At 69.8% G+C, this 112,208-nt stretch carries 101 protein-coding genes, 2 tRNA genes and 6 pseudogenes (1 of these 109 only partly in view); 48 read left to right on the top strand and 61 right to left on the bottom strand.

The window, feature by feature from the left end; all coding sequences use genetic code 11:
* From ACWGDB_RS09725 to rsmI, 4 genes are all read right to left on the bottom strand, one after another.
* Window positions 1–9, bottom strand: the 5' end (the start) of a protein-coding gene (locus ACWGDB_RS09725; protein ID WP_453821937.1) for a ubiquitin-like domain-containing protein. It extends 1,398 nt beyond the left edge of the window; the window shows 9 of its 1,407 coding nt (coding positions 1–9); its start codon is at window positions 7–9; the stop codon falls past the left edge of the window.
* Between the two features lie 141 nt (window positions 10–150).
* Window positions 151–1,032, bottom strand: coding sequence for a TatD family hydrolase (locus tag ACWGDB_RS09720; protein WP_453821936.1), 882 nt, complete (start codon window positions 1,030–1,032; stop codon window positions 151–153).
* A 47-nt stretch (window positions 1,033–1,079) separates the two neighbouring features.
* The gene (locus ACWGDB_RS09715; RefSeq protein ID WP_453821935.1) at window positions 1,080–1,484 is read right to left on the bottom strand and encodes a hypothetical protein; all 405 of its coding nucleotides are present in this window, start codon (window positions 1,482–1,484) and stop codon (window positions 1,080–1,082) included.
* Window positions 1,485–1,675: 191 nt separating this feature from the next.
* Window positions 1,676–2,524: a 16S rRNA (cytidine(1402)-2'-O)-methyltransferase gene (gene rsmI, locus ACWGDB_RS09710; RefSeq protein WP_453821934.1), complete on the bottom strand. Its 849-nt coding sequence runs from the start codon at window positions 2,522–2,524 to the stop codon at window positions 1,676–1,678.
* Between the two features lie 62 nt (window positions 2,525–2,586).
* Between rsmI and ACWGDB_RS09705 the strand changes: the two genes are divergently transcribed.
* The 3 genes from ACWGDB_RS09705 (at window position 2,587) to ACWGDB_RS09695 (ending at window position 7,861) form a co-directional block, all read left to right on the top strand.
* The gene (locus ACWGDB_RS09705; RefSeq protein WP_453821933.1) at window positions 2,587–4,329 is read left to right on the top strand and encodes a dolichyl-phosphate-mannose--protein mannosyltransferase; all 1,743 of its coding nucleotides are present in this window, start codon (window positions 2,587–2,589) and stop codon (window positions 4,327–4,329) included.
* 111 nt (window positions 4,330–4,440) lie between these two features.
* A complete protein-coding gene (locus tag ACWGDB_RS09700; RefSeq protein ID WP_453821932.1) occupies window positions 4,441–6,081 on the top strand; it encodes a penicillin-binding transpeptidase domain-containing protein in 1,641 nt (546 codons plus the stop codon).
* A 106-nt stretch (window positions 6,082–6,187) separates the two neighbouring features.
* Window positions 6,188–7,861, top strand: coding sequence for a penicillin-binding transpeptidase domain-containing protein (locus tag ACWGDB_RS09695; protein ID WP_453821931.1), 1,674 nt, complete (start codon window positions 6,188–6,190; stop codon window positions 7,859–7,861).
* Window positions 7,862–7,868: 7 nt separating this feature from the next.
* Here the strand turns inward: ACWGDB_RS09695 and ACWGDB_RS09690 are convergent, their stop codons facing one another.
* Window positions 7,869–8,228, bottom strand: a complete 360-nt coding sequence (locus ACWGDB_RS09690) for an SsgA family sporulation/cell division regulator (protein WP_383606306.1) — start codon at window positions 8,226–8,228, stop codon at window positions 7,869–7,871.
* 166 nt (window positions 8,229–8,394) lie between these two features.
* On the opposite strand from ACWGDB_RS09690, the gene ACWGDB_RS09685 reads away from it, so the two are divergent.
* From ACWGDB_RS09685 to ACWGDB_RS09655, 7 genes are all read left to right on the top strand, one after another.
* Window positions 8,395–9,453, top strand: a complete 1,059-nt coding sequence (locus tag ACWGDB_RS09685) for an energy-coupling factor ABC transporter permease (RefSeq protein WP_453821930.1) — start codon at window positions 8,395–8,397, stop codon at window positions 9,451–9,453.
* Between the two features lie 2 nt (window positions 9,454–9,455).
* A complete protein-coding gene (gene cbiQ / locus ACWGDB_RS09680; RefSeq protein WP_453821929.1) occupies window positions 9,456–10,217 on the top strand; it encodes a cobalt ECF transporter T component CbiQ in 762 nt (253 codons plus the stop codon).
* Window positions 10,205–10,966, top strand: coding sequence for an energy-coupling factor ABC transporter ATP-binding protein (locus ACWGDB_RS09675; RefSeq protein WP_369271595.1), 762 nt, complete (start codon window positions 10,205–10,207; stop codon window positions 10,964–10,966). The genes cbiQ and ACWGDB_RS09675 overlap by 13 nt, the downstream gene beginning before the upstream one ends.
* The gene (locus ACWGDB_RS09670; RefSeq protein WP_453821928.1) at window positions 10,963–11,424 is read left to right on the top strand and encodes a MarR family winged helix-turn-helix transcriptional regulator; all 462 of its coding nucleotides are present in this window, start codon (window positions 10,963–10,965) and stop codon (window positions 11,422–11,424) included. The genes ACWGDB_RS09675 and ACWGDB_RS09670 overlap by 4 nt, the downstream gene beginning before the upstream one ends.
* A 122-nt stretch (window positions 11,425–11,546) precedes the next feature.
* Window positions 11,547–11,996, top strand: a complete 450-nt coding sequence (locus ACWGDB_RS09665) for an organic hydroperoxide resistance protein (protein WP_453821927.1) — start codon at window positions 11,547–11,549, stop codon at window positions 11,994–11,996.
* 66 nt (window positions 11,997–12,062) lie between these two features.
* Window positions 12,063–12,569 carry a YbaK/EbsC family protein gene (locus ACWGDB_RS09660; RefSeq protein ID WP_453821926.1) on the top strand — a complete coding sequence of 169 codons (507 nt, stop codon included), beginning with the start codon at window positions 12,063–12,065 and terminating at the stop codon, window positions 12,567–12,569.
* Entirely contained in the window at window positions 12,566–13,339 is a 774-nt protein-coding gene (locus tag ACWGDB_RS09655) for an EamA family transporter (protein ID WP_453821925.1), read from the top strand. The genes ACWGDB_RS09660 and ACWGDB_RS09655 overlap by 4 nt, the downstream gene beginning before the upstream one ends.
* Window positions 13,340–13,478: 139 nt before the next feature.
* Here the strand turns inward: ACWGDB_RS09655 and ACWGDB_RS09650 are convergent, their stop codons facing one another.
* The 3 genes from ACWGDB_RS09650 to ACWGDB_RS09640 all read right to left on the bottom strand — a co-directional run bounded on the left by ACWGDB_RS09650 (window position 13,479) and on the right by ACWGDB_RS09640 (window position 17,970).
* Window positions 13,479–16,574 (bottom strand): tetratricopeptide repeat protein, encoded by a 3,096-nt coding sequence (locus ACWGDB_RS09650; RefSeq protein WP_453821924.1) that lies wholly within the window; start codon window positions 16,572–16,574, stop codon window positions 13,479–13,481.
* A gap of 52 nt (window positions 16,575–16,626) precedes the next feature.
* On the bottom strand, window positions 16,627–16,944 hold the full coding sequence (locus ACWGDB_RS09645) for a trypco2 family protein (protein WP_453821923.1): 318 nt from the start codon (window positions 16,942–16,944) through the stop codon (window positions 16,627–16,629).
* A gap of 363 nt (window positions 16,945–17,307) precedes the next feature.
* Window positions 17,308–17,970 carry a hypothetical protein gene (locus ACWGDB_RS09640; protein ID WP_453821922.1) on the bottom strand — a complete coding sequence of 221 codons (663 nt, stop codon included), beginning with the start codon at window positions 17,968–17,970 and terminating at the stop codon, window positions 17,308–17,310.
* A gap of 151 nt (window positions 17,971–18,121) precedes the next feature.
* Between ACWGDB_RS09640 and ACWGDB_RS09635 the strand changes: the two are divergent.
* A pseudogene (locus ACWGDB_RS09635) lies at window positions 18,122–18,244 on the top strand (EamA family transporter); the annotation flags it as partial.
* Between the two features lie 45 nt (window positions 18,245–18,289).
* Here ACWGDB_RS09635 and ACWGDB_RS09630 read toward each other — a convergent pair.
* The 3 genes from ACWGDB_RS09630 to ACWGDB_RS09620 form a co-directional block, all read right to left on the bottom strand.
* Window positions 18,290–18,565: a hypothetical protein gene (locus ACWGDB_RS09630; protein WP_453821921.1), complete on the bottom strand. Its 276-nt coding sequence runs from the start codon at window positions 18,563–18,565 to the stop codon at window positions 18,290–18,292.
* Between the two features lie 86 nt (window positions 18,566–18,651).
* A complete protein-coding gene (locus ACWGDB_RS09625; protein WP_453821920.1) occupies window positions 18,652–19,416 on the bottom strand; it encodes a class I SAM-dependent methyltransferase in 765 nt (254 codons plus the stop codon).
* Window positions 19,417–19,435: 19 nt separating this feature from the next.
* The gene (locus ACWGDB_RS09620; protein ID WP_453821919.1) at window positions 19,436–20,947 is read right to left on the bottom strand and encodes a metallophosphoesterase; all 1,512 of its coding nucleotides are present in this window, start codon (window positions 20,945–20,947) and stop codon (window positions 19,436–19,438) included.
* A 296-nt stretch (window positions 20,948–21,243) separates the two neighbouring features.
* Here ACWGDB_RS09620 and ACWGDB_RS09615 point away from each other — a divergent pair, with 296 nt between their 5' ends.
* Entirely contained in the window at window positions 21,244–21,519 is a 276-nt protein-coding gene (locus ACWGDB_RS09615; protein ID WP_383606336.1) for a DUF1876 domain-containing protein, read from the top strand.
* Between the two features lie 44 nt (window positions 21,520–21,563).
* Here ACWGDB_RS09615 and ACWGDB_RS09610 read toward each other — a convergent pair whose 3' ends face one another.
* The 3 genes from ACWGDB_RS09610 to ACWGDB_RS09600 all read right to left on the bottom strand — a co-directional run bounded on the left by ACWGDB_RS09610 (window position 21,564) and on the right by ACWGDB_RS09600 (window position 25,928).
* The gene (locus ACWGDB_RS09610) at window positions 21,564–22,721 is read right to left on the bottom strand and encodes a serine hydrolase domain-containing protein (RefSeq protein ID WP_453821918.1); all 1,158 of its coding nucleotides are present in this window, start codon (window positions 22,719–22,721) and stop codon (window positions 21,564–21,566) included.
* Between the two features lie 255 nt (window positions 22,722–22,976).
* Complete coding sequence (locus tag ACWGDB_RS09605) at window positions 22,977–25,226, bottom strand: MMPL family transporter (RefSeq protein WP_453821917.1); 2,250 nt, start codon at window positions 25,224–25,226, stop codon at window positions 22,977–22,979.
* Between the two features lie 102 nt (window positions 25,227–25,328).
* Window positions 25,329–25,928, bottom strand: coding sequence for a TetR/AcrR family transcriptional regulator (locus tag ACWGDB_RS09600; protein ID WP_453821916.1), 600 nt, complete (start codon window positions 25,926–25,928; stop codon window positions 25,329–25,331).
* Between the two features lie 154 nt (window positions 25,929–26,082).
* On the opposite strand from ACWGDB_RS09600, the gene ACWGDB_RS09595 reads away from it, so the two are divergent.
* Window positions 26,083–29,316: a S41 family peptidase gene (locus tag ACWGDB_RS09595; RefSeq protein WP_453821915.1), complete on the top strand. Its 3,234-nt coding sequence runs from the start codon at window positions 26,083–26,085 to the stop codon at window positions 29,314–29,316.
* Between the two features lie 241 nt (window positions 29,317–29,557).
* Here ACWGDB_RS09595 and ACWGDB_RS09590 read toward each other — a convergent pair whose 3' ends face one another.
* From ACWGDB_RS09590 to ACWGDB_RS09575, 4 genes are all read right to left on the bottom strand, one after another.
* Window positions 29,558–29,770 (bottom strand): hypothetical protein, encoded by a 213-nt coding sequence (locus ACWGDB_RS09590; RefSeq protein WP_453821914.1) that lies wholly within the window; start codon window positions 29,768–29,770, stop codon window positions 29,558–29,560.
* An 88-nt stretch (window positions 29,771–29,858) separates the two neighbouring features.
* Window positions 29,859–30,743 carry an SDR family oxidoreductase gene (locus ACWGDB_RS09585; protein ID WP_453821913.1) on the bottom strand — a complete coding sequence of 295 codons (885 nt, stop codon included), beginning with the start codon at window positions 30,741–30,743 and terminating at the stop codon, window positions 29,859–29,861.
* The gene (locus ACWGDB_RS09580) at window positions 30,740–31,684 is read right to left on the bottom strand and encodes an alpha/beta fold hydrolase (RefSeq protein ID WP_453821912.1); all 945 of its coding nucleotides are present in this window, start codon (window positions 31,682–31,684) and stop codon (window positions 30,740–30,742) included. The genes ACWGDB_RS09585 and ACWGDB_RS09580 overlap by 4 nt, the downstream gene beginning before the upstream one ends.
* Entirely contained in the window at window positions 31,681–33,261 is a 1,581-nt protein-coding gene (locus ACWGDB_RS09575) for a flavin-containing monooxygenase (RefSeq protein ID WP_453821911.1), read from the bottom strand. Before ACWGDB_RS09575 ends, ACWGDB_RS09580 begins: the two co-directional genes overlap by 4 nt.
* Window positions 33,262–33,402: 141 nt before the next feature.
* Between ACWGDB_RS09575 and ACWGDB_RS09570 the strand changes: the two genes are divergently transcribed.
* Window positions 33,403–34,044: a MerR family transcriptional regulator gene (locus ACWGDB_RS09570; RefSeq protein WP_453821910.1), complete on the top strand. Its 642-nt coding sequence runs from the start codon at window positions 33,403–33,405 to the stop codon at window positions 34,042–34,044.
* A gap of 9 nt (window positions 34,045–34,053) precedes the next feature.
* Here the strand turns inward: ACWGDB_RS09570 and ACWGDB_RS09565 are convergent, their stop codons facing one another.
* Together ACWGDB_RS09565 and ACWGDB_RS09560 are read right to left on the bottom strand one after the other, a co-directional pair.
* Window positions 34,054–34,530 carry a hypothetical protein gene (locus tag ACWGDB_RS09565; RefSeq protein ID WP_453821909.1) on the bottom strand — a complete coding sequence of 159 codons (477 nt, stop codon included), beginning with the start codon at window positions 34,528–34,530 and terminating at the stop codon, window positions 34,054–34,056.
* A 45-nt stretch (window positions 34,531–34,575) separates the two neighbouring features.
* Window positions 34,576–35,379, bottom strand: coding sequence for an exodeoxyribonuclease III (locus tag ACWGDB_RS09560; protein ID WP_453821908.1), 804 nt, complete (start codon window positions 35,377–35,379; stop codon window positions 34,576–34,578).
* 77 nt (window positions 35,380–35,456) lie between these two features.
* Here ACWGDB_RS09560 and ACWGDB_RS09555 point away from each other — a divergent pair, with 77 nt between their 5' ends.
* Window positions 35,457–35,933 carry a GNAT family N-acetyltransferase gene (locus tag ACWGDB_RS09555; RefSeq protein WP_453821907.1) on the top strand — a complete coding sequence of 159 codons (477 nt, stop codon included), beginning with the start codon at window positions 35,457–35,459 and terminating at the stop codon, window positions 35,931–35,933.
* 4 nt (window positions 35,934–35,937) lie between these two features.
* Here the strand turns inward: ACWGDB_RS09555 and ACWGDB_RS09550 are convergent, their stop codons facing one another.
* From ACWGDB_RS09550 to galU, 8 genes are all read right to left on the bottom strand, one after another.
* Window positions 35,938–37,131, bottom strand: coding sequence for an MFS transporter (locus tag ACWGDB_RS09550; RefSeq protein WP_453821906.1), 1,194 nt, complete (start codon window positions 37,129–37,131; stop codon window positions 35,938–35,940).
* 142 nt (window positions 37,132–37,273) lie between these two features.
* Window positions 37,274–37,347, bottom strand: a tRNA-Ala gene (locus ACWGDB_RS09545).
* Window positions 37,348–37,419: 72 nt separating this feature from the next.
* Entirely contained in the window at window positions 37,420–38,697 is a 1,278-nt protein-coding gene (sepX, locus tag ACWGDB_RS09540) for a divisome protein SepX/GlpR (protein WP_453821905.1), read from the bottom strand.
* 171 nt (window positions 38,698–38,868) lie between these two features.
* Window positions 38,869–39,489 carry a GNAT family N-acetyltransferase gene (locus ACWGDB_RS09535; protein ID WP_453821904.1) on the bottom strand — a complete coding sequence of 207 codons (621 nt, stop codon included), beginning with the start codon at window positions 39,487–39,489 and terminating at the stop codon, window positions 38,869–38,871.
* Between the two features lie 59 nt (window positions 39,490–39,548).
* Window positions 39,549–40,085 (bottom strand): MogA/MoaB family molybdenum cofactor biosynthesis protein, encoded by a 537-nt coding sequence (locus ACWGDB_RS09530; RefSeq protein WP_453821903.1) that lies wholly within the window; start codon window positions 40,083–40,085, stop codon window positions 39,549–39,551.
* Window positions 40,082–40,609 (bottom strand): cyclic pyranopterin monophosphate synthase MoaC, encoded by a 528-nt coding sequence (gene moaC / locus ACWGDB_RS09525; protein WP_383606388.1) that lies wholly within the window; start codon window positions 40,607–40,609, stop codon window positions 40,082–40,084. Before moaC ends, ACWGDB_RS09530 begins: the two co-directional genes overlap by 4 nt.
* An 86-nt stretch (window positions 40,610–40,695) precedes the next feature.
* Complete coding sequence (glp, locus tag ACWGDB_RS09520; protein ID WP_453821902.1) at window positions 40,696–42,021, bottom strand: molybdotransferase-like divisome protein Glp; 1,326 nt, start codon at window positions 42,019–42,021, stop codon at window positions 40,696–40,698.
* Between the two features lie 4 nt (window positions 42,022–42,025).
* The gene (gene galU, locus ACWGDB_RS09515; RefSeq protein WP_453821901.1) at window positions 42,026–42,928 is read right to left on the bottom strand and encodes a UTP--glucose-1-phosphate uridylyltransferase GalU; all 903 of its coding nucleotides are present in this window, start codon (window positions 42,926–42,928) and stop codon (window positions 42,026–42,028) included.
* A gap of 61 nt (window positions 42,929–42,989) precedes the next feature.
* Here galU and ACWGDB_RS09510 point away from each other — a divergent pair, with 61 nt between their 5' ends.
* Entirely contained in the window at window positions 42,990–43,643 is a 654-nt protein-coding gene (locus tag ACWGDB_RS09510) for a 5-formyltetrahydrofolate cyclo-ligase (RefSeq protein ID WP_453821900.1), read from the top strand.
* An 88-nt stretch (window positions 43,644–43,731) separates the two neighbouring features.
* Here the strand turns inward: ACWGDB_RS09510 and ACWGDB_RS09505 are convergent, their stop codons facing one another.
* The gene (locus tag ACWGDB_RS09505; protein WP_453821899.1) at window positions 43,732–46,512 is read right to left on the bottom strand and encodes a penicillin acylase family protein; all 2,781 of its coding nucleotides are present in this window, start codon (window positions 46,510–46,512) and stop codon (window positions 43,732–43,734) included.
* Window positions 46,513–46,740: 228 nt separating this feature from the next.
* Here ACWGDB_RS09505 and ACWGDB_RS09500 point away from each other — a divergent pair, with 228 nt between their 5' ends.
* From ACWGDB_RS09500 to mscL, 6 genes are all read left to right on the top strand, one after another.
* Entirely contained in the window at window positions 46,741–48,267 is a 1,527-nt protein-coding gene (locus tag ACWGDB_RS09500) for a potassium/proton antiporter (protein WP_453821898.1), read from the top strand.
* A gap of 286 nt (window positions 48,268–48,553) precedes the next feature.
* Window positions 48,554–49,846 carry an MFS transporter gene (locus ACWGDB_RS09495; protein WP_453821897.1) on the top strand — a complete coding sequence of 431 codons (1,293 nt, stop codon included), beginning with the start codon at window positions 48,554–48,556 and terminating at the stop codon, window positions 49,844–49,846.
* Between the two features lie 67 nt (window positions 49,847–49,913).
* Window positions 49,914–50,237: an FmdB family zinc ribbon protein gene (locus tag ACWGDB_RS09490; protein ID WP_453821896.1), complete on the top strand. Its 324-nt coding sequence runs from the start codon at window positions 49,914–49,916 to the stop codon at window positions 50,235–50,237.
* A gap of 77 nt (window positions 50,238–50,314) precedes the next feature.
* Window positions 50,315–51,157: an S-methyl-5'-thioadenosine phosphorylase gene (locus ACWGDB_RS09485; protein ID WP_453821895.1), complete on the top strand. Its 843-nt coding sequence runs from the start codon at window positions 50,315–50,317 to the stop codon at window positions 51,155–51,157.
* A gap of 143 nt (window positions 51,158–51,300) precedes the next feature.
* Window positions 51,301–51,903 (top strand): hypothetical protein, encoded by a 603-nt coding sequence (locus tag ACWGDB_RS09480; protein WP_453821894.1) that lies wholly within the window; start codon window positions 51,301–51,303, stop codon window positions 51,901–51,903.
* 147 nt (window positions 51,904–52,050) lie between these two features.
* Window positions 52,051–52,509: a large conductance mechanosensitive channel protein MscL gene (mscL, locus tag ACWGDB_RS09475; protein ID WP_453821892.1), complete on the top strand. Its 459-nt coding sequence runs from the start codon at window positions 52,051–52,053 to the stop codon at window positions 52,507–52,509.
* A 4-nt stretch (window positions 52,510–52,513) separates the two neighbouring features.
* Here the strand turns inward: mscL and ACWGDB_RS09470 are convergent, their stop codons facing one another.
* Complete coding sequence (locus ACWGDB_RS09470; RefSeq protein ID WP_453821891.1) at window positions 52,514–52,699, bottom strand: hypothetical protein; 186 nt, start codon at window positions 52,697–52,699, stop codon at window positions 52,514–52,516.
* A 99-nt stretch (window positions 52,700–52,798) separates the two neighbouring features.
* Here ACWGDB_RS09470 and ACWGDB_RS09465 point away from each other — a divergent pair, with 99 nt between their 5' ends.
* From ACWGDB_RS09465 to ACWGDB_RS09450, 4 genes are all read left to right on the top strand, one after another.
* Complete coding sequence (locus tag ACWGDB_RS09465) at window positions 52,799–54,037, top strand: low temperature requirement protein A (protein WP_453821890.1); 1,239 nt, start codon at window positions 52,799–52,801, stop codon at window positions 54,035–54,037.
* A 92-nt stretch (window positions 54,038–54,129) separates the two neighbouring features.
* Window positions 54,130–55,158 (top strand): P1 family peptidase, encoded by a 1,029-nt coding sequence (locus ACWGDB_RS09460; protein WP_453821889.1) that lies wholly within the window; start codon window positions 54,130–54,132, stop codon window positions 55,156–55,158.
* Window positions 55,159–55,338: 180 nt separating this feature from the next.
* Entirely contained in the window at window positions 55,339–56,559 is a 1,221-nt protein-coding gene (locus tag ACWGDB_RS09455; RefSeq protein ID WP_453821888.1) for a L,D-transpeptidase, read from the top strand.
* A gap of 178 nt (window positions 56,560–56,737) precedes the next feature.
* Complete coding sequence (locus ACWGDB_RS09450; protein ID WP_453821887.1) at window positions 56,738–57,484, top strand: DUF6227 family protein; 747 nt, start codon at window positions 56,738–56,740, stop codon at window positions 57,482–57,484.
* 481 nt (window positions 57,485–57,965) lie between these two features.
* On the opposite strand, the gene ACWGDB_RS09445 is transcribed toward ACWGDB_RS09450, so the two are convergent.
* The 5 genes from ACWGDB_RS09445 to ACWGDB_RS09425 all read right to left on the bottom strand — a co-directional run bounded on the left by ACWGDB_RS09445 (window position 57,966) and on the right by ACWGDB_RS09425 (window position 64,114).
* Window positions 57,966–58,208, bottom strand: a complete 243-nt coding sequence (locus ACWGDB_RS09445) for a hypothetical protein (RefSeq protein ID WP_383626643.1) — start codon at window positions 58,206–58,208, stop codon at window positions 57,966–57,968.
* A gap of 120 nt (window positions 58,209–58,328) precedes the next feature.
* Window positions 58,329–60,443: a PTS fructose transporter subunit IIABC gene (locus ACWGDB_RS09440; RefSeq protein ID WP_453821886.1), complete on the bottom strand. Its 2,115-nt coding sequence runs from the start codon at window positions 60,441–60,443 to the stop codon at window positions 58,329–58,331.
* A gap of 250 nt (window positions 60,444–60,693) precedes the next feature.
* Window positions 60,694–61,641, bottom strand: a complete 948-nt coding sequence (pfkB, locus tag ACWGDB_RS09435) for a 1-phosphofructokinase (protein WP_453821885.1) — start codon at window positions 61,639–61,641, stop codon at window positions 60,694–60,696.
* Window positions 61,638–62,399: a DeoR/GlpR family DNA-binding transcription regulator gene (locus ACWGDB_RS09430; RefSeq protein ID WP_328427065.1), complete on the bottom strand. Its 762-nt coding sequence runs from the start codon at window positions 62,397–62,399 to the stop codon at window positions 61,638–61,640. Before ACWGDB_RS09430 ends, pfkB begins: the two co-directional genes overlap by 4 nt.
* Window positions 62,400–62,587: 188 nt before the next feature.
* Window positions 62,588–64,114, bottom strand: a complete 1,527-nt coding sequence (locus tag ACWGDB_RS09425; RefSeq protein ID WP_453821884.1) for an MFS transporter — start codon at window positions 64,112–64,114, stop codon at window positions 62,588–62,590.
* 62 nt (window positions 64,115–64,176) lie between these two features.
* Between ACWGDB_RS09425 and ACWGDB_RS09420 the strand changes: the two genes are divergently transcribed.
* Window positions 64,177–65,187 (top strand): helix-turn-helix transcriptional regulator, encoded by a 1,011-nt coding sequence (locus ACWGDB_RS09420; protein WP_453821883.1) that lies wholly within the window; start codon window positions 64,177–64,179, stop codon window positions 65,185–65,187.
* A gap of 58 nt (window positions 65,188–65,245) precedes the next feature.
* On the opposite strand, the gene ACWGDB_RS09415 is transcribed toward ACWGDB_RS09420, so the two are convergent.
* Together ACWGDB_RS09415 and ACWGDB_RS09410 are read right to left on the bottom strand one after the other, a co-directional pair.
* Window positions 65,246–65,863 (bottom strand): TetR/AcrR family transcriptional regulator, encoded by a 618-nt coding sequence (locus tag ACWGDB_RS09415; RefSeq protein WP_453821956.1) that lies wholly within the window; start codon window positions 65,861–65,863, stop codon window positions 65,246–65,248.
* A gap of 431 nt (window positions 65,864–66,294) precedes the next feature.
* On the bottom strand, window positions 66,295–67,293 hold the full coding sequence (locus ACWGDB_RS09410; RefSeq protein ID WP_453821882.1) for a sigma-70 family RNA polymerase sigma factor: 999 nt from the start codon (window positions 67,291–67,293) through the stop codon (window positions 66,295–66,297).
* Window positions 67,294–67,462: 169 nt separating this feature from the next.
* On the opposite strand from ACWGDB_RS09410, the gene ACWGDB_RS09405 reads away from it, so the two are divergent.
* The gene (locus tag ACWGDB_RS09405; protein WP_453821881.1) at window positions 67,463–67,993 is read left to right on the top strand and encodes an N-acetyltransferase family protein; all 531 of its coding nucleotides are present in this window, start codon (window positions 67,463–67,465) and stop codon (window positions 67,991–67,993) included.
* A 22-nt stretch (window positions 67,994–68,015) separates the two neighbouring features.
* On the opposite strand, the gene ACWGDB_RS09400 is transcribed toward ACWGDB_RS09405, so the two are convergent.
* A complete protein-coding gene (locus tag ACWGDB_RS09400) occupies window positions 68,016–68,804 on the bottom strand; it encodes a dioxygenase family protein (RefSeq protein ID WP_453821880.1) in 789 nt (262 codons plus the stop codon).
* Between the two features lie 119 nt (window positions 68,805–68,923).
* On the opposite strand from ACWGDB_RS09400, the gene ACWGDB_RS09395 reads away from it, so the two are divergent.
* Window positions 68,924–69,466, top strand: coding sequence for a MarR family winged helix-turn-helix transcriptional regulator (locus ACWGDB_RS09395; protein WP_453821879.1), 543 nt, complete (start codon window positions 68,924–68,926; stop codon window positions 69,464–69,466).
* A gap of 121 nt (window positions 69,467–69,587) precedes the next feature.
* Here the strand turns inward: ACWGDB_RS09395 and ACWGDB_RS09390 are convergent, their stop codons facing one another.
* The gene (locus ACWGDB_RS09390; protein WP_453821878.1) at window positions 69,588–71,129 is read right to left on the bottom strand and encodes an MFS transporter; all 1,542 of its coding nucleotides are present in this window, start codon (window positions 71,127–71,129) and stop codon (window positions 69,588–69,590) included.
* Window positions 71,130–71,264: 135 nt separating this feature from the next.
* The gene (locus ACWGDB_RS09385) at window positions 71,265–71,909 is read right to left on the bottom strand and encodes a TetR/AcrR family transcriptional regulator (protein WP_383606460.1); all 645 of its coding nucleotides are present in this window, start codon (window positions 71,907–71,909) and stop codon (window positions 71,265–71,267) included.
* 266 nt (window positions 71,910–72,175) lie between these two features.
* On the opposite strand from ACWGDB_RS09385, the gene ACWGDB_RS09380 reads away from it, so the two are divergent.
* Window positions 72,176–73,456, top strand: a complete 1,281-nt coding sequence (locus ACWGDB_RS09380; protein ID WP_453821877.1) for a M6 family metalloprotease domain-containing protein — start codon at window positions 72,176–72,178, stop codon at window positions 73,454–73,456.
* 251 nt (window positions 73,457–73,707) lie between these two features.
* Window positions 73,708–75,381, top strand: coding sequence for an IclR family transcriptional regulator domain-containing protein (locus tag ACWGDB_RS09375; protein ID WP_453821876.1), 1,674 nt, complete (start codon window positions 73,708–73,710; stop codon window positions 75,379–75,381).
* A 97-nt stretch (window positions 75,382–75,478) separates the two neighbouring features.
* Here ACWGDB_RS09375 and ACWGDB_RS09370 read toward each other — a convergent pair whose 3' ends face one another.
* The gene (locus ACWGDB_RS09370; RefSeq protein WP_453821875.1) at window positions 75,479–76,066 is read right to left on the bottom strand and encodes an NADPH-dependent FMN reductase; all 588 of its coding nucleotides are present in this window, start codon (window positions 76,064–76,066) and stop codon (window positions 75,479–75,481) included.
* A 223-nt stretch (window positions 76,067–76,289) separates the two neighbouring features.
* Here ACWGDB_RS09370 and ACWGDB_RS09365 point away from each other — a divergent pair.
* From ACWGDB_RS09365 to ACWGDB_RS09345, 5 genes are all read left to right on the top strand, one after another.
* Window positions 76,290–76,362 (top strand) — tRNA-Arg (locus ACWGDB_RS09365).
* Between the two features lie 87 nt (window positions 76,363–76,449).
* The gene (locus ACWGDB_RS09360) at window positions 76,450–78,309 is read left to right on the top strand and encodes a CHAT domain-containing protein (RefSeq protein WP_453821874.1); all 1,860 of its coding nucleotides are present in this window, start codon (window positions 76,450–76,452) and stop codon (window positions 78,307–78,309) included.
* Window positions 78,310–78,643: 334 nt separating this feature from the next.
* A complete protein-coding gene (locus ACWGDB_RS09355) occupies window positions 78,644–78,802 on the top strand; it encodes a hypothetical protein (protein WP_453821873.1) in 159 nt (52 codons plus the stop codon).
* A 549-nt stretch (window positions 78,803–79,351) separates the two neighbouring features.
* Complete coding sequence (locus tag ACWGDB_RS09350) at window positions 79,352–82,621, top strand: RHS repeat-associated core domain-containing protein (protein WP_453821872.1); 3,270 nt, start codon at window positions 79,352–79,354, stop codon at window positions 82,619–82,621.
* 545 nt (window positions 82,622–83,166) lie between these two features.
* Window positions 83,167–83,673, top strand: a complete 507-nt coding sequence (locus ACWGDB_RS09345; protein WP_453821871.1) for a hypothetical protein — start codon at window positions 83,167–83,169, stop codon at window positions 83,671–83,673.
* Between the two features lie 98 nt (window positions 83,674–83,771).
* Here ACWGDB_RS09345 and ACWGDB_RS09340 read toward each other — a convergent pair whose 3' ends face one another.
* Window positions 83,772–84,017 (bottom strand): DUF2283 domain-containing protein, encoded by a 246-nt coding sequence (locus ACWGDB_RS09340; protein WP_453821955.1) that lies wholly within the window; start codon window positions 84,015–84,017, stop codon window positions 83,772–83,774.
* Window positions 84,018–84,062: 45 nt separating this feature from the next.
* Window positions 84,063–84,251 (bottom strand): annotated as a pseudogene (locus ACWGDB_RS09335) (transposase family protein); the annotation flags it as partial.
* Window positions 84,252–84,705: 454 nt separating this feature from the next.
* Between ACWGDB_RS09335 and ACWGDB_RS09330 the strand changes: the two are divergent.
* Window positions 84,706–85,566, top strand: a complete 861-nt coding sequence (locus ACWGDB_RS09330) for a hypothetical protein (protein WP_453821870.1) — start codon at window positions 84,706–84,708, stop codon at window positions 85,564–85,566.
* A 90-nt stretch (window positions 85,567–85,656) separates the two neighbouring features.
* On the opposite strand, the pseudogene ACWGDB_RS09325 reads toward ACWGDB_RS09330, so the two are convergent.
* The 3 genes and pseudogenes from ACWGDB_RS09325 to ACWGDB_RS09315 form a co-directional block, all read right to left on the bottom strand.
* A pseudogene (locus ACWGDB_RS09325) lies at window positions 85,657–86,087 on the bottom strand (tyrosine-type recombinase/integrase); the annotation flags it as partial.
* Window positions 86,088–86,274: 187 nt separating this feature from the next.
* The gene (locus tag ACWGDB_RS09320) at window positions 86,275–86,517 is read right to left on the bottom strand and encodes a hypothetical protein (RefSeq protein ID WP_453821869.1); all 243 of its coding nucleotides are present in this window, start codon (window positions 86,515–86,517) and stop codon (window positions 86,275–86,277) included.
* A 125-nt stretch (window positions 86,518–86,642) separates the two neighbouring features.
* Complete coding sequence (locus tag ACWGDB_RS09315) at window positions 86,643–87,428, bottom strand: hypothetical protein (protein ID WP_453821868.1); 786 nt, start codon at window positions 87,426–87,428, stop codon at window positions 86,643–86,645.
* A gap of 655 nt (window positions 87,429–88,083) precedes the next feature.
* On the opposite strand from ACWGDB_RS09315, the gene ACWGDB_RS09310 reads away from it, so the two are divergent.
* A complete protein-coding gene (locus ACWGDB_RS09310; RefSeq protein ID WP_453821867.1) occupies window positions 88,084–88,521 on the top strand; it encodes a hypothetical protein in 438 nt (145 codons plus the stop codon).
* A gap of 160 nt (window positions 88,522–88,681) precedes the next feature.
* On the opposite strand, the gene ACWGDB_RS09305 is transcribed toward ACWGDB_RS09310, so the two are convergent.
* From ACWGDB_RS09305 to ACWGDB_RS09280, 6 genes and pseudogenes are all read right to left on the bottom strand, one after another.
* Window positions 88,682–89,368: a hypothetical protein gene (locus tag ACWGDB_RS09305; protein ID WP_453821866.1), complete on the bottom strand. Its 687-nt coding sequence runs from the start codon at window positions 89,366–89,368 to the stop codon at window positions 88,682–88,684.
* 543 nt (window positions 89,369–89,911) lie between these two features.
* Window positions 89,912–90,185: pseudogene (locus ACWGDB_RS09300) on the bottom strand (tyrosine-type recombinase/integrase); the annotation flags it as partial.
* Between the two features lie 194 nt (window positions 90,186–90,379).
* A complete protein-coding gene (locus tag ACWGDB_RS09295; protein ID WP_453821865.1) occupies window positions 90,380–91,327 on the bottom strand; it encodes a CU044_5270 family protein in 948 nt (315 codons plus the stop codon).
* Window position 91,328: 1 nt separating this feature from the next.
* A complete protein-coding gene (locus tag ACWGDB_RS09290) occupies window positions 91,329–91,961 on the bottom strand; it encodes an RNA polymerase sigma factor (protein ID WP_453821864.1) in 633 nt (210 codons plus the stop codon).
* Window positions 91,962–93,313: 1,352 nt separating this feature from the next.
* A complete protein-coding gene (locus tag ACWGDB_RS09285; protein WP_453821863.1) occupies window positions 93,314–94,075 on the bottom strand; it encodes a hypothetical protein in 762 nt (253 codons plus the stop codon).
* Between the two features lie 227 nt (window positions 94,076–94,302).
* The gene (locus ACWGDB_RS09280) at window positions 94,303–94,626 is read right to left on the bottom strand and encodes a hypothetical protein (RefSeq protein ID WP_453821862.1); all 324 of its coding nucleotides are present in this window, start codon (window positions 94,624–94,626) and stop codon (window positions 94,303–94,305) included.
* Window positions 94,627–94,654: 28 nt separating this feature from the next.
* Between ACWGDB_RS09280 and ACWGDB_RS09275 the strand changes: the two are divergent.
* Window positions 94,655–94,903 (top strand): annotated as a pseudogene (locus tag ACWGDB_RS09275) (histidine phosphatase family protein); the annotation flags it as partial.
* Between the two features lie 213 nt (window positions 94,904–95,116).
* On the top strand, window positions 95,117–95,320 hold the full coding sequence (locus ACWGDB_RS09270; protein WP_453821861.1) for a hypothetical protein: 204 nt from the start codon (window positions 95,117–95,119) through the stop codon (window positions 95,318–95,320).
* 330 nt (window positions 95,321–95,650) lie between these two features.
* Here the strand turns inward: ACWGDB_RS09270 and ACWGDB_RS09265 are convergent, their stop codons facing one another.
* Window positions 95,651–96,130: a hypothetical protein gene (locus tag ACWGDB_RS09265; RefSeq protein ID WP_453821860.1), complete on the bottom strand. Its 480-nt coding sequence runs from the start codon at window positions 96,128–96,130 to the stop codon at window positions 95,651–95,653.
* A gap of 643 nt (window positions 96,131–96,773) precedes the next feature.
* Here ACWGDB_RS09265 and ACWGDB_RS09260 point away from each other — a divergent pair.
* The 3 genes from ACWGDB_RS09260 (at window position 96,774) to ACWGDB_RS09250 (ending at window position 101,330) form a co-directional block, all read left to right on the top strand.
* Complete coding sequence (locus ACWGDB_RS09260; RefSeq protein ID WP_453821859.1) at window positions 96,774–100,685, top strand: amino acid adenylation domain-containing protein; 3,912 nt, start codon at window positions 96,774–96,776, stop codon at window positions 100,683–100,685.
* A 172-nt stretch (window positions 100,686–100,857) separates the two neighbouring features.
* The gene (locus ACWGDB_RS09255; RefSeq protein ID WP_328881042.1) at window positions 100,858–101,079 is read left to right on the top strand and encodes a hypothetical protein; all 222 of its coding nucleotides are present in this window, start codon (window positions 100,858–100,860) and stop codon (window positions 101,077–101,079) included.
* A 47-nt stretch (window positions 101,080–101,126) separates the two neighbouring features.
* Window positions 101,127–101,330: a hypothetical protein gene (locus tag ACWGDB_RS09250; protein WP_453821858.1), complete on the top strand. Its 204-nt coding sequence runs from the start codon at window positions 101,127–101,129 to the stop codon at window positions 101,328–101,330.
* A gap of 7 nt (window positions 101,331–101,337) precedes the next feature.
* Here ACWGDB_RS09250 and ACWGDB_RS09245 read toward each other — a convergent pair whose 3' ends face one another.
* Together ACWGDB_RS09245 and ACWGDB_RS09240 are read right to left on the bottom strand one after the other, a co-directional pair.
* Window positions 101,338–102,249, bottom strand: coding sequence for a hypothetical protein (locus tag ACWGDB_RS09245; RefSeq protein ID WP_453821857.1), 912 nt, complete (start codon window positions 102,247–102,249; stop codon window positions 101,338–101,340).
* A gap of 159 nt (window positions 102,250–102,408) precedes the next feature.
* Window positions 102,409–103,281 carry an alpha/beta fold hydrolase gene (locus tag ACWGDB_RS09240; protein WP_453821856.1) on the bottom strand — a complete coding sequence of 291 codons (873 nt, stop codon included), beginning with the start codon at window positions 103,279–103,281 and terminating at the stop codon, window positions 102,409–102,411.
* A 107-nt stretch (window positions 103,282–103,388) separates the two neighbouring features.
* On the opposite strand from ACWGDB_RS09240, the gene ACWGDB_RS09235 reads away from it, so the two are divergent.
* Window positions 103,389–103,955, top strand: coding sequence for a CGNR zinc finger domain-containing protein (locus tag ACWGDB_RS09235; protein ID WP_453821855.1), 567 nt, complete (start codon window positions 103,389–103,391; stop codon window positions 103,953–103,955).
* A 46-nt stretch (window positions 103,956–104,001) separates the two neighbouring features.
* Here the strand turns inward: ACWGDB_RS09235 and ACWGDB_RS09230 are convergent, their stop codons facing one another.
* The 3 genes from ACWGDB_RS09230 to ACWGDB_RS09220 form a co-directional block, all read right to left on the bottom strand.
* Window positions 104,002–104,835 (bottom strand): SAM-dependent methyltransferase, encoded by an 834-nt coding sequence (locus tag ACWGDB_RS09230; protein WP_453821854.1) that lies wholly within the window; start codon window positions 104,833–104,835, stop codon window positions 104,002–104,004.
* Between the two features lie 104 nt (window positions 104,836–104,939).
* A complete protein-coding gene (locus ACWGDB_RS09225; RefSeq protein ID WP_453821853.1) occupies window positions 104,940–105,065 on the bottom strand; it encodes a hypothetical protein in 126 nt (41 codons plus the stop codon).
* 55 nt (window positions 105,066–105,120) lie between these two features.
* Window positions 105,121–106,374, bottom strand: coding sequence for an MFS transporter (locus ACWGDB_RS09220; RefSeq protein ID WP_453821852.1), 1,254 nt, complete (start codon window positions 106,372–106,374; stop codon window positions 105,121–105,123).
* Window positions 106,375–106,445: 71 nt separating this feature from the next.
* On the opposite strand from ACWGDB_RS09220, the gene ACWGDB_RS09215 reads away from it, so the two are divergent.
* From ACWGDB_RS09215 to ACWGDB_RS09205, 3 genes are all read left to right on the top strand, one after another.
* Window positions 106,446–107,429, top strand: a complete 984-nt coding sequence (locus ACWGDB_RS09215; protein WP_453821851.1) for an ArsR/SmtB family transcription factor — start codon at window positions 106,446–106,448, stop codon at window positions 107,427–107,429.
* Between the two features lie 10 nt (window positions 107,430–107,439).
* Window positions 107,440–107,943: a glutathione peroxidase gene (locus ACWGDB_RS09210; protein ID WP_453821850.1), complete on the top strand. Its 504-nt coding sequence runs from the start codon at window positions 107,440–107,442 to the stop codon at window positions 107,941–107,943.
* Window positions 107,944–108,029: 86 nt separating this feature from the next.
* On the top strand, window positions 108,030–108,902 hold the full coding sequence (locus ACWGDB_RS09205; protein ID WP_453821849.1) for a MerR family transcriptional regulator: 873 nt from the start codon (window positions 108,030–108,032) through the stop codon (window positions 108,900–108,902).
* 141 nt (window positions 108,903–109,043) lie between these two features.
* Here ACWGDB_RS09205 and ACWGDB_RS09200 read toward each other — a convergent pair whose 3' ends face one another.
* The 3 genes from ACWGDB_RS09200 to ACWGDB_RS09190 all read right to left on the bottom strand — a co-directional run bounded on the left by ACWGDB_RS09200 (window position 109,044) and on the right by ACWGDB_RS09190 (window position 111,422).
* Complete coding sequence (locus ACWGDB_RS09200; RefSeq protein WP_453821848.1) at window positions 109,044–109,235, bottom strand: DUF397 domain-containing protein; 192 nt, start codon at window positions 109,233–109,235, stop codon at window positions 109,044–109,046.
* A 215-nt stretch (window positions 109,236–109,450) separates the two neighbouring features.
* Entirely contained in the window at window positions 109,451–110,308 is an 858-nt protein-coding gene (locus ACWGDB_RS09195) for a helix-turn-helix domain-containing protein (RefSeq protein ID WP_383606513.1), read from the bottom strand.
* 358 nt (window positions 110,309–110,666) lie between these two features.
* Window positions 110,667–111,422 carry a GOLPH3/VPS74 family protein gene (locus tag ACWGDB_RS09190; protein ID WP_328881031.1) on the bottom strand — a complete coding sequence of 252 codons (756 nt, stop codon included), beginning with the start codon at window positions 111,420–111,422 and terminating at the stop codon, window positions 110,667–110,669.
* Window positions 111,423–111,675: 253 nt separating this feature from the next.
* Here ACWGDB_RS09190 and ACWGDB_RS09185 point away from each other — a divergent pair.
* Window positions 111,676–112,208, top strand: a pseudogene (locus ACWGDB_RS09185) (D-alanyl-D-alanine carboxypeptidase); the annotation flags it as partial.

Genomic DNA, 112,208 nt, shown 5'->3' with positions numbered 1-112,208 from the left:
GTTGCTCACGACGACACGCTCCAGCGGAGGGGTCCGTTTAGGGCCCCCAGAACCTAGCGGAGCGTCGATTACTCTCCAACACGACGCGACTACGCACAGTTGCCGCCGGGTCGAGGTGAACCCGTGCGAGCGTTATCGAGCGGTTATCCGTCAGTAGCCGAAGGCATGTGCAGTGTTCGAGCCCAGGGCCGCCGCCAGCACGTCCTCGTCGATCCCCCGCACGGCGGCCATGGCGCGCACCGTGATCGGAATGAGATACGGAGCGTTGGGCCGTCCGCGGTACGGGGCCGGCGTGAGGAACGGAGCGTCCGTCTCCACGAGGAGCAGCTCCAGCGGGGCCACCGCCACCGCGTCCCGCAGATTCTGGGCGTTCTTGAAGGTGACGTTGCCGGCGAAGGACATGAAGTATCCGGCGCGGGCGCACACCTGGGCCATCTCGGCGTCACCGGAGTAGCAGTGGAAGACGGTCCGCTCCGGGGCGCCCTCCTCCTTCAGCACCCGCAGCACATCCGCATGGGCCTCGCGGTCGTGGATGACCAGCGCCTTGCCGTGCCGCTTGGCGATCTCGATGTGGGCGCGGAAGGACGCCTCCTGCGCCTCCTTGCCCTCGGGCCCGGTGCGGAAGTAGTCGAGGCCGGTCTCGCCGACGCCCTTGACCTGCGGGAGCGCGGCCAAGCGGTCGATCTCGGCGAGCGCCTCGTCGAGCGCCCGCGCACCACCCGGCTCACGCGCCCCCTGCCGGGACCAGCCGTCGGGGTCGCCGTGCACGATGCGCGGCGCCTCGTTCGGGTGCAGCGCGACGGTCGCGTGCACGGCGTCGTGCTGCGCCGCCGTCTCGGCCGCCCACCGCGAGCCGCGCACGTCACAGCCGACCTGCACGACCGTCGTCACGCCCACCGACGCCGCCTTGGCGAGCCCCTCCTCCACCGTGCCGGACTGCATGTCGAGGTGGGTGTGCGAGTCGGCGACCGGCACCCGCAGCGGTTCCGGGAGCGGCGGGGCGGCGTGCTTGTCGGCGGCGTTCGAAGGCATGCCCCGATCCTACGAAAGGGGCATGCCCGGGCGGCCGGGTGCTCGGCTCAGCTCGCCTTGCGGTGGAAGACGTGCAGGAGATCGGACAGATGCCAGTGGTGGTGCGGCTCGGCCGTCTCCGGCGCCGACCCGGGCTCGGCCTTCGACCGGGTGGGGATCGGGCCGGCGCGGTGCAGGGAGTTCTGCACGGAGGACACCTGGCCGGGCCGCATGATCCGCACGACGTGGCCGTCGCAGTTCTGGCACGTGGGCCGGCTCAACGGGGACGGCACCACCTGTCCGTTCGCCACGTACATGACGAACTCGCGCCCGTCGGCGTCCAGGTGGTGCTCTATCTCGTACGACTGCTCCCAGCCGTGCCCGCAGCGCATGCAGGCGAACGAATACGACTCGTGGACGACGGCGGTCGCGGCGCTGCGAAGGCCCGTGGTCTGCTGTGCGATCTCACTCATGCCAGCTCCTGTGGTCCGCTGGGTGGGACGGGTCGCGTCCCACAACCCAGTGGACTCCTCCGCAGGAGTGAACGCACGGAATCTGTCCAGTGTTGGCGCCGACTTGGACGTTCCTTGCCGAAAGGGCCGGGTCCCTTTACCCCGGCATGGGGCGCACGCTCATGCGTTATACGCCCTGCTCACACGGCATTTCACGCCCCCGCCTTCTTCGCCGCCACCACGGCGTCGAAGACCTCCCTCTTGGGCACTCCGGCCTCCGCCGCCACCGCCGCGATGGCCTCCTTGCGCCGCTCCCCCGCCTCTTCGCGGATGCGAACCCGCCGTACGAACTCGGTGGCGTCGACCTCCTCGGCCCCCTTCTCGGGTGCCCCCTCGACGACGACGGTGATCTCCCCGCGCACGCCCTCGGCCGCCCACTCGGCCAGCTCCCCCAGCCCGCCGCGCCTGACCTCCTCGTACGTCTTGGTCAGCTCCCGGCACACGGCGGCCCGCCGGTCGGCGCCGAACACCTCGGCCATCGCGGCGAGCGTGTCGTCGAGCCGGTGCGGCGCCTCGAAGTAGACGAGGGTGCGCCGCTCCTCGGCCACGTCCTTCAGGCGCGAGCGCCGCTCCCCCGCCTTGCGCGGCAGGAACCCCTCGAAGCAGAACCGGTCGACGGGCAGCCCGGACAGGGCGAGCGCGGTCAGCACCGCGGACGGCCCCGGCACCGCGGTGACCTTGATGTCCTTCTCGACCGCCGCCGCGACCAGCCGGTACCCGGGATCGGACACGGACGGCATCCCCGCGTCGGTCACCAGCAGCACCCGCGAACCTTCGAGCAGCGCCTCGACCAGCTCGGGCGTACGGGCCGACTCGTTGCCCTCGAAGTACGACACGACCCGCCCGGCCGGCTGCACGCCCAGCGCCTGGGTGAGGCGCCGCAGCCGACGGGTGTCCTCGGCGGCGACCACGTCCGCTCCGGCCAGCTCCTCGGCGAGCCGGGGCGGGGCGTCCTTGACGTCGCCGATGGGAGTGCCTGCCAAAACAAGGGTTCCTGTCACGTTTCCATCCTCGCAGGGCGCATCCACGCGACTGTCACAGACGTGTTCCCTACGATGGCGCGGTGACCAGTACCGCGTCCTCCACGGACACCCGGCAGGGCCAGGCAACCCACGAGCAGCGGCCGTCGTGGCAGCAGCGGCTGCGCCGATTCGGCTACACGGCGACGCCCGGCAGCGACGTCCGCGACCGGCTCGTGCCGCCTTACGTCCAGCCCAGCCCGCGGATGTGGCAGTTCCTCGGCGTCCCGCGCCCGCTCGCCGAGCGGATCGCGCGCTGGTCGGGCTGGATCGGCCCGCTGCTGGTGACGCTGCTGGCGGGAGTGACGCGGTTCTGGAACCTGGGCAACCCGAAGGCGGTGATATTCGACGAGACGTACTACGCCAAGGACGCCTGGGCGCTCGTCCACCGCGGTTTCGAGGTCAACTGGGACAAGAACGCCAACGACCTGATCCTCAAGGCCGGCGACCAGGTCCAGATCCCGACCGACGCGGCGTACGTGGTGCATCCGCCGGTCGGCAAGTACGTCATCGGGCTCGGCGAGCTGATGTTCGGGTTCAACCCGTTCGGCTGGCGGTTCATGACGGCGGTGCTGGGGACGCTGGCCGTGCTGATGCTGTGCCGCATCGGCCGCCGTATCTTCCGCTCCACCTTCCTCGGCTGCCTCGCGGGCACGCTGATGGCGGTGGACGGGCTGGCCTTCGTGATGGCCCGCACCTCGCTGCTCGACGGGGTGCTGATGTTCTTCGTGCTGGCGGCGTTCGGCTGCCTCGTCATCGACCGGGACAGGGCGCGCGCGAAACTCGCCGCCGCGCTCCCGGCCGACCCCGACGGCCGGTTCCGCCCCGACGCGCACATCGCCGAGACCCTGCGCCTGGGCCTGCGCCCCTGGCGCTGGACGGCGGGCCTGATGCTGGGCCTGGCCATCGGCACCAAGTGGAACGGCCTGTACTTCCTGGTGGCGTTCGGCCTGCTGACGGTCCTGTGGGACGTCGGCGCCCGCAAGGTCGCCGGCGCCCGTCACCCCTACATGGCGGTGCTCAAGCACGACCTGGGCTTCGCCTTCCTCGCGACGGTGCCGGTGGCGATCGTCACCTACATCGCCTCCTGGACCGGCTGGATCCTCTCCCCCACGAACGGCAGCGGCGGCTACTACCGCGACTGGGCGAGCGCCGACGGCCGCAGCAGCAGCTGGTCCTGGCTGTTCCCCGACTGGTGGCTGAGCCTGTGGCACTACGAGCACCAGGTGTACGACTTCCACGTCGGCCTGTCGTCGCCGCACACGTACGAGTCCAACCCGTGGAGCTGGCTGGTCGTCGGCCGCCCGGTGTCGTACTTCTACGAGTCCCCCGCACCCGGCAAGGACGGCTGCCCCGTCGACGCGGGTGAGAAGTGCGCCCGCGAGGTGCTGGCCCTCGGCACGCCGCTGCTGTGGTGGGTGGCCGCCTTCGCGGTCCTGTACGTCCTGTGGCGCTGGGCCTTCCGCCGTGACTGGCGCGCCGGAGCCATCGCCTGCGGTGTCGTGGCCGGCTACCTCCCCTGGTTCCTCTACCAGGAACGCACCATCTTCTTCTTCTACGCCATCGTCTTCCTGCCCTTCCTCTGCCTCGCCGTGGCCATGCTCCTGGGCGCGATCATCGGCCCGCCACGCGCCGGGGACACCCGCCGGGTGGCGGGCGCCACGGGCGCGGGCGTACTGGTGCTGCTGATCGCCTGGAACTTCATCTACTTCTGGCCGATCTACACGGGCACCGCGATCCCGGTCGACGACTGGCGGTCGCGGATGTGGCTGGACACCTGGGTCTGATCGGCCGAACGGTCACTATTCGGTCAATAGTTCGGCCAACAAAAGAAAACACCTCTCACACCTTTCCCCCACGCCACTTACAGTGCGGTGGACGAAAACGGGGAGGGGACCATGTCCAAGGGGGTCAAAGTCGCCGTCATAGGCGGCGTGTTCGCCGTGATGGTGGGCGGTGCCGGATACGGCGCGTACAACATCATGTCGGCGTTGAACGGCGGCGGGGCGACGGGGGCGAGCGGGTCGGCGCCGGTACGGTCCGGGCCGCCGAGCGCGGACGAGGTCGAGGAGACCACCACGAAGTTCTTCGCGGCCTGGGAGAAGGGGCAGGCGGCGCAGGCGGCCAAGCTGACGAACAACGACACGGCGGCCGCGCCGGTGCTGACGTCCTACGGCCAGGACGCGCACATAACCGGCGTGAGGATCACGCCCGGCAAGGCCAACGGCGACACCGTGCCCTACACGGTGAAGGCGAAGGTGTCGTACGACGGCAAGTCCAAGCCGCTGTCCTACCGGAGCGAGCTCACCGTCGTCCGCGGCGTCACCACCGGGCGGGCCCTCGTCGACTGGCAGCCCACCGTGATCCATCCGCAGCTGAAGAGGAACGACACCCTCGTCACCGGCGAGGCGGCCGCCCCGCCCATCGAGGCCGTCGACCGCAACGGCACCGTGCTGACGAAGGACAAGTACCCCTCCCTCGGCCCGGTCCTGGACACCCTGCGCGACAGGTACGGCAGCAAGGCGGGCGGCTCGCCCGGCGTCGAGCTGGCGATCCGGCACGCCGACGAGTCGCCGGACACCTCGCTGCTGACCCTCGCGAAGGGCAAGCCCGGCAAGCTGCGAACGACGCTCAGCGCGAGCGTGCAGGCGGCGGCCGAGAAGGCGGTGCAGCGGTACGCGCAGTCCTCCGTCGTGGCCCTCAAGCCGAGCACCGGCGAGGTGCTGGCGGTGGCGAACCACCGTGAGGACGCCTTCAACGCGGCCTTCGAGGGACGTGTCCCGCCCGGCTCCACGATGAAGATCATCACCGCGGCGATGCTCATCGACAACGGTGTGACCACGATGAACGGCCCCGCGCCCTGCCCGGACACGGCGACCTGGCAGAGCCAGACCTTCAAGAACCTCACGGGCCTCAAGCCCGACGAGACCGCAGGCGCCACGCTCGCCAACGGCTTCGCGCGCTCCTGCAACACGGCCTTCATCAAGCTCGTCGACGAGGAGCCGCTCACCGACGCCTCGCTGACGACGGAGGCCCAGGAGCGGTTCGGGCTCGGCGGCGACTGGAAGACCGGTGTCAGCTCCTTCGACGGCAGCGTCCCCGCGGCCGCCGGCCCGGACCGCGCCGCCGGCGCCATCGGCCAGGGGCAGGTCCAGATGAACCCGCTGAACATGGCGTCGGTCACAGCCACCGCGATCACCGGCGAGTTCCGGCAGCCGTATCTGGTCTCACCCGACCTCGACGACCGTCAACTCGCCACCGCCAAGGGGCTGCCGGCGAGCACCACCTTCCAGCTGAAGCAGATGATGCGGCTGACCGCGACCGCGCCCCAGGGCACCGCGGTGCAGGTCATGTCCGGGCTCGGCGGCGACATCGGGGCCAAGACCGGGTCCGCCGAGGTCGACGGGGAGGCCACCTCCGACAGCTGGTTCACGGGTTTCCGCAATGATGTGGCGGCCGCGGCCATGTCCCAGCAGGGCGGCCACGGCAGCGACGCGGCCGGGCCGATTGTCGCAGCCGTGCTACGAGCGTCCGGGTGAACTTATCCCTCGCGGCACGGGACTCTAGGGTGGTCGTCGTCGTTGGTATGCGTGAGGCCGGCGGGGCGGCGGGGGCCCCTGAAAATACGCGAGGGAACGGAAAGCAGTGGGCAACAGAAGGCGCGTCGCCGAGCGACGGAAGACCAACCCCGCCGTGCTCGGCGGGATGATCGCCGTGGTCCTCGGCGGCTCCGGGATCGGCGTCTACGCGCTGCTCGGCAGCGGATCCGCCGCCGAGAACGGTGCGCAGTCGTCGAACTCCGCGAAGGCCAAGGCCGTCAAGACCGGCCCGCTGTCGGCGACGGAGGTCAAGACCGCGGCCCGCGACTTCCTCACCGCCTGGCAGCAGGGCAAGGTGACCGAGGCGGCCGCCGCCACGGACGACACCACCGCCGCCAAGGCCCTGCTGACCGGCTACCTCAAGGACGCCCACATCAAGGACGTCACCCTCACCGCCGGCACCCGCACGGGCGCCAAGGTCCCCTTCTCCGTGAAGGGGACGGTGTCGTACAAGGGGACCAGCAAGCCGCTGACGTACGACAGTGCGCTGACGATCGTGCGGCGGGCCGAGGACGGCAAGCCGCTCGTCGAGTGGCACTCCGGGGTCGTCCACCCCGACCTGAAGGACGGCGACACCCTCGTCACCGGCGAGTCCGGCAACCCGCCCGTCAAGGCCCTCGACCGGGACGGCGGTGAGCTCACCGAGGACGAGTACCCCTCGCTGGGCTCGGTCCTGGACGGGCTGCGCGAGAAGTACGGCGAGAAGGCGGGCGGCAAGGCGGGCATCGAGCTCCGGGTGGTCCGGGGCAAGGAGTCCAAGAAGGCCGAGCTGTCCGACAAGACCCTCGTGGAGCTGAGCAAGGGCACGCCGGGCACGGTGAAGACGACGCTGAGCCCGACGCTGCAGGCCGCCGCGGAGAAGCAGGTCGCCGCGAAGGAGAAGGCGTCCGTGGTCGTCCTGCGACCCTCGTCCGGCGAGATCCTCGCGGCCGCGAACTCCTCGCACGGCTTCAACACGGCCTTCCAGGGCTCCCTCGCGCCCGGCTCCACGATGAAGGTCATCACCTCCTCGCTGCTGATCGAGAAGGGGCTGGCGTCGGCGGAGAAGGAGCACCCCTGCCCGAAGTACTTCACCTACGGGCACTGGAAGTTCCAGAACGACGACAAGTTCGAGATCAAGGGCGGCACCTTCAAGGCGAGCTTCGCCCGCTCCTGCAACACCGCCTTCATCAGCCAGGCGCCCGAGCTGGACGACGACAGCCTCACCAAGCAGGCCCAGCAGGTCTTCGGTCTCGCCCTGAACAACTGGTCCGTCGGGGTGCCCACCTTCGACGGGGCCGTCCCGGTGCAGTCGCAGGCCCAGATGGCGGCCGAGCTCATCGGGCAGGGCGGGGTGCGGATGAACCCGCTGAACATGGCGTCGGTGTCGGCGACCGTGAAGACGGGCACGTTCAAGCAGCCGTACCTGGTCGCCCCCGACGTGGACGGACGGCAGCTCGCGAAGGCTTCGCGCACCATGTCCGCGGCCACGCTGTCCCAGCTGCGCGACCTGATGTCCTACACGGCGGCCTACGGCACGGCGGCCGAGGCGATGTCCGGGGTCACCGGTGACGTCGGCGCGAAGACCGGCTCGGCGGAGGTCGACAACCAGAAGAAGCCGAACGGCTGGTTCACCGCGTACCGCGACGACCTTGCGGCGGCGGGAGTGGTCCAGCAGGGCGGGCACGGCGGCGAGACGGCCGGCCCGCTCGTGGCGGCGCTGCTGAAGGCGGGCGGCTGAGCCTCACTCAGTGCGGGACGGGCGCCTCGGCGGCCAGATAGGTCCGCCGCAGGAAGCGCATCAACGCCTTCGTCTCGAACTGCACCACCGACACCCCCTGCGCGGAGTGGATCTCCACCACGGCCTGGACGCGACCGCACGGCCACACCCGGACGTCTCCGGAGCTGGCCGGTGCGCGCAGGCCCTCTTCGAGGAGTTCCCGCGCGAAGCTCCACTCGTGCGGGCCGGGCAGGCGCATCCGGACAACACGCGGGTCGGCGTCCGGGTCGTACCGGAGAACGACCGGAATCGCGCCTCGCTCGTCCAGCACCTGGACGTCGGTGTCGGTGACGATGTGGGCTCGGGCGTACTGCTCCACTACGGACATCGGACGACCCCTTACCGTGCGTCACCTGAGCGGAAACTGTGCATCCGCTTCCCATCCAATGTCCCATATTTCCTGGTTTACACCCTGCGGAGCGCCTTATCTCGTGTTTACAACAGAGAGAGACACGCTCTTGCAAACTGTTCGCATCAAGCCACACCATCGAAGGGTGCACGTACCTGACGGATTCATAGACGCCCCGACCTCCGCCGTGACCGGAGTGGTCGCCGCCGCCGCTGTCGCCGTGAGCCTGCGTGGCGCACGCCGTGAACTCGACGAGCGGACGGCCCCGTTGGCCGGCCTGGTGGCCGCCTTCATCTTCGCCGTGCAGATGCTCAACTTCCCCGTAGCCGCCGGAACCAGTGGCCATCTACTCGGCGGCGCCCTGGCCGCGATCCTCGTCGGCCCCTATACCGGCGTGCTGTGCATCTCCGTGGTCCTGCTGATGCAGGGCGTCCTCTTCGCCGACGGCGGCCTCACCGCGCTCGGCGTGAACATCACCAACATGGCCATCGTGGGCGTCGTCGTGGCCTACGCGGTCTTCCGCGCCCTGGTGAAGGTGCTGCCGAAGACCCGGCGGTCGGTCACCGCGGCCACCTTCGTCGCCGCGCTGGTGTCCGTGCCGGTCGCCGCTCTCGCGTTCACGCTGCTGTTCTGGATCGGCGGCACCACCGACGTCTCGATCGCCAAGGTCGCCGCGGCGATGGGCGGCGTCCACCTCCTGATCGGCATCGGCGAGGCGGCGATCACCGCGCTGACGGTCGGCGCCGTCATCGCCGTACGGCCGGACCTCGTGTACGGCGCTCGTGACCTGCGTCAGCCGCTGAAGCTGCGGGTCGGCGACGAGCTCGTGGACGCTCCCGCGCCCGAGGCCGCGGAGCCGGTCGCGGCCCGCACCTCCCACCGCACCGTGTGGATCAGCGGTCTGGTCGCCTCCCTCGTCCTGGCCGGATTCGTCAGCTTCTACGCCTCCGCCAGCCCCGACGGTCTGGAGCGGGTCGCCGAGGACAAGGGGTTCATCGACTCCGCCGAGGAGCACGCCAACGCCGACTCCCCGCTCGCCGACTACGGCGTCAAGGACGTCGACGACGCCCGTCTGTCCGGCGGTCTCGCGGGCGTGATCGGGGTCGGTGTGACCGTGGTCGCGGGCACCGGCATCTTCTGGGCGGTACGCCGGCGTCGTACGGACGAAGCGGCTGACACGTCGCCCACGAGCACCAGCGTCTGACCATGGGCGCCGGGCACGCGCACAGGCTCTACCGGCACGGGCACTCGCCCGTGCACGGCCTGCCGCCGCACACCAAGCTCGCCGCGACGTTCGCGTTCGTGGTGGTCGTGGTGTCGACGCCCCGGGAGGCGATGTGGGCGTTCGGCCTGTACGCCGTACTGCTCGCGGTCGTCGCCGGTGTGGCGCGCGTGCCCGCCGGGTTTCTGCTCAAGCGGCTGCTGATCGAGGTGCCGTTCGTCGCGTTCGCCGTGCTGCTGCCGTTCGTGGCGGAGGGCGAACAGGTCGAGGTGCTGGGCATGTCGCTGAGCGTCAGCGGACTGTGGGGTGCCTGGAACGTGCTCGCGAAGGGCACCCTGGGCGTCGCCGCCTCCGTACTCCTCGCCTCCACCACCGAGCTGCGCGAACTTCTGCTGGGCCTGCAACGGCTGAAACTCCCGCCCCTTCTCGTGCAGATCGCGTCCTTCATGATCCGCTACGGCGATGTCATCGCCGACGAGATGCGGCGGATGCGCATCGCACGGGAGTCGCGCGGCTTCGAGGCGAAGGGCGTGCGGCACTGGGGCGTGCTCGCGAAGTCGGCGGGCGCGCTGTTCATCCGCTCCTACGAACGTGGCGAGCGCGTACATCTGGCCATGATCAGCCGGGGGTACGCCGGGTCGATGCCGGTGATCGACGAGGTGACCGCGTCCAGGGCACAGTGGTCGTACGCCCTCACGCTGCCCTTCACCGCCCTGGTCGTCTGCGTGTTGGGATGGGCCCTGTGAGTACTGCTTCCCTGGAGGTCTCCGGCCTCGCCTTCGCCTACCCCGACGGCCACCAGGCCCTGTTCGGGGTGGACTTCACCATCGCCCGCGGCGAGCGGGTCGCGCTGCTCGGCCCGAACGGCGCCGGCAAGACGACCCTCGTCCTGCACCTCAACGGCATTCTGACCGGCGGCACCGGCAGCGTGAAGGTCGCCGGACTGCCCGTCGGCAAGCAGCACATGGCCGAGATCCGGCGCCGGGTCGGGATCGTCTTCCAGGACCCGGACGACCAGCTCTTCATGCCGACGGTCCGTGAGGACGTGGCCTTCGGGCCTGCGGCGGCCGGGCTGAAGGGGCCGGAGCTGGAGGAGCGCGTCGACCGGGCGCTGGAGCGGGTCGGCATGGCGGAGTTCAAGGACCGTCCACCGCACCACCTCTCCTTCGGCCAGCGGCGCCGGGTCGCGGTCGCGACCGTCCTGGCGATGGAGCCGGAGATACTCGTCCTGGACGAGCCCTCCTCCAACCTCGACCCCGCCTCCCGCCGCGAACTGGCCGACATCCTGCGCTCGTTGGACGTCACCGTCCTGATGGTCACGCACGACCTGCCGTACGCCCTGGAGCTGTGCCCGCGTTCGCTGATCCTGAGCGAGGGCGTGATCGCGGCGGACGGGAAGACGGCCGAACTCCTCGCGGACGACGAGCTGATGCGCGCCCATCGCCTCGAGCTGCCGTTCGGATTCGACCCGCGGTCCGTGACAATGGGCGCGTGACGCATCAAGAGGACGCGGGCTCGCTGTCCCTGGACGACCAGCTCTGCTTCGCCCTGTACGCCGCCCAGCGGGCGGTGACGGCCGCCTACCGCCCGCTCCTCGACGAACTCGGCCTCACCTACCCGCAGTACCTCGTGCTGCTGGTCCTGTGGGAGCGGGGCGAGACGACGGTGAAGGAGCTGGCCGCCGCGCTGCGGCTCGACTACGGCACCGTCTCCCCCCTGCTGAAGCGGCTGGAGACGGCCGGCCTGGTACGACGCGAGCGGTCGGCGCGCGACGAGCGGTCCGTGCTCGTGGCCGTCACCGATCGCGGGGAGGAGCTGCGGGAGCGCGCGAAGTGCGTGCCCGGCTCACTGCTCACCGCGACGGGGCTCGACGCGGCGGGAGTCGCGCGCCTGCGCGAGGAGCTGTGGCAGCTCGCGCACCGAGCGCACCCCAGCGCGGACCCCGCCCCCTGAACTCGGGTTACCCCCGGTTCCTACCCCCTGGTAACGGCGACCGGCGTACCGGCCAGTACCTTGTGCACAATGTACTTGTGCGCGCCTTTTCCGAGGCGCGCTGTCTGGGGGGAGGGCCAACCATGACCGACGAGGGCACCGTCGTCGACACCCGTCCGACGAAGATCATGTACGTCGCCGAGGCCACCGCGCACGGCGGCCGGGACGGCTATGTCACCAGCCAGGACGGCCAGATCGAGCTCAAGGTCGCGATGCCCCCGGAACTGGGCGGCGACGGCAACGGCACCAACCCCGAGCAGCTGTTCGCCGCCGGCTACAGCACCTGCTTCCACAACGCGCTCATCCTCGTCGGCAACCGCGAGGGCTACGACCTCACCGGCTCCACGGTCGCCGCGAAGGTCGGCATCGGCCCCAACAAGCAGCGCGGCTACGGCCTGGCGGTCGCCCTCAGCGTCTCCCTGCCGGTACTGGACGCGGGTCTCGCCGCCAAGCTGGTGGACGCGGCGCACGAGATCTGCCCGTACTCCAACGCCACCCGCGGCAACATCGACGTCACGATCCTGCTCGGCTGAGGTCCCGCTCTCTCAGCACCCGGAATTGATTCGTGGCACACATATCCGACGGCTAGCCTGCCGGGCATGACGTCCTCGGAAGCATCGGAATCACATGCCCACCCACGTTTCGCCGAGGCTCTGCACGAGCTCGGGCTGAGCGATCTGAACGCCCGGATGCGCCGGTTCCCGGACGCGACCCGTACCGCGGCCGAGGCCGCCGCCGCCATCGGGTGCGAGCTCAGCGAGATCTGCAAGTCGCTGATCTTCGCGGCGGACGGGGTCCCCGTGCTGGTCCTGATGGACGGGGCGTCCCGGGTCGACCTGGACCTCGTGCGGAAGGAACTCGGCGCCGAGAAGGTCACCCGGGCCAAGGTCGACGTCGTACGGGAGACCACCGGGTACGCCATCGGGGGCGTACCGCCCTTCGGGCACCGCACGAAGACGCGCGTGCTCGCCGATCGGTCGCTGCTGGGGCACGACGTCGTCTGGGCCGCCGCCGGGAACCCGCACGTGGTCTTCCCCATGGCGCCCATGGACCTGGTCGCCCATGCCGGCGCCACCCTGGTGGACGTGCGCGAGCAGATTTCGTGACCCCGCTGGTCACGGCCGCCGTCCTGCTCGCGGCCGTCACGCACGCCGGCTGGAACGCCATCGCCCACAAGATCACCGACAAGCTGGTGGGGTTCACGCTCATCGCCGGCGGCGGGGTGGTGATCGGGCTGGCCCTCATGCCCTTCGGGGCGTTTCCGGCGGCCGAGGCGTGGCCGTATCTGCTCGCCTCCGCCCTCGTCCACATCGTCTATTTCGCGCTGCTCATGAAGTCCTTCCGGCTGGGCGACTTCGGGCAGGCCTACCCCCTCGCACGCGGCACCGCGCCGCTGGTGGTCGCCGTACTGGCGGCCGTGTTCGCGCACGAGGTGCCGAACGGCTGGGCTGCGGCCGGCATCGCCCTGTCCTGCGCGGGACTGACCGGCGTCGCCCTGTGGGGGCTGCGCGGGCGCCGGCCCAACTGGGCCGCGATCGGGGCCGCGCTGGCGACCGGGCTGAGCATCGCGGCGTACACCGTCATCGACGGTCTGGGCGTACGGGCCTCCGGGTCGTCCCTCGGTTACATCGCCTGGCTGATGGTGGTCGAGGGGCTCGTCATCCCGGCGTACGCCCTGTGGCGCTGGCGCGGAGAGACGGTCGCCGTGCTGCGGCCGTTCGCGGCGCTGGGACTGCTCGGTGCCGCGCTGTCCGTCACCGCGTACGCGCTGGTCCTGTGGGCGCAGACGAAGGCCGAACTGGCGCCGATCGCCGCCCTGCGGGAGTCCTCTGTCAAGTCCCGTTCACGCGGCAATAACCTCGCTGTTCAGCGGTAGGGATGAGGCGACCTGTCGGCGACCCTCGTGTTGGTCACCCGCAGGCCTGCGCCGGTTGATCGAGCACCTGGGGGAGCCGGTTTGGCGCATCGAGGTTGGCGCTGAATGAAACGAGAGTCTTGCTCGCTGTTGGTGCAGGTCAGGCGCGGGTCGACTTCGCATAGGTGAGATTGCGGCTGACAATACGGGTCGTGGGATGGTCTTCGCCCAAGATCCGAAGGCAATCGGCCAGGGTCTGTTCGTACAGCGGGATCGCCCGGTCGTCGCCCGCTGCCCGGTAGGCGCCTGCGAGGTTGTTGCGGGAGGTGAGGGTGTCGGGGTGGTCGTCGCCCAGGACGCGTACGCGGTCGGTCAGGTTCTTTTCGTGGAGCGGGATGGCGCGTCCGAGGTCGCCCGCTGAGTCGTAGGCGCTTGCGAGGTTGTTGCGGGAGGTGAGGGTGGAGGGGTGGTCCTCGCCCAGGACCCGTACGTAGTCGGTCAGGTTCTTTTCGTAGAGCGGGATGGCGCGTCCGAGGTCGCCCGCTGAGTCGTAGGCGCCTGCGAGGTTGTTGCGGGAGGTGAGCGTGGAGGGGTGGTCCTCGCCCAGGACCCGTACGGAGTGGGTCAGGTTTTTCTCGTGGAGCGGGATCGCCCGGTCGTCGCCCGCTGCCTGGTAGGCGCCTGCCAGGTTGTTGCGGGAGCTGAGTGTGTCGGGGTGGTCCTCGCCCAGGACCCGTACGGAGTCGGTCAGGTTCTTTTCGTAGAGCGGGATGGCGCGTCCGAGGTCGCCCGTTGTCCGGTAAACGCCTGCGAGGTTGTTGCGGGAGGTGAGCGTGGAGGGGTGGTCCTCGCCCAGGACCCGTACGGAGTCGGTCAGGTTCTTTTCGTAGAGCGGGATGGCGCGTCCGAGGTCGCCCGCTGCCTGGTAGGCGTACGCGAGGTTGTTGCGGGAGGCGAGCGTGTCGGGGTCGTTCTCGCCTTGGACCCGTACGCGGTCGGTCAGGTTCTTTTCGTAGAGCGGAATGGCGCGTCCGAGGTCGCCCGCTGACTCGTAGGCGCCTGCGAGGTTGTTGCGGGAGGTGAGCGTAGAGGGGTGGTCCTCGCCTTGGACCCGTACGCGGTCGGTCAGGTTCTTTTCGTAGAGCGGAATGGCGCGTCCGAGATCGCCCGCTGACTCGTAGGCGTACGCGAGGTTGTTGCGGGAGGTGAGCGTGGAGGGGTGGCCGGGGCCGTTGAGGCGGGTGGACGCCTCTAGGGAGCGCTTCTTGTAGGCGACGGCCTGGGCAATTTGGCCTTGGCCTTGCAGATAGACGCCGGTGGCGGTGAGGACGAAGTCGGTGTCTTCGGTGTCGTCCGCGAGGTCGGCGGTGAGGAGGGCTTCAGCGTGAGGGAGCAGAGTGCGCCAGGCGGGCCATCCGGCCACGTTCGTGTCTGGTTGGTCTGGCAGTGCGGTGAGCAGGAGGGCGGTGGCGCGGTGGCGGGCTGTGGTGATGGTGTCGTGGGTGCGGTGGGGGTCGGTGTCATCTGTCGTGGCGGTGTCTGAGGTACGGGCGACGGACTGGATGAGGCGATGGATGCTGAGGGTGTCGGCGTCCAGGGTGATCATGTTGTAGGCGGCGAGCTGGCTGAGGGCTTGGGCGTAGTTGACGGGGTTGTCGGTCATGGGGGCGAGCAGGTCGCGGGGGATGGCGGTGGGGGCGTACCAGGCGGCGGTGCGCAGGATGTCGACGGCTAGGGGGGTGTCGTGGTGGAGGGTGTCGAGGGTGATGCGCCAGATGCGTGCCATGGTGCGCTTCGGGTCGCGGCCGGCGGGCGGGGTGCTGGTGGTCTTGGCTGGGTGCTGGCGGAGTAGATCCCGGTAGGTGTTAACGGAGATATGACTCTGGGCGATGAAGACGCCGGCTTGTTCCAGGGCGAGGGGGAGGTGGCCGAGGTCGTCGGCGAGTTGACGGGCGTGGTGTCGGCTGTCAGGGTCGGTCAGCCCGGTGAGCTCGGTGAGGAGGTCGAGTGAGGCCTCGGGGGTGAAGAGAGGAAGGGCGAGGGGATCACTGGGCCAGCCGTCGGTGAAGCGGCTGGTGATCAGGTGGCGTCCGGCGTGGTGGAGCTGGCCGAGCAGTCGGCGGGTTGTGTCGGGGTGTTCTGCATTGTCGAGGATTAGTAGCCAGCCTGGGTGGGTCTGGAGCCATCCGACAGCCCAGTCGGCGTCCTCGGCGGTGGTGCGGCCGGTGGCACCGCCGTGGATGCGGGTGGTGAGGCTGGCGAGGTCGGTGATGATCTGTTCTGGGGTGTCGGCGTGAATCCACCACACCAGTTGGTAGGAGTTCCGGTGGATGTGGGCGTACTGCAGGGCCAGTGTGGTCTTGCCGACACCGCCGAGTCCTTGGACGGTCTGCGTGATTGCTTTGGAATTCTGTTCCATGGCGGCGGCGAGGGTGGCGAGGGCTTCTTCCCTGCCGACGAAGACTCTGGTGGGCAGGTCGGGAAGATTGTGTAGCCCCAGGGGCGCGTCCACGTCGTAAGCGCCCACTGGGTGGTCGTCGCTGGCGGAGGTGGTGATGTCTTCCAGGGCTAGTGGGTTGCGTGCGGCTTTGATGGTCGTGGTGAAGCCAGGGCGTGCGGCGAGGGTGGCTAGGGGAACGGCGATGAGTTGGTTGCCCGGGTAGTTCGTGGCGCGGTCGGTGGTCAGGACCCCGGTCAGCAGGTTTCCGCAGAAGAGTGCGGCTCCGGAGGCCCCGGACCAGGGCGACGGCGCGTTGGCCGTGTTGGGGGTGGCGACCTGGTCGATGTGTGCGGTGATCAGGCCGGACTTCAGGCCGCTTAACGTCTCAATGTGCCCGCTGATCTGCTTGGTGTCGCGCTTTCCGTCCCGCTGCTCGGCCTCCGGAAACCCCACCGCGACACAGGCCACCCGTGCCCCGACGGCACCAGGTAGCGGCAGGTGCCCCCAACGCACCGCCGTGGCAGAGACGGGGGGCTGCCGCGCCGCGTCGGTGATCAGAAGCAGGGCGGCATCGGTGTGCGGATCCTGCTCAATGTCGGGCGGTTGCTCCGGCCACAGCACCTCGGCTGCCATCCACGCGGTTGGCGATTCCCCGTACACAGCGAGCCGCCGTACCTCCACCGCCCGCGCGGAGGTGGAGCCCGCGTGCTGGATGTTGTGGTAGGCCGTCAGAACCAAATGATCCGCGATGAGATAGCCGCTTGCGGCGATCTGGCCTGCCGGATCCCAGACCTCCATAACCCGCTGCACGTCCACGCATGGACCCCCGTTCTCTGCATCTCACCAAGCGGGTGCCAGTCGGGGCGCGTTACTGGGGACGCTGCGGGCTTCGGGCGCCGATGTTCTGGTCCTGGCCGTGCTCGTCGACTGGCTGCAAGGTGATCCTCAGGCGGGATGTGGTGCCGGCCATGTAACCAGCTTTCGCCTCGGCGCTGGCGCTCCAGGGCAGGATGGACACCTTGGCGCCGGCCTGGGCGTCCTTCTTGACGTCCACCGCGAACTCCATCTCCACTGGCCCGGTGCGGAACTGGACCGTGTGTCCGTGGCCCGCCGTCATGGCCTGCTCCAACTCGGCCCGGATCGCGCTGATGGCCTCGGACAGTCCCGCCCACGGTTCCTGCGGCATGAGTGGCTCCCCCTGCTCTGCTGAGGTGACGTCAGGCGGGCAGCGTAGCGGCTACCGACCGGCGAAATGCCCCGGAATGACGAACTGCCTGACTCTCAGGGTCCAACCGCCATGACCGGCGGCGCAACCGGCGCAGCCGCCCCTACATGACGACGCCCGGACACGGACTTCGAGGTTGCCGCAAACTTGGGGCGTGCACTCTTCGCCGGAGCCGTGCGACGCGCACACGCGACGCTGCGCGACCCCTCGGTCAACTCCTGTTCATGCGGTAATCGTTCCGCTGCTCAGGAGCGCTTGGCCGCCCTTGCCCCGGCCGTGGTCCCGAGGGCGCGTTCGTGAGCCTTCAGACCGGGCAGGCCCTGGCTAGGACGCATCTGGTGGGAGGCTACTGAGATCCAGCACATCGGCTGCCGCGGGGGGCTGGATGTCCAAGCGCTCGTTGAAACCGCTGAACTTCATGATGCGGCGGTGGTGGGCTGTCTGGTAGTCGAGCCTCAGAAGGTACGGCTTGCCCTCGGCGGCCACGTAGAAGGTGTAGGTGCCTTCATCGAGGTCGCTGTCCTGCACTTTCACCGGGATGACCGGCTTGCCGTCGAGTACGGTCGGCTTGCTCTTCGTCGCCTCACCCGACGGGTCGAACGGCCACGCGCAGTCAGCCAGGTCGTCCGCCCCCATCGCGGCGCTTACGGGGCTCTTGAGCCAGGGCTTGTCCCGCATCGCGGGGACCGTCTCCCTCCCCCACATCTCGAGGTAGACGTCATTGGGATGAATGTAGTCCGTTTCGCCGATCCGGATCTGCTCCATCTCAGAGCCGGACGACGTGGTCGCCTTCAACGTGCATCTGCTCTTGAGATCGGTCGTCCATCGGCTGGAATACTCGTTCAACTTGGTGGTGATGTCGGTGACCATGGCCACCGACGAGAGCCCCTTCATGGTGCGGGTGGCGTCGCCCACCAGTTCTTCGGCTGAGCGCGGGTCGGCCGTGTCACCGGCGTCTGCACAACCGACTGCGACGATGCCCATCAACAGGCACAGCGCAGCGGCGTTGGCTCTCGTTCGCACACTCCCCCCTCGGATGCAGGGCACAAACGGTACCGGAACGATGATCTACCTGGCCACAGCAGTGAGGGGGACGTCGCGAACACCCTTCGGGCGACGAAAGCTGTCCGGCAGCGTCACGTCCATCATCGTGGGGGCCGCGATAGGGGCGGTGTTCTTCAAGGAGCGGTTCGGGGCGCCGCGGATCGCGGCGGCCGCGCTGCTGGTCGTGGGCATCGGACTGATGCTGCACACGGGTTAGGTGAAAGCCCCGGCCATGGGCCGGGGCTCCACACCGGTCGGACGGTCAGCCGCCGAAGGCGCTGTTGTTGCAGCCCATCGTCGAGCCGAGGTGCGTGCTCTGGCTGCCCGAGTTGCCCTCGCCGTTGAGGCCGTTGCCCAGCACGCCGTTGAGCAGACCGACGACGCCGAGGATGTCGATGTTCAGGTCGTGGGACTTGCACTGGGTGCTCTGCTGAACCTTGTACTGGTCCCCGCCGTCGGCGTGGGCCGCGCCGGCACCCAGGAACCCGACCGTGCTCAGGGCGGCGACCAGGACGGCGGCCTTACGAAGCTTCTGCATGTCATCTCCGGTGGAGTGAGGTGGATGCAATGCGTGAAGGGATGACCCCTTACGATTAAGGGAGATTAAGTAAGAAATGCCCCAAATCATCCTGCGGCGCGCCGAGTTTCGAGATCTTGCGCCAGAAGTGCGGCGTCCTGGGCGAGCACCGGCTTGCCCACCCGGAATGCGAACTGCCCGCAATAAGTGAGCTTCCGCAGGTTCACCAGGGCCGTCCTGCGGCGGCCGTGCCGCGCCCACTGGTCGATCTCGGAGTTGAGCGGGGACTGCTCGTCCCAGTAACGGCTGTACTCCGGCGGCCTGCCGAGGTAGCTGCGCATGATCAGCGCCACCCCGTCGAGCGAGGGCCGGATCTCCTCCAGCGCGAGCCCCGCCTCCTCGACCAGCCTCCGGAAGCCGTACGGCGTGTAGTTCCACAGGCTGAAGGAGTGGTACGGCTCGAACTGGGAGGTCGATCCGATGAAGCAGCCGCCGGGCGCCAGCACGCGGGCGATCTCCGCGAGCAGTTCGCGCGGGTGGGCGACGTGTTCGAAGACCTGGTGCGAGTAGATCAGCGGGACCGAGTCGCAGGCGAGCGGGAGACGGACGCCGTCGTAGTGCACCACCGGGTCACCGCCGGGCGTGCGCTGGCCCGCCTCCGGTGAGTCCCGGATGTCGATCCCGACCCACCGCACCTCGGGGTCGTGCTTGCGGAACAGCGCGGCCGACGTGCCGCGTCCGCACCCGAGGTCGACGACCAGCCCGGGCGCGCCGGGGGCGCCCATCACCTCGTCGACGTAATACCGCGAGGTGACCTGACGGGCGTGGTCGTCGGGGATGCAGTCCCGCATGAGGTCCCAGAGGGTCGCCATGCTCCGATGCTACGGACACTCACCGTTGCCCGCGATTCACGCTCCGTGAGAGCCCTGAGAGCGGTGTGACGCCCGAGAGGTCGTGTGCCGCGACGCTGTTGCGGTCGGTGACCGAGCGGCCCAGCGCGTGATGCGGCCACAGGCCCGCGGCCACCCGGCGGCTGCGCTCGCTCCACTGCCGGGCCGCCAGGTCGCCGGCCTTGTAGTGGTTGAGCGCGTAGCCGCCGGAGTGGATGCGCAGCAGGGTGAAGCCGCCGGGGTACTCCTTGGCGGCGGCGACCTCCTGCTGGGTGACGTGCGGGGCACGCACCAGCACGGTGCGCTTGTTGCGGTGGGTGTGGCCCGCGTGGTGGAGGAATACGCCGGGCGCGGATGCGTAGGCGTCGACGACGGTGCGGGCCTGGCGGCGTTCCAGGCACTGGCCGCGGGTCACCGGGAAGACGGAGTCCCGCACGGTCAGCGGATGGTGGCCGAACACCACCGTCGGCTGGTCCGGCGCCGCCCTCAACCCGGCCTGGAACCAGGCCAGTTGCTCAGGGCCGAGGCCGCCCGCGTCGGCGCCGTTGCCGGTCTTGACGTAGGTGTCGAGGCCGACGATCCGCAGCCCGCCGAGATCACGGGCGAAGTATCCGGGTCCGTCGCTGCCCGTCAGGCCCGGGAAGGCGGCGAGGAAGGTGGAGTTGTCGAGAGACCGGTCGTGGTTGCCGCGTACGACGAAGTAGTCCTGCCCGTGGGTGCCGAAGCCGTCCAGGATCCGCCGGGCCTCGCCCAGGTCGTGCGCCGCGCCGCCGGCCGAGATGTCGCCCCCGGCCAGCAGCAGGTCCGCCCCGCGCCGCCGGGCCTCCTCGACCAGGGCGCGGCTCATCAGCTCCGGATACGGTGCGCGTCCCGGCTGCTGCGGCACCCCGCGCAGCAGGGGCAGGCCGCCGACCAGGCCGGCGGTGGTCTCGCCGAGGTGCAGGTCGTTGCAGAGCGCGATGGACAGCAGGTGCCGGCCGGGCGGGGGCTGCGGGGTGGTGAAGGAGTACGGCCCGCCGCTCGCGCCGAACCCGAACGTCGACGTGCCCACCGCGTTGCCGCGCACCAGATGCAGGGGCGTGGGTGTGGCGGTCACGCCTCGTGAGCGGGCCTGGTAGTAGTACGTCTGCCCCGGCTCCAGGTCCGTGAGCTCGACCTGGTGGTGGGCGGTCGGCAGGTCGACGGACGCGGTGCGGTTGAGCCGGGAGGGGTGGGTGCCGTAGACGACCTCGCCCTCGGTGATCGCGGGGAGCGGGTGGCCCAGGCCGTCGTCGGTGCCGGGGATGCCGGTGTACCAGGTGATGACGGCGCTGTCCTCGGTGAGGGTGACCAGTTCGAGGTTGACGGCGGCCAGGGCATCGGGGTGGTGCGAGCGGGCCCGCTGCATGGCGGCGGAGGCCGAGCGCAGCAGGGCGGGGGCGAGGCGGGCACCGGAGCGCAGCACCTCGCAGGGGCCGGGGAAGGCCGACAGTGCCGCGAGAGCGGGGAGGTGGGCGGAGAAGCAGCAGCGCATGTCCTCGATATGGCCCTGTGCGGTTAACGGGGGAGGTGGCGGTGACGGCGGGGCCAGGTCCGGCGCACGACAACTCCATGGAACGCGACATCTCCATGGAAGCAGGGTGAAGCCGGTCCCCGAAGCGGATGTGCCGAGTCTCACTGATCCCGAGTTGCGCTCTTTGCACCCCGGCGTCCCCTCCGGCACCAGGCGCCCCATACCGGCCGGGCGGCGTGAGGAGTTCGCTGACCTCGGCTATGCGGCGGCACCCTCCGAGGCGCACCCTGGAAGCAGAGATTCCGGAGGTGATCGTCATGTTGCACACCACTGTGGGATGGCACGTCGAGATGGAGTTCCAGGAGGACGAGACCCACACGAGGGCGGTCGCGATGGTGCGGCTCCCCGACGGCAGCGAGGTACGCGCCCACGGCCACGCCACACGGCACCACACGGACTCGAATCAGCCACGCGTCGGCGAGGAGATCGCCGCCGCCCGTGCGCTGAACGAGCTCGCGATGCAGATGCTCACCAAAGCGCACAGTGAGATCGACCAGGCGTCGGGGCGTACGTCCCACCCCATCCACGTCTGAACCGCACGCCGCGCGATCACCGCACGCCGGGCGCGCCCCGCCGGCTAGGCGAGCGCCGCCCGCACCGCCCGTATCAACGCCTGCGCCCTCGGGTCCGCCGTCACCGTCTTGCGGAAGCCGTTCGTCACATAGCCGAAGGCGATCCCCGTCTCCGGGTCGGCGAAGCCGAGGGCGCCGCCGCGGCCCGGGTGGCCGAAGGAGCCCGGACCCAGCAGCGGGGACGCGCTGCCGTGCAGCATGTAGCCCAGACCGAAACGGGTGTTGACCACCAGGACGCGGTCCTGCCCCGCCGACTCCTCGGCCCGCGCGAGCTCCACCGTCGCCGGGTCGAGGAGCCGTACCCCGTCGACCTCGCCGATGAGCGCGGCGTAGAAGCGGGCCAGTGCGTCGGCCGTCGCGATGCCGTTCGTCGCTGGGAGGGCGGCGGCACGGTAGGCGGGGTCGTTCTGATCGGGGAAGGGGGTGATCGCGGCGAAGGCGCGGCGCGTGAGGGAGGCCGGATCCTGATAGGCCTCGGTGACCGAACGCTTCGGACGTGCGCGGAGCCCGCCCGCGGGCTCGGGTCCCTCGACCCGGCCCGTACGGCCCACGCGGCCCGCCTCGGACTCGGGCAGCCCGAGCCACAGGTCCAGGCCGAGCGGACCGGCGACCTCCGCCGCGAGCCACTCGCCGGCCCACCGCCCGGTCACCCGGCGCACCAGCTCGTCCAGCAGCCAGCCGTACGTCAGCGCGTGATAGCCGTGATCGGTGCCCGGCACCCACGCGGGCGCCTGAGCGGCCACCGCCTCGGGTCCGCGGTGCGGGTCCAGCGCCTCCTCGGGTGTGAGCGGGCGGTCGAGCACCGGGAGCCCGGCGCGGTGGTTCAGCACATGCCGGACCAGCAGCCACTCCTTGCCGTGCGCCTTGAACTCCGGCCAGTACTCGCCCACCGGCGCGTCCAGGTCCAGCTGCCCGCGCTGCCGCAGGATCAGGGGTACGGCGGCGGCGACGCCCTTGGTCGCCGAGCGCACGACCTGCGCGGTGCCGTGCTGCCACGGCTGCGTGCCGTCGATGTCCTTCGTGCCGGCCCACAGGTCGACGATCTTGCGCCCGTCCCGGTACACGGCGACGGCCGCGCCGCGCTCCCCGAGGGTGCCGAAGTTCCGTATGAACGCCTCCCTGACCGGCTCGAAGCCCTCGGCCACTGTGCCGTTCACGTCCACGCCCGTGCTCCCCTGCGACTGTCTCGTTCCGTGGCCGGCCGGCTTCGCCGTGCGGCCGGCCCGTGCGCCTACGACAGTCATCCCAACACGGGTGCGGGGCCTTCGATTCCGTTGTGTGGCCGACGTCTCGGCCGCTCGGGCCGGTCGAGAGGCCGCAGTTCGGACACAGGAAGAAGCCGGTGAGGGCAACCCGTCCCCACGGAGCCCTCACCGGCCGGCCTGTCACTTCAAGGGTGGTACCTCAGCGGCGGCCCGTCAGGCGCGCACCAGCGCCCGGTCCTCGTCGGGGTCCTCGGACCCCTTCGCCTCGGCGTCCGTGCGCAGGCCCTCGCCCTCCACGTCCACGTTCGGCAGGGCACGGTCCAGCCACTTCGGGAGCCACCAGGCCTTCTTGCCGAGCAGGGCCAGGACCGCCGGGACGATGGCCATCCGGACGACGAAGGCGTCGAAGAACACCGCGATCGCCAGGCCGAAGCCGATCATCTTGACCATGGACTCGCTGGAGCCGATGAAGCCCGCGAACACCGCCATCATGATCACCGCGGCCGCCGAGACCACCCGGGCGCCGTACTTGAACCCGGTCACCACCGCCTGGCTCGGCTTCTCGCCGTGGACGTACGCCTCGCGCATCCGCGTCACGAGGAACACCTCGTAGTCCATCGCCAGGCCGAAGACCACGCCGACCATGAAGATCGGCATCATGGACATCACCGGGCCGGTCTCCTCCACGCCCAGGAGGCCCGCGAACCAGCCCCACTGGAAGACCGCGACCACCGCGCCCAGCGCCGCCATCACGCTCAGCAGGAAGCCGAGCGCCGCCTTCAGCGGGACCAGGATCGAACGGAAGACCACGATCAGGAGGAGGAAGGCGAGGCCGACCACGAGCGCCAGATACGGCAGCAGCGCGTCGTTCAGCTTCTCCGAGACGTCGATGTTCATCGCCGTGCTGCCGGTGACCAGCACGGTCGCGTCCGTGTCGGCCTTCACCTCCGCACCCTTGTCGCGGATGGCGTGGACCAGGTCCTCGGTCGTGACGGACGACGGCTTGGCGTCCGGGATCACCGTGATCGTCGCCGTGTCGCCCGCCTTGTTGGGCGTCGCCGGTGTCACCGCCACGACGTTCTTGATGCCCTTGATGTCGTCGCCGACCTGCTTGAAGGCGGCGTCCGGGTCACCGCTGCCCTGGGCGTCGACCACCACCATCAACGGGCCGTTGAAGCCGGGCCCGAAGCCGTCGGACAGCAGGTCGTACGCACGCCGCTGCGTGGTGGACGTCGGCTGCGACCCGTCGTCGCCCAGACCGAGTTCGAGGGAACTCGCGGGGATCGCCGCGGCGCCGAGGCCCACGACACCCAGCAGGAGGATGGCGATCGGACGGCGGACGACGAAGCTGGCCCAGCGGGTGCCCAGGTTCGGCTTGGCCGGCCTGCCCGCCCCGCTGCCGGAGGCCGCCTTCTTCTCGGCCCGCCTGCCGCCCAGCCACCGGCTCTTCTTCCCGGCGGGCTGCACCTTCTTGCCGGCGTACCCGAGCAGGGCCGGGATCATCGTCAGCGCGATCAGTACCGCGATCACGACCGTGCCGGCCGCCGCGATGCCCATCTTCGTCAGCATCGGGATGTTGACGACCGACAGGCCGACCAGCGCGATGACCACCGTCAGACCGGCGAAGACCACCGCCGAGCCCGCGGTGCCGACGGCCCGGCCGGCCGCCTCCTCGCGCTCGCGGCCCTCGGCCAGTTCGGCGCGGTAGCGGGAGACGATGAACAGGGCGTAGTCGATGCCGACCGCCAGGCCGATCATCATCGCCAGCGTCGAGGTCGTGGAGCCCAGCTCCAGCGTGCTCGCCAGCGCCGTGATCGTCGAGATGCCGATGCCGACACCGATCAGGGCGGTCAGCAGCGGGAGCCCGGCCGCGATGAGCGAGCCGAAGGTGATGACGAGGACGACCGCGGCGACACCGATACCGATGATCTCCGTGGCGCCGGTGTGCGGCACCGTCTGGAGCGCGTCACCGCCGATCTCCACGGTCAGCCCGGCGTCCCGCGCGTCCTGCGCGGCGTCCTCCAGGGCGTCGCGCGAGGAGTCCTGCAGTTCCATGCCGGAGACGTCGTACTTCACCGACGCGTACGCGACCGTGCCGTCCTTGCTGACGGCCTGGGCGGTGTACGGGTCGGCGACGGAGGCCACCTCGGAGCCGTCGGACAGCTCCTTGACGGTGTCCTCGACGGTCGCCTTGTTGCTGGCGTCCGTCATTTTCTGCCCGTCCGGCGCCTTGAAGACGACCCGGGCGGTGGCGCCGTCGGCGCTCATGCCTGGGAAGCGCTGTTCCAGCAGGTCGAAGGCCTTCTGTGCCTCGGTGCCGGGGATCGAGAAGGACGTCGTGCCCGCGGCGGGCGCGCTGGCCGCACCCACACCGGCGAGGGTGAGCAGCGCGACCCATATGAGCGCGACGAAATGCCGTCGCCTGAAGGCGAGCCGGCCGAGTTTGTAGAGGAACGTGGCCACGAGGGCGTCTCCCGGTCAGGTCGTGGATTGGTGCGTGGGCAGGGGTCATCAGCCCGACGACGTGAGCGGTTACGTCAGGTGGAGGGCTTGCTCAGGGGACTGTCAGGGGGTGGGCGCGCCGAGGGCGGGGAGGACCACGGCGTCGATGTACGACATGAGGAAGGCCTGCGTCGGCGGCTGGTCGTCGATCAGGGTGCGGGTGGCGAACGCGCCGACGAGCATGTGCACCACGTACTCCAGCGCGGGGCAGTCGGCACGGATCTCGCCGCGGTCGACGGCCCGCTGGACCACCCGGTCGAACTCCGCCATCTCCGGCTCGATGAGCAGTTCCTTGAAGGCCCTCAGCAGGTCGGGGTTGGCGTGCACCGCCATGAACAGACCCCGCATCAGCGCGGCGTTCTGCTGCATGTGGCAGTCGTCCTCGCGTGCCGTGAGAGCGTGGAGGTCGCCCCGCAGGGACCCGGTGTCGACGTCGGCGATGTTGCCCGGCTTGTTGTGCCGGATCGCCTTCGCCACCAGCTCCGGCTTGCCGCCCCACTGGCGGTAGAGCGTCGCCTTGCTGGACCGGGTGCGGGCCGCCACGGCGTCCATGGTGAGGGCGTCGTAGCCGACCTCCCGGAGCAGGTCGAGCACGGCCTCGTACAACTCGGCCTCGCGCTCAGGGGTGATCCGACTGCGACGTGCCGTTGCCGCCTCGGTCACGGTCCTCACCTCCCACTCCGAACGACACGGTTTCGTACACCTAGAAGGTACCTCACCCAGCGAGCGAAACGAAACGGTTTCGTTCGTGCCGTGGGTCACGTTCGCCCCCATGTCACGAGTTGCTCAGGTCCGTCCCCGGGAAAAGCATGGGTAGGTGAGCTATCTGCGCCTGCCGCACCTCCATGACGACCTGCTGTGCTTCGTGGCCGAGGACGACCTGTGGCTGGCCCCCCTCGACACCCCGGCCCGCGCCTGGCGGCTCACCGTGGACCGCACCAAGAGCGGCCACCCCCGCTTCTCCCCCGACGGCCGCCACATCGCGTACACGAGCTGGCGCAGCCTGGTCCCCGAGATCCACCTCATCCCGGTGGACGGCGGCCCCGGCCGCCAGCTCACCCACTGGGGCTCGGCCGACACCCAGGTGTGCGGCTGGACCCCCGACGGCGTGATCCTCGCCGTCGCCTCCCACGGCGAGCCCTTCTCCCACTTCACCTGGGCCTACAAGGTCCGCCCTGACGGTGATCCCGGCCGCAAGCTCCCCTGGGGCCCGTGCTCAGACCTCCAGGTCGCCGACCTCGACGGCGAGCGCAAGTCCCTGCTCCTGACCGGTACCCCGCCGCACGAACCGGCGTCCTGGAAGCGCTACCGGGGCGGTGCCATGGGCAGGCTGTGGCTGCACGGCGAACGCCTCCTCGCGGACATCGGCGGCCACCTCGCCTCCCCCATGTTCGTCGGCGGCCGGATCGCCTTCCTCTCCGACCACGAGGGCGTCGGCAACCTCTACTCGTGCGCGTACGACGGCTCCGACCTGCGCCGGCACACCGACCACGACGCCTTCTACGCCCGGCACGCCGCGAGCGACGGCACCCGGGTGGTGTACCAGTGCGCGGGCGACCTGTGGATCGTGGACGACCTCGCCGCGGACTCCGAGCCGCGCCGGCTCGACGTACGCCTGAGCGGGCCGCGCGCGGGCCGGCGTCCGTACCAGGTGCCGGCCGCCCAGCACGTCGACGGCATCTCCGTGGACGAGACGGGCCGCGCGAGCGCCGTGGTCGTGCGCGGCAGCCTGTACTGGCTCACCCACCGGGACGGCCCCGCCCGCACGATCATCGACACCCCGGGCGTACGGGTCCGGCTCCCGGAGATGCTCGGCTCGGTCGGCCAGGTCGCGTATGTGACGGACGCGGAGGGCGAGGACGCCATCGAGATCGCCTACCTGCCCAGGGCGACCGGCGACCGCGAACCCCGCCGGCTGGCCTCGGGCGAGCTGGGCCGGGTCCTGGAGATGGTCGCCGACCCGCAGGGCGAGCGCCTCGCGATCGCCGCGCACGACGGACGCCTCCTGCTGCTCGACGTGACGGAGGACTCCAACGGCGAGGTCACCGAGCTGATCCGGTCCGTCAACGGTCCGGTGCGGGACCTGGCCTTCTCCCCGGACGGCAGCTGGCTGACGTGGTCGCACCCCGGCATCGGCCGCACCCTCCGCCAGATCAAGCTGGCCCGCATAAAGGACCGGATGATCGTCGACGTCACCAACGGCCGCTTCGAGGACGAGAATCCGGTGTTCACGCGGGACGGCCGCTACCTGGCCTTCCTCTCCTGGCGCGGCTTCGACCCCGTGTACGACGTCCACACCGGCGACCTGTCCTTCCCGCTGGGCTGCCGCCCCTACCTGGTCCCCCTGTCCTCCGCGACCCCCTCCCCCTTCGCCCTGAACCCGGAGGGCCGTCCCGCGGCCGGCGGCCTGGACCCGGTGGAGGACGAGGAGGGCGGGGACGGCGGCGCACCGACCGTCGAGATCGAGGGCCTGGAGAGCCGGGTCACCCCCTTCCCGGTCACCGCCTCCAAGTACTCGGCGCTGTCCCCGGTCGCGGGCGGCGGGCTGGTCTGGCTGCGCTGGCCGATCTCGGGCGCGCTGGGCGAGACGTTCGCCAACCCCGACGACATGACCGGCCGGCCGACCCTCGAACACTTCAACATCAGCAAGGCGAAGAAGTCCGAACTGGTCGATCATCTCGACTGGTTCGCGGTGAGCGGCGACGGCAGCCGGCTGGTCCTGGTCGACGAGAGCGAACTGCGCGGAGTTCCGGCCTCCGAGTCCGGCGACAGCGACACGACGGTGTGGATCGACCTGCGCCGCATCCTGCACCAGGTCGACCCGGTGGCGGAGTGGCGGCAGTCCTACGCGGAGGCGGGCCGGCTGATCCGGGCGTACTTCTGGGAGCCGCAGATGTGCGGCATCGACTGGGACGCGGTCCTGGCCCAGTACCGCCCGCTCGTCGAACGGGTCGCCTCCCCCGACGAGTTCGCGGACCTGCTCCGCGAGGTCCTGGGCGAACTCGGCACGTCACACGCCTACGTCTCCGCCGCCCGCCGCAACGAGGGCCCGGCGCACTACCAGCGCTGGCAGGGCCTGCTCGGCGCCAACTTCGTACGCCGCGACGAGGGCTGGATGGTCAAGCGCATCCTCCCCGGCGAGTCCTCCGACTCCAAGGCCCGCTCCCCGCTGGCAGGCACCGGAATCCGGGAGGGCGCGGTCCTCACCCACGTCGACGGCCGCCCCGTGGACCCGGTCACCGGGCCCTACCCCCTCCTGGCCGGCGCCGGCGGCACGACGGTGGAGCTGACGTTCACGCCGGCCGAGGGCGAGGCGGGCCGGGCACGCCGCGTGGCCGTGGTCCCCCTCATCGACGAACGCCCGCTGCGCTACCAGGACTGGGTCGCCAAACGCCGTGCCGTCGTACGGGACTTGAGCGGCGGCCGCTGCGGCTACCTGCACATCCCGGACATGGGCGGCTCGGGCTGGGCCCAGTTCAACCGGGACCTGCGCATGGAGATGTCACGCCCCGCACTGATCGTCGACGTACGAGGCAACGCGGGCGGCCACATCAGCGAGCTGGTCGTGGAGAAACTCACCCGCACGATCCTCGGCTGGGACCTCACCCGCAACGCCCAGCCGGTGTCGTACGCCTCGAACGCCCCGCGCGGCCCGGTCGTCGCCCTCGCCGACGAGGCGACCTCCTCCGACGGCGACATGATCACGGCCGCCTTCAGACTCCTCAGACTGGGCCCGGTCGTCGGCCAGCGCACCTGGGGCGGAGTCGTCGGCATGACCGGCCGCCACCGCCTGGGCGACGGCACGGTGATCACGGTCCCGATGAACGCGGCCTGGTTCGACGCGTACGGCTGGAGCATCGAGAACAAGGGGGTGAGCCCCGACGTCGAGGTCCTGCGGACGCCGCTGGACTGGGCGGAGGGCCGCCACGCCCAACTGGCGGACGCGGTGGAACTGGCGCTGGAGCTGTTGGAGACGAACCCGTCGGCAACTCCCCCGGACTACGCCCACGTACCGGACCGGTCAAGACCAAAATTGCCGCGGCGTTCTTGAGAGGCGGCGGCACCAACCCCCTGGGGGCGCGGGGCTGTACCAATGTGCGGCTCCGCCGCGCGGGCGCGACAAGCCCCCAACCTCTCGACGCGCGGCGACACCAACCCCCTGAGGGGCGCGGGGAACTGCGCGACAAGCCCCCACCGGCCGGCACCCGACAACACACCCCCACAGCAACGCAAAACGCGGGGCACCCACCAATCCAGGGGGCACCCCGCGTCGCGTTCAGCGAACCGACTGACTACCGGTCGTAGTCGTGGTCGAAGCGCTCCTCGTCCTCACGCATGCGGTCGGACTCCTCGTCCCGCTGCGGCCGCTGCGGGCGACCCCGCTCCGGCTGGCCCTGCGGACGGCCCCGCTCCGGCTGCCCCTGCGGACGCTCCTGCTGACCGTGCTGACGCGCACGCTCCTGCAGCTGCTCGGACTTCTCCTTGAACTGGTCCTTCATGCCCATGTGGGTTCACTCCCGTAGTGAGTGGGGGGTTGGCCCCTCGGTGGGGCCTCGACCAGATTCACACGGGCGATAACCCTGCGCATGTCGATCAGTTACGCCGCGTAATACGCTCCTGCTCATCGGCGGCGCCGCCCGCTCCGACCAGCCCCGTCCGCACCCCCACCAGCCGGTCTCCGAAGCGCCGCATCTCCCGTTGCCCCACGGTCCCGATGATCCCCGGAAGATAGCCGCGGACCCCCTGCATCCCGCGCAGCCACCACTGCCCGTAGACATGGCTGGAGCGCCGCTCGATCCCCGCCACGATCCGGTCGACCGCGGGCCCCAGCGGATACGTCTTGTTGGACGGCCACGGCAGCCGCTTCCTCAACTCCCGCATGACGTCGTCCTGATCGGCGCCGCGCACCATGTCGGTGTCGGTCCAGGACAGATACCCGACCCCCACACGCACGCCCCTGTAACCGACTTCGGCCCGCAGACTGTGCGCGTACGCCTCCACACCCGACTTTGACGCGCAGTACGCGGTCATCATCGGCGCCGGGGTGATGGCCGCGAGCGAGGCGATCTGCAGCAGATAGCCCCGGCTCTCCATCAGCACCGGCAGGAACGCACGAGCCGTCACCGCCGACCCGATGAGGTTGACCTCGATGACCCGCCGCCACGCCTCAGGGTCGGAGTCCACGAACGGTCCCCCGCTGGCGACACCCGCGTTGGCGACGACGATGTCGACCTTCCCGAACCGTTCCTTCACCTCCCGCGCCACCCGCGCCATCGCCTCGTGATCCGTCACGTCGGCGTACCAGTGGTCGCTGTCGCTGTGCAGCCGTTCGGAGACCTGCTTGAGGGCGTCCGCCTCCAGCCCCATGAGCGCCACCTTCGCGCCGCGCGCCGAGAGCTTGCGGGCGAGCAGCTCCCCGACGCCCCGCGCCGCCCCCGTGACGACGGCGACCTGTCCTTCGAGGCTCACCCTGCTCATGCGCCCTCCTTGACCTGCGTGTACGTCTTGACCTGCGGGTACGTCATCGCGAGTTCGCGTATCTTCCCGGTCACCAGCTCGGGCGCCTCGACCGGTGTCATGTGCCCGAGGCCGGGCAGTTCGGTGACGCCGAGGCAGTGCGGCAGCGCGGCGGCCAGCGAGCGGGCGTGCACCGGCGGGGTCAGGCGGTCGGCCGTGCCGACGACCACCGCGGTCGGCACCGTCAACTCCCTTACGCCGTGGTCGAGATCGAGCAGATCCAGCACGTTCGACCAGGCGTGTCGCACCCTGCGCGGGCACGCGTGCACGATCCGCGCGCACGCCTCGACCATGTGCGGGGCCGAACCGGGCCCCATCGTCGCGTACTTGAGGATCGACCTGGCGATCGGCGTGACCGGCCCGAGCGGCGCCCGGGAGCCGAGGATGTGTTTCGTCAGCCAGGTCCGCAGCCGCCCCGGCCGCATCGGTACGACCGTGGACTCGGCGACCAGCCGCGAGGCGCCCGTGCTGCACAGCAGAACCGCGGCGGCATGCGAACGGAACCCCGGGCGGGCGGCGGCGGCCATCACCGTCATGCCGCCCATGGAGTGCCCGACGATCACGGCCTTCTCACCGGGTGCGAGTGTCGCCTCCAGTACGGCTTCGAGGTCGTCGGCGAGGACGTCGCTGCTGCACGCCGGGCTGGCCGGGCTGCGTCCGTGGCCGCGCTGGTCGTAGGCGATGACCCGGTGGTCGACGGCCAGCTCCCGGATCTGCGCCGCCCAGAAGGCGGTCGAACAGGTCCAGCCGTGCGCGAGCACGACGGCGGGCGCGGCCGTGTCGTCGACGGGACCGTGCACCTCCACGTGCAAAGGTGCACCGTCGGCGGATATCGCCGTCAGCTCACGGGCGGGGGCGGGCGGGGCGTACGGCCCGGAGGCGACGTGCATCAGCCGGCTCACGCGGTCACCCCCGACTTGGCGTCCTTGGAGTTGGCGTCCTTCGACTTGCCGCTCTTCGCCTTGCTGTCCCGCGACTTGGCGTCCTGCGGCGTGGCGTCCTTCTCGGCCGGCGCTCGCAGGAGCTCGTACTCCGCCAGATCCACCCGCCGCGTGGCCCGCCGGAACTCGGTCGTCGTACCGGGCCAGACTGTCGTGTTGCGGCCGCTGGCGTCCAGGTACCAGCTGGTGCAGCCGCCCGTGTTCCACACCGTCCGCTTCATGCGCTCCTGAACCCGCCGGTTCCAGGCGTGCACGGCGCTGGGCCGGGCGTCCAGAGCCGCGCGTCCGCCGAGGACGTTCAACTGCTTCACGAAGTCGGCCATGTAGTTCAGCTGGGACTCGATCATGAGGATCATGGACGAGTTCCCGAGGCCCGTGTTGGGCCCGATGATCGTCATCCAGTTCGGGAACCCGGCGGCGGACGCGCCCCGCAGCGCCTCCATCCCGCCCTTCCACGACTCGGCGAGGGTCTGCCCCCGCGCACCCACCACCCGGTCCGCGATCGGCATGTCGGTGACGTGGAACCCCGTGCCGAAGACGATCGCGTCGACCTCGGCCTCGCTGCCGTCGGCGGCGACGAGGGTCGAGCCGCGAATCTCGCTCAGACCGCTGGCGACGAGGTCGACGTTGGGCTGAGCGAGCGCCGGGTAGTACTCACTGCTCAGCAGGATCCGTTTGCAGCCGATGCGGTAGTCGGGGGTCAGCTTGGCGCGCAGGGCCGGGTCCTTGATGGAGCGGGCCATGTTGCGCTTGGCCAACTGCTCGATCAGGCCGAGCTCGTTGGGGCGCTTGGTGAACGCCTGGACCTGCAGCTCTCGGATGCCCCACAGCAGTCCACGGCGCAGTTGCGCGGTGAGGGGCAGGGCCCGGTGCAGGGAACGCTCGACGCCGCTGATGGCACGGTCGACGCGGGGCATGACCCATGGCGGGGTCCGCTGGAAGAGCGTGAGCCGCTCGACCTGCGGCTGGATGGACGGCACGATCTGGATGGCGGAGGCGCCGGTGCCGACCATCGCGACACGCTTGCCGCTCAGGTCGAAGTCGTGGTCCCAGCGGGCGGAGTGGAAGACCTTGCCGGGGAAGGAGTCGAGCCCCGGGATGTCCGGCATCTTCGGGTCGGACAGCGGCCCGGTGGCGGAGACGACGAGGTCGGCCGAGAGACTCCCCGCGCTGGTCTCGATGTCCCAGCACAGCCGCTCGGCGTTCCAGGTCATCCGCTGCACCTCCGAGTTGAAGCGGATGTGCGGCCGCAGCCGGAAGACGTCGGTGACGTGCTCCAGGTAGGCGCGGATGTGCTGCTGGCCGGAGAAGGTGCGCGGCCAGTCGGGGTTGGGCGCGAAGGAGAAGGAGTACAGATGGGACGGCACGTCACACGCACACCCCGGATAGCTGTTGTCCCGCCACGTGCCGCCGACGCTGTCGGCCCGCTCCAGGACGACGAAGTCGGTGACGCCCTCGCGCCGCAGCCGTACGGCGGCCCCCAGCCCGCCGAACCCGGACCCGACCACCGCGACCCGCACATGTTCGCGTTCGGCCATGCCTGTGCCTCCCTGCTTCCACCCGGAACCCGGAACCATGCCAGTGAACACTGGCACAATGGGGAGAGTAGAGGAGGTCCGTACCGACCGGTAGGGGTCGGATCGAGGAAAGTTACCGCCGGTACGAATTAAGGTTCCCGGGTGACCGAGAAGCGTGAATACCGCATGGAGGAACTGGCCCGCCTGGCCGGCATCACGGTGCGCACCCTGCGCTTCTACCGCGAACGCAAACTGATCCCGCCACCCCGCCGCGAGGGCCGCATCGCCTGGTACGACGACCAGCACCTGGCCCGCCTGCGCACGATCTCGGCACTGCTGGAACGCGGCCACACCCTGAACGGCATCGCGGAACTCGCCGACGCCCTCGACCACGGCCGTGACGTCGCCGACCTCCTCGGCGCCGCCCCCACGGAGGAGGAGCCGGTCCGCCTCACCCCCGAGGAACTCGCCGCCCGCTTCGAGGGCCAGGTCACCCCGGAGAACCTCGCCGCCGCCCTGGACCTCGGCTACCTCGGCACCGACGGCGGCGAGATCGTCCACATCAGCCGCCGTCTCCTGGACGTCTCCTCGGCCCTGGTCCGCGAGGGCATCCCCCTCGCCGAGGTACTGGCCGCGGGCAAGCAGGTTCGCGAACACGTCGACGACCTCGCGGAGATGTTCGCCGAACTGGTCCTCCGCCACGCCCGCGAGGACGACCTCCAGCGCCTGCGGCCGCTCGCGCGGAGTGTGGTGGAGGCGGAGCTGTCCTTGGCGCTGGACCGGCGGCTGCGCAAGCGGGACTGACCGCGCGCCCTACGTATTGAGCCCGCTCTCCGGCTGGGCGAACAGCGCCCGCGCATTGTCGTTGAGCTGGGCGAAGCCCTCCACCATCTGCGCGGCGACCCGCCATTCTGAGGGCCGCTGCCCGGGCTGGAACTCCCAGTGGTGAAAGGCGAGCCCTGTGAACTCCTCGCTCACCGCCGCCGCGGGCTGCCGCCGCCGCAGAAAGAACCGGAGCCGGGTCCTGGCACCCCACCGCCCGCCGGGCAACGGGTCCGGGTCGGAGATCTGCTGGATCTCATGGGACTCGTCGAAGAACTCCGAGCGAGCCCGGAGGAACTTGCGCAGCCCGTCGCCACCTTCCCAGACATGGCCGTCCACGAACCCGGTACGAAAATCCGGGGTCAGGACCTCGTCCAGCATCACCTCGGCCGACGCGTGCGCCTGCAGGGCGACGAAGTACCGCTCGATGGTGTCCATCATCACTGGCGCCAACAGGGCTTCCGGCATGGTCAACCTCCGTGCGTCGACGGCGGCCGGCAGATCGTTTTCATGCTAGCGGTCGAAGACGACAGTCACCGGCGCATGATCCGACCAGCGCTCGGCGTGGCTGGCCGCCCGCTCGACATACGCCTTGACCGCACGGTCCGCGAGCCCCGGGGTGGCCACCTGGTAGTCGATGCGCCATCCCGTGTCGTTGTCGAAAGCCCGCCCGCGGTACGACCACCACGAGTACGGCCCCTCCACGTCCGGGTGCAGCGCCCGTACGACGTCGACGTAGCCGCCCGCGCCCGGGGCGAACACCTCGGTCAGCCACTCCCGCTCCTCCGGCAGGAAACCGGAGTTCTTGGTGTTGCCGCGCCAGTTCTTCAGGTCGGCCTGCTGGTGGGCGATGTTCCAGTCGCCGCAGACCAGGACCTCGCGGCCGTCGGCGGCGGCGCGCTCACGCAGGGACTTCAGGTAGGCGAGGAACTCGCCCATGAAGCGGACTTTCTCGTCCTGCCGCTCCGTGCCCACCTCGCCGGACGGAAGGTAGAGCGAAGCGACCGTCACACCCGGCAGGTCGGCCTCGACGTAACGCCCGCTGCCGTCGAACTCACTCGACCCGAAGCCGACCTGGATCCGGTCGGGCTCGCGGCGGGTGTAGAGGGAGACGCCGGCGCGGCCCTTGGCGGCGGCGGGCGCGTGCACGACGTGCCAGCCGTCGGGGGTGCGGACGGACTCGGGCAGCTGCTGCGGCTCCGCGCGCACCTCCTGAAGGCACAGCACATCGGCCTCGGTGCCGGCGAGCCACTCGACGAAGCCCTTCTTCGCGGCGGCCCGCAGCCCGTTCACATTCACAGAGGTCACAGTGAGCACTCGGGCACCCTACCGGCACACTGGACGGTGTCCGATTCTGGAAACTCTTGACCTTGAATTGATATACGGTATCTAGCATGTATATACACCCCGTCCCCTTCGACCACCCTGACGCCGTCAAGCTCAGCGATCAGGTGCAGGCCGAGTACGGCGTCCGCTATGGCGACGCCGGCGACGCCACACCCCTGGACACGGCGGACTTCAGGCCGCCGAACGGCCTCTACCTGATCGCGTACGACGCGCTCGGCACCCCCGTCGCGTCCGGCGGCTGGCGGTCACAGGACGAGAACGGCGAGGGCAACGAGGACGGGGACGCCGAGCTCAAGCGGATGTACGTCATCGAGCAGATGCGCGGGCGAGGCCTGGCGAGACGCGTCCTGGCCGCACTGGAGGAGGACGCGCGGGCGGCGGGCCGTACGCGCATGGTGCTGGAGACCGGGACGAAGCAGCCGGAGGCGGTGGCGCTGTACACGTCCAGCGGCTACGAGCCGTGCGGGAAGTTCGGCTACTACCGCTTCCACGAGCTGAGCCTGTGTTACGCGAAGGCGCTGTGAGCGCTCAGTTGCGTGCGGCGTTGACGCGGTAGAGGTCCCGCACGCAGAGGTTGAGGACGGTGGCGGCGACGACCAGCCCGGCGCACGCCAGCAGCACCGTCCGGTTGCCCCAGCTGCCGGAGGCGAGCGCGGTGAGCAGATAGCCGAGCGGAATGGCCAGCCGCTCCCCGACGCTGTTGAACGCGCTCATACGTCCCAACTCGCCCTGCGGAACGTGCTGCTGGAAAGCGGTCGTCCACGCGACGATCGCCACGTCCAGCGCGACCCCCGCGAGCAGGGTGGCCAACAGCAGCCAGGGCAGGGGCAGTCCCCACGCCATGACGAGCAACGGCCCGGCGAGCGGTGCACCTGCCACGACCGCCACGACCATCAGCCGGTACGGCCGCCAGCGCAGGCACACCACGGTCCCGACCAGCAGCCCCGCGGAGAACGCGGCCGCCACGAGCCCCCAGTCACGCGCGCCCGCGTACTGTTCCGCCGCGACGACCGGCCCCAGCAACTGGAAGCCGGCCAGCCAGGCGGCGACGAGGACGGCCCCGGCGACCGTGTAGGTCCACAGCCAGGTCCGCGACCGGAAGCCGGTCCAGCCCTGCCGCAGGTCACTCAGTGCACTGGTCGCGGTGACGGGCGCGTCCAGGCGCAGCCCGAGCAGCAGGACGGCGGCCACGGCGAAGGTGAGCGCGTCCCAGGCCAGCGCCCAGGCCGGGCCGCTGACCGCGACGACGACTCCGCCGATGGCCGGCCCGAGCACTTTGACGGCGTTGCTCGGCAGCCTGAGCAGAGCGTTGGCCTGCTGCAACTGCTCCGCCGGCACGATCTGGGGCACGGCGCCCTGGGTGGCGGGCACGGTGAAGGCCATGGCCGTCCCCGAGACGAAACCGCAGACCGCGATGGATGTGGTCGTCGCCTGGCCGAAGGCGACGGTCACGGCGAGCGCCCCCTGAGCGGCGGCGGCCAGCAGATTGCCGAGGAAGAGCAGCCTGCTCCGGGAGACCCGGTCCGCGAGCACTCCGCCCACGAGAAGGAAGAGGACGGTGGGGACGGTGTTCGTGGCGAGCACCACACCGAGGTCCCCGGCTCCACCGCCCTGCTCGATCACGGAGTAGGCGAGCGCGAGAGGCGCCATCGCGGATCCGGTGGCCGAGATGAGACTGGCGGTCACGAACCGCCGGAAGCGCGCGTTCCGCAAGGGCGCCACGCGCCTGGCCGGTAACTCCGCGGTGGCCTTCTGCACAGTCCCCCTCAAGACGTGACCCCTTGGGAACAACAAAGATCCCGCCCGATCAACCGATCGGACGGGATCTTTCAACTGCCCAGGTTTCCCTGGAAAGTTGTTGCGGTGGACCTGAGGGGATTTGAACCCCTGGCCCCCTCGATGCGAACGAGGTGCGCTACCGGACTGCGCCACAGGCCCTTGCAACGAGTGAAACTTTAGCACCCCGATCGGCCTGCTTGGAAATCCGTTCCCTGGCCGGACGAGGGGTGGCTACTCGTTCGCGGCTCGTGGCCGCTCGCCGTCCTCGAACTGGTCGAACAGCGGCGTACGGCCCCGCTCACGCGCCCGGCGGGCGGAGGCGGCCCGGCGGGCGTCGCTACGACCGCCCCCCTCGGCCTTCTCCTCCTCGGGACCCGCGTCGCCCGGCTCGGCGCCCCGCGCGGACCCGTCCGCGGCCTCGGCGCCCGCCTCCCGGTCCCGGCCGACGGGGCTCGACCGTGCCGAGCTCCAGGCGTCCGGCGCGCCGAGGTCCACGTCGGAGGTGGCCCGAGGCGCGACCGGCGCGGTCACGTACGTCGGCAGGGGCACCGGCACCGGGTCCCAGCTGTCACCGTGGCCGGGCCTGCGCTGCCGCTCGCGCTGCTGGTCGACCCACTCGGCGTGGTCGGTCTGCTCGACGAGGGCGCGCCGGTCCGCGGCGAGCGCGGAGAGCCCGGGGTCGGTACCTGGTTCGGGCCCCTCGTCGGACTCGTCGAGGCCGGCACCGGCGTCGGCGGGGCCGCGGCGGCGCGACTGGCGCGCATGCTCGCGCAGCCGCTGCGCGGCGACCTCGGCGCGGCGCCGGTCCATCTGGTAGGCGAAGCGGCGGCGCTCCTGGGAGCGCAGATACGCGATGTACCCGCTGAGCATGACGGCGGGAACGCCGGGTGCCCACAGGAACGCGAGCCCGCCGACCGCGGCGACGATCGCGCCGAGGGTGAAGGCGAGGAAGAGGACGACGGTGGTACGCCGGCGGCGCGCGAGCACCTTCAAGCGCCGGGCGCGCGCTGCTGCCGCCTCCTCCGAGGCCGAGGGCGCCCGCCGGGCGGCGGGTACTCGCTTGCGTGCCTTGGGGCCGGAGCCCGCTTCGGCCGTGGGCGCGCCCGCGCGCTCGGGGGCCTGTCTGGACCCGTGTTCGGGTGCCGGTTTGCCCGCCGGTTCTCGCGAGGATTCCCGCGCCGGCTCCTGGCGCCCCGGTGCCTGCGCCTGTACCGCAGCCTGGGTCTGCGGACGGGTCGGAGGCATGGCGAAGGCCCGGACGTCCACCGACTCGGTGACGTCGCCCGGGTCATCGGCGCTGGGCTCCCCCTCCTCGGTGGAGCGCGCGCGCAGGTCCTTGGCGTACCGGCGCTCCATCCCCGCCCGTCCGGACAGCAACCGGATGGCGGTGCTGAAGCGTTCCGTCGGACGGGCCTCGTTCAGCTCGTCCTGCCTACGGAGCCACATCGGCACCAAGTAGGCGGCCCAGGCCCCGACAATGACTGCGTAGATGAGGCCGCTGCTGCTCACGTCTCACACGGTAGAGGGGTTTGCGTGAGGCCATCCGCCAATTGAGCCGGTGTGTCGCACGATCTGGCTGATATTTCGAACTTTTTTTGTGACCGATGCGATCAGCAGCCCGCCGAGGCGCGAATTTAATGCCCTGAGCCGGTCATCCGGCGATCAATTTCGAACACTTATTCAATTTCCGGGCCAGGCGGGATTCCCTCGGCTGTTCTGGCGGGTGTCCTGCGGGTTCGACTGTGATGTCTTCTGCGAGCGCGCCCGTTGCCAGCGGCCGAGCAACCCTTCCGGCACCTCTTCGGCCGTGAGCGCGAAGACGAGATGGTCGCGCCAGGCTCCGTCGATGTGGAGATATCGCGGACGCAGCCCCTCCTCGCGGAATCCGAGTTTCTCCACGACCCGGCGGCTGGGCGCGTTCTCGGGGCGAATGCAGACCTCGATGCGGTGCAGACCAACGGTGCGGAAACAGTGATCCACCGCGAGTGCCACCGCGGTCGGCATCACACCGCGGCCCGCCACCGCCTCGTCCACCCAGTAGCCGACGTGTCCCGAGCACATCGAGCCCCAGGTGATCCCGGCGACGGTCAACTGCCCGACCAGCCGCCCCTGGTACTCGATGACGAACGGCAGCATCCGGCCCGAGTGCGCCTCGGACCGCAGATGCCGGACCATCTGGCGGTAGGTCGGCCGGTGCGTGATCGGTCCGCTGGGCGTGGGTGGCGGAATGGTCGCCTCCCAGGGCCGCAGCCAGTCCCGGTTGCGCCGGTTGACCTCGCGCCAGGCCCGTTGGTCGCGCATCTTTATCGGCCTCAGGACGACATCGCCGTCCCTCAGCACGACGGGCCAGGATGGGCTGTTCAGCTCGCACCCCCGCTGCTGGGTCTGGGGTGGTCGCCGCCGCGGATCTGGTCGACGGCGTGGGTCAGCAGGGGCTCCAGGACGGCCAGCCCGTCCTTCACCCCGCCGCTGGAGCCGGGCAGGTTGATGATCAGCGTGTGCCCGGCGACTCCGGTGAGCCCCCGGGACAGCGCCGCCGTGGGCACCTTGTCCCGTCCGAAGGCCCTGATCGCCTCGGCGATGCCCGGCACCTCGAAGTCGAGGAGGGCACGGGTCGCCTCGGGGGTGCGGTCGGTCGGCGAGATGCCGGTGCCGCCGGTGGTCACGATGACGTCGTACCCGGCATCGACTCCGGCGCGCAGGGCTGCCTCCACGGGGTCGCCGTCGGGGACGACCTGGGGTCCGTCCACCGCGAAGCCGAAGCGCTTGAGGCCGTCGGCGATCAGCGGGCCGCCCTTGTCCTCGTAGACCCCGGCGGCGGCCCGGTTGGAGGCGGTGACGACCAGCGCGGCGTAGGGCGCCACCAGCGCGCCACCCACCGAGGCATCGAGAGTCATGCCCGGCTCCAGTCGCCCGACTTGCCGCCCGTCTTCTCCTCCACCCGTACGTCCGTGATGACCGCTCCCTTGTCGACCGCCTTCACCATGTCGATCACGGTGAGCGCGGCGACGGAGACCGCGGTGAGGGCCTCCATCTCGACGCCCGTGCGGTCCGTCGTCTTCACGGTGGCCAGGATCTCCACCGCGTCGTCCGCGACCGACAGATCCAGTTTCACACCGGACACCGACAACGGGTGGCACAGCGGGATCAGGTCCGGTGTGCGCTTGGCGCCCATGATGCCCGCGATACGCGCGGTGGCCAGGGCGTCGCCCTTGGGTACCCCCTCGCCGCGCAGCAGCTCCACCACGCGGGGCGAGACGAGGACGCGTCCGCTGGCGCGGGCGGTACGCGCGGTCACGTCCTTCTCGGAGACGTCGACCATGCGGGCCGCGCCCGCCTCGTCGATGTGCGTCAGCCGCTCCTGCGTGGGTCGGTCGTGCTCATGGGGTCCGGGGGTCTCCCCCCGGGAAGGCACAGTCATGATCGTGTGGCGCTCCCGGTCCGGGCCCGTCGCGGTGCGGCGCGCGGACCTGCTGTGCGCGACACGGTATCGCGGGCCAGGGCCCCTCAGCGGAGCAGGACCACCTCGACCTCGGCGCCGGACTCGACGCTCTCCACGTCCTCCGGGACGACGATCAGCGCGTCGGCGTGTGCGAGGGCGGCGATCAGATGTGATCCGGCGCCGCCGACCGGCCGCACCTCGCCGTCGGTGTACGTCCCGCGCAGGAACTGCCTGCGTCCCTTGGGCGAGCTCAACGCCTTGTCGGCAGCGAGGGTCGCCGTCATCCGCGGCCGGTGGACGTCCTCCAGGCCCATCAGGGTGCGGATCGCGGGGCGCACGAACAGCTCGAAGGAGACGTACGACGACACCGGGTTGCCCGGGAGCGCGAGCAGCGGGGTGTGGTCGGGGCCGATGGAGCCGAAGCCCTGGGGCTTGCCGGGCTGCATGGCGAGCTTGCGGAAGTCGATGCCGCTGCCGGCCTCGTCCTCGTCGCCGACGTGCGACAGCGCCTCCTTGACGACGTCGTACGCCCCGACGCTCACGCCGCCGGTGGTGACCATGAGGTCGGCGCGCACGAGCTGGTCCTCGACGGTGGACCGCAGGGTCTCGGCGTCGTCGGCGACGGCACCCACGCGGTAGGCGATGGCGCCGGCGTCACGGGCCGCGGCGGTGAGGGTGAAGCTGTTGGAGTCGTAGATCTGGCCGTGGCCCAGGTCCTCGTCGGGCTGGACGAGTTCGCTGCCGGTGGACATGACGACCACGCGCGGGCGTGGGCGCACGCGCACCGTGCCGCGTCCGATCGCGGCGAGCAGGGCGATCTGGGGCGGCCCGAGGACCGTGCCCGCCTCGAGGGCACGGTCACCCGCCTTCACGTCGCTGCCCTTGGCGCGCACATGCGCGCGTGCCTCGGCCGGCCGGTGGATCTGCACCTGGCCACGGGCGCCGTCGGGGGCCAGGCTGCGGGCGCGCATCCCGGTCACCGGGCCCTCACCGAGGCCGCCGTCGGTCCACTCCACGGGAACGACCGTCTCGGCGCCGGGCGGCAGCGGGGCGCCGGTCATGATGCGGGCGGCCTGGCCGGGGCCCACCTGGAGCAGGTCGGCCTGGCCCGCCGCGACGTCCCCGACGACCTCGAGGACCGCCGGGAACTCCTCGCTCGCGCCCGCGACATCCGCGACCCGCACCGCGTACCCGTCCATGGAGCTGTTGTCGAACGGCGGCAGGGAGACCGGCACCGTGACGTCGTCGACCAGGACACAGCCCTGGGCGTCGAGCAGTTGCAGCTCGATGGGTTCCAGGGGGCGGACGGTCGCGAGGATGTCCTCCAAGTGTTCGTCCACCGACCAGAGGTGGTCCTGGTCGGCGGGGCGGGGCGCGGCGGCGGTGCTCAACTCGCTACATCTCCTCGGCTACGTAACTGCGAAGCCAGGTCCGGAAGTCCGGGCCCAGGTCTTCACGTTCGCACGCGAGTCGGACAATGGCACGCAGGTAGTCGCCACGGTCTCCGGTGTCATAGCGGCGGCCCTTGAAGACGACGCCGTGCACCGGGCCGCCGACCTTCTCGTCCTGCGAGAGCTGCTGCAGGGCATCGGTGAGCTGGATCTCACCGCCACGACCGGGCTCGGTCTGGCGCAATATGTCGAAGATGGCCGGGTCGAGCACGTAGCGGCCGATGATCGCGTAGTTCGACGGGGCGTCCGCGGCGGCCGGCTTCTCGACGAGGTCGTGCACCTTGACCACGTCGCCGTCCTCGGTCGGGTCCACGGCCGCACAGCCGTAGAGGTGGATCTGCTCCGGCGCGACCTCCATCAGCGCGATGACGCTGCCGCCGTGCTGCTCCTGCACCTCGACCATCCGCTTGAGCAGCGGGTCGCGCGGGTCGATCAGGTCGTCGCCGAGGAGGACGGCGAAGGGCTCGTGGCCGACGTGCGGGGCGGCGCACAGGACGGCGTGGCCGAGGCCCTTGGGGTCGCCCTGGCGGACGTAGTGCATGGTCGCGAGGTCGCTGGACTCCTGCACCTTGGCGAGCCGGCCGGCGTCACCCTTCTTCTGAAGGGCGGATTCCAGCTCGTAGTTGCGGTCGAAGTGGTCCTCCAGCGGGCGCTTGTTGCGGCCCGTGATCATGAGGACGTCGTCGAGGCCTGCCGATGCGGCCTCTTCGACCACGTACTGGATCGCCGGCTTGTCGACGACCGGCAGCATCTCCTTGGGAGTGGCTTTGGTGGCCGGCAGGAAGCGGGTACCGAGGCCCGCTGCGGGGATGACAGCCTTGCTGATCCGAGGGTGCGACTGAGTCATGCCCGACACCATATCCGGTGCCTTTGCAGTGAATCTGAGGCTCCGGTTAATTCACTCTCATATGAGCGCATTAGGAAGGGTACGGGTGCGACCAGTGACTCACTCCGGACGTCCGGCCGACACTGACAAGCGAACGTTGCGGCGAGAGTTCATCTCGGTGAGAAGCAGGTTGACGGCCGATGACCTGCGGGAAACAGCGACCGCGCTGGCGGGTCGGGCGCTGGAACTGCCCGAGCTCGCGCACGCGCGCGTGGTGGCGGCGTATGTCTCCGTGGGGAGTGAACCCGGCACGCTCGCGCTGCTGGACGCGCTGCGCGCCCGGGGCGTGCGCGTCCTGCTCCCCGCCCTCCTGCCCGACAACGACCTCGACTGGGGTGCCTACTTCGGGGAGGACTCCCTCGCCCGCGTCCAACACGGCGGAAAGATGGCCCTCTTCGAGCCCGTCGGCGAACGCCTCGGCCCGGACGCCGTGACCGGCGCCGACGTCGTGCTGCTGCCGGGCCTCGCGGTGGACGCGCGAGGGATGCGTCTGGGACGCGGGGGCGGGTCGTACGACCGTGTCCTGGCCCGCATCGAGGGCGCGGGGGCGCATCCCGCGCGCGTGGTGCTGCTGTACGACTCCGAGGTCGTCGAGCACGTCCCCGCAGAGCCGCACGACCGTCCGGTGGACGCGGTGGTGACGCCGTCGGGGGTACGCAGGTTCCGCCAGGCCTGAGTCCCCGAGCCGGACATGCGAAGGGGCCCTCCACGCGTGCGTGGAGGGCCCCTTCGGCGTTCGCCTTCAGCTGTGTGCCGTCAGCGGCTCACGGCTTGAGCACCAGGGTGTCGCTCGTGCTCTCGTCGACGGCGTCGTCCGAGAAGGACCAGTCGAGCAGTTCACCGTCGGCCCACTTGTCCGTCTGGTCGGTGTAGTGGGCGTTGTAGGCGTGCCCCGAGGCGCCGGTGAGGTTGATCCACTTCGACTTGTCGAGGTCGCCGAGGTTGACCACCATCCGCATCGACGGCACCCAGACCACACCGTAACCGCCGGCCGCGTTCCAGCCGCTGGCGTTGACCGTGGCCTCGCCGCCACTGAGCTTCCAGGGACCGCGGTTGAGGGCGTACTGGAGGAACCCGGGGCCGTCGGTGCCGAGGGTCTGGTTCTTCAGGAACAGGCGGTGCAGCCGGCCCCAGCTCCACGTGTCGATGTCCTTGCCGAGCTTGGCGGTCAGCTCCCAGCGGGCGTCGATCATGGCGCGCTTGAAGAGGCCGTCACGGTCGGTGGCCGCGGGACGGGTGCCGTTCTTCGGCGTCGTCCACCAGTCGCTCTTCTCGTCGTCCAGGAGGCTGCGCACGACCTCGAACCAGCGGTCGCCGCCGTCCGGCTGCGCCTGGTCGGCGTCGCGCTCACCGCACTCGCGGACCTTCTCCGTGTCGTCCGCGGGGCCGGTGGTGTTGACCGGGTCGATCCACAGGCACTGGCCCTTGACCCGCAGCTCCTTGGGCAGCTTGTTGCCGAAGGCAAGCTTGAGGATGTTGCGCCAGACCGAGTTGAAGTAGGCGGCGGCCGCCGAGTCGGCGTCCTGGGTGTAGTCCCAGCCCTCCAGGAGTTCCTGTGCCTCCCGGACGTCGTCCGCGTCCCGGACCGTCTTGTCGTCGATGTCGATCTTCAGCAGCTTGGGCACCAGCAGCTTGGCGATCTCACTGCTGTTGTCGAGCTGCATCTGGCGCATGTCGTCGGTGGAGATCTTGCCGCCGTCGTCGATCTTCGACTGGATCAGATCGGTGATGCGCTGGCTGCGGGCGCCGTAGCCCCAGTCCGTGGTGAGCGTGTAGGGGTACTTGGCCTTGTCGACCACCGCCTGGTTGGCGGTGACGATGTAGCCGCGGGACGGGTTGTACTCGTACGGCAGCTCGCCGTCGTCGATGTAGCCGGTCCAGCGGGACTTGGAGTCCCAGCCGGGCGCCGGGACGGAACCGTCGTAGCCCTGCGCGCGCGTGGGGATCCTGCCGGGGAGCGTGTAGCCGATGTTGTCCTCGGTGTCGGCGTAGATCAGGTTCTGCGAGGGCACGTCGAACAGGGCGCCCGCGGCGCGGAAGTCGGTCCAGTTCTTCGCCTTGTCCATGGCGAAGACGGCGTCCATGGTGGTGCCCGCCTGGAGCGCGGTCCAGCGCAGCGAAACGCCGTAACCGTCGCCGCGGTCGGGGGCGGCGGTGTCGACGGTGGCCTTCTTGCCGGCCTTCACCAGCTCGCTGCTGCGGTCGGACAGCAGCGGTCCGTTGCCGGTCTCGCGGACGACGATCTTCTTGGGGGAACCGCCGGCGACCTTGATGGTCTCCTCGCGCGTGGTGAAGGGGCGCGTCTTGCCGTCGTACAGGTAGCCGTCGCCGGAGAGCTTCTCCAGGTAGAGGTCGGTGACGTCGACGCCGGAGTTCGTCATCCCCCAGGCGATGTTCTTGTTGTGGCCGATGACCACGCCGGGCATGCCCGCGAAGGTGTAGCCGCTGACGTCGTACTGGCACTTGCTGGAGACCGAGCGGCAGTGCAGGCCCATCTGGTACCAGACGGACGGCAGCGAGGCCGACAGGTGCGGGTCGTTGGCCAGCAGCGGCTTGCCGGTGATGGTGTGCTTCCCGCCGACCACCCAGGAGTTGGATCCGATGCCGTTGCCGTTCACGCCGACGGCGGTCGGCAGGTCGTCGAGGACGTCCTGGAGCCCCGACAGCTGACTCTGCAGGCCGGCGCCCTCCGAGCCGGCGGCCGTTCCCGTGCCGCTCGTGGAACTGTCGGCGGAGGAACCCGCGGTGGACGTGGAGCCCTGCTCGAAGGTCTTGGTGACCTCGTCGTACTGGCCCGCCTGGACGATCGTCTTGTTGCGGCCGTAGGGGTAGTCCGGGTACAGGTCCTGGATCTCCTTGGGGCCCAGGCGGCTGGTCATCAGGGCGCGGTCGATCTCGTCCTGCATGTTGCCGCGCAGGTCCCAGGCCATCGCCTTCAGCCAGGCGATCGAGTCGACCGGGGTCCACTTCTGCGGCTTGTAGTCGTTGGCGAACCCGAGGGCCGCGTACTCCAGGGAGATGTCCTTGTTGCCCTTGCCGTCCAGGTAGGCGTTGACTCCCTTGGCGTACGCCTGGAGGTACTTCTTGGTGGAGTCGGACAGCGTCTTCTCGTACTCCTGCTCGGCCACGCGGTTCCAGCCCAGGGTGCGCAGGAACTCGTCGTTGTCGACCTGGCTCTTGCCGAACATCTCCGACAGACGCCCGGAGGTCATGTGGCGGCGCACGTCCATCTCGTAGAACCGGTCCTGCGCCTGGACGAAGCCCTGTGCCATGAACAGGTCCTCGTCGGAGGAGGCGTAGATCTGCGGGATGCCGTAGCCGTCGCGCTTCACATCGACGGGCCCGGACAGCCCGTCGAGCGTTATCGACCCCTTGGTCTGCGGGAAGGAGGCGCGCACGGTGCTGATGGACCAGTACGCCCCGCCGGTGACGCCCGCCACGACGGCCAGGACCAGCACGATGACGATCAGGCGGCCTCTGCGCCCCTTCTTCCTGCCGGACTTGCCGGGCTGCTGACCCGTGGAGGCGGTGGTGTTGGGGGGCATCGCTGTCCTTGCTGTCCTAACGCGAGCGGCAGGCGGTCCTGGAGTGCTGGAGCAACCATAGGCGCAGGGCCCACTCCACCTTGACGCGGAGTGGGCAACCAGCGCGGACGGACGTTCGATCATGCCTGCCCGAGTGTCAAGAAATCGTCAAGAGTTAGGTAAGGTAACGAAGTAGTTGGGTGCGGAGAACCGCCACTTCGTGTCCTATGTACGTGAGCCCGCGCGCGCGTGCGTGCGGGCCAGGGAAGGGAACGGCCGCTGACTGTCCACGACCTCAACCAGCTCCTGCTCGTCTGCTCGCTCGTCCTGCTCGTCGCCGTCGCCGCGGTCCGGATCTCCTCGCGCAGCGGGCTCCCCAGCCTGCTCGTATACCTGGGGATCGGCGTCCTCATGGGCCAGGACGGGATCGGCGGCATCAGCTTCAACGACGCCGAGCTGACCCAGGTCATCGGGTACGCGGCGCTGGTCGTGATCCTGGCCGAAGGCGGTCTGGGCACGAAGTGGAAAGAGATCAAGCCGGCGCTTCCGGCCGCCACCGCCCTGGCACTGGCCGGGGTCTCGGTGAGCGTCGGGGTCACCGCGGCGGCGGCGCACTATCTGATCGGGCTGGAGTGGCGGCAGGCGCTGATCATCGGGGCGGTCGTCTCCTCGACCGACGCCGCCGCGGTCTTCTCGGTGCTCCGGCGGATTCCCCTGCCCTCGCGCGTGACCGGCACCCTGGAGGCCGAGTCCGGCTTCAACGACGCCCCCGTGGTCATCCTGGTGGTCGCCTTCTCCACGCACGGTCCGATCGAGCACTCGTACGTGCTGCTGGGCGAGATACTGCTGGAGCTGGCCATCGGCGCCGCCATCGGCCTCGCGGTGGGCTGGCTGGGTTCCTGGGGCCTGCGGCACGTGGCGCTGCCCGCCTCCGGTCTCTACCCGATCGCCGTCATGGCCATCGCCGTCGCCGCCTACGCCGCGGGCGCCATGGCGCACGGCAGCGGCTTCCTGGCCGTGTACCTCGCCTCGATGGTGATGGGCAACGCCAAGCTGCCGCACTGGCCCGCCACGCGCGGGTTCGCCGACGGGGTCGGCTGGATCGCGCAGATCGGCATGTTCGTCCTGCTCGGGCTCCTGGTCACCCCGCACGAGCTGGGCGACGACATCCTGCCCGCGCTCGTCATCGGGCTGGCGCTGACCATGGTGGCCCGCCCGCTGAGCGTCGTCCTGTGCCTGACGCCCTTCGGCGTCGCCTGGCGGGAGCAGGCCCTGATGTCCTGGGCCGGGCTGCGCGGCGCCGTGCCCATCATCCTGGCGACGATCCCCATGGTCGGCGGCGTCGAGGACAGTCGCCGCATCTTCAACATCGTCTTCGTCCTGGTCGTCGTCTACACCCTGGTCCAGGGTCCGACCCTGCCCTGGCTGGCCCGCAAACTGCATCTGAGCCGGGGACCCGGGGCCGACGACCTCGGCATCGAGTCGGCGCCGCTGGAGCGACTGCGCGGGCACCTGCTGTCCTTCGTGATCCCCGACGGCTCGAAGATGCACGGCGTCGAGATCAACGAGCTGCGGCTGCCCGCCGGAGCCGCCGTCACGCTCGTCGTCCGCGAGGGAAAATCGTTCGTTCCGCTGCCGACCACGGTGCTGCGGCACGGGGACGAACTGCTCGTCGTCGCCACGGACCCGGTACGGGACGCCGCCGAGCGCCGACTGCGCGCCGTGGGCGCCGGGGGCAAGCTGGCCGGGTGGCTGGGGACGAACGGGACGCCCTGAGAGGGCGACCTGAGGGAAGGCCGGAGATACCCTGCCCAATCGCAGGTGGAGCGCTACGTAGTGCTCATTTTCACAGGATCAACGGCCGCTTTCCCCTGTACTATGCAGGAGCACCCAGATCGAACCAACTCTGCCTGACGCAGAGCTGGCGCGACCGTATGGCGGCCGGGACGTCCCTCCTCACATGGGCGCCGGTATCTACCGCAGTTCCGCGCAAGAGGACAGCTCTCGGCGCCGCCCCCGACCCGTAGGGGCCGCGCTACCAGGCGGCAGAAAGGCACGGGCCGTGGCATCCACGGTCACCACCGAGCCGTCGAAGGACGCGCCGGCCTCCTCCCGCCCGGGATACGGACAGCTGCTGCGCACCCGCGGCGCCTGGACGTTCCTGCTCCCCGGCTTCGCGGCACGCCAGCCCTTCGCGATGCTGACCATCTCCATCGTGCTGCTCGTGCAGCACACCACGGGTTCCTACGGTGCGGCGGGCGCCGTCGCCGCCGTCACCGGTGTCTCCATGGCGCTGTTCGCGCCCTACAGCGGCCGCCTCGCCGACCGCTACGGCCAGCGCGCCGTCCTGGTCCCCGGCGTCCTGCTGCACACCCTGTCCGGTCTGACCCTGACGACGCTCGCCCTGACCGACGCGCCCCTGTGGGCCCTGTTCGTCGCCGCCGTGCCCACCGGCGCCTCGGTGCCGCAGGTCGGGCCCATGGTGCGGGCCCGCTGGGGCGTGAAGCTCCAGGGCTCCCCGCTGATGACGACGGCCGCCGCCTTCGAGTCGGTCACCGACGAGCTGACCTTCGTCGTCGGCCCGCTGCTGGCCACCGCCCTGTGCACCGCCGTCGACCCGGCCGCGGGCCTGATCACGGAGGCCTCGCTCACGCTGCTCGGCGGTCTGCTGTTCGCCGCGCAGAAGAGCACGCAGCCCTCGGTCGCCAGCGTCGGGCACACGCGCGTGGAGCACGCTTCCGCGCTGCGCATCCCCGGCGTGCGCGTACTGATCGTGACCTTCCTCGGCATCGGCTCCGTCTTCGGCGGCATGCAGGTCTCGCTGGCCGCCTTCTCCGAGTCGATCGGCGAGCCCGGCCTGAACGGCGTCCTGTACGGCACCTTCGCCGCGGGCAACATGCTCTCCGGCATCGCCTGCGGAGCCATCGCGTGGAAGGTGGCCCCGCAGCGCCGCCTCCTCGTCGGATACGCCGCCCTCGCGCTGACCGCGTCCGGCCTGTGGGCCGCACACTCGGTGCTCGTCCTGGCCGGCCTCGGTCTGCTCGTCGGCATGTGCATCGCGCCCGCGCTGATCACCGGCTACACGCTGGTCGAGAGCCTGGTCCCGGCCGGCGCCCGCACCGAGGCCTTCACCTGGCTCACGGGTGCGGTCGCGCTCGGCCAGGCCGCCGCCGTCACCGTCGCAGGTCAGCTGGAGGACCGCTTCTGGGGCGGCGCCGGGTTCCTGGTGCCGATGGGCGGCACGCTCCTCGCCCTCGCGACCCTGGTGGCGCTGCGCTCGCGGCTGGAGACACGGTCCGGCAGCCGGACGGTCGCACGTGGCGTGGGTCACCGCGTGCCGGTGGCAGTGGACTGAGCGGCTGGAATACGTCACTATGGACCGTCGTTAGCACTCATCGAGTGAGAGTGCCAGGAGGAAGACAGTGCCCACCTATCAGTACCAGTGCACCGAGTGCGGCGAGGGTCTCGAAGCGGTGCAGAAGTTCACCGACGACGCCCTGACCGAGTGCCCCAACTGCCAGGGCCGCCTCAAGAAGGTGTTCTCCGCGGTCGGCATCGTCTTCAAGGGCTCCGGCTTCTACCGGAACGACAGCCGCGGCTCCTCGTCGAGCAGCTCGCCGGCGTCGTCGAAGTCGTCGACGACCTCCTCGTCCGACTCGTCCTCGTCCTCCTCCTCGTCGTCTTCGTCCTCCTCGGACTCGAAGCCGTCGAGCGCCGGCACCTCCTCCAGCAGCTCCGCCGCGTAGGAGTCGTTCCTTACGGGACCCTGTCGTCATCCGGCGACGGGGTCCTCGGCATTTCCGGGTGCGGTTAGGGTGCGGGCATGGCGAACAAGGCGAACGTGGAACTCGGCGTGATCGGCGGCTCCGGCTTCTACTCGTTCCTCGACGACGTGACCGAGATACAGGTGGACACCCCGTACGGGCCGCCCAGCGACTCCCTCTTCCTGGGCGAGATCGCCGGTCGGCGGGTCGCCTTCCTGCCCCGGCACGGACGCGGCCACCATCTGCCGCCGCACCGGATCAACTACCGGGCCAACCTGTGGGCGCTGCGCTCGCTCGGCGCGCGCCAGGTGCTCGGCCCGTGCGCGGTGGGCGGGCTGCGGCCCGAGTACGGACCGGGCACGCTGCTGGTGCCGGACCAGCTGGTCGACCGTACGAAGTCCCGGGTGGGGACGTACTTCGACGGACTGCCGCTGCCCGACGGCGCCGTGCCGAACGTCGTACACGTCTCCCTGGCCGACCCCTACTGCCCCACCGGTCGCGCGGCCGCCCTGAAGGCGGCGCGGGGGCGGGACTGGGAGCCGGTGGACGGCGGCACTCTGGTCGTGGTCGAGGGCCCCCGCTTCTCGACCCGTGCCGAATCGCTGTGGCACCAGGCCCAGGGCTGGTCGGTGGTGGGGATGACCGGCCACCCCGAGGCGGCTCTCGCCCGTGAACTGGAGCTCTGCTACACCTCGTTGACGCTGGTCACCGACCTGGACGCGGGTGCCGAGACCGGCGAGGGCGTCTCGCACGACGAGGTGCTGCAGGTGTTCGCGGCGAACGTGGACCGGCTGCGGGGCGTGCTGTTCGACGCGGTGGCCGCGCTGCCGGCGAACGAGGCGCGGGACTGCCTGTGCACCAAGGCGCTGGGCGGGATGGATCCGGGGTTCGAGCTGCCGTAGGGCCCTGGAGAGGGCGGCGGAACCTTTCGTTCGGGTGAGGGAGTTCTCCACAACCGGCCGGTAGTCCACGGGCTCCGACGGGCGGCGGCGCGATGCCTCATCGTGGCCTGCAAGCCGTTCCGTCGTCGCAGGTGGTGGTCCTCATGTCCGTTGCTCCGTGGTCGTCCCCGTCCTCCCTCCCTTCCTCTCCCCCGTCGCCCTCCCCTTCTCCTTTCGCTTCCTCCCTTCTCGCTCCGCTCCCCCTGGGCGCGGACGCTCCGGCCACATGCGAGGTACCGCACTTCGCCCCCTTACGCGTGCGCGGCGGGGGGTATCGGCTGCGCCGACTCCTGCGTCACCGCAGGCGGGCCGTGGCGGCGGGGCTCGCCGTCACCGCGGCCGCACTCGTGGCGGCGGGTCCGCAGGAGGCCGACCGGGCACGCGGGCATCGGGTGGCGGACCCCGGTCGCCAGCACCGGGCCGTCGAGAGGGTGTCCGCGCCGGTACGGATCGCCGACGGAGCGACCGTGCGGCTGCTGCGACCCGGTGACCGGGTCGATGTGATCGCAGCGGAGGCGAGCGCGACGGGCGGGGAGGCTCAGGTGGTCGCGCGCGGGGCACGGGTATCGAGGGTGCCGGAGGTGCCCGAGCCGCTGGACGCCGCCGCCGAGAGCGGTGCGCTGGTCGTGCTGTCGGTACCGCGCTCCACCGCGGCACGCCTCGCGGGCGCGAGCGCTACGGCACGGCTGGCGGTGACGCTGTGCTGAGCCGGATCGTGCATGTCGTGCACATGGCACTGACCGCCCTGTCAAGTCCCTCGTTCAAGTGGCCTGATTGGACAGGATGGCGTAGCCCTGACGTAGGTTGCGGAGCTGTTCGTTCCACAACCTGCGTATGCGAGGAGAGACTCCGCGGTGAGCGAGAAGAAGGATCCGGGCCTCTGGGACGGCTTCAAGGCCTTCCTGATGCGCGGCAACGTCGTCGATCTGGCGGTCGCGGTGGTCATCGGCGCCGCGTTCACCAACATCGTCAACGCGGTGGTGAAGGGGATCATCAACCCGCTGGTCGGAGCGATCGGCACCAAGAACCTCGATCACTACAGCTCGTGCCTGAGCTCGACATGCGAGGGCGAGCAGGGCATCCAGATCCTGTGGGGGACCGTCCTCGGCGCGGCCCTCAGCTTCGTGATCACCGCTGCCGTCGTCTACTTCCTGATGGTCCTGCCCATGGCGAAGTACCTGGCCCGCGTGGAGGCCCGCCGCAAGGCGAAGGAGGGCACGCAGGAGATCATCGAGGTGACCGAGCTGGAGGTGCTCAAGGAGATCCGCGACGAGCTGGTCGCCCAGCGCGGCTCGGGGCACAACCAGCAGTAGGAGCTCAGATGTGGTGGGGCGGCTTCTCGTCGAGGAAGCGCTTCAGGTCGGCCGCGCTGTCGCCGCCGGTACCGGGCCGCTCGCCCCACCCACGGTCCGTGTCGTCCGAGGACGGCTGGTCCAGCGGGTCGTCGAAGACCAGCGCGGGCTTCGGCTCGCGCGGTTCGGAGGCGGCGGGGGCGGTGCTCATGCGTCCAGGGTACGGCCCGCGCGGCGATGACCCGCGCCCTCGCACACGGGTGATCCCTTACAGGAGAAATTCCCCGCTCCATCTGCTGTGCTTGTCCCCATGACGTCCAGTTCCACTCCCGCGTCGGGCTCCCCCCGCCCACCCGGACACCGCCGCCCGCTGCGCAGGCTCACCGCCCGTGGCCGGGGCGAGGAACACCGGGTCGCCACTCCGCTGGAGCTCTTCTTCGACCTGTGCTTCGCCGTGGCCATCGCCCAGGCGGGCATCCAGTTGGTGCACGCGGTCGCCGAGAGCCACGCGGGCCAGGGGATCCTCGACTACGCGATGATCTTCTTCGCCATCTGGTGGGCCTGGATGAACTTCACCTGGTTCGCCTCCGCCTACGACAACGACGACATCCTCTACCGGGTCGTCACCCTGATCCAGATCGCCGGTGTGCTGGTCCTGGCGGCCGGAATCTCCCGGGCGTTCGAGGACCACGAGTACCTCGCGGTGCTGCTGGGCTATGTGATCATGCGGCTGGCCCTCGTCGGGCAGTGGCTGCGGGTGGCCAGATCGAGTGAGGGCCCGGAGCGGACCATGGCCCTGCGGTACGCCGGCGGCGTACTGCTGTGCCAGATCGGCTGGGTGGGACTGGTGCTCCTGCCCGAGGGCGGCAGACCCTGGCTGTTCCTGACGATGGCGATCCTGGAGATGTGCGTGCCTCCGTTCGCGGAGCGGGACCACCCCACGTCCTGGCACCCGCATCACATCGCCGAGCGGTACGGGCTGTTCACGATCATCGTGCTCGGCGAGACCATCGCGGCGGCCACCGTGGCGGTGAAGACCGGCATCGACGAGAACGACGCGCTGGGCGATGTGCTGCCGATCGCCGCGGGCGGGCTGCTGATCATCTTCGCCGCCTGGTGGATCTACTTCGTGGTGCCGATCCACGGCCATCTGCGCTCCAACAGACAGGCGTTCCTGTGGGGCTACGGCCACTACGTGGTGTTCGCGTCGGCGGCCGCGATCGGCGCGGGGCTGGAGGTGGCGGTGGAGCAGACCGTGGGCAAGGCGCACATCTCGACGCTGGCCGCGTCGGCCGCGGTGACCCTGCCGACGGCGCTCTACCTCCTGACGGTCTGGCTGCTCCACTCGCGTTACTTCAAGGTGGGCATCGCCCAACAACTGGTACTGCCGACCACGGCGCTGCTGGTGATCTGCTGCACGTTCCTGGGCGATTGGGCGGTGCTCGTGGCCGGCATCGTCACGGCGCTGGCGGTGGTGACCGGGGAGACCCTGACGGCCACCAGGTCGGCCCGAGGCCGCGGGACGACGGCGGAGACACCGCTCACCTGACACATGGGGCCGGTCGGGCGCCGGCCCCCCCCAGCGGCCCCGTCCGGCCGGATCTCGCGGGACCGCACCGGTGGCTGCACGAGACTGGGCCCATGACAGTTGACGCACTGACAGATGTCGCCGGGCTCCGGGTGGGCCATGCCACGCGCACCGGCGACGGTTGGCTGACCGGCACCACGGTCGTCCTGGCGCCCGAGGGCGGGGCCGTCGCCGCCGTGGACGTACGCGGCGGCGGTCCCGGCACCAAGGAGACGGACGCCCTCGATCCGCGCAACCTCGTGCAGAAGGTCGAGGCGATCGTGCTGACCGGGGGCAGCGCGTACGGGCTGGACGCGGCGTCCGGGGTGATGGCCTGGTTGGAGGAACAGCGACGCGGAGTGCGGGTCGGGGTGGATCCGGCTCATGTCGTGCCGGTGGTGCCCGCCGCATGTGTCTTCGATCTCGGCCGGGGCGGCGACTTCCGGGCGAGGCCGGACGCGGCGACCGGCCGGGCGGCGGTCGAGGCGGCCGCGGCGAGCGACCCGGGCGATCCGGTACGGGAGGGATGCGTGGGCGCCGGCACGGGGGCGACGGTCGGGCCGGTGAAGGGCGGCATCGGCACCGCGAGCGTCGTCCTCGACTCGGGGATCACGGTGGCCGCGCTGGTGGTGGCCAACGCGGCGGGGTCGGCCGTGGATCCCGAAACCGGGGTTCTGTACGGGGAGTTGTTCCAGGGGCGCGTGGCCTACCCGGAGGAGAGCGTCCACGAGGCCGCGCGCCGGAGCCTCGCCGAGATCGCGGCGAAGAACGCCCCGCCCCCGCTCAACACCACGCTCGCCGTCGTCGCCACCGACGCGGACCTGACGAAGGCGCAGGCGCAGAAGCTGGCCGGCACGGCGCACGACGGCATCGCGCGGGCCGTACGGCCGGTGCATCTGCTCAACGACGGGGACACCGTGTTCGCGCTGGCCACCGGGGACCGCCCACTCGACGCCGGGCAGCCCCTCGCGCTGAACGAACTCCTCGCGGCGGGCGCGGACGCGTTGACGCGCGCGATCGTGCGGGCCGTGCGGGCGGCTGTGTCGGTGGACGGGCCGGGTGGATTGTGGCCGTCGTACGGGGAGTTGTACGGGGAAGGGTGACGAGGAGCAATAACGGGGAGCGGTGACGGGGGCCTCCCGTGCGGGCGCCGCGGGCGATTGTCCCGGTTGTGTCACGTGATGGCGTTCACGGCGCACGTTGGGAACCCGGCCCCGTGGCGGTGGCCTCTTCCACCGTGGAACGGAACGGATCCCGCAGATCGCATGAAGATGGAGTAACTCGTGACAACGCCGGACATAGCAGCGCGGCGCGCAGTGGGGGCCTGTGCCGCCCTGATGATCGGCGCTCTGACGCTCACCGCCTGCGGTGGGAGCGCCAACGCCGATCACGAGGACGGAAAGGGCGGCAATGGCTCGTCCAAGACTTCCGCAGCGCAGATCGCGATCTCGGCGAAGGACGGCTCGACGGGGGCGTCGATCAACTCGACCGGTGTGAAGGTCAGCGACGGCAAGCTGACCGAGGTGAAGATGACGGTGGCCGGGACCGACCAGGCCGTGCCGGGCTCCCTGGCCGCCGACGGGGTCAGCTGGAAGCCGAAGGAGCAGCTGGAGCGGGGGACGAAATACCAGATTTCGGCCACCGCGAAGGACGCCGACGGACGCAACGCCGCGGCCGACTCGACCTTCACGACGGTGTCCAAGGCCAACAGCTTCATCGGGACGTACACGCCCGACGACGGCACCACGGTCGGCGTCGGCATGCCGGTGTCGTTCAACTTCGACAAGGCGATCAGCAACAAGAAGGACGTCCAGTTGCACATCACCGTCACCTCCAGCAGCGGCCAGAAGGTGGTCGGGCACTGGTTCAACGAGCAGCGGCTCGACTTCCGGCCCGAGGAGTACTGGAAGGCCGGCTCCAAGGTCACGATGAAGATCGACCTGGACGGGGTCGAGGGCGCGAACGGTGTCCACGGGGTGCAGAAGAAGACGGTCACCTTCACCGTCGGGCGCTCGCAGGTCTCCACGGTCGACGTCAACACGCAGACGATGACGGTCGTGCGTGACGGCAAGACGGTCAAGTCGGTGCCGATCTCGGCGGGCAGCTCGGAGTTCTCCACCTACAACGGGCAGATGGTGATCTCCGAGAAGTACAAGAAGGTCCGCATGGACAGCCGCACGGTCGATCTCGCCAACGCGTACGACATCAAGGACGTTCCGAACGCGATGCGGCTGACGCAGTCGGGGACCTTCCTGCACGGCAACTACTGGTACAACCAGGGCAACCCGCCCTTCGGCCGCCAGGGCACCAGCCACGGCTGCGTGGGTCTGCAGGACATGAAGGGCGGGCAGGGGGACACCCCCGCCAAGTGGTTCTACGACAGCTCGATCCTCGGTGACGTGGTGATCGTCAAGAACTCCCCCGACAAGACCGTGACGCCGGACAACGGGCTCAACGGCTGGAACATGTCGTGGAACCAGTGGGTCGCGGGCAGCGCCGTGTGACCCACTGAAGTACCGTCCGAGCAGGGAATATTGACAGTTCGTCGGGCCGCGCGGGAACTTCTCGCGCGGCCCGCGCGTTTTACCGGACGTACGTTTTCTCGGTTCCCGGACATGATGTCCGACCGAGGGGCTACGGTATGCACCCACAAGGTGACATGCAGCAACGCCGGGAGAAACCTTGAGCGTTCCGTACGAGACGGCAGCGTACGAACCACCCGAGTCGCCGGAGTCTCCGGAGGAGCACCTCGCGCGACTCCTCGGCCGTGCCCTGAACTCGTTCGAGCTGCCCGACGAGACGATACGGCGACTCGACTGTGCGCTGGCTCACGACAGCTCGCTGCACTCCGCACACCACAGCGCGGGGCTGCATCGGGAGACGTACCGGCATACCTGGCTGCTCGCCGACGGGTCGGCGCTCACGCTCTGGGAGCTCGTCCACAACACCGCGCGGGGCCGGGCCCCGCAGCACGAGGTGTATGTCGACGAGGAGGAGCTGCGCGCCGCGACCGGGCGGCTGCCGCTGCCGCCGGACGCGCCGGACTTCGAACTGCCGGTGACGGTGCAGCTGTCGCCGATCCCCGCGGCCCGGCACGCCTATGTGCCGGACGACTCGGCGGACCACGCGCGCCGGTTACTGCGCCGCGCGGAGAACCCGGACCGGCCGGACGCGGCCACGGCCGCCCTGCTGACCACGGCGTTCGCCCACCAGATCACCCAGGCCTTCGGCCGCCCGGGCCGTGCGGGCCGCCCCGGGCTCTGCTTCTCCCTCTACGAGCACGCCTTCCTGCTCCGCGACGGCAAGGAGATCTCCCTCTGGGAGGTCGAGCACACGGCCACGCCCGACGGCCGGCACATGTGCGAGGTGTACACCAGCGAGGACGCGGCACGCGACGCGATGGAACGACGGGCTGCGCAGGTGCCGTAGGGGTGGTGCGGGGGCCGTGGGAGCGGCTCAGGTGCCGTGGGCGGCAGCGTGCGTGCCGGAGGCGGTGGGCACAGGTTCCGCTGGTCGCGGGCGGGGGCGCCGCACGAGACGGGTCGTCTGAGCACCGCACGTATGGCGGGCGCGCGTTCCGGAGGCGCCGAGCAAGGGTCCCGCTGGCGGCGTGCCCCAATGCCGCACGCGCGGCGGGCGTAGATGCGCGACGAGCTCCGTAGGTGTCGCGGGCGCGGCGATTGCAGGCGGCGGGGTGCAGGTGACAGAGGCAGCGAGGCCTCGATGCCATCGAGCCCAGTACCGAAGGTTGGGTCAGCGCGTGCCGGAGGCGGTGGGCCCAGGTGCCGCAGGCTCGGCTAGCACTAGGCGCCGCAAACCATCGGGCCAAGTGCCGCGGGTGCCCGGGCTGAGCGCCGACGGAGCCGCCGGGCCAGGCCAAGCGGCGCACACGTGCAAGCGGCGCAGCCCGTCAGCGGCTGTCGTCGAGTTGGCGTACCAGGCCGGCGAACGCGTCCCGTTCTGCCGGGGTCAGTTCCACGGCTTCCAGGGCGGGGGCGGTCTGCCGTTGGGGCGGGAGGCCGGAAAGTGCCCAGGGGGTGGTCTCGGGGCGGGTGCGGCGCAGGAGGCGGGCCAGCCCCATCACCCACAGCACGGCCGCCAGGGCGAGGACGACCGGGCCCAGCAGCTGGATGATCGAGACGTTCTCAGGCATACGCTCCAGTAGACAACACGGTCCGGGCCATCGGGCCCGGACCGTGACGTATCTCGCAGGTGCCGTGAACAACTCACAGCGCCCCAAAGGGACAAGCCGGAGGCCTGCCCTGCGGAGGGCTCAGGCCGCCACCGGCTGCTTCGCCGCCGTGGTCGCGGCCGACGGGGGCTCGGCGGCTGCGGTGCCCTCGGGGGCCGTCTTGCGCATGCCCTTCAGGACGATGACCAGGCCCGCCGTGACCGCCGTACCTGCCGCGATGGCCAGCAGGTAGAGGAACGGCTTGCCGATCAGGAAGGTGACCCAGATGCCGCCGTGCGGGGCGCGCAGGGTCGAGCCGAAGCTCATGGTGAGCGCGCCGGTGACCGCGCCGCCCGCCATGGAGGCGGGGATGACGCGCAGCGGATCGGCCGCGGCGAACGGGATCGCGCCCTCGGAGATGAAGGAGGCGCCCAGGACCCAGGCGGCCTTGCCGTTCTCGCGCTCGGCCGTGGTGAACAGCTTCCTGCGGATCGTGGTGGCGAGGGCCATACCGAGCGGCGGGACCATGCCGGCGGCCATCACGGCGGCCATGATCTTCATCGCGGAGTCGCTCGGTGCCGCGACCGAGATGCCGGCCGTCGCGAAGGTGTAGGCCACCTTGTTGACCGGGCCGCCGAGGTCGAAGCACATCATCAGGCCGAGCAGGACGCCGAGCAGGATGGCGTTGGTGCCGGAGAGGCTGTTCAGCCAGTCGGTCAGACCCTTCTGCGCCTCGGAGATCGGCTTGCCGATCACCACGAACATCAGGAAGCCGACGACCGCCGAGGAGACCAGCGGGATCACCACCACCGGCATGATGCCGCGCAGCACCGGTGGGATGTCGATGCGCTGGATGCCGAGGACGACCCCACCCGCGATGAGACCGGCGACCAGACCGCCGAGGAAGCCCGCGCCGATCGTGACGGAGATGGCACCGCCGACGAAGCCGGGCACGAGGCCGGGGCGGTCCGCCATGCCGTACGCGATGTATCCGGCGAGGACCGGGACGAGGAAGCCGAAGGCCGCTGCGCCGATCTGGAACAGCAGCGCGCCCCAGCTGTCGACCTGCCCCCAGTCGAAGTGCTCGGTGACCGACTTGGCCTCGTTGATCTGGTAGCCGCCGATCGCGAAGCCGAGGGCGATCAAAAGACCGCCGGCCGCGACGAACGGGACCATGTAGCTCACGCCGGACATCAGCCACTTGCGCAGCTTGGTGCCGTAGCCCTCGCCGGGCTCGCCCGCGCGCTCGACCGGGGTGCCGCCGCCGGGCCGGGCGGCGGCGGTGACCTCGCCGCGCTCCGCCTTGACGCGGACCTCGGAGATGAGTGCGGCGGGGCGGTTGATGCCCGCCTTCACGCCGACGTCGACGGTCGGCTTCCCGGCGAACCGGTCCTTCTCCCGTACGGCCACGTCGTGCGCGAAGATCACGCCGTCCGCCGCCGCGATCACGGCCGGGTCGAGCCGGGTGAAGCCGGCCGAGCCCTGCGTCTCGACGACCAGCTCGACGCCGGCCTCGCGGCCCGCGTTCTCCAGCGACTCGGCCGCCATGTAGGTGTGGGCGATGCCGGTCGGGCAGGAGGTGACGGCGACGATGCGGAACGGGCGGTCGCCGGGGGCCTCGGCGGGGGCTTCGGGAGAGGCACCCGCGGCGGAGGGGGTGGTGCCCGTGGCGTCGTCGGCGGAGGCCGCCACCGACGACGCCACGGAGTCCTGGGAACCTTCGGAGGCGCCGGAGCCTTCGGAATCGGCCGTGCCGGCCGCCCTTTCCGCCTCGGGCTCGTCCCCCCGAATCAGCGCCGCCGCCGACGTCGCATCCCCCGCCGACCGCAGCGCGTCCGTGAACTCGGGGTTCATCAATTGCCGGGCCAGCGACGACAGGATCGTCAGGTGGGCGTCGTCCGCGCCCGCCGGAGCCGCGATCAGGAAGATCAGGTCGGCAGGGCCGTCGGTGGCGCCGAAGTCGATGCCGGCGGCGCTGCGCCCGAAGGCGAGCGTGGGCTCGGTGACGTGCTCGCTGCGGCAGTGCGGGATGCCGATGCCGCCGTCGAGGCCGGTCGGCATCTGTGCCTCGCGGGCGGCCACGTCGGCGAGGAAGCCCTCCAGGTCGGTCACCCGGCCCAGGGCCACCATGCGCTCGGCGAGGGCGCGCGCCGCCGCTTCCTTGGTGTCGGCGGACAGGTCGAGATCGACCAGGTCCGCGGTGATCATGTCGCTCATCGCGGGCTCCTTCGCACGCGTATCGCCCGGGAAGTCTGGTGGGCGGTGAAGGGGACGGGGGTGCCGTGGGGGGCGGCATGAAGGCGGTGGGGGGAGGCGGAGACAGGGGAGGCGAGGTCGGGGAGAACCCGCTTCCCCCGGGCGGCGGAGCGGCTCGGGTTGCCCTGCCGTCCGTCGGCGGCCGTGAGTAACGCCGAGCTTCGCCGGTCATGGACCAGATCAGCAAGAACTGTGACAACCACGACATTCGTCATGACACCGGCTCCTTCAGTACGCGGTCCAGCGGCACCTCGGCCGTGACCGTCACCGCGGACGGGTCCAGATCGGCCGGCGAGGGCATCACGCTGCCGGGCAGCTGTACGGCAGCCGCACCGTGCGCGACAGCGGAGGCCAGCGCCTCGGGCCCGGCTCCCCCGGCGATCAGAAAGCCGGCGAGGGAGGAGTCACCGGCGCCGACATTGCTGCGTACGACGTCCACGCGCGCGCTGCCGAACCAGGCACCCGAACCGTCCACGAGCAGTTGCCCGTCGGCGCCCAGGCTCGCCAGTACGGCGCCGGCGCCCATCTCGCGCAGCTCCTCGGCGGCCTTCAGCGCGTCGCCCACGGTGGTCAGAGGGCGCCCGACGGCTTCCGAGAGCTCCTCGGCGTTCGGCTTCACCACGTCGGGCCGGGCGCGCAGCGCTTCGAGGAGGGCACGTCCGGAGGTGTCCAGCGCGATCCGCGCGCCGCCCGCGTGCGCCCGGGCGACGACATCGGCGTACCAGGACGGGGCGAGTCCTCGGGGCAGGCTGCCGCAGCAGGCGATCCAGTCGGCGTCGGGCGACTGCTCGCGGACCGTCTCCAGCAGGAGCTCCTGCTCGGCGGCCGACAGCTGGGGCCCAGGTGCGTTGATCTTCGTGAGCACGCCGTCCGACTCCGCGAGCGCGATGTTGGACCGGGTGGCGCCGGCGACCGGCACCGGTGCGACCTCGATGCCCTGTGCGTCGAGCAGGTCGGCGACGAGCGCGCCGGGCGCGCCTCCCAGGGGCAGGACGGCGACCGTGCGCTGCCCGGCGGCCGTCACGGCGCGCGAGACGTTCACGCCCTTGCCGCCCGGGTCCATGCGCTCGCCGGTGGCGCGTATGACCTCGCCGCGGTCGAGGGACGGCACCTCGTAGGTGCGGTCCAGGGACGGGTTCGGGGTGACGGTGAGGATCATGCGCGCACTACTTCCGTGCCGCCGCGCTCGATCGCGGTGGCGTCTTCGGGGCTCAGCCCGCTGTCGGTGATCAGCAGGTCCACGTCGCTCAGGTCACCGAAGCGGGCGAAGTGCTCCTGGCCGTGCTTGGAGGAGTCGGCGAGCAGCACCACGCGGCGGGCCGCGGCCACCGCGGCCCGCTTCACCGCGGCCTCGGCGAGGTCCGGGGTGGTCAGACCGTGCTCGGCGGAGAAGCCGTTGGCCGCGACGAACAGGACGTCGGCGCGGATCTCGCCGTACGCGCGCAGCGCCCAGGCGTCCACGGCGGCGCGCGTACGGTGCCGTACCCGCCCGCCGACCAGGTGGAGCTGGATGCCGGGGTGGTCCGCCAGGCGGGCCGCGATCGGCAGGCTGTGCGTGACGACGGTGAGGGACGCCTCCAGCGGCAGCGCGGCGGCCAGGCGGGCCACCGTCGTACCGGCGTCGAGGATCATCGTGCCCTCGGTCGGCAGTTCGGCGACGGCCGCCTTGGCGACCCGGTCCTTCTCGTCGGCCGCCGTCGACTCGCGCTCGGCGAGATCCGGCTCGAAGTCCAGGCGCCCGGCCGGGATCGCGCCACCGTGCACTCGGCGCACGAGCCCCGCGCGGTCGAGGGCCTTCAGATCACGGCGGATCGTCTCCGCCGTGACCTGGAACTCCTCGGCCAGCGACAGGACGTCGACTCGGCCGCCGTCACGGGCGAGGCGGAGGATCTCCTGCTGCCGCTCCGGTGCGTACATGTCCGTTCGCCTCCGAACTGTGCCCGAACTTGTGGTTTCAGCGGGAGGCTACGCCTGGATTTCCGGAAAGTAAACAGGTTCGGGCCCAATCGGGCATGAACGGGAATGCCGAAGGGCCCGGCACCGAAGTGCCGGGCCCTCCCCCGCTCTCAGGAACTGCTCCGAGGCTCCCCTCGCCGACCCCGCTCTCAGGGCACCAGCACAGGGTCCTTCTCCGCTGCCGGCGACGGCTCCTGCGCTCCCTCGACATGCTGGGCGGGCCGCTTCGGCAGCGCGAACATCAGCAGGAAGATGACGGCCATCACCGCGGCCACCCAGCCCAGCGCGTGCTGGAAGCCGTCCGCGAACGCCGCGCCCACCGCCGGGTCCTGCGCCGTCTCGGACAGCCGGTCGTCGATGACGCCGAAGAAGACGACGGACACCAGGCCGAGGCCGAGCGCGTTGCCCATCTGCTGCACGGTGTTGATCAGGCCCGACGCCGAACCGGAATGCTCACGCGGCACCTCCGACAGGATCGCGTCCGTCAGCGGGGCCACGATCAGGCCCATGCCCACGCCCATGACGACCAGAGGCAGAGCCATCTGCCAGGGCGCGATGGACAGGCCGTAGTGGTCGGACTCCCAGATGTAGAGCAGGACGCCGAGCGCCATCACCAGCGCGCCCGCCTGCAGCACCTTGCGGCCGAAGCGCGGCACCAGCGCCTGCACGGACATACCGGCCGCCACCGAGACCGCGATCGAGAAGGGGATCCCGGTCAGGCCCGCCTTCAGCGGGCTCCAGCCCAGCCCGAACTGCATGTACATCGTCCAGACCAGGAAGAAGATGCCGAGCGCCACACCGAACACGGTCTGCACCGCGATGCCCGCCGCGAAGCTCTTCACCTTGAACAGCGTCAGTTCGACGAGCGGGGAGCCGTCGCGGCCGGCCTTCCGCCTCTCGTACGCCACCAGCACCGCCAGGACGACGAGCGAGCCCGCCATCGACACGTACCCCCACAGCGGCCAGCCCAGCTCACGGCCGCGGGTCAGCGGGTACAGCAGCATCAGCAGGCCGAGCGTGACCAGGGCGACGCCGACCAGGTCCAGCTTCAGGGCCTTCGGCGCCTTGGACTCGGTGATGTAGCGGCTGCCGAGGATCAGGCCCGCGATGCCGACCGGGAGGTTGATGAGGAAGATCGGGCGCCATTCGAGGCCGAACAGGTTCCACTCCGTCAGCAGGGCGCCGAGCAGCGGGCCGGTGACCGCGCCGAGTCCGACGACCGCTCCGAACAGGCCGAAGACCTTGCCGCGTTCGTGCGCCGGGAACGTGGCGTGCACGATCGACAGGACCTGCGGGACCATCAGCGCCGCCATCGCGCCCTGCAGGATGCGGGAGGCGACCAGCATCTCCGGGTTCGCCGCGAAGCCGCACAGCGCCGAGGCGATCGTGAAGCCCCCGATGCCGATGAGGAACAGCCGCTTGCGGCCGTGGATGTCGCCGAGACGGCCACCCGTGATCAGGCCCGCGGCGAAGGCGAGCGCGTAGCCGGCGGTGATCCACTGGATCTGGCTGAAGGTCGCACCGGCGTCCCGCTGGATCGACGGGATGGCGATGTTGACGATCGTGACGTCGACGAGGTCCATGAAGGCCGCGGTCATCACGATCGCCAGGGCGAACCATCGGCGGCGATCGCCTGGGACGGGCTGAGGGGTGGGTGACGTTTCGGAGGAGGTCATGCATCGAAGATAGGACCGCATTAGGCCAGAGCGTGTCCTACTTATGGGGGATCCTCGAATACATGACGACGGATACTCCGGCTCGGCTCCTGACTCTTCTCTCCCTGCTGCAGACGCCCCGCGAATGGCCCGGCGGCGAGCTCGCCGACCGGCTCGGCGTGTCCCGGCGTACGGTGCGGCGGGACATCGACCGGCTGCGCGAGCTGGGATATCCCGTACAGGCGACCATGGGCGCCGACGGGGGCTACCGCCTCGTCGCCGGCAAGGCGATGCCTCCGCTCGTCCTCGACGACGAGGAGGCCGTGGCGATCGCGGTCGGGCTGCGGGCGGGGGCCGGGCACGCGGTGGAGGGGGTGGAGGAGGCGTCCGTGCGGGCGCTGGCGAAGCTGGAGCAGGTGCTGCCGTCGCGGCTGCGGCACCGGGTGTCCACGCTGCAGGCCGCGACCACCCCGCTGACCAGTGGGGACGGGGCGAGTATCGCGCCCGAGACGCTGACCGTGATGGCGGCGAGTGTGGCGGGGCAGGAGCGGTTGCGCTTCGCGTACCGGGCGAAGGACGGGGCGGGGTCGCGGCGGCTGGTCGAGCCGTATCGGCTGGTGTCGACGGGGCGGCGCTGGTACCTCGTCGCGTACGACCTCGACCGGGGGGACTGGCGGACGTTCCGGGTCGACCGGGTGAGCGAGCCCTTCGCCACGGGGGCGCGGTTCGCTCCGCGGGAGTTGCCCACGGGCAGTGCGGCGGAGTATCTGCGGCAGTCGATGTGGCGGCGGCAGGGGACGTACGAGTTCGAGGTCACGTTCGCCGCGTCCGCCGAGGTGGTGAGCGCTCGGTTGCCGGGGTGGCTGGGGGTGCCCGAGGCGCTGGGGGCGGAGCGGTGCCGGTTGCGGGGGACGACGGGGGATCCCGTTGAGTGGATGGGGGTGCGGTTGGCGATGGTGGGGTGTGAGTTCGTGGTGGAGGCGCCCGGGGAACTCGTGGCTGCCGTACGGGAGTTGGGGGGACGGTTGAGTCGGGCGGGCACCGCCGCCTCCGGCGGTGGGGACGGGGATGCCTGCGGCGGCCCGCTCGGGTGAGTGGGCGTTCGGGTAGCGCCTGCGGGTGTGGGGTGGGTCGGGGCCGCGCCGACTCACCTCAGCTCTGTGGCTGTACGTCGTCCCAGGGGAAGTCCCTCAGTGACTCCAGGTTGCGCATCGCCAGGGCCGCAGGGCCCTGCGGGCCCTCTGGTGGTGCGTCGCCCGCTGCCCAGGTTTCTACGGCTACTCGTACGGAGGCGGCGGCCACCGCGGCTGCGAAGTGGAGGGAGGGGGAAGGGGGTTGGGGTTCGGCAACGTTGTCGTCGTTGCCGGGGCCCGCCGCCCTCGCGGCCAGCACCTCCGCCAGCGTCGTCTCCGACTCGTGGCAGACCTCCGCCCACACCTTTCTCAGTGCGGGGCTCGAGTTGGCCAGGCGGACCAGGGTGCGGACCCAGTCCCAGGAGGCTGTTGAGACTGTGGTGCCGGGGGTGAGGGTGTGGCGGGCCGCGTGTTCCAGGGCCTGGGGCAGGGGGAGGCCGGGTGGGGCCGTGCGGACTGCTTGCGACCAGCGGTCGGCGCCCGCCGCGTAGAGGGGGGCCACCGCCTCTTCCTTGGTGGCGAAGTAGCGGTAGAAGGTGCGCGGGGCGATGCCGGCGGCCTGGGCGATGTCCTCGGCCCGGGTGGACTTCAGGCCGCGTTTCACGAAGAGCCCGGCCGCGGCGCGGGCGATCTCCATACGGGTTGCCGCCTTGCGTCGCTCGGTGAGGGACGGGGAGGAAGCGGGGGTGGGACTGCTCACATTCGGCAGGCTATGCCCATGTGACACAATCTGCCATTCGGGTGGGCCACCCCGTGGTTCAGGTACGGGGTGGCCCGCCCTTCCAGGCCTGCCCCGGCGCGGGAAAGAGCCGGGCCCCGGCACCCAGGGGGGTTGGGCGCCGAAGCCCGGCTCGGGGAAAGTCCCGGCGCCGGGGGGAGTGCGTCGGGACTTGGTCGGTGGGACCCGGTGCGTTGCGGGTCAGTGTCCTCGGAGGCTGAACTCCCTTGCCTGGAGGTCTTGTTCCCGGGGTCCTGTCGGTTGAAAGCGGCGTTACGCGCCATGTTTGCGCGGTCTTTCGCCACCCGGCGTACGCGGCCGCACCCTTTGTACGCCCTGTGGTCGTGACGTTACGCGGCGGCGTCGAAACCGGTGCTGCGCGCCAGCTTCTTCAGCTCCAGCAGGGCGTGCTTCTCGATCTGCCGGATGCGCTCGCGGGTGAGGCCGTGTTCCTTGCCGACCTCGGTCAGGGTGCGCTCGCGGCCGTCCTCGATGCCGTACCGCATCTTGATGATGGACGCCGTGCGCTGGTCGAGGCGGCCGATCAGGTCGTCCAGCTCCTCGCTGCGCAGCAGGGTGAGGACCGACTGCTCCGGGGAGACCGCGGAGGTGTCCTCCAGCAGGTCGCCGAACTGGGTCTCGCCCTCGTCGTCCACCGACATGTTCAGGGAGACCGGGTCGCGGGCCCAGTCCAGGACGTCGACCACGCGGTCCGGGTTCGAACCGAGCTCGGCGGCGATCTCCGCGGGCTCCGGGTCGCGGCCGTGCTCGCGGTTGAACTCGCGCTGCACTCGGCGGATGCGGCCCAGCTCCTCCACCAGGTGGACGGGGAGGCGGATGGTGCGGGACTGGTCGGCTATGGAGCGGGTGATCGCCTGGCGGATCCACCAGGTGGCGTACGTGGAGAACTTGAAGCCCTTGCGGTAGTCGAACTTCTCCACCGCGCGCACCAGGCCGGCATTGCCCTCCTGGACCAGGTCGAGGAGGGGCAGGCCGCTGCGCGGATAGCGGCGGGCCACCGCGACGACCAGGCGGAGGTTGGAGCGGATGAAGATGTCCTTGGCCCGCTCCGCGTCGGCGACCAGGGCCTCCAACTCCTCACGGGTGGCGTCCGCCCTGGCCTCCTCGAATCCGTCGAGGACCTGCCTTGCGAACACACCCGCCTCGATGATCTGTGACAGCTCGACCTCTTTGGCTGCGTCGAGAAGCGGCGTGCGCGCGATCTCGTCGAGGTACATGCCGACCAGGTCGCGGTCCGCGATCTCGCCGCCATGGGCGCGAAGACTGCGTGCCTTGTCGACGGTCTCGCCGGTGGCGGACTGACGACGGGCGACGGCACGGGTTGCCATGCGTGCTCCCTTGCGATGTGGGCGGGCGGGTGATTCGTAAACGCTTGGGACTCTTCTCGAGTGCCCTGCATCCGATGGAAACAACGACTGGAATCAGGACAGAATTCCCAACCCACCCCTAGATTTTTCTGATCTTGCAGTACCCTGTCCGGCCACACGAGGAGGCCCGATGCCGTCGGCACGTACAGAGGTGCAGGTCAGACCGGGAGTCGAGCGTGACCTCGACGCCCTCACCGACATCTACAACCACTATGTACGTGAGACGCCCATCACATTCGATACCGCGGTCTTCACGCCGGAAGAGCGCCGCCCTTGGCTGCTCTCCCACCCTGAAGACGGCCCGCACCGGTTGATGGTTGCCACCCAGGCGGCTCCCGGGGCCGACTCACAGCGGATTCTCGGCTACGCCACATCCAGCGACTTCCGGCCGAAGCCCGCCTACGAGACCTCCGTCGAGGTGACCGTCTACCTGGCGCCGGACGCCGGCGGGCGAGGCGTCGGCACCCTCCTCTACAAGGCCCTCTTCGAGGCCCTGGACGGCGAGGACGTGCACCGCGCCTACGCCGGTATCGCCCAGCCGAACGAGGCATCCACCCGGTTGCACGAGCGGTTCGGCTTCCGGTACGTCGGCACGTACCGCGAGGTGGGCCGCAAGTTCGGCCGCTACTGGGACGTCGCCTGGTACGAGAAGGAGCTGTGAGCGGGGCCGGAAGGCCGGACCCTCAGCCGAACTGCACCGAGCGCTTCGCCAGACCCATCCAGAACCCGTCGATCACCGACTTCTGCGTCGCCGCCGGCTCACCGGCCGCGTCCGCCGCGCCCATCGTCACGAACAGCGGGGCGAAGTGCTCGGTGCGCGGATGGGCGTAGCGGCCGGCCGGAGCCTTGTGCAGGAAGTCCAGCAGCGCGTCCCAGTCGCGGTTCTCCAGCGCCCGGCGGCCCCAGTCGTCGAACTCCACCGACCACGCGGGTATTCCGCCCTGCCGCAGGGCGGCCAGGTTGTGGGTGAAGAAGCCGGAGCCGACGATCAGCACGCCCTCGTCGCGCAGCGGCGCCAGCTTGCGGCCGATCTCCATGAGCCGCACCGGGTCGAGGGTCGGCATGGAGATCTGCAGGACGGGGATGTCGGCCGCGGGGTACATCTCGACGAGCGGGACGTAGGCACCGTGATCGAGGCCGCGGTCCGGGATGTCCTGCACGGGGATGCCGGGGGCGCGCAGCAGCTTGCGTACGGACTCGGCGAGTTCGGGAGCACCGGGGGCCGCGTACTTGACCTGGTAGTAGTGCTCGGGGAAGCCCCAGAAGTCGTAGACAAGAGGAACGGGCCCGGTGGCGCCGATGGCGAGCGGGGCCTCCTCCCAGTGGGCGGAGACCATGAGGATCGCCTTCGGGCGCGGCAGGTCGGCGGACCAGGCGGCGAGCTCGGCGGGCCAGAGCGGATCGTCCGCGAGCGGCGGGGCGCCGTGACTGAGGTAGAGGGCGGGCATGCGCTCCTGCGGGGCGGCGGACATGGCGGCGACTCCCTCCGGCGACCTGAAGCCACTTGCTTCAAATCTAAAGCTTCTCTGCCCAAAAGACGGTACGCCGCGGTAGTTAAAATTTCAAGGAGAGCTCTCGTACAGTGGAGTACATGAATACGGCATCGACCTCCGCGCCGCCCTCGCCCGACCCCGCGTCCGCGTCCGCGTCGGAACCGCGCTGGCTCACCGACGAGCAGCAGCGCGTCTGGCGCACCTACCTGGATGCGACCACCCTGCTCGAGGACCACCTGGACCGTCAGCTCCAGCGGGACGCGGGCATGCCGCACATCTACTACGGGCTGCTGGTCAAGCTCGCCGAGTCCGCGCACCGCCGGCTGCGGATGACCGAGCTGGCGATGTACGCGAAGATCACCCGCTCGCGTCTCTCGCACGCCATCGCCCGGCTCGAGAAGAACGGCTGGGTCCGGCGCGAGGACTGCCCCGACGACAAGCGGGGCCAGTTCGCGGTGCTGACCGACGCGGGCCTCGAGGTGCTGCAGCAGACCGCGCCGGGCCATGTGGAGGCCGTGCGGCAGGCGATGTTCGACCGGCTGACGCCGGAACAGCAGAAGGCCCTCGGCGAGATCATGCGGATCGTCGCCGAGGGCCTGCAGCCCAGCGAAGCGGGTGCGGACCTGCCCTGGCTGCGCTGAACCGCTCATTCAGCGAGCCGGGGCAGGTCCTGGGGGTCGTACGTACGGAGCGTCCCCATCCCCGTACGTACGCCTGGCCCGAAGGGGTGGGCCGACGGTCAGCGCCGGCCTCGGTGCGGCGTCAGTGCGCGACGACCGGCACCGGCACCTCGTCCTGGGCGCCCTCTTCGGAGGACGCCACCGTCGTGCCGCCCGGGCGGCCGGCGTTGACGAAGGTCAGGGCGATGACCGCGGCCGCGACCAGGATGCCGACGGCGAACCAGATGGCGCTGGTGTAGCCCTGCACCATGGCCTCCAGCTGGACCAGCTGCTGCTGGGACCGGCTGGTGGCACCGGCGATGTGGTCGGCGACGTACGCCGTGGTCGCCGAGGCGGCGATCGTGTTCAGCAGCGCCGTACCGATCGCGCCGCCCACCTGCTGCGAGGTGTTCACCATCGCGGAGGCGACACCGGCGTCCTGCGGCTTGACGCCCTGCGTGGCCAGCGACATCGCCGGCATGAACGCGGTACCCATGCCGAGGCCGAGCAGCAGCATCGCCGGCAGCAGGAGCGCGGCGTACGAGGAGCCGATCTCCAGCTGGGTCAGCAGCAGCATGCCGAGGGCGGCGACCAGGAAGCCGGGGCCCATCAGCAGCCGCGGCGCGACCCGGGTCATCAGTCGGGTGCCGATCTGGGTGGAACCCGTGATCATGCCCGCGATCATCGGCAGGAAGGCGAAGCCGGTCTTGACCGGCGAGTAGCCCTTCACGATCTGCAGGTAGTAGGTCAGGAAGAGGAACAGGCCGAACATGGCGATGATCGCGAGGCCGAGCGAGAGGTACACACCGCCGCGGTTGCGTTCGGTGACCACGCGCAGCGGCAGCAGCGGGGCCTTGACCTTGGCCTCGACCAGGACGAAGGCGGCCAGCAGCACACCGGAGGCGACGAACATGCCGACCGTCAGGGAGTCGCCCCAGCCGTTGGACTCGGCGCGGGTGAAGCCGTAGACCAGCGCGACCAGACCGAGGGTGGACAGGATCACGCCCGGGATGTCGAGCGCGGAGCGGTTGCGGGCGCCCTTGGGCTCACGGATGACGAACCAGGCACCGGCCGCGGCGAGGATGGCGAACGGGATGTTCACGAAGAACGTCCAGCGCCAGTCCAGGTACTCGGTGAGGAAACCACCGAGGATCAGACCCACGGCACCGCCACCACCGGCGATCGCACCGTAGATGCCGAACGCCTTCGCACGCTCCTTGGCGTCCGTGAACATCACGGCGAGCAGCGACAGCGCGGCCGGGGCGAGCAGGGCACCGAAGACACCCTGGAGGGCGCGGGCGCCGAACATCATGGCCTCGTTGGTGGCCGCGCCACCCAGCGCGGACGCGGCGGCGAAGCCGGCCAGACCTATGACGAACGCCCGCTTGCGGCCCCAGAGGTCGGCGATACGGCCGCCGAACAGCAGCAGACCACCGAAGGCGAGGGCGTAGGCCGTGACGACCCACTGCCGGTTGCCGTCGGAGATGCCCAGGTCCTGCTGGGCGGAGGGCAGTGCGATGTTCACGATGGTCGCGTCGAGCACGACCATCAGCTGGGCCAGCGCGATGAAGACGAGCGCTTTCCAGCGGTTGGGATCGGCGGCACCGAGGGTGCTGCCGGGAGCCTTTGCGGCCGTTTCAGACATGGGTCTACCCACTTCGGGACTTCGTGACGGAAAAAGCGAAAGGAAAGGGGACGGCTCGTCGGCTGCGACGGCCGGTGAGAGTTGGTGGTCAGGTGATTCGGTCCGGTGACTGCCGTGGTGCTCTGAACTGATCGGTCAGGCCTGGCGCAGGTCCTCCATGGTCAGCGGCGTGCCCGGCAGGGCGGAACGGGCCGGGGCCCGCAGTCCGTCCAGGAACAGCTGCAGATGGCGGTGGACATAGCGGTCGGCGATGTCGCAGCCCGTTCCGGCCGGGGGCCGGCTGAGCTGGGCGGCGGCGATCATGAGGTCGCCGACGTCCACGTCGGAGCGGAGCTGGCCGGCCGTCTTGGCCCGGTCCATGATCGCCCCGATCAGCTGCTCGACCCGCTCCCGCGAGGCCTCCAGATCCGGGTGGTGCTGGTCGAACGTGCTCTGGACCATCGGGCACAGCGCACTGATCCGCTCGTCGGCGGCCGTGTGCACGAAGCGCTCCAGAGCCTCGAAGGCATCCCCGGTCTGAGCGAGCGCGAGCTCGGCCGCCGCGGCCGTACGGTCCATGACGGAGCAGACGACCTCGCGGACCAGCGCGTCGCGGTCGGGGAAGTTGCGGTACACCGTGGCGTTGCCGACGCCGGCCCGGCGGGCGATGTCGTCCAGCGGCACATCGGGGCCGAACTCGACGAACATCTCCCGGGCGGCGGTGACGATCCGCTCCCGGTTGCGCAGGGCGTCGGCGCGCGGCCGGGTCGCCTTGCGCGGTGCGGGGGTTGCGGTCTGCACGGCGTACTCCTGCGTTCTGCTGGTGGGCGATCCGGGGAAGCTGTCCCCGTTTCGCTCGGACACATGGCTAAACGGGGAGGGGCTCCCCGGTTATTTCCCAAACCCCCCATGAATCTCTTGTGACCTGAGTCACAATCCCGCCCGCCTCCCGCGGCTGGGGACCCACGTTCGGTCTCTTCCAACGCGCGCCCGCGCAGCCCTCGACACAGGGTGATCGAGAGGGTGCAGTACGCAGTCGGCGGCTGCCATGGACGAGAGGCCCATGCATGCAGCCGACCAGTCGGATACGCCCCCGCCGTGTGGCCGCCCTAGCCTCCGTGACCGCCCTGACCCTGGCGGTCAGCACCTCGGCAGGCACCGGGCACCTCACGGCGGGAGCCTCCACTGCGGCCGGGGCGAGCCCGGTCCCACCGGGTCACTCCGCGGCTCTCGGCCCCTGCATGATCAGCGGCCGGCCGACGGTCCAGATGTCGGAGGGCGTACCGACACCTCGCGGTTACGCCCGCTCCACCGGAACCGTCCGCGCCCTCACCCTGATGGTCGACTTCCCCGACGCGCCCGGCACGGGCAAGGCGCTCGACCGCTTCGCGGAGTTCTTCCCGCAGACCCAGAAGTGGTTCCGCACCAGTTCCTACGGCCGCCTCGACTACCGCCCCGACACCCCGATACCCCGCTGGCTGCGCATGCCCAAGTCGTTCCGGGCGTACGGCATAGAGCGCGGCGCGCCCTTCGACCCCGGGTACCGGCAGCTGGTCCAGGACCTCGTGGTCGCGGCCGACCCCAAGGTGGACTTCCGGTCGTACGACTTCCTGAACGTCCTGGTGACTCCGAACGCCGGCCCGTCGGCCCTGGACACGGTCCTGTCGGTGACCTTCGCGGGCAACGCCGAGGCCCCGGTGGCCGACGGTGTCTCGGTGACCAACGCGTCCTTCGTCTACTCCCGCCAGGACGACGGCTCCGGCACCTACCACCGCACCGGCTACCGGGTCCTCCCCCACGAGAACGGCCACGTCTTCGGCCTGCCCGACCTGTACACCGCCGAGGGCGGGGGCGCGGTCGGCCACTGGGACATCATGAGCGAGGACTGGGGGGCCAACAACGACCTCCTCGGCTGGCACAAGTGGAAACTGGGCTGGCTCGACTCGGACCAGGTACGGTGCGCGGCCACCCCCGGCAGGGCCGAGTACGCCCTCACCCCGCTGGCCCGCACGGGCGGCCCCAAGCTGGTGTTCGTCCCCCTGGACCGCCGCACCGGCTACGCCGTCGAACTACGCACCCGCGAGGGCAACGACGAGGCCGTCTGCCGCCCCGGCGTCCTGATCTACAAGGTCGACGCCGACGTCGACACCGGCATGGGCCCGGTCAAGGTCCTCGACTCCCACGAGGACAGCGGCGGCTGCACCCGCAGCCCGAACGTCCACGCCGAACTCTCGGACGCCACGTTCGTGCCGGGGGAGGAATTCCGGGACGAGAAGAGGGGGGTGCGGGTGGCGGTGGTGGGGGCGGATCTGGCGGGGGCCTATCGGGTGCGCATTACGCGGGGGTAAGGGGTGTGGGGGCGGGGGGGTGCTGAGCCCGGGGGTGGGTACGGGGCCGCTGGAGGGCTGGAGGACTGGAGGACTGGGGGACTGGAGGACTGGAGGACTGGGGGACTGGGGGACTGGAGGACTGAGGGTGCTGGGGTGGGGTTGCTGGGGGTGTGGGGTGGGCCCGAGTCGCCGCCGTCCGCGTGCGTGAATCGAACCGAATCCGTTCGCATTACGGTTAGGCCTGCCGCGACCGCCGTACCGGAGAGCCGATGCCCGCGAAGACGACCCTGGACGACCGTGCCGTGCCGGTGGAGGCGGTCACGCCGCTGATCCGTGGGGTCGGGGTGCTGTGGCGGCTGACGGAGGCGGGCGGGACGCTGAGCGCGAGCGGACTGGAGCGGGCGACCGGACTCGCACGCTCCACGGTGGACCGGATCGCGTCCACGCTCGCGCGCATGGGATACGTCCGCCTCGACGGCCGTGACGTGATCCTGGCGCCCCGCGTAATGGAACTGGGCAACGCCTACCTGGCCGCCCTCGGTCTGCCCGCCCTCCTCACCTCCCACGCGGACGCACTCGCGGACGAGTTGGACGAGTCGGTGTCGCTGGCGGTCGCCGACCGCGACGGCATCCGCTTCATCCACCAGGCGACCCGCCGCCGCGCGATGTCCCTCAGCTTCCGCATCGGCGACCTGCTCCCGGCCGAACGCACCGCGCCGGGCCCGCTGTTCGCGACGGAGTGGACGGCCGCGGAGTGGCAGGCCTGGCGCGGACGCCGGGCGGCGGACCCGGAGGACCGCGGCTTTCCCGCCGTACCACCGCAACCGCACCCGTCCCCCGACGAGGACTTCGAACGCCGGGCGGCGCGGGCGCGGAAGGACGGCTGGGCGCTGGACGACCAGTTGATCGAGCCGGGACTGGTGGCCGTGTCCGTACCGGTGAGGGACCCTCGCACGGGCGGCGGTATCGCCTGCGTGGCGAACGTCGTCAGCCACACCAGCCGGCACACGGCCGCGGACCTGCGTGACACGCTCCTCCCCCGCCTGCGGGCCACGGTGGCGAAGATGGAGCACGAACTGCGCGAGGCGCCGCAGCCGCAGTCGCAGCGCGGGGCGGCGCCGGTGGGGCTGGCGGCCTGGACCGGTGCCTCCAAGCAGGAACTGGGCAGGGAGTTCGTCGAGTCGCTGGCCCGCGGGCTGACCGTACTGACCGCCTTCGGCGAGGGCCGGACCGAACTGACCCTGACGGACGTGGCACGAGCGACGGGACTGGCGAGGGCCACCGCACGCAGAGCACTCATCACCTACGAGCACCTGGGCCTGGTACGCCAGTCCGGCAACCGCGCCTTCGCTCTGACCCCACGCGTACTGTCTCTCGGCTTCCCACCCCTGTCCCGCACCTCACTCCCCCAGATCGCGACCCCGCACCTGACCGAACTGGCCACCCGCGTCCACGAGTCGACGTCCCTGGCGGTGCTCACGCCGTCGGGCGACGAGATCCAGTACACGGCCCGCGCCGCCACCGGCCGCGTGATGAGCGTGGACGTGACGGTGGGCACGCGACTCCCGGCGTACGCAACATCGCTGGGCCGGGTCCTACTGGCGGATCTCCCGCCCGCGGACCGTCACTTGGGCCCCCTCTCCCCCCTCACACCGCACACCACAACCGACCCCGCGACCCTGACGACCACGCTGGACGACATCCGGACGCAGGGATACGCCCTGGTCGACGAGGAGTTGGAGGCCGGCCTCCGCTCGGTGGCAGTACCGGTACGGGACCGCACCGGCCGCGTCGTCGCCGCCCTGAACGTGGCCATGCATGCGGCTCGGCGGTCAGTGGAGGAGTGCGTGCGGGAGGTGCTGCCGGAGTTGGTGGGGACGGCGGGGCGGGTGGAGGGGGATCTTCGGGTGGCGGGGAGGTTTGCTCGGGTGGGGGTGGGGTGACCGGGGGGCCGGGGGAGGCCGGGGAAGGTCGGGTGGCCGGAGGGCGCCTCAGCCGTCGTACGGCCTGGGGGGGAAGATCGGGTGGCCGGAGGGCGCCTCAGCCGTCGTACGGCCTGGCGGCCCGGCCCTCCCGCAGGGTCAGCCCCCACCAGGCCAGCTGATCCAACAGCACGGCGGCAGCCTTGGCGGTGCCGTCCTGGTCGTGCGGGCGCCCCTCGTCGTCGAACTGCTCCCACGCCATGTGGAAGCTGACGGTGTCGCGCAGCGTGACCGCGTGCAGCTCGGCGAAGACCTGCCGCAACTGCTCCACCGCCCGCTGACCGCCGGCCATACCGCCGTACGAGACGAAGCCGACCGGCTTGGCTCGCCACTCGCGGTAGACGTAGTCGATGGCCAGCTTGAGGGAGGCGGGGTAGCCGTGGTTGTACTCGGGCGTCACGACGACGAACCCATCGAGCCCACCGATCCGCTCGGCCAGCGTCGGAGCATCACCGGGCCCCTCGGCCCGCTCCAGCGTGAGCTTGAGCTCGTCGGCGAGGGCCGGCTCGGACAGATCGATGACATGCGTCTCCATGTCATCACGCCGCCCGATCTCGGACACGAACCACTGGGACACCTTGTCGGCGAAACGGCCGGGACGGACGCTGCCGATGAGAACGCCGATCTTGAGGGGGGTCTGGGACATTGAGGTGCCTCGATTTCGGTAGCCGGGGAAGCGTGGGTGGCCGGGAGTGACCGCGATCGGCCCCTGGTGGGGCCCGCACAAGAAACGTAGAATCTCAAGCTAACTTGAGGTCAAGCACGACCAACGCCGGCACCCGAAGAAGATCGACAAGCCACGCCGCCGGTCCCCCACAACCGGGGCGAACCCCGAGGGACGCATCCGCTACGCTGTCAGGGCACCTTCCGCCTTCGTAGCTCAGGGGATAGAGCACCGCTCTCCTAAAGCGGGTGTCGCAGGTTCGAATCCTGCCGGGGGCACCGAGTCTGACCAGCGCGTTTACCTCTCTGAGGTAGGCGCGCTGTTCGTCGTAGCCATGGCATTAACCATGAATAGGTTCCGGAACCATGGCGAACACCAAGAACAAGCGACGTCAGCGCGGCAGCATCCGCCCCAACGGAGCCGGCTTCCAAGTCCGGGTCTACGCCGGGCGTGACCCGCTCACGAAGAAGGACATCTATCTCCACGAGCAAGCCGACACGGAGGTCGAAGCTGAGAAGGCCCGCACGAAGCTCCTCCACCAGGTCGACGAGAACCGCCACCCCAAGACGCAGGTGACCATGTCGTTCCTGCTCGATCGGTGGCTTGGCGTCGCGGAGCACGAGGAGACGTCGCACGACCGGGCCGAGGGCATCATCCGCAACTACCTCAAGCCCACGTTCGGCGACCTCAAGGCGGGCAAGCTGACTCCCGAGATGCTGGAGCTGTTCTACGCCCGTCTCCGCCAGTGTCAGGAACAGTGCGAAGGCCGGCGGAACGGCAAGACCGAACCCAAGACGAAACGGAAGCACGTCTGCCAGCCACTCTCCGCGTACTCAATCCGCAAGATCCACTTCACCCTGCGGCCCGCGCTCAACCGAGGTCTGCGCTGGGGCTACGTGACGACGAACGTCGCGACCCTCGCCGAGCCCCCGTCTCAGCCGCAGCCGAACCCAGACCCTCCCACCCCGGAGGAAGCAGCACTCGTGCTCAGCGCGGCCTGGCAGCGGGATGAGGAGTGGGGGACCTTCCTCTTCATGTCGATGGTGAGCGGCTCCCGCCGCGGCGAGATGTGCGCCCTGCGCTGGTCAGATGTCGACCTCGAACGCCGTGAGCTGTTCGTGAAGCATTCCAACAACGGCCGACGGATCAAGGACACCAAGACCCACCAGCGTCGCCGACAGGCGATCGACGTCATCACGCACAAGGTCCTGCTCGCCCAGCGAGTCCGCGCCGAGGAACGCTGCAAGGCTCTTGGTGGCGAACTGGCCCGTGATGCCTTCGTGTTCTCCGCCGAGGCCAACTCCTCGCTCCCGCTCAAACCACCGAGCGTCAGCCAGCGATATCGCCGCCTCGCCAAGAGGCTGGAGATCCATACACACCGGCTGAAGGACCTACGCGCCTACAACGTCACCGAGCTCCTGGGCAACGGCACCGATGTCCGGACCGTGGCCGGCCGAGTGGGCCACGGCGGCGGAGGCGCGATCACGCTCAAGCACTACGCGGCCTTCCTTCCCACCGCGGACCGCCAAGCCGTCACCACCCTTGCCAAGCAGTTGCCGGTACCGGAGCGACTGCTCACGGCCGAGCCTGCCGCGACTGTCGTCAACGGGCTCCGCCTGATCTGCGAATGCGGCAATGAGTCACTGTGGGCGATGGTCGTGGTCACCGAGGACGGCACCGAGGCTCTGTGCGGCCAGTGCGAGACGGCTGTCCAGGCCCGCCCGGCCGAGGTCTCAGCCTCTCTACCGACCAAGGCCAACGTCCTGGCGCACCTGCCCACCTACCCGATCGCGCACTTCGCTTGCCACGGCACCAGCCACCCCACCGACCCATCGAACAGCCGGCTACTCCTCCACGACCATGACACCGACCCGCTCACCGTCCGCGACCTCACCCCCATCCAGCTGGGCCAGGCGCAGCTCGCCTACCTGTCTGCCTGCCGCACGGCAGCCGTCGATGCCGCCGAGCTGCTCGATGAGGCCATCCATCTGACTTCGGCGTTCCAGCTTGCAGGTTTTCGCCACGTCATCGGGACCTTGTGGGAGATCGATGACCAGATTGCCGTCACCGTCGCCGATGACTTCTACAGTCACCTCACCACCGACGAGGGCACCGTGGATGCCAGCCGAGCCGCCCACGCCCTGCACCACGCCGTCCGGGCTGTCCGCGATCGGCTTCCCCGCACACCGTCGCTGTGGGCCGCTTACCTCCACGCCGGTGCCTGACCACGGTCTCGTATAGGGAGGGAGTGTCTGACACGGCAGAAACGGGCTCGCAAAGGGCCGTTTGCCCGAGTCCCTTTTCCCAGTCGGCGAGTTTGCACCCTTCCGCTGGTCCCGTGGGGACCGTCGAGCGTCTCCCTAGATACCCCCTGGTACCTCTATTACGTACGTGGAGAAAATACCCTGGGGGGGGTAACCGTGTGACGCGGGAGCGTGTGCCGTTTTCTTTGCCGACATCCTGGAGACCGAGGGTTTGGCAACCGGAGCTATCGGGCCGGTGGGGCCCGTGCGGCGGTGGTGGTGGATCCGCCGCGGGACATCGACCAGGTGCACCACCTTGCCCACGGTCGTCACCTGCGTGTCCGGCACGGCGCTCTGGGCGAGGAAGCGCAGGTGGAACGCCTTCTCGGAGACGGCGCCGATCCGCTCCGGGCTGTGCAGCGTCGTACGGGCCTTCTCGGTAGGGCCCACGACCCAGCGGGCGGGGTCGCATTGAGTCGATCCGATCCCGCCCGGAACGGTCCGCTCCGCCACTCTCTTCACACGGGCCTCACAGAATGACGCAGCTCTGTGCCCTTTCCGGTTTGCCGTCCGGTTCTTCCGCTTAGCTCTTCAATTTCGGCCACACGTTCGATTGGCGGTGTACGGGCAGCAACCGCTGTGCCTACGGTGGCAGCCGTGCTGAACGGTCCAGACCAAGGCATGTGCGTCCCAGCACTGGTGACGTTCTGCCAGACCACGAGCTGCGGCTCGGCTGGACGACGAGCGCGCACCGGGATTCGGCCCAACTCAAGCCCGGTGTCCAGTACGGCACGGAGAGCAGCGTCACGGCACTAGGCCCGCACCCTCCCCTGTCACCCCGAGGGCGTCGGCCTCCCCCTTTACGCCCGCGCTGCTCTCCGTGCCTCCAGATGGGCAAACACGAGGGGAAACTGTGTACTTAAGAGTCAACGGCACGTCCCGTAAACGTGCCCGCACCCGGGCGGGGGCTGGCGCCGTCGCGGCATCGGTCACCCTGGCTCTGGCGGCAGGGGGAGTCCCCGCGATGGCTGCCGAACCGGGGCCGGACAAGCCGTCCTCGGTGTGGGGCAAGGACGGCGCGAAGGCGGAGATGCCGCCGGTGAAGGTTGGCACGACGGAGGCCCCGGAGTCCATGCGGGCGAAGGCGCCAACGGCAGAAGCTGCCCGATGGCTGGCCGCGCAGAAGGAACGCGCACATGCCGCGACCGGTGACCCGCAGCGCGCCGGGGGTGCCCTCGCAGCGGTGGTGCCCAAGGGGCAGGGGCAGGTGCCCTGGCACCTGATCTCGGATGTCCGGGTGACGGACTCCCTGGTAGCGCGCGTCAACTACTCCACCGGCAATCTCATGCTGGCAGCGACCGACTTCCAGATCGCCGGCGTCAGCCAGTCACTGCAGCTGTCACGGACGTACAACTCGATGGATGCCCCCTGGGGGAAGGTCTCGCAGCGCTGGTGGCAGGGCTACGAGCGCTACCTGCAGATCGAGAGCGACAAGGTGGTGCTCTACGACGCCACCGGCGGCCCGGTCTCCTTCGCCAAGAAGGCCGACGGAACCTTCACCACACCCGAGGGCTACCGCCTGGACCTGAAGAAGACCTCCAGCGGCGAGTACACGCTCACCCAGCGCGCCTCGGGCATGAAGGACACCTACAGCTCGGCCGGCACCCTGGTGAAGGTGACCGACCGCAACGGCGGACACGTGCTCGTGGACCAGCATGACGAGGGCGGCGAGAACAAGGGATTCAAGCTCACCGAGTCCCGCTCCGGCCGCTGGATCGACCTGGTCAAGACCGACGCCTCGCAGTGGCAGGCGAAGGACAACACCGGCCGCACCGTGGTCTATGACCTCAACCCTGCCGGTGACCTGTCCAAGAGCACCGACACCGAGGGAAAGGCCACCACCTTCGGATACGACGCGAACCGCCGCCTGACGAAGATCACCACGCCTGAGGGGCGGGTAACCGTCTTCACCTACGACAGCCACAACCGTGTGACGTCCATGAAGCGGGCCACCACGTTCGACGGCGCCGGGGAGACCGGCCCCACCTACCTCTACGACTACTCGTCAAGCACCCCGAACACCGCGGGCACCACGACGGTCACCGACCCGGTCGGCGACACCACGACGTACAAGTACGCGGCCGACGGCGAGATCACCAAGGTCACCGACGCCTTGGGGCACTCCCGCGACCGCACCTATGACGCGAACCGGAACGTGGCAACCGCCGCTGATGCCATGGGAGTTGGGAGCACGCCGGGCAACGTGACCACCTACGGGTGGGACGCACGCTCGAACCCGACGACAGCGAAGCTGCCGACCGGCGCCACTTCCTCGCTGTCCGGCTACCAGACCGTCGCCGGCGCGGACGTGCCCGGAAAGCTCGACACGGCGGACGGCATCTCGGTCAGCTACAGCTACGACTCCGCGGGCAACACCACCAAGGAGACGGTCTCCGGCACCGAGGGCGGCACCCGCTCCTTCACGTACAACCCCGCCACCCCCACCTGCGGCGGCTTCGAGGGCCAGCGCTGCGAGGTGAAGGACGCCAACCAGAACGCGACGAAGTTCACCTACGACGCCAAGGGCAACCTGTCCAAGGTCACCCCGCCCAAGCCCCTCGGCGTGACCAACTACACGTACGACAGCCTGGGCCGCACCGAGACCGTCACCGACGGCCGCGGCATCAAGACCGTCTACGTCTACGACAACCGCGACCGGATCACCAAGGTCTCCAGCACCAACGCGACCGTGACCTACGCCTACGACGCGGACGGCAACCTCAAGCAGCGCTCCGACGCGACCGGCATCACCAAGTACGACTTCGACCCCCTCAGCCGGGAAACAGTCCGCACCCTGCAGGACGGCTCCCAGACCGTGCTCACCTATACGGCCGACGGCAACGTCGAAACGTACAAGGACCCCTCGGGCGCCGTCCGCTACACCTACAGCAAGACCAACCGGCTGGAGTCGCTGACCGATCCGTTCGGCCAGAAGACCGGCTACGAGTACAACGCCAACGACGCCCGCACCAAGATCAGTTACCCCGTTGGGACCGTCCAGTCGATCACACTGGACAAGGCCAACCGGGCCACCGCCATCAAGGCGACCTCCCCCAAGGGAACCCTGATGGACCTCGCCTACACCTACACGTACACCAGCGGCACAACCACCAAGGACGGCACGAAGATCCGCACCCGCAACGACGCGGCGACCGGCCTCAAGCGCACCTACGACTACGACTCAGCCGGACGCCTGACCTTCACCAAAGAGACCAAGGGCACCACGACCAACAGCAGCTGGCTCTACTGCTACGACAAGGCAGGCAACCTCACCTCACAGGGCACCGCGGCCGGCTGCCCCGGCGGCTCCACCTACGACTACAACGCCGCCAACCAGATCACCGGCAAGAACGGCTCCTCGACGAACTGGTCCTACGACCAGGACGGCAACGAGACCGCAGCCGCCCCGACCGCCGAGACCACCCGCACCGGCGGCCAATGGAGCGACTTCTCCCAGCAGACGTCAATCACTCAGGGCGGCACCACCTACAAAGGCCGCTACGCCAGCACCGACAACTCCGAGCGCACCCAGTTCGGCGGCACCGCCTTCCACCACGGCCCGCTCGGCCTGGCCTCCCAGACCGCCGGCGGCGTGGACACGAACTTCACCCGCGAAGCGGGAGGCACCCTCAACTCGTTCCGCACCAAGGACAAGACGTACTACTACCTCGCGGACTCCCTCGGCACCATCGAAGCCGTCGTGAACGCCGACGGCGAAAAGGTCAACACCTACACCTACAGCCCGCGCGGCGTCACCAACGCCAACGAGAAGGTCTCCCAGCCCTACCGCTTCGCGAGCGGCTACCAGGACCCGACCGGGCTCTACCACTTCGAGGCACGCTTCTACGACCCGAACCTCGGGCGCTTCACCCAGCCCGACCCGTCCGGACTCGAAGCCAACCCCTACCTCTACGCCTCCGGCGACCCCACCAACATCATTGACCCCAGTGGCCTGTTCGGGTGGTCGGATATCGGCGAAGGCCTCGGCGGCATCGTCGGCACGGCCGTCGGCGTGGCGGCGGTGGCCACCGTCTGCGCTACAGGCGTCGGGTGCCTCGTGGCCGGGGCAGTGATTACCGGGGTCGCAGCGGGTTCCGGCGCGGCTATCGGATCGGCCATCGCCGGCGGAGACGCCGAAGATCGCAGCGATGCCTTTATCAACGGCGCGCTCTGGGGCACCGCCGGTAGCCTGGTCGGGGGGCGTCTCGCAACCCTCATAAGGACGGGGAGGTAGCCCAGAGCCATACTTGACAGGGCGTGCGAGACTTTCCGGCCTCTCGCACGCCCTTACCGGGGAACGGGGCAAATGAAGCGGAAGGAACAGAATTGAAGAGCAATCTGCCAGAATTACGTGACCGGTGGCGAGGCGCATTAGCTATGAGCGTGATCGGCTTCCTCGTTACCGGGATGCCGAAGTTGTTCGAGTCCGGGATCGGTGCCGATCTTCTATTTTCTACACTGCTCGGCGTAGGTAGCGGCAGTATAATCGGTTTCCTTTTTCCTTCGATCCTGTTCCGTACACGAATCCGACGCACTCTTCCCCCTCCTCCTCCGCATCCCCCACTTCCGCCGCCTCCAATGAAGGCAGACGAGAACCCTCCTGGAAAGCCATCCGCCAGGAATACGCATACCGACGATGCTCCAGAAGAACCGGGTTTCGGCGAGGCCCGGTAATCGGCAGCAGTCGGTTTCCTCTTGAGGTCGTGGGCGACCGCCCTGCTCCCAATCCTCTATCTGAACTGAGGCTTCCCGGGTTGCGCCCCCTCGAAGGGGAACGGAATGAACTCCGCCGCTAAAGGCATTGCAATCGGCTCTGCCCGACTGTCGATGCTCGTTTTAGCCATCGTCATTATCTGCACCCCATGGATCGTCGGTTGGTCCTTCTCCGCGTTCATAGTCTGGAATGCGGCCTTCGTCGTCATTGTTTACGCGGCAAATCTCCTGCTGTTACCGGCCGTTGCCCGATGGGACATCCGGAAGCAAGTACCGCAAGGCGAACCTGTACGGCTGGTCGTGGCAGTGCGCAGGAGAGTCGGACGGCTGCCATTCCCCCTGCTCGGCGATGAGTTCGTTGTGGCACTGACTGACCAGCGCCTGCTCATTCAGCCACGCGCAACGTTCACCGGACGCCCGAGAGGGGATCTTCTCTTGGGCGGGCAGGTCACCTTTCGGCAGGGGAAGGTCCTCTCTATCGAGACAGAATCCGGCGTCAGAATAGACGCGCTGGTGCAGTTGGCGCATAGAAGTGACGTCGCCTATTGGATACAGCGGTGGCAGGACCGCTGACTGGGCATTGGGTGCGTCGTCGCCGGAGCAGTCATGGAGCCTTTTCCATCCTGTGCTGGCGGCTGTGCAGGGCAACAATCGCCGGGCCGCTCCCGAGCTCAACTGCCCTCGGAGTCCAGTCGCTCGGCGGCTTGGAGCACGTACTCGGGGAGCTTCGACGTGGCGGCTAGGACCTCGATGCCGATGAGGCGGCCCTGCTCGTCGAAGTCGAGGTTGATCATGCCGTCGACATCGATGGGATCGCAGGGATAGGTATGTGCTGATCTCACGCTGGCCTGCGGGTCGGTGAAGTATATGTACGCCGCGTTCACGGTCTTGTCGTAGGTGACTTTGACGTCAGGCACGATGCTGGGGTCCTTTCTGCGTTGTTGGTTCCGGTCTCGTCCATGCGCTGCGAGTTGCAGGGCGAGTACGGCCTTGGCGATGGTGGTGACGAGGGTCGTACTGCAACGGAGTTTGCGCAGGAGGCGCCACGTCTTGAGGGTGGCCATGGCCTGCTCGCCGAGCGCGCGGATCTTGGCGTGGGAGGCGTTGACGGCTCGTTGGCCTGCGGAGAGTTTGTCCCAGCGGCCGCGGAAGGTCCCGATGGTCTCCCAGGAAGAGATCGGAACCGCCGAGGTAGCCGTGTTCCTAGCCGTGAACCACAGGCGAAACCTGCACTCCCAGGCGCTTCTGGTGTCATCATGAAGACGAAAGATGCAGGTAGGAGCCACTGGCTACAGGCTCTGTTGCCCTCCTAAAGCGGGTGTCGCAGGTTCGAATCCTGCCGGGGGCACCAGCCAAAAGGCCCCGGACCGATCATGGTCCGGGGCCTTTTGACGGCAGACTTTGCGGCAGTCCGCGTCGCAGCCGACGACACCGCTCACCTCCGTGCTCCCCGTCCGGGGCAGCACCTAGATCCAGCAGCCCTGTGGCACCAGGAGCTGGCCTTACCGCAGATTTCCTAAACGGTCATGGACAGGGGCTCGTGAGAGGAGAATGCCAAAACGGCCAGGAGCTCACGCACGGCCGCAGCGTGGCACGGGGGTCAATGTGCAGAACGACAGAGACGACAGGCTAGAGCCCGACTGGGGGAAGCTCGCCGAGCTCGCCGAACTCCGCAGCCGGCGCCGATCCGTCCTCATCAACGTGACCTGCCTGATGGCAACTGTAGCCATCGGTGCCTTGATAGCGGTCACCATCGTTTTCTACGGCGATGGTGACCCCGCCCCTGGCCCCTCGCCCGATCCGTCGTTCGGGACCGAGGAGCCCACCGAGCCTGCGAACCCTTCAGAACAGGCGACTCCGAGTCAGACGGATTTCCTGGAAGACGTCAGCCAAGACAGGAAAACTCTGGTGCCGGGAGGGTTCCGATTCCCGGAGTCCGCCAGCTCCGCCGTAGGGCGATCAACCAGTGTTTCGGTGACGCTTTGGATGGATGGGAACTACCCGGGCCGCACCAGTCCGTCAGCGGGCAGCGAGACTCACCCCATTCCAGTGGGTGGCGTGGAAGGAGCATCCCTGACCTCACCAAGCAATGAGGTCAGGATCCGACCACTCTTTGATCCCAGCGTGAAGCAGATAGTCACGGAACCTACCGACCAAGCAGACTGGGAGTGGGCAGTCAGTGCGAGCGAGCCAGGCGAGTACAAGCTCGTGCTGCGGATCACCACATACCAAGGCGAGTCGAACCGAGCCCTGGCGACCTCAGCTCCCGTCACGATCCGTTTTCACGTAGCCAATACCGTTTCTCACAGACTGAGTTGGCTGCGTGCTGAGCTCGTAGCGTGGGGCGGCGTTGCGGCAGCCGTGGTCGCCCTCCTGGCCTTCAGGGTTCCACTGCTGAACATGGTTCGGGCTCGACGGGACGCACTGCTGGAACGGCGCCGTCAAGGCACCGACGGGTACATGTAGCAACGCAACCTAGCGATGCTTCCTTTTCGGCAGTGCACCAAGATCGGTCATGGTGCCGACCGCTCATGGCAGCCGGCACCATGCACACAGCTAACAGGCAGGGCGCCGGCGTTTGAGCAGCCTGGCCATGTGGCTGATCGCCTCCCGCTGAGTGTCGTGCACGACGTGCGTGTACACGTCCATCGTGATGCTGATCTGGCTATGCCCGAGGATCTCCATGATGACTCGCGGCGCCACGCCAGCCGCCGTCAGTAGCGTGGCGCAGCCGTGCCGGGCGTCATGCAGCCGGACCACCCGCAGCCCTGCGTCGGCAGCGACCCGCGTGAACGACGGTAGACGTTGCGCGGCTCGACCAGGCGCCCGTTCCTCGTGGCGAAGACGTAGCCCTTCTCAGACCACTCGGTGCCCGTTCGCGCGAACGCCTCCCGCTGCCGCAGCCGGTGCCAGCGCAGCGGGGCGATGCACAGCGCGGGCATGGGAACCACGCGCTGGCGGCGGCTCTTGGGGGCATCGTCGTACAACGCCGCTCCTGCACACCCTGCGTAGGGGTGCACGAGCAGGAGCGGCGCCGTTGTAAGGCCACCAGGTCGCCCCGGCGAGGACGATTGCGAACTGTGGGCCATCCCACGACCACAGAGGCTCCCGTGCCCACGACCTTTGGGTCTGTGAAGGTCCTGGGGGTCTCCCGGCGCCCTTCGGGCGTTCGGGCTACTTTGCCAGGGGCGCCGTGCGGGGACGGAGCGCCAGGGCCAGCAACGGGCCCACTGCCAGTAGGAGGGCGAGGGCTGCGTAGCCGGTGGTGAGGGTCGAGACGGTGGCGACGCCGGCGACGAGCAGGGGACCGTCGGCGTCGCCGAGTTCGCGGCCGAGCTCGGCCGACCCCATGGTCTGGCCCATACGCTCCTCGGGAGTGGAAGCGGCCACGGCGGCGAAACCGAGCGGGGTGATCATCCCGGTGCCGGTGCCGATGAGGGCCCGGATCCGCCCCTCCGGCCGGGTTGCAGGGCGGGCGTTGCAGCGGACTAAGCCTGACCGCCCCCGAAAGGCACTGGCCACCTGCCAGCGCTAGGAGCGCACTACGCGGCCGGGGCTTGAGCAGACTTGGTCTTCTTCTTTTTCTTTCCGGCTATCGATGCTGGTTTAGCATCCTGACTCCTGAAGGTGGAACTGCTGGCGCTCTGCCCGAAGAAGTAGCCCAGGATGATAAGGAAACTGTTCGATAGCAGTGTGGAAGGTACGATCTTGAGGAACATGGAGACCACGAAAACCGTGGTCAGGGCGATGAGGAGAACGGCACCGACGAGCGTGGCGATCGGCTCACGGGACACCCGCCGATTCCACTTTCTCGCCGCGATCTCCTCCTTGAGTAGCTGCGCTTCGTGGATCTTCTTCAGTTCGTCCTCGGCCTCCTCCTTGGCTTCACGCTCCTGGTGCCACCCCTCGACGACCATGGCTTGAGCCGCACTGTCCACCTGAGCTGCGGCCCGCTCCCGCTCGCGGGCCGCAGCAGCCTCCGCCTCCAATGCCGCCAGTTGCTCCTTCAGCGCGTCCTTTTCGGGACCGGCGGCAAGCCGATCGACCAGATCCTGCAAGCCATCAAGTTTTTCCTCGCTGCGCAGTTCCTTGATGCGTTCAAGGATCAGCCGCTTGCGCTCCAGAAGAAACGGCAGGATGCCGATCGTCACCTCTGGCTGCTCTACCACCCACGCCTTTACCGCGCCCCGTATGGGCACCTTGCCGAACTGATCGGGATGGCTGATCGCCTCGTTGACCCGGGTGAGCGCGAGCTCCAAATCCTGCAATCCGTAGGCCTTAATGGCACTTTCGGACAGCCCTAGGGAATCGAGGATCGGCTCATACATGCCTCTGAGCCGAGCCATCGAGTCCGCCGCTTGGACCGCCCTGTCTGCCATCCCCATACAGCCCCCCCACAAGGTTGTTGGTCGCCATCTTGCCAAGACCAAACCGTGGCGAGGGGCCGAATGCGGCAATCCAGGGCCGCCCGCGTGACTATCCCTGAGCGGACACCCAACGGGTGGCCCGCGCCGAATCCACCAGCGGCCCGGGCCTCATCCCTGACGGCTGCCTCACCGCCCGGCCCACCCCGCGTTCGGCGGGCCGGGTGGTGAAGGGGAGTCGCACAGTCCGGCCACAACACCACCCCTGTGACCTACGTGAATCAGGATCCGGAAATGACGAAGGCCCACACAGTGGCGGGCCTTGGCGTTTGGGTCCGGGCACGCCGGACATGAGGCCAGGATGCGGCATGATCGCACGGACCACAACTGCAGGCCTGTGTGATGGGTGAAGCGGGTCGAACTCTGCATCTCGCCAGATAGGTTGGCCCCCACCGGCGGATGTCGAGCGGCCAACAAATCAGTCATGGCGGGAGATCACCACGTGGACCCAGTCACTGCGGCTGCATCTGGTGGGGCTCGGGCACTGGTAGGCGTCGCAACGAAGAAGCTGGCTCCAGAACCCGGCATCAAACTTGGGAGTCGCAAAGAGCGGCGCGAGGTGTACCGCACCTTCCTCGACTCGCTGTGTGAGGCGCTGAATTTCGCCGATTTGCTGCGCGACGAGAAGGAGTTCAGCGGCCTGCTCATCAGCCGCTCGCGGACTCGGCAGATCATGCAGATGGCGCACGAGCGTCGCACGAGCTTGATGCAGGCGTACTTCGAAATGCGGCTGGTTGCATCGCCTGAACCGCTGTACGCAGCCGAGGAAGCCCTAACGGCTACGCGCGAGGCGATAGGCGTGGCTGGAGGCGATGCGGATGTGTATGCCCGCGCTGTAGTCCTGGCCATGGAGGCGCAACGAGCCTTCACCGACGCTTGTCGAGTGGACCTGGGGTATGAGCTGCGCTGGTGGCAATGGCGCCGGCGCAGGGCGCTTAAGCGGGTTCGTCGTATCGAGGCCGCCCAGGCGGAAGCGCGAGGTGGGACTGCGCTCTAGTCGATCAGAAGGAAAGTACTGACGATGCGGCTGGGGACGTAGCCAGGGCTTCGTCAAAGTGCAGCCTTGGCTGACTTGTCCGGTTCTATGGTGTGGTGACGCTGTAGACGCTGCCCTGGACCGAGAACGCCGTGCGACGCCACCACGCCCAGTGCTCAGCTCAGACGTGCTGCATCCAGATATTGGGCTCCGTATAAATGCCCTGGTCAGCGGACTGGTCGACCCGTAGCAGGCCCAGCCCTCCCGGGATGACGTAGTCACCCGTCTCTGGGAACACCATGCCGGTCCACTGCTCCCACTCGGCGATCGTGCCGGTCATGGTCTGCGACTGGGGAGCCGCCGCGAGAATCCGGGCGCCCAGACGCTGGTGGGTGCGGATCCATGGATCGAGGGCCATGCCGTCCTCGCGGGTCCACCCCATGAACGCCTCGACCGACGCCAGCGGATAGCGCGCCTTCAACGTTGGGCGCACCGGCGCGATGACCCGTGGCCATCCGGCGCCCTCGGCGAGCCGACGCAGCGCGGTGAGCATCTCCCCGGCAAGGCCGCGTCCCTTGAGTGATGGCGTAACGATCGCCCCACAGATCACCAGGGTGTCGGGGTGGACGCCCTGCTCTCGGCCCTCGACGGCGCGGATGGTGGCCTGGGTGTAGCCGGTAGGGAGCGTTTCGATCCGCCCGTCCCACCGGATCGGTACACCCCAGCCGGACGCGACCGGCAGCCCGCGCTCATCCACCAGCGTGAGATCGAGGTCGGCGAACCACTCCCGGACCCTGCCGATGTACTGCTTGGCCAGCCGATCGGCTGTGATGAACTCCGGGAAACCCTCACTGAAGAGCTCGCGCAACTGCTCATCAGGCCACGTACGTGCGTCTGTTCGCTCAACGATCAATGTCACGGGCCCGGTTATAGCGCACCCTCCACATGCCGAGCGAGGAAGTTCAGCCCCCCAGGCTCCGGCAGATTCGCCTGACGATTCGTGATCATGTGAGTCCGAGGAGCGCGAGGAACCGGCGGGGTTCGCGGGCGTTGTGGCGGAGAGCTGCAGCTATGTTCGTGGCTCCGGTCAGCCGCAGTGCCCCGACGGCAAGGTTGCGGCCGCCCAAGGACATGAGGTCGGTCCGGTGATCAGCAAGATACCGATGGGTCTCCTAGGACGAGATCGGAACCGCCGAGGTAGCCGTGCTTCTAGCCGTGAACCACAGTCGAAACCGGCACTCTCAGACACGCCAGGTGCCATCATGAAGACGAGAGATGCAGGTAGGAGCCACTGGCTACGGGTCCTGTTGCCCTCCTAAGCGGGTGTCGCAGGTTCGAATCCTGCCGGGGCCACCAGCGCAAAGGCCCCGGACCGATCATGGTCCGGGGCCTTTGACATCCACTTCTGACATCAACGAGAACGGTCACTCACAACCGGCCGCCGCTTGAGCAGCCGATCCACGTGACTGATCGCCTTGCGCTGCCTGTCCTGCACGACGTGCGTTTACACGTCCATGGTGATGCTGATCTGACCGTGGCCGAGGATCTCCATCACGACGCCGGGGGCGGCGGCAGCAGCCGTGAGGAGGATCGCCGTACCGTGCCGGGCGTCATGCAACCGGATCACGCGAAGGCCGGCGGACTCGGCAGCGCGGGTGAAGGAAACGGTAGACGTTCCGAGGCTCGGCTTAGAAGCATCTGTGGAGGCGTCCGCCTGCCGCGAGGAGCTGATTGTTTCAGCCCGGATCAGCGAGCTCACCGTGGCGGAGCGGGCCGGGCTTGGTGCCCCTCCGCCTCTGCGCAGCGGCCGGCCGCTCAGTGCCGCCGGGTCGGCCCGCCGAAAGGCTCACGAGCACTGGGCCACTTCCGCCCGGTCGGTTTAGGGCTTCTCGCCGTCCCGGTCGACAAGGGACTGGGTCATCTTCATCTCGCAGAATGTGACCTCGCCCTTCTTGTGCGAGCGCCCAGCCGACGAGCCGTCCTCATACTTCTCCTCGTAGTCGCGCACCGCAACCGACTGGTTCCCCTGGTACTGGAAGGTGTCGGGGTCGAGGAGGTACTCCCGGCGCTGAACGGCCTTGCTGCCCAGGTCCGGGTATATGGCGATGGCGTCATGCCCCAGGGGGTCCTTCACCAGGTGCGGGACCACCTCGATCCCGGGGTCCGCGGCCAGTGCGCGGTACAGCTTGGCCATCCCCTGCGGATGCACGGGATAGGCCTCGTCGAGGGTCGCCAGGAGCGCGAAGGTCTCGACCTGCTCACCCGTCAAACCGGAGTCCCGGCCCATGGGGAACATGTCCGCCGCCTGCTTCCGGATCTCCGCGGGGTCGTCCGGGAGCGAGGCGAGCAGGCGATACAGCCGCCGCTGCGAGGGCTCGTTGTCGCCGTCCTTGTCGTCCTCCCTCACAGGGCTGTCGTACTGGACCCACTCCTCGCTCACCTTGGGCTTGGCATCGGGCCCCGCGTCCGACGCTCCGAATTGGCACTGGGCGGTCTTCAGGTAGACCCACTGGCCGTCGCGCGGATGCAGATCCGGCTGCTGCGACACCACTTCCGCCGCCTGCTCCAAAAGTGCCGTCGCGGACGTCAGGTCGGGGCTGGCAGGCTGCACGCCGCGCTCGGGTCCATCGCCACCGACGAGCATGGTCGCCAGCACCGCGATGGCGATCACCGTCGCGGCGCCCCCCGCAGCTGTCATGCGCCAGTCCAGCCGCATCCTGCGGGCAGAGCTCTGCTGCGCTGCTCCCAGCAGCTTCTGGCGGCCGGGAACCAGCCGCACCCGGTCCGGCGTCGGCGCATCGGCGCGCAACTCGTGCAGCTTGGTCATGTCATCCATGGGTTACCGCCCCGTTGTGGTCGCTTACGAGGGTGGGGTCGGCGCCGAGCGCCGTACGCATCTTGCGCCGCGCCCGGCTCAGCCGGGAGCGGACCGTGCCGACCGGCACCCCGAGGGCGTCGGCACACTCCTGGTAGGTGAAGTCCGCCCAGGCGACCAGCAGCAGCACATGCCGGTCCTTCCCGGGCAAGGCCGCGATCGCCCCGGCCAGCGCCTGCTGCGAGGCCTCGGCCGTCACCCGCTCGTCGGCCCGTTCCGACCAGGACTCGGCCACCGGGTCGACACCGGTACGGGCCAGCGCCCGCAGCGCCCGCACTTCGGAGCGGCGGTGGCTGCCGATGAGGTTGCCGGCGATCCCGTAGAGCCACGGCCGGGCACTGGCGCGCGCGACGTCGTAGCGGGCGCGGTTACGGAAGGCGATGAGGAAGGTCTGCGCCGTGATGTCGTCGGCGTGACTGTCGCCCAGCCGGCGCATCACATACCGGTGGATCTCGGCGGCGTGTCTGTCGTAAAGCCTGGCGAATATCTCCGGCCGCTCCAGGGATTCCTGGATGACCAGCGCGTCGTCGGTGGGTGGGTCCCCCACGAGGCCCTCGCTTCTTCGTGCAGTAGGAGTGGAGTGCATTCCACCCCCTGTTGTCCGAAGCGGCCAGGAGGGTTCACGCGCAGGAGATGCGCCAGTTCGTGTGCCCGGACAGCCCACGAGTTCTCGCCGCCAGAATCCGTGACAGCGGCGCTCCACTCTGGGGGCTTGGGACATGGTCATGCTCAGAAGTACTCACCGGGGACCAACACCAGGCCCTACCGAGAGGGGCGGGCACTCTGGATGGAGACACGACAACGTCGCCAGGTCACTATGGTCCTTGGGTTGAGAGCACTCACGTTGACAGCCGTGAATTCATGATCTCGAGCTGGCCGTCGCGGCCTGCCCCGGTCGAACACACAGACCGACAGCGTGGCTGAGGTCACCGGGGTACAGCCAGGCACACGCGCGCCTTGTCGATTGGCACGCCCGCCGTCGTGGCTGACTGTCCTCGGGTGCGGCACAGGGCAAGTCTCGCAGCGGACCGCCCAGCAGACGTCAGCCCACGGCACCCGGTTCGAACGGGCTGGCACCCTCCACATCGGGCCTGTGCTGCGGGTCTCAAGCGCGCCGGCCGACGCAGGCAGAATGATCGCAGGACAGCCGTCAGCGCCCCCGCACCGGTGTTTCCCGCCCCACAAGGGCAAGCGCAACGAGGCTGAGTGTGTGACTGCGTGACAACGCCGACGAACACCTGCGGACTTCGGCGTACGTCAGCGGACCATCAGCGCAGCTCAGAGCCACATGAACCCAAGGCAGCACCCCCGCCCACGTTGCTTCGGGACGAAGAGGTCCGCCAGTCATCAGCTATCGAGGCTGCCTGACGCCAGTACAGGCGATAAGCGACTCCGTGTCTTCCGAGAGGAAGAGCATGTAGACCCAATGGCCGTCTGGCGACGTGACTTGCCCAAGCCGGACTGGCAAACCATACGAGCTCAGCCGCTCCACGGCTTGTTCGAGCCCTAGCGTCTCCTGGCCCGTTCGCCGCGTGAGCCCAAGTCGGCGCCGGTAGCTCCTGGCGAGGGACTCAGAGGCCGTCGCCCCATCCCAGACGATGCCCACGCCGCCACTGAGCAAGGCGGCACGAGCCAAGCCCGTCACCTCGGAGCCGTCCCCGAGGACGTCGGCTATCTGGTCCTTCTCCACGTCGGCACTCCGGGGTGAGACGGATGGCTGACATCCAATCCTGACATCAACGGCCCCACACGTCTGCGGTCGTGCCCGCCCACCGGCGGCCAATCCAGCCAAGACCGAGCCGCGTCGGGACGGCGTTCCGACCGAACTCCCAAAGCGGCTGTCGCAGGTTCGAATCCTGCTGGGGGCACCAGCCAAAAAGGCCCCGGACCGATCATGGTCCGGGGCCTTCTGACTGCAGGTTCTGACGTCAGAGGCTGCTAGCGCACGTCGACGAAGTCGCCTGTGGCGCTGGTCGCCGAAGTGGTGGACGTGCCCGCGAAGGACCAGCGCCAGTAGCCGTCTGCCGCTGCCGTGACCTTCGTCGACAGGTTGCCCGTCGAGTTGGTGTGGACCGTCTTGAGGGTCGTGTAGGTCGTGGTGCCCGCCTTGCGGAACTGCAGCTTCACGGGCTGGTTGGTGTAGCCCGCGTAGATGCGCTTGTCCCAGTTGGCACGGGCCAGCTTGCCCGTGACCGTGATCGGCTTGCCCTTGGCGACCGGCTCGGGACCGGCGTTGACGCTGAGCGTGCCGCGCCGCAGGACAGAGTGCTTGGCGGCGCCGCCGTTGTTGTACAGGTCGCCGTCCTTGGACTGGAGTTGGACGGTCACGTCCCACTTACCCGCGAGGGTGTTGCGGGGCACGCCCCAGCCCGATTCGAGCTTGAAAGTGAGCTTGCAGGTGGAGGTCGTGGCGTTGACCGCGGTGCACTTCGGGGCGCCGTGGTACGACCAGTAGTCGTCGCCGATCTCCCGGTCGATCTGGAGGAACGCGAGGTCCTTGCTGATGCCCGAGTCGTCCGAAGCGGTCACCGAGATGGTGAACGACTCGCTCTGGGAGGTGCCCAGGACGATGGGCTTGCCGCCGTTCACGGACAGCTTCTGGATCACCACGCCGGTCTCCGTCGCGTAGGCGGCCGGGGCGGTGACGGCGGAGGCGGAAAGCGCCAGGGCGCCGGTCAGGACGGCACCTATGGATCTCATGCGCATGAATCCCCAATTGGTTCGGGCCTGCCCCGGCCGTGATTCCCCCCGGCCGCAGGCATGGCAGATGGGGCGAGAATATGGCACCTGCGCAGCTCAGCCGCCGTCGGAGTGCGGACCCCGCCCCCCCTTGTCCGATGCATCGCATGGCGTCGGCGGCGGCGAGCTCGTGTTCGCACGAGGCGTTCGAGCGCCGTACGCCCTCGACCACGGGCGACAGGAGGGTCTCACACCCGCTGACCAACTCGTCGATCCATGGGACTGCCGTCAAGCTGCGGACAGAGAGTTACAGCGGCGCCAACTCCACCCGGCCTGTGAACCGGCGCCACCCACTTGATCGGCGAGCCATGCTGTTCGCCGGCCAACGCCCACCATTTGAGGTCGGGCAGTACGTGACGTACTTGCTTCAGGACATCCGGCGACCTGATCACGGCTTCGAAGTCGACTTCTCCCTGGCCGATGTCTGCGATGCCCGGCAAGGTCCGCACCGCACCCATGACTTCAGGCAGGTCCGCGGACGTGAGGACAGCGGCCGCAGCAGAGTTGGCCATCCCTGAACAATAAGACGGCCCCGTTCACGGGCCGGCGGACGGCGAAGAGGCTCGGCACGAACTGGTCGCCACCCACCACTTCCTGGTTGTCCGGCTCGTCCGGGCTGCCCTGCAGGCGCCGAAGTGGCTTTGGCTCGGCCTCAACTACTGCAACGCGGCGCTTACGGTCATCCGATACACGCCCGGCCGGCCGGCCTCCAGCCTCCTGTCCAACGAAATGCGTCACCTGCCAACCGAGCTGCGCTGGACGGAATTCCCTCCCGAGTCGCACATCTGAATCCGCCCCCGAGGCAATGCCTTGGGTCATCGCGGCACGCGATGCGACACACGCGCATCACCCATCCGAGGGACCGTGAGCCTAGTCCGATGCGTCCAAGATCGGTCCTGACAAAAGAAGCGTCACTATGGGTCTCAAGCAGGAGGCCCGCACCACCGAACGGGCTTGGCGGCAAGATCGGTGGGCGGGCACTGAGGACCAGGAGGTACCGCTATGAGTGTGACTCCGACCCGCTCCGTACTGTCAATCGCCCGCCCGAAGGACTGGGCGGCCCTGCTCATCGTCATCGTGATCGTCTATGTCCCGGCGGCGCAGATTCAGGACATCCTGACCAGTCTGATCGCCCTGTCAGGAGTGCTCGTATCGGGCTCGGCAGTCAGGGCCGTATCAGCGCGACAGCCGCAATCGACCATCTAAGGGCGGATTAGCTCGATCGGGCCGGGGATGAGGCCCCCAGCCGGGAAACCGGGAGAAGGGCCAGCGGTCCCCTTGCGTGCCCGATCGAGCAGGCGGTGTGTCTGGATCCGCCCGCTGTGGCATGCGCCCGAGGACGACCGACGGCAGTCGTTGGGGGCAACGTCGGCATGCGTTGCCATAGGGACAGCCACGGTCAATAGCCGATACTCGCGGGCACAACCGTGGCCGCGAGCCCGGCGGGATGGCTACCAGGTCACGGACAGGACAACCCAGCCTCTCCCTCTGGAGCCGTGTTGCTTGGCAGCGATCGGGAGCCAGTGCCGATACGCCTTACCCTCCGATCCCGAACGGCAGTCCCTTGCTGTCGCCGCTGAGTGAGCGACGTATTGCGTTGACCAATCTCACCTGTGCAACGACGGACTCTTGGCGGGCTGCTTCGAACTCCTCTGGACTGAGTGGATTGCGCAGCGGGGTGCGGTCCCCTCGTTCCACCTGGTCCAGGAAAGAATCGATAGCGCGCCCGAAGTTGTTGATCTCCGTGGCGATTTCAGCAGGGGCGACCAAGCTCGCTCGTATCAAGGTTGCACTCCATTCGCCCCAGTCGTAGTCCCAGCCTCGCTCATCGCCATGGGCCCGCCTGAGTTCCATCGTGAACTTGGCGTAGTGGCTGAACAGGTCCTGGTAGGAGGCGAGTTGCTGATCACGTATCCACTGCTGATCCTGAGCGCGGCGTGTCACGATGCCGCCAACCAAGACTCCCGCGGTGGCGAGGAGAGCACCAGCGGCCGTGGTCACCAAACCTTCCAGCATCTTGCCCCCGTGCATTCGATGTGCTGACGTTCGGGCAGACGATGCTACTGATCCACTCAGTACGGCCACTGTACGGCCACTGGAATCTCGTGCCGTTCCGGCGCGATGGAGTATCGCGTCAGCAGGGCATCGAGACTCGCCGGCACGATGCCGGCCGGCATCGACGACGGGGGCCACGGGCGACCTTGGCCGGCCCTGGACGTTGTGTCGATGGACGAGGAACGGGCCCGTGGGAAAGGGCCGGCTCAGGAGGGGTTCCTCCTCCAGGCCTGCGCGGAGACTCCCCCACCTTCGCGCACATGCTTCGAGGCGGTCCGCGAGGCCCCGGGGTCCCGGTCGCTGGTCATGTGCTGATGGGGCGGGTCCGTGACCGCGTCGAGCAGTCCGGCGGGGAGCGGTGGCACGTACCCCGCCCGGGGACCGCCGGGGTACGTGCCACCCCGCCCCGGCGTACCCCGGCCGGCGGACCGCCGGCCTGCCCGCACACCGATGCGGCCAAGGCAGAAGAAGTCCGTCTGGCCCGTAGAGACCGGCGGACGCCGGCCGACCCACGGCCGGACATAGGCATGACGTAGACCTCCCGAGGATCGTCGGGGCAACTCCGCGCCCAGGACGCACCGTTGCGCTGAACCAGAGGAGAGTCATGCCCGAGACGGAACGCGAGAAGCGACTTCCCCTGTCGGCCGCGCAGTCGGGAGTCTGGTTCGCCGACGAGTTCGACGCGACGGGTTCGATGTACAACATCGCGGAGTACATCGAGATCACGGGTCCGCTGGATCTCGGCCTCCTCGGCGACGCGGTGCGTCACACCCTCACCGAGGCCGAGGCGGTGCACGTTCGGTGCGGCGAAGGTGACGAGGGGCCCTGGCAGGTGGCCTCCGAGCTGCGCGACGAGGACGGGGACGTCCTCGTCCGGCTGGATCTGACCCACGAGGCGGACCCGATGGCGGCCGCCCAGGCCTGGATGGATGCCGACCTGGCCACGCCGGTGGACCTGCGCGGTGACAAGCACCTGTTCACCGAGGCCGTCTTCGTCCTGGGGCCGGAGCGGCACATCTGGTATCAGCGCTACCACCACCTGCTCGTCGACGGGTACGGGGGCTGGCTCCTGGCCCGGCGTGCCGCGCAGATCTACACCGCGCTCCGGCAAGGGCCGGACATTCCCGAGAGCCCTTTCGGCAGCCTCGCCGACCTGCTCCGGGAGGACGCCGACTACCGTGCCTCGGTCACGCACACCGAGGACGGGAAGTACTGGCAGCGGCAGATGTCGGGCCTGGGCGAGATCGTCACCCTCTCGCGCCGCCGGGCCCCGATGGCACCCGGCATCCTGCGCGACACATGGAGCCTGTCACCCGAGCGCTACGAACAACTCCGCGGTACTGCCAGGTCATTGCGGACGTCCTGGACCACGCTGCTGATCGCCGCGCTCGCCGCGTACACACATCGCGTGACAGGCAGTCAGGACATCGTGCTGGGGATGTCCGTGACCGGCCGTAAGACCGCGGCTGCCAGGGACACTCCGGGCATGGCCGCCAACGTCGTGCCACTGCGGCTGACGGTCGGCCCGGACATGACGCTCTCCGAGCTGGTCACTCAGGTCCACACACGGGTGCGGCATGCCCTGCGGCACATGCGTTACCGGTGCGAGGAACTGCGGCGCGACCTCGGCCTGCTCCAGGAACACAGTCGGCTGTTCGGGCCGCAGATCAACGTCATGCCGTTCGACTACGAGCTGTCGTTCGCCGAGGCCGACGGGGTGTCCCACAACAGCGCCATCGGCCCCGTCGAGGACTTCATGGTGGCGGTGTACGTCAGGGACGGCGGCCTGCAGATCGAGTGCAACGCCAACCCGGACATGTACAGCACCGCTGAAGTCGCCGGTCACCGAGGCGGATACGCCGCCGCTCTCGAGGCGATCATCGATGCGGACAACGGCCCGGAGCGCAAGGTCGGCAGGATCGACGCCGTCGGCACGGACCAGCGGCAGTCGGTGAGGGAGTGGGCCCGCGCGGGCGGCGCAGGCGGGCCGCTGTCCCACCCGGACCTTGCTTCGGCCTTCGAGGAACGCGCGCGCCTGGCACCCGACCGTCCCGCCGTCACCTCAGAAGACGTGACGCTCACCTACGGCGAACTCGACGCACGGGCGAACCGGCTCGCCCGGCGCCTCGTGGGGCTCGGCGCGAGCCGGCAGGCGTACGTGGCGGTGGCGCTGCCCCGCTCGGCCGACCTCGTCGTCGCTCTGCTTGCCGTGCTCAAGTCGGGGGCCGCGTACGTACCGGTCGACCCGGAGCTCCCCGCCGAGCGGATCGCCCACATCCTCTCCGACGCACGCCCCGCCCTCGTCGTCACGACGGCGGCGGACGCGCACCGGCTGCCGCCGGACGGACCGGACCTCGTCCTGGCCGACGACCTGGGCGTCGACGAGGCGACGGACGTCGCACCGCCACGGGCACCGGCCCCCGCACCGGACAGCCCCGCCTACGTGATCTACACCTCCGGGTCGTCCGGCCGCCCCAAAGGGGTCGTCGTCAGCCACGCGAACGTGCTTCACCTGATGAGCGGGGCCCAACGCCTGTTCGGCTTCGACGGCGACGACGTCTGGACCATGTACCACTCGTACGCATTCGACTTCTCCGTATGGGAGTTGTGGGGTCCGCTGCTCCACGGCGGCCGGCTGGTCGTCGTCCCGCACGGGGTCAGCAGGTCACCGCAGGACTTTCTCGCCCTGCTCGTCCGGGAGCGGGTGACGGTCCTTAACCAGACCCCGTTGGCCTTCCAGCAGCTGACGCGGGCCGATCGGGAGAACCCGGCTCTGAGCCGGCAGCTCATGCTCCGCTACGTGATATTCGGCGGCGAGGCGCTGGACATGGGCCGACTCACCGACTGGTACGACATGCACGCGGACGACGCGCCCGTGCTGGTCAACATGTACGGGATCACGGAGACCACCGTCCACGTCACTCACAGCGCGCTCGACCGGAGCCTGGCGGAGAGCGGCCGGGGCAGCGTGATCGGGGTCGGGCTTCCCGGCCTGGAGGTGTACGTGCTCGACGGCAGCCTCCAGCCCGTCGCGCCGGGAGTGGCCGGGGAGTTGTACGTGGCCGGCAGGCAGCTGGCACTCGGCTATCTCAACCGCCCGCAACTGACCGCGGAACGCTTCATCGCGAATCCCTTCGACGCGAAGGGCGGTCGGCTGTATCGGTCGGGGGACTCGGCTCAGTGGACGCCCGAGGGCCGGCTCGAATACCTGGGGCGCACCGATGACCAGGTCAAGCTGCGCGGTTTCCGCATCGAACCGGGGGAAATCGTGACGGCGCTGTGCGAGCACGCGGCCGTGGCCGAAGCGCGGGCCATCGTGCGCCGGGACGCGGTGGGCGACGCGGTGCTGGCCGCCTATGCGGTGCCCGCGCACGGTCACGTCGCCGACCCGGCCGCGCTGCGCGAATGGCTGCGCGAGCGCCTCCCGTCGTACATGATCCCCTCGGCCATCGTGCCGCTCGACGCGATCCCGCTGACGGGCAACGGAAAGCTGGACGTCGCCGCCCTGCCCGCCCCCGTCGCGTCCCCGCGCCGTACGGCCCCTGCCGTACGGCCGCGCGATGCCTTGGAGCACGCCCTCGTCCAGACGTGGCAAGAACTGCTGGGCGTCCCCGATGCCGGCATCGACGACGACTTCTTCGACAGCGGAGGCGATTCCTTCAAGGCGGTCACGCTCGCCCGGCGCGTGGGTCATGGCCGGCTGTCCGTGGTCGATGTGTTCACGTACCCCACCCCGCGTCAACTCGCCGCCCGGCTGCGCGCTGCCGGGTCGGGCGGGTCGGATGGGGCGGACGGGAGTTGGCTGCACCGGCTCGTCGCGGATGACGGGCAGCCGATCCGACGGGTCGTGATCGGCATCCCGTACGGCGGCGGCAGTGCCACCGCCTACCAGGCGCTCGCGACGCATCTCCCGCCCGGAACGGCCCTGTGGTCCGCCGCCTTGCCCGGGCACGATCCCGTACGGCCCGAGGAGCCGCTGGTCGGCTGGGCCCAGGAACGCGACCATCTGGTGGAAGAGATCGTTCGGATCCGGTCCGCCGTCCCCGGTGTGCCCGTCACGATCTACGGCCACTGCGTGGGCACCGGCCTGGCCCTGGCCATCGCCCGGCAACTGGAGGACCGTGGCGTGCCCTTGGCGTCCCTGGCGCTGGGAGCCGCCCTGCCCCGAGCTCAGGAACGCGAAATCGACGACGACGAGCTCCATGCCTACCTGAGCGGACTCGGCGGCTTCGAGGGCGCCCTCGACCAGGAGGACCTCCGGCGGGTGCTGGCCGTCGTCCGCCACGACATGGCGCAGGGGGCCGGGCTCCTGCGTGAGGCGTCCGCCGGGTGGGAACCGGTACGCACACCGGTCCGGGTGATCATCGGTGATGCGGATGCGGCCACGAAGGGCTACGAGAGCGGCTACCGCGCCTGGGAGCGGTTCGCCCGCGAGGTGACCTTGGAGGTCGTCCCCGGCGGCGGCCACTACTTCGTCAAGGACCGGGCGGAGCACCTGGCCCGCATCATCGGGTAGCTGGAGGGTGCGGCAGACAGGCGGCCCCGCCGCTGTAGGAGGGAAATCCCTGGTCAGCGGCATCGAGGTCCATCTCGTCCCAGAGGTGACTGCTCTCGTCCGGGTCGCTGCCGGGTATTTGGACGTGGACAGGGGCAGCGAAGGGGTTGCTCCTGGGCGCATACTGGGTGCGATGACAAAGCCTGCTGCTCCGAAGCGTCACTTGCCCACCAGCCCCTTCAAGGCCCCGGTCGCGCCTGCACCCAAGCACTTCGCCGTGGGCGACAAGGTCACCCACGACATGTACGGCCTCGGTCGTGTGATCGGTATCGAGGCCGGAATCGCGGCGCTCGTCGATTTCGGTTCCACGCCGATACGGATCCTGAGCCCGTACGCCAAGATGACCAAGCTGTAGTACCGCTCTGTGCCCGGTCACGGCACAGCAGGTCCCCTCGGGGACCTGTGACGAAGGAGAGACCTCTCATAGAACTGACCTCGTTGTTCTCCGCTCCGGAAGGGCAGCCCCGCCGTTCCGACGCGGCATCGCCGCCTCCGGCGACCAACCCCTTCCAGGCCCCGGACTTCGGGGAGGACGAGAGCTTCCTTCTCGACGATGTACAGGAGCCCGCCTCGGGCACCCGTGCCACCGGACGCAAGGCGGCTTGACAGCGCTTCACGGGCTCTCCGCCTCCAGCCCCTCCACCTCCCCCGCAGCGCCCTCCGCCCGCCGCCGGGCCTCTCGAAGCCGGCGGTCGGCTGTGCGGGCCTCGCCTCGGGCGTCCTGTTCGGCGGTGCGGGCCTGTTGATGTTCGGTTTTGGCGTGTTGTAGCTCGGCGGTCAGTTCGGTGACGCGTTGCTGGGTCTCGTCGAGGTGCTTCTTCGCCGCGAAGGCCTGCCGGGTTGCCGTTGCCGTCTCGTCCTCCTGAGCCCGGAGTTCTCGTGCGGCCTTGTCGGCGGCCTTGCGGGCCTGGGTGAGGCGGCGGCGGTGTTCCTTGCCGGCCTTGGTGTCGCGAGGGGCGGGCCGGCGAGTGCGGGACTCGGCGGCCGGAGACGGTGGGGTGCGGCGAGCGGTCGCGGGGGATGTCACCGCCGGGAAGTCCGTCGCCGAACTGAAGGACTTGGTGAGTCTGCCGCTCGCCCATTCGTCGGCCGCCTCGGGGTCCGCGAGGGCGGCGTGCAGGGTGCTCTCGACCTCATGACGGGCGGCGTCGCTGATCGGGTGGCCCGCCTGAGCGGCGAGTTGTCCGGCCTGTCGGGACAGCTCGCCGATCAGGATCCGTTGCTGTCGGCCGAGCTCGCGCAGTTGCGCTCCGTCCAGGTCCTGGTGGGCCTGCCTGAGGCCTTCGCCGAGGCGGAGCAGCGGCTCGACCTCGCTGCGGCGCTCGCGGACCAGGAGGTTGCTGGCCCAGGCCGCCAGGCTCGGGCGGCGTAGCTTGCCGATCTCGGTTGCCAGGGCGCGGTCACCGGCCGTGCGCGCTGCGGCCGCTCGTGCGGCGCGGGTGGGGATGAAGTCCTCCGGTCGCAGGCCGTACAGCTCATCGGCGACAGTGTCCAGGTCCACGTCCAGGTCCACGTCCCGGTCCATCGGCATCCCTCTCCGCGTCCCTCGCCACGTCACAGAGGTCAACAGAGACCCGTGTCGATTTTCGCACTATTGGCACCTATATGCGGCGATGGTCGAACGGCGGGCACGGGCATCGAAGGCACGCGCACGGCGGACACCGGCACGGCCGACACGGTCACCTCACTTCCAGGCGCGGTCCGCGAAATCCGCGATCAGCGGGGCGATCTTCCCCAGGTGGGTCTCCAGGGCGAAGTGGCCGGTGTCGAGGAGGTGGAGTTCGGCGTCGGGGAGGTCGCGAAGGTAGGCGCGGGCGCCCAGCTCGGTGAAGAAGGGGTCGTGGGCTCCCCAGGTGATCAGGGTGGGCGGGGTGTGGCGGCGCAGCCAGGCGTGCCAGGTGTCGTAGCGCTCGACGTTGGAGTGGTAGTCGAAGAGCAGGGCCTGCTGGGCGTCCTTGCGGCCCGGCTGGTCCAGGAAGTGCTGGTCGAGGGTCCAGCCGTCCGGGGCGACCAGGTCGGGTGCGGCGACGCCCGTCTCGTACTGGCCGCGGGTGGTCTGCAGGGTGAGCATGTCCTGGATGGCGTCGTGGGCGCCGGGCGTCTGTGGGGTCAGGCTGAGCAGGTCGCGGGCCATCTCCGAGAGCCCCTCCTCGTACGCGTTGCCGTTCTGGACCACCAGTCCCGCGATCCACTCGGGGTGGCGTTCGGCGACGCGGAAGCCCACGGGGGCGCCGAAGTCGAAGACGTACATCACGAAGCGGTCCAGGCCCAGGCGCTGGATGAAGCCCTCGGTGATGTCGGCGAGCCGGTCGAACGAGTACGTGAAGTCGTCGGGGGCCTGCGTGTGGCCGGAGCCGGGGTAGTCCGGGGCGATCAGCCGGTAGTCCGCGCCGAGCGCGTCGATGAGGCCGCGGAACTGGTGGGAACCGGACGGGAAGCCGTGCAGGAGGAGCAGTACGGGGGCGTCGGTGCGGTCGGGGAGGGACTCCCGGTAGAAGACGCGGACTCCCTCGATCTCCAGGTGGCGATGGACGGTGCGGGCGGTTGCAGAAAGCATGACTGACCCCTGCCTAATTGCTTCTTCGGTCGTGGATGCATTAGGTGCACCTCCGGTATAACCCTGCGTCGACTAACGCGTCAACCCGAACATGTAGCATTAGCCCCATGAGTGATCCCCTACCGCTGACCGGAGAACCCCTGGCCCTGGACCTGGTCAACACCCGCACGGCCGCCGGCGACCTGCTGACCACGCCGCACCAGCTGCGGGCCTGGTGGGAGCTCCAGGCCGACCGCCTCCCGGAGGCCGTACCGCAGGAAGGCACCGGCGTCACGCCCGCCGACCTGGCCGCGGTGCTCGCCGTACGGGAGCGCACCGCCCGCGCCCTCGATCACGTCCGCCGGGGCGAGCAGCCCCCGGCCGCCGACCTGACGGCACTCAACGACGCGCAGCGGGCCGCGCCGGCGATCCACGAGCTGGCGTGGGACGGGGCGGCGGTGGTCGCCACGCGGCGACGCGAGGGGGCGGCGGGGCTGCGGCTGGCCGCCTGTCTCGCGGAGGCTGCCGCCGAGCTGCTGGCCGACCCGGCGGTCGCCAGGATCCGGAAGTGCGAGGCCGACGACTGCGTGATGGTCTTCCTGCCCACCCATCCGCGCCGCCGCTGGTGCTCGGCCGCCCGCTGCGGCAACCGGGTGCGCGTCGCCCGCCACTACCAGCGCCACAAGGCCGACTAGGCGACCGAAGTCGGAGCAAGGCGGCCGAAAGCGCGCACACCGCACCTCAGAGCTTGCGAGCCACCCCGCAGTACGCGTCGACCGCCGCCGTCGCCGGGTCCGTCGGGCCCTGCGTGTCGGGGCGCCACTCGGGGACCTGGACGATGCCCGGGTCCACCAGGTCGAGGCCGTCGAAGTAGGCGGCGATCTCGCCGATGCTGCGTACGTGGTACGGCACGGCGCCGCTCGCGTTGTACGCCCGCGAGGCGGCGATCATGCCCTCGCTGGTGGCCGTGCTGTCGCTGATCACCAGGTGGCTGCCCGAGGGCAGGCCGGCCAGGAGGCGCCGTACCAGGTCGCACGCCCGGTCGTGGTCGGCGACGTGGCCGAGGGTGTTGAGGATCATCAGGGCGACCGGGCGGGAGAGGTCGAGCGTGGCTCCGGCGGCCTCCAGGACGGCCTCGGGGTCGTGGAGGTCCGCGTCCAGGAACGCCGTCACGCCCTCCGGGGTGCTGGTCAGCAGGGCGCTCGCGTGGGCCAGCACGACGGGGTCGTTGTCGACGTACACGATCCGGGCGTCCGGAGCCACGCGCTGGGCCACCTGGTGGGTGTTGTCGGCGGTCGGCAGGCCGGTGCCGACGTCCAGGAACTGCCGTATGCCCACCTCGCCGGCCAGGTGACGTACGGCACGGCCCAGGAAGTGGCGGCTGCTGACGGCCACGTCGGCCAGCCCCGGGAAGATCTTCTTGATCTCGTCCCCGATCCGCCGGTCGACCTCGTAGTGGTCCTCGCCGCCGACGAAGTAGTTCCAGAAGCGCGCCGAGTGCGGCTCGGTCGTGTCGATCCGGGCCCGCGCCTCCGCAGCGACGGCGCCGATCGGGGTGGTGGGGTCGTCGGGCACGGTGGGGCCTCCTGCGGAGTCGGTGAGGGAAGTCGCCGGTGATTCAAACAGCAATCAACTTAGGCCAACTCGCCTTGTACATAAGGAAGTTGAGAGAATGCGCTTCACACACCGTGAAGTTTTGGCCACACCCCCCGGCCCTCCGGCGGCCCCTCACTGATCCAGTCGGGGATCCCGTCCGGGACGTCGTCCGGCGGGCGGTGCACCCCGACCTGCGTCGTGGGGTCCATGCGACTCGCTCCTCTCCGCTGCCTGGGCGCCACGGGGCCCGCAGCGCCCGTGACCTCATTCTTGCGGCGGTCGGGGTGCGAAGTCGGTGGAAAAAACTCCCCTCTTGGGCCGCCGGCCCGCCACCACCAGCCCGCCCTCCCCGCCCTCCCCCGCGTCCCGCAGGCTCGCGCCCACCAGCGCCAGCGTCACCGCGACCGACCCCGCCGCCATGGCCGTCATCCCCGTGGCCGGCGAGGTCAGTTGGGCCGCCGCCCCGGCCAGCACCGCGCTCACCCCCTGCGTCGTGAGCATCCCGGCGGAGTGCAACCCCAGCGCGTGACCGCTGAGTTCGTCGGGTGTCACCGCCATCAGCCGCTCCTGCTGGACCAGACTCGCCCCGAATCCGACCGAGGCGACGGCAACCGCGACGGCGGCCACGGGCAGCGCCGGGTGCAGGAAGAACAGGAGATAGGGCGTGGCCAGGAGCAACAACAGCGGTACGCCGAGGCGGGCGCGCAGGTCCTCGGGGAGGAGCCGGCCGACCGTGATGTCACCGACGAGCATCCCGAACGCCGCGCACGCGAACAACGTGCCGGCGGCGTGCGGGGCGTAGGAGACGTACAGCGACTCGCAGCCGACGACCAGCCCGTTGGGGATCCACAGGGCGAGGTAGAGGTGGCGGCGGGGGCGGGAGGACCACAGCAGGGCGTTGCTGCGCCAGGTCGCGGAGACGGAGGGGCGGCCCGCGGCGCGGGGCGCGCGACAGGTCAGGCCGAGGCGGGTGACCAGGGCCGCCGCGGCGTACAGGGCCGAGGAGACGAGCAGGGTGGCCCCCGGGGACAGCACGGCGACCAGCGCACCGCCCGTCGCATAGCCGGTGATCTGCATCAGGCCGTTCATCATGTTGAAGACGGACCGGCCCATCAGGTAGCCGTCCTTGGCGAGGACCTCGTTCAGCAGTCCCCACCGCACGCCGCCGCCCAGCGAGGCGATCAGCCCCAGCAGCAGGATCAGGGCGAACAGCGCCCAGATCGGTGCGCCCGGCGTCGCCATCGCCGCCGTGCCCAGGGCGTACGACAGGGCGATGCCGGTCAGTGCCGCGCGGGGCGCGAGCCGGTCCGCCGCCGAGAGCAGGGTCGTGGCACCCACCACCTGGGCCAGCTGCGGGCCGAACATGCTGACCGCGGCCAGCAGCGGCGATTCGGTCGCCGCGTACACCAGCGTGCCGATGGCCAGACCGCCGACGGTGGAGGCGGCCGTGTGGAGGGCGGAGGAGAGGAAGAGGGGAGTGAACTCCGTTGTCCGGAAGAGCTGTCGGTAGCTGCGCATGCGCGGAGTCTGCGCAGCTCAGGAATCCGGTCGTTATTGTTTCGCGGAGACGCGAAAGGTGGCGGTGACCGATGGGCTGGTGGCAGATCAACGCCGACACCCTGGCCGGCAGCCGGTTCCTCATCTCCCCGCTCGCCGAGACGTTCGCCGCGCTGAAACTGCTGCACTCGGGGACCGCCGCCCACCCCGGCGAGCGCACCTGGCTGGACGCACACCGGCCCGCCTACCGGGCCCGCCTCGCCGCCGACCCGGTCACCGCACACCTCGTCCGCGGCGGGCTCGGCAAGGACTGGATCGCCGACTTCCTCACCCCGACCCCGAGGGACGGCGAGCCCTTCGAGGCGGGTGTCGCACGCGTGCGCGCGGCCGACCCCCACCAGGCCCGCGCCAACCTGACCGTCTCCCTCGCCGACCCCCTGCCCGCCGTACTGGACCGCGACGACCTGCCGGAACGCGCCGCCGCGCTCATCGAGTACGTCTGGACCGCGACCGTACGGCCGGACTGGGATCGGCGCCGGCGCGTCCTGGAGGCGGACGTGGTCGCCCGGACCGCGCAGGTGAGCCGGGGCGGCTGGGCGGCCGTACTGGACACGCTGCGCCCCGGCCGCACCCGCTGGCTCGGTGACAACCGGCTCCAGGTGAACCTGCACGAGTACCCGCCCCGCGAGATCTCCGGCGCCGAGCTCGTCTTCGTGCCTGTCACGCCGAAGGGCGGCTGGGTGTCCTGGGAGGCGCCCGAGAGGTATGCCGTGGTCTATCCCTGCGCGGGCGCGCTCACCGACCCCGGCGCCCGGAGCGTCCCCGCGAGCCTCGGCGCGCTGCTCGGGCCCGCGCGCGCCGAGGTGCTCGTCCTCCTCGACTCGCCGCTCAGCACCACCCAGCTGGTCGCGGTGACCGGGCAGGGGCTGGGCTCGGTCGGACGGCATGTGCGGGTGCTGCTGGACGCGGGGCTGGTGCGGCGGCGGCGGGCGGGGCGGTCGGTGCTGTACGAGCGGACGGCGGCGGGGGACGTGCTCGTCGAGGCCCGGCACCGGCCCGACACGTACCGGAGTTAGCATCCGTTTCATGACGACCACTGACAGCAGCTCCCCCCTCGACGTCGACATCGATGCCCTCCAGGGCGGCACCGCCGATCTCGCCCAGTACGCGGGTCGGGCCGTGCTCATCGTGAACGTGGCCTCCAAGTGCGGCCTGACCCCGCAGTACTCCGGCCTGGAGAAGCTCCAGGAGCAGTACGCGGAGCGCGGCTTCACCGTGCTCGGCGTGCCCTGCAACCAGTTCCTCGGGCAGGAGCCCGGCAGCGCCGAGGAGATCGCCGAGTTCTGCTCGGCGACGTACGGCGTGAGCTTCCCGATGACCGAGAAGGTCGAGGTGAACGGGGAGGGCCGGCACCCGCTGTACGAGCGGCTCGTAGGCTTCGCGGACGCCGAGGGGCACACCGGGGACATCCGCTGGAACTTCGAGAAGTTCCTGATCGGCCGCGACGGCGAGGTCGCCGCCCGCTTCTCGCCGCAGACCGAGCCGGAGGCGGCGGAGGTCGTGGCCGCGGTGGAGTCCGCGGTCAAGTAACGCGGCCCATCGAATGACGCGGCCCCTTGACCTTGCCCCTGGGGCAGAGCCGAGCGTCCTTGTCGCCGGGCGGAACAGGCCGCCCGGTGACGGAGGATGAGGCCGTGGACGACGAACTGCTCACCATCGGCGTGTTCGCCGCGCGGGCCAGGCTGTCGGCCAAGGCCCTGCGGCTGTACGACCGCCTCGCACTGCTGGCCCCGGCGCATGTCGACGAGGCCAGCGGCTACCGCTACTACCGCGCCGACCAGGTCGAACGTGCCCGTCTGGTGGCGCTGCTGCGCCAGCTGGACATGCCGCTCGCACGGATCGCGGAGATCGTCGAGGCCCCGGACGGGGCCGCGGCGGCCGCCCGGCTCGACGCGTACTGGGCGGAAGTCGAGGCGCGGGTGGCGGGGCAGCGGACGCTGGCCGAGTACCTCCGTGGACGACTGTCGGGGAGGAGCTCCGAGATGTACGGGAAGTTCGTGGTCGAGACGGTTGAGGTGCCCGAGCAGGTGCTGATCACCGAGATGCGGCATGTGCTGGCGGGCGAGCTGCCGGCGTGGATCGGGGCGTCGCTGGGCCGACTGGAGACGGCGGCCCACGAGTGCGGCGGCATCACGGCGCCACCGTTCGTCGTCTACCACTCCGACGTGTCGGAGGAGAGCGACGGGCCGGCCGAGTCGTGCGTGCCGGTGGCCGACGAGGCGGCGGCCCGCGCGTGGCTCGAGAAGCAGGGCCGGACGCGGGAGACGAAGGTACGGGTGGAGCCGGCCCACCGGCTCGCCTACACCCGGATCACCAAGGCGCAGGTGGCCCATCCGCAGATCCTGGCCGCATTCGAGGCGGTCGAGGAGTGGATGGCGAACGAGGGGCTGTGGCAGGCGGGCCCGTGCCGCGAGGTGTACTTCGTGGCGGACTGGGACGGTGCCGGGGCGCAGGACCCGGTGTGTGATGTGGCCTTCCCGGTGAGGTGATCCGGCCGGCCCACGGGTGAGGGCACGGCCGAGCCCTCTCGGCAAGGACGGCGGGCTGGTCGAGAGGGCTCTTCCTGTGGTGCTTGTGCAGTTGTCGATCGTGCGGTCGGTTGAGGGGTGAGGATCAGCTAGACCCGCCCCTTACGCCTTGACCGACGCCACGAAGGTGTTCCACGCGTCCGCGGGGAACGCCAGGACCGGGCCCTCGGGAACCTTGGAGTCCCGCACCGCCATGGCCGCAGCGGCCGGTGACTTCACCTCGACGCACGCGCCGTTCCCTGTGGAGTACGAGGACTTGGTCCACGTGTCCGTGGCACCCTGACGAATTGCCATGTTTGCTCCGAATTGCCAGATGTTGAGTTGCTGTCACCGCGCTGCGTGTCCGGACCGGACCCCGCAGCGCGATTCGCGCCAACCTTGTTGCTCGGTGGCGTGATCGACGCTACTCGCCAACATCGGCCGACGAAGCGACTATTCACTCGGCTGGGTGGCATATTCCATTGGAGTCTTCCGCCCCGGGCTGGGGACGGTGTACCGTACGGCGCTTCTCAACGCGCGTACTCCTTGGCGATGTCCGCGATGAACTGCCGCGACTGCTCCACGTTCAGGGCCTGCGCCCTCAGGTGCTCGTACATCACGCTGTACTTCTGGACGTCGTTCGCCTTCTCCAGGTACAGGTCGCTGGTGACGCCTTCGATGTAGACGACGCTGGAGTCGGCCGCGTCCGGGAACTCGAGGATCGCGTACTGCCCGTTGAGGCCCGGGTGGGCGCCCATGTCGAAGGGGATCACCTGCACGGTGACGTGCGGCAGCTGGGACTGCTCGACGAGCTGCTCCAACTGGTCGCGCATGAGGGAGCGGTTGCCGACGACCCGGCGCAGGGCGGCCTCGTCCAGGACGGTCCACAGCCGGAGCGGGTTCTCCGCGGTGGAGATTCGTTCCTGTCGGCGCATCCGCACCTGGACCCGCTTCTCGATCTCGGTCTGTGCCGTCTCCGGCAACGCCCCGGCGATCAGGGCCTCCGCGTACTGCTTCGTCTGCAACAGCCCCGGAACGACCTGCGGGTCGTACACCCGCAGACTGGCCGCGTCCGTCTCCAGCCCGATGTAGACGCTGTAGGGGATGTCGCCGAACGAGTGCCACCATCCTTGCTGTCGCGAATCCTTGGCCATCTGCATCAGGGAGTCGACGATCCGGTGGTCCTCCACCTCGTAGACCCCGCACAGATCGCGGACGTCGCGCTGGCTGATGCTGCGCCGGCCGTTCTCCAGCCGGCTGATCTTCGACTGCGACACCAGCAGCCGTTCGGCCACTTCTTCGGCCGTCATGCCCTTGAGCTCCCGGAGCCTGCGCAGCTCCTGGCCCAGCCGGCGTCGCCTGACGGTGGGATTGACATTGGACGCCACGGGACGTGCACCTCCGGCTGCCTGCCTGCGATTGCCACTTTGCGTATCTGCTGTTGAGCAGACTGCCACCAAGGTGCTTACTACCGCTGGGAAACGGTGGATATGCGCTGGATACACGCCAGTTCGCCAGGACCCCCGCACATGCGGCCGCGCGGGGCGGCGGGACCGATGCCGTCGTCCGGGCATCCGGTCCCGTCACCCCGCGCGGACCAGCGGCTCCCGAACCGGTCTCGGTGACTGCGGTGCGGCGCTGCACGTGGCGTGCGAGTGCGAGCGTGGCGGTGCGTGGTGGTGCGTGGTCGAGCAAGCCGGGTGCACAGCCCGGGTGGTCCGGTGGTGCGGGTCGTGGAACTGCGGCTCAGTGGGCCACGACACGCGCCATGGATCCGCGGCGCGGCTGCACCGGAACACCGCGGGCGGGTTCCGCTGCGGCCCTGCCTCCGGGGGCGGCCTGCCGGCCGGCCGGGGCCGGGCTGCGGCGCGGCTGTGCCGCCGCACCGTTCTGGACGTCCATCACGGCGTGCGCGACGAGACCGCCCATGGGGTCGTGCCTGATCAGGTCCCTGAGCCGGGACCGGGACGACCGTCCCTCGTTCCCCGGATACAGGTGCTTGCCGAGGCCGACCGCGTGTGCCAGTGCGGCGAGTGCCGCGGTCCGTGGGTCCGGCGGTACGCCGGTGCGGATCGCGGAATCCAGCCGGGCCCTGATCTCCCGGCTGATGGCGTTGTCCGTCGCCTGATAGCGAGTCGTCGGCAACACCCCGCACATCTGACCGGCCACGGCATGCACCATGCCGCACCGCTCCAGATGCGAGAGGTAGGTCTGGCGCAACCCCAGCCGGGGCCCGCCGATCCAGTGGACGGCACGCACGGGAGCGCCACGCCTTCGCAGCAACTCCAACGCACAGTCCAGTGTTGGATCTCCAGTCGGCCGTGGGGCCACCACGGCGATACGATCCCCGTCTGGGGCTATCCGTCCGGCCAGCGCCAGCTCCACTAGCTGTGCTCCGGCCAGACCGAGGTCGAGCGACTGCGGCTGTGCGGTGGTACCCGTGGTCGGGTCCAACGCCAGCAGCAGAAGCTCCTCCGGAATTGTTCTGCGGCTCCTGCCCATCCATGCCTCCCCGCGTGGATGAAAGACAGGGTGACCCCTCTCACATTCATCTGTCGAGGGTGCGTGACCGGTTCGTAAGGGAACCGGTAGGTATGTCGTTCTCGTCTAGCGGGTGAGTGGAGTGCCGCGCACAGGACACTGGTACATGGTTCGGACAGCGGCACGGGGGGTCGTACGGGCACGGTGTCCGAGTGACGGCTCACTGTTCGGATGCCGCACGGAGGCCGTGCGGCGGCACATGGAGGAGGCATCGGTGGCGGGCGAGTCCCCCGACAGGTCGAAGCAGCGCGAGTCGTCGGCAGAACCGACGTCGGGGAGCACGGCCCCGGTTCCCGAACCCGACAGTCCCACTCGGCAGGAAGCCGGCGAACGACGCGACCCACGCCTCGCAGTGGCCCGCGAAGCCACGGCACCGCGCGGCGGCGTCGACACGGCGACGAGGGTCCTGTCACGAGAGGACCTGGACGCGGTCAGGACGCGACTGGAGGAGGCGGGGGGCACCGCCGAGGACGCCGGGGACGGGGATGCCGCGGCGGATGACGCCGAGAGCGGGGACGCCGCCGCGGACAGCAGCGGGGGCGCGGACACGGTGGCCGACAACGCCGAGAACGAAGACTCCTCGGCGGACGGCACCGAGAGCGCGGACGCCACGGGCGACGGCACCGAGGACACGGACGCTACGGCGGACAGCACCGAGCGTGCAGACACCCCGGCCGTCAACGCCGAGAGCGGGGACGCCGCCGCGGACAGCACCGAGGGCGCGGACGCTCGGGCCAACGACGCCGA

It is taken from the genome of Streptomyces sp. NPDC055013, assembly GCF_053608645.1.
The sequence above is the reverse complement of the archived record's forward strand: the minus strand, read 5'-3'. Positions and strand labels throughout refer to the sequence as shown.

What these genes read in the sequence shown, in the direction of transcription:
- ACWGDB_RS09470 (WP_453821891.1), bottom strand. Translation starts at nt 52,699, where the DNA reads ATGAGCACCGCCCCCGCCGCCTCCGAACCGCGCGAGCCGAAGCCCGCG.
- galU (WP_453821901.1), bottom strand. Translation starts at nt 42,928, where the DNA reads ATGACTCAGTCGCACCCTCGGATCAGCAAGGCTGTCATCCCCGCAGCG.
- ACWGDB_RS09700 (WP_453821932.1), top strand. Translation starts at nt 4,441, where the DNA reads ATGTCCAAGGGGGTCAAAGTCGCCGTCATAGGCGGCGTGTTCGCCGTG.
- ACWGDB_RS09625 (WP_453821920.1), bottom strand. Translation starts at nt 19,416, where the DNA reads ATGGCGACCCTCTGGGACCTCATGCGGGACTGCATCCCCGACGACCAC.
- ACWGDB_RS09535 (WP_453821904.1), bottom strand. Translation starts at nt 39,489, where the DNA reads ATGCGCGACCAACGGGCCTGGCGCGAGGTCAACCGGCGCAACCGGGAC.
- ACWGDB_RS09505 (WP_453821899.1), bottom strand. Translation starts at nt 46,512, where the DNA reads ATGCCCCCCAACACCACCGCCTCCACGGGTCAGCAGCCCGGCAAGTCC.
- ACWGDB_RS09295 (WP_453821865.1), bottom strand. Translation starts at nt 91,327, where the DNA reads ATGACCAAGCTGCACGAGTTGCGCGCCGATGCGCCGACGCCGGACCGG.
- cbiQ (WP_453821929.1), top strand. Translation starts at nt 9,456, where the DNA reads ATGGGCGCCGGGCACGCGCACAGGCTCTACCGGCACGGGCACTCGCCC.
- moaC (WP_383606388.1), bottom strand. Translation starts at nt 40,609, where the DNA reads ATGACTGTGCCTTCCCGGGGGGAGACCCCCGGACCCCATGAGCACGAC.
- ACWGDB_RS09410 (WP_453821882.1), bottom strand. Translation starts at nt 67,293, where the DNA reads ATGGCAACCCGTGCCGTCGCCCGTCGTCAGTCCGCCACCGGCGAGACC.
- ACWGDB_RS09270 (WP_453821861.1), top strand. Translation starts at nt 95,117, where the DNA reads ATGAGTGTGACTCCGACCCGCTCCGTACTGTCAATCGCCCGCCCGAAG.
- ACWGDB_RS09225 (WP_453821853.1), bottom strand. Translation starts at nt 105,065, where the DNA reads ATGGACCCCACGACGCAGGTCGGGGTGCACCGCCCGCCGGACGACGTC.
- ACWGDB_RS09415 (WP_453821956.1), bottom strand. Translation starts at nt 65,863, where the DNA reads ATGGAGATCGCCCGCGCCGCGGCCGGGCTCTTCGTGAAACGCGGCCTG.
- ACWGDB_RS09395 (WP_453821879.1), top strand. Translation starts at nt 68,924, where the DNA reads ATGAATACGGCATCGACCTCCGCGCCGCCCTCGCCCGACCCCGCGTCC.
- ACWGDB_RS09620 (WP_453821919.1), bottom strand. Translation starts at nt 20,947, where the DNA reads ATGCGCTGCTGCTTCTCCGCCCACCTCCCCGCTCTCGCGGCACTGTCG.
- ACWGDB_RS09285 (WP_453821863.1), bottom strand. Translation starts at nt 94,075, where the DNA reads ATGAGATCCATAGGTGCCGTCCTGACCGGCGCCCTGGCGCTTTCCGCC.
- ACWGDB_RS09260 (WP_453821859.1), top strand. Translation starts at nt 96,774, where the DNA reads ATGCCCGAGACGGAACGCGAGAAGCGACTTCCCCTGTCGGCCGCGCAG.
- ACWGDB_RS09405 (WP_453821881.1), top strand. Translation starts at nt 67,463, where the DNA reads ATGCCGTCGGCACGTACAGAGGTGCAGGTCAGACCGGGAGTCGAGCGT.
- ACWGDB_RS09375 (WP_453821876.1), top strand. Translation starts at nt 73,708, where the DNA reads ATGCCCGCGAAGACGACCCTGGACGACCGTGCCGTGCCGGTGGAGGCG.
- ACWGDB_RS09370 (WP_453821875.1), bottom strand. Translation starts at nt 76,066, where the DNA reads ATGTCCCAGACCCCCCTCAAGATCGGCGTTCTCATCGGCAGCGTCCGT.
- ACWGDB_RS09345 (WP_453821871.1), top strand. Translation starts at nt 83,167, where the DNA reads ATGAACTCCGCCGCTAAAGGCATTGCAATCGGCTCTGCCCGACTGTCG.
- ACWGDB_RS09290 (WP_453821864.1), bottom strand. Translation starts at nt 91,961, where the DNA reads ATGCACTCCACTCCTACTGCACGAAGAAGCGAGGGCCTCGTGGGGGAC.
- ACWGDB_RS09590 (WP_453821914.1), bottom strand. Translation starts at nt 29,770, where the DNA reads ATGGGCATGAAGGACCAGTTCAAGGAGAAGTCCGAGCAGCTGCAGGAG.
- ACWGDB_RS09380 (WP_453821877.1), top strand. Translation starts at nt 72,176, where the DNA reads ATGCAGCCGACCAGTCGGATACGCCCCCGCCGTGTGGCCGCCCTAGCC.
- ACWGDB_RS09255 (WP_328881042.1), top strand. Translation starts at nt 100,858, where the DNA reads ATGACAAAGCCTGCTGCTCCGAAGCGTCACTTGCCCACCAGCCCCTTC.
- ACWGDB_RS09210 (WP_453821850.1), top strand. Translation starts at nt 107,440, where the DNA reads ATGACGACCACTGACAGCAGCTCCCCCCTCGACGTCGACATCGATGCC.
- ACWGDB_RS09220 (WP_453821852.1), bottom strand. Translation starts at nt 106,374, where the DNA reads ATGCGCAGCTACCGACAGCTCTTCCGGACAACGGAGTTCACTCCCCTC.
- ACWGDB_RS09390 (WP_453821878.1), bottom strand. Translation starts at nt 71,129, where the DNA reads ATGTCTGAAACGGCCGCAAAGGCTCCCGGCAGCACCCTCGGTGCCGCC.
- ACWGDB_RS09585 (WP_453821913.1), bottom strand. Translation starts at nt 30,743, where the DNA reads ATGAGCAGGGTGAGCCTCGAAGGACAGGTCGCCGTCGTCACGGGGGCG.
- ACWGDB_RS09720 (WP_453821936.1), bottom strand. Translation starts at nt 1,032, where the DNA reads ATGCCTTCGAACGCCGCCGACAAGCACGCCGCCCCGCCGCTCCCGGAA.
- ACWGDB_RS09445 (WP_383626643.1), bottom strand. Translation starts at nt 58,208, where the DNA reads ATGCCTGAGAACGTCTCGATCATCCAGCTGCTGGGCCCGGTCGTCCTC.
- ACWGDB_RS09420 (WP_453821883.1), top strand. Translation starts at nt 64,177, where the DNA reads ATGACGACGGATACTCCGGCTCGGCTCCTGACTCTTCTCTCCCTGCTG.
- ACWGDB_RS09565 (WP_453821909.1), bottom strand. Translation starts at nt 34,530, where the DNA reads ATGCCGGAAGCCCTGTTGGCGCCAGTGATGATGGACACCATCGAGCGG.
- ACWGDB_RS09690 (WP_383606306.1), bottom strand. Translation starts at nt 8,228, where the DNA reads ATGTCCGTAGTGGAGCAGTACGCCCGAGCCCACATCGTCACCGACACC.
- pfkB (WP_453821885.1), bottom strand. Translation starts at nt 61,641, where the DNA reads ATGATCCTCACCGTCACCCCGAACCCGTCCCTGGACCGCACCTACGAG.
- ACWGDB_RS09465 (WP_453821890.1), top strand. Translation starts at nt 52,799, where the DNA reads ATGACGTCCAGTTCCACTCCCGCGTCGGGCTCCCCCCGCCCACCCGGA.
- ACWGDB_RS09190 (WP_328881031.1), bottom strand. Translation starts at nt 111,422, where the DNA reads ATGGGCAGGAGCCGCAGAACAATTCCGGAGGAGCTTCTGCTGCTGGCG.
- ACWGDB_RS09660 (WP_453821926.1), top strand. Translation starts at nt 12,063, where the DNA reads ATGACGTCCTCGGAAGCATCGGAATCACATGCCCACCCACGTTTCGCC.
- ACWGDB_RS09200 (WP_453821848.1), bottom strand. Translation starts at nt 109,235, where the DNA reads ATGGCAATTCGTCAGGGTGCCACGGACACGTGGACCAAGTCCTCGTAC.
- ACWGDB_RS09530 (WP_453821903.1), bottom strand. Translation starts at nt 40,085, where the DNA reads ATGACTCTCGATGCCTCGGTGGGTGGCGCGCTGGTGGCGCCCTACGCC.
- ACWGDB_RS09645 (WP_453821923.1), bottom strand. Translation starts at nt 16,944, where the DNA reads ATGCCGCAGGAACCGTGGGCGGGACTGTCCGAGGCCATCAGCGCGATC.
- ACWGDB_RS09440 (WP_453821886.1), bottom strand. Translation starts at nt 60,443, where the DNA reads ATGAGCGACATGATCACCGCGGACCTGGTCGATCTCGACCTGTCCGCC.
- ACWGDB_RS09430 (WP_328427065.1), bottom strand. Translation starts at nt 62,399, where the DNA reads ATGTACGCACCGGAGCGGCAGCAGGAGATCCTCCGCCTCGCCCGTGAC.
- ACWGDB_RS09615 (WP_383606336.1), top strand. Translation starts at nt 21,244, where the DNA reads ATGTTGCACACCACTGTGGGATGGCACGTCGAGATGGAGTTCCAGGAG.
- ACWGDB_RS09265 (WP_453821860.1), bottom strand. Translation starts at nt 96,130, where the DNA reads ATGCTGGAAGGTTTGGTGACCACGGCCGCTGGTGCTCTCCTCGCCACC.
- ACWGDB_RS09425 (WP_453821884.1), bottom strand. Translation starts at nt 64,114, where the DNA reads ATGACCTCCTCCGAAACGTCACCCACCCCTCAGCCCGTCCCAGGCGAT.
- ACWGDB_RS09215 (WP_453821851.1), top strand. Translation starts at nt 106,446, where the DNA reads ATGGGCTGGTGGCAGATCAACGCCGACACCCTGGCCGGCAGCCGGTTC.
- ACWGDB_RS09360 (WP_453821874.1), top strand. Translation starts at nt 76,450, where the DNA reads ATGGCGAACACCAAGAACAAGCGACGTCAGCGCGGCAGCATCCGCCCC.
- ACWGDB_RS09400 (WP_453821880.1), bottom strand. Translation starts at nt 68,804, where the DNA reads ATGTCCGCCGCCCCGCAGGAGCGCATGCCCGCCCTCTACCTCAGTCAC.
- ACWGDB_RS09480 (WP_453821894.1), top strand. Translation starts at nt 51,301, where the DNA reads ATGTCCGTTGCTCCGTGGTCGTCCCCGTCCTCCCTCCCTTCCTCTCCC.
- ACWGDB_RS09555 (WP_453821907.1), top strand. Translation starts at nt 35,457, where the DNA reads ATGTATATACACCCCGTCCCCTTCGACCACCCTGACGCCGTCAAGCTC.
- ACWGDB_RS09460 (WP_453821889.1), top strand. Translation starts at nt 54,130, where the DNA reads ATGACAGTTGACGCACTGACAGATGTCGCCGGGCTCCGGGTGGGCCAT.
- ACWGDB_RS09485 (WP_453821895.1), top strand. Translation starts at nt 50,315, where the DNA reads ATGGCGAACAAGGCGAACGTGGAACTCGGCGTGATCGGCGGCTCCGGC.
- ACWGDB_RS09510 (WP_453821900.1), top strand. Translation starts at nt 42,990, where the DNA reads ATGAGCGCATTAGGAAGGGTACGGGTGCGACCAGTGACTCACTCCGGA.
- ACWGDB_RS09245 (WP_453821857.1), bottom strand. Translation starts at nt 102,249, where the DNA reads ATGGACCGGGACGTGGACCTGGACGTGGACCTGGACACTGTCGCCGAT.
- ACWGDB_RS09665 (WP_453821927.1), top strand. Translation starts at nt 11,547, where the DNA reads ATGACCGACGAGGGCACCGTCGTCGACACCCGTCCGACGAAGATCATG.
- ACWGDB_RS09675 (WP_369271595.1), top strand. Translation starts at nt 10,205, where the DNA reads ATGGGCCCTGTGAGTACTGCTTCCCTGGAGGTCTCCGGCCTCGCCTTC.
- ACWGDB_RS09320 (WP_453821869.1), bottom strand. Translation starts at nt 86,517, where the DNA reads ATGATCACCCCGCTCGGTTTCGCCGCCGTGGCCGCTTCCACTCCCGAG.
- ACWGDB_RS09315 (WP_453821868.1), bottom strand. Translation starts at nt 87,428, where the DNA reads ATGTATGAGCCGATCCTCGATTCCCTAGGGCTGTCCGAAAGTGCCATT.
- ACWGDB_RS09575 (WP_453821911.1), bottom strand. Translation starts at nt 33,261, where the DNA reads ATGGCCGAACGCGAACATGTGCGGGTCGCGGTGGTCGGGTCCGGGTTC.
- ACWGDB_RS09240 (WP_453821856.1), bottom strand. Translation starts at nt 103,281, where the DNA reads ATGCTTTCTGCAACCGCCCGCACCGTCCATCGCCACCTGGAGATCGAG.
- ACWGDB_RS09280 (WP_453821862.1), bottom strand. Translation starts at nt 94,626, where the DNA reads ATGGCCAACTCTGCTGCGGCCGCTGTCCTCACGTCCGCGGACCTGCCT.
- ACWGDB_RS09235 (WP_453821855.1), top strand. Translation starts at nt 103,389, where the DNA reads ATGAGTGATCCCCTACCGCTGACCGGAGAACCCCTGGCCCTGGACCTG.
- ACWGDB_RS09350 (WP_453821872.1), top strand. Translation starts at nt 79,352, where the DNA reads ATGGCTGCCGAACCGGGGCCGGACAAGCCGTCCTCGGTGTGGGGCAAG.
- ACWGDB_RS09630 (WP_453821921.1), bottom strand. Translation starts at nt 18,565, where the DNA reads ATGCAGAAGCTTCGTAAGGCCGCCGTCCTGGTCGCCGCCCTGAGCACG.
- ACWGDB_RS09715 (WP_453821935.1), bottom strand. Translation starts at nt 1,484, where the DNA reads ATGAGTGAGATCGCACAGCAGACCACGGGCCTTCGCAGCGCCGCGACC.